This window comes from Dyadobacter sp. HNCC25DJ184 (assembly GCF_056895215.1).
Map to the genome: position 1 here is coordinate 115344 of NZ_JBXHAQ010000011.1, position 115343 is coordinate 230686.

Below are 115343 nucleotides of genomic sequence, written 5' to 3' on the forward strand. Positions count from 1 at the left end.
AGCATTTACAATCAGGTTTTTGATGATAAAATTCTTGGTATTATCCGTGGCAATATCTCAACTGACGAGCAAACGGTGGAAGTTGGCGAGTTTGAAACGATAGCAAAAGGAGAAGCGAAAGAAGCTTAGTCTTTTGGAAAAAATATTCGAAAGCCTGACCGGGAAACCGATCAGGCTTTTCTTTTTTCAACTAAAAACCGATTCGTCCTCTATCCTGGCCGATTTCATATATGAGCTCCCTGCCGATCAACTGTTTGAACCTTGCTTTCCATTGCTCTATATCTGCCAATAGTCGAGCATTTTCTTTCGAGAGGCGCTCGTTCTCCTGACGCAGCCATTCCGTTTCAGAAAGCGTCACGACGTCCAGTCCCAAGAGTTCGGTAAACGACACGTCCAGCGTCTTTGCGATCGCTTCCAGTTTTGTAAAAGTAAAATCGGTACGTCCCCTTTCGAGATCACCATATGCAGTGGTGGATATTCCGAGCATATCGGCCATGTTTTCTTGAGAAAAACCTTTGGCCAGTCTCATCTGGCGAATCTTGTCCGGCAAATTATTTGAGTTATTCATGACCGTTTATTATTAATTTCTAGCTCTTTAAAATAATATTGCAATGATAAAACCAAGAAATTGAAATAAACCTCGCATTTTCTGATAATTTATCGGCCGGACAGATTAGCATAATTCGCCGAAATAGTCAAATTTGCAATTGGCGCTGAAGCAAGCGGGATTATCGTAACGAGAAACTAAGAGCCCTGGTCTTTTGTTACCTCCTACATCAGCACTTATCATTACTGATCCATTTAAAATAAAAAGTTATTCATGAATTACGGAAATGAATTTAGAAAATACGCCGTCCACCATTTAGGAATGAATGGCCTCACGGTTGACGGATATGTAAATCACACAGTTGAAAACATGACCCGTGCGGTTATCGAAGAACGTCCGATGAACTTCAGAGAGGTTGACGTTTTTTCAAGACTGATGGCTGACCGGATCATTTTTATGGGTACTGCGGTTGACGATAATATCGCCAATATCGTTGTTGCTCAGCTACTTTTCCTCGAATCAGCTGATGCCAAGAAAGACATTCTGATGTATATCAACAGCCCGGGTGGTTCTGTATATGCAGGTTTAGGAATATATGACACGATGCAGTATGTACGCCCGGATGTAGCTACTGTTTGTACGAGCCTGGCCGCGTCCATGGGAGCGGTATTGCTAGCCGGTGGAGCAGCAGGCAAGCGTTCCGCGCTTCCTCACGCCCGTGTGATGATTCACCAGCCTTCAGGTGGTGCGCAGGGAACTTCGATTGATATTGAAATTACGACTCGTGAGATCGTTAAGTTACGTCATGAGCTATACGAAATCCTTGCAAATCATACGGGTCAGACTGCCGAGCAGATTGGTATTGACTCGGATCGCGACAAGTGGTTGAAAGCAGTTGAGGCTAAGGAATACGGTTTGATCGACGAAGTTTTGACTCGCGACAAATAAGAAAAACTGAAACGACGTATAAAAACAGGCGGATGATATTCATTCGCCTGTTTTTATGTAAAGGCAACCTCAGGTTTGGTAAGCCGATCAAAAAACCGGAACTTTGCAATTAATTATAAGATGTTATTAGCTTATTCTCAACCGAATGTATAATTGATTGAGAATATTGGTTCGAAATATTTCCGGAGGAATCTGAAACGATCCGAAATCATCTTTTGTTAATCAGGGCTCAGGGGCTGCTGATGAGTCTCTTACGATTCCATCGCGGCCGGTAAAAACACAAAACAGAATAGATTATCAAATGGCTCAAGTAAGTTGCTCGTTTTGCGGACGAAAAAAGAATGAAGTTGAATTATTGCTCTCGGGAATTGACGCCCACATCTGCAACCATTGTATAGCGCAGGGATATCAGGTTATTCATGAAGAGCTTGGAGCGAAAGACGAAAAGAAAGACAAGAAATCGAAATTGCCAAAATTGAAGTCTATACCTCCAGTCGAAATCAAGAAATTCCTTGAGCAATATGTTATTGGACAAGACGAAGCAAAGAGATCTTTGGCAGTTGCCGTATATAATCACTACAAACGTTTAAATCAAAATACTGGTGACGACGATGTTGTGATTGAGAAGTCAAACATCATTATGGTGGGCGAAACCGGTACAGGAAAGACATATCTTGCCAAATCCATCGCTCGCATTCTTCAGGTTCCTTTTTGCGTGGCGGACGCTACGGTGGTAACCGAAGCCGGATATGTTGGAGAAGACGTGGAAACAATTCTTACAAGATTGTTGCAAGCTGCTGATTACAATGTGGAAGCTGCAGAAAGGGGAATCGTATATATTGACGAAATAGATAAAATTGCCCGTAAATCGGACAATCCTTCTATCACCCGCGACGTAAGTGGAGAAGGTGTTCAGCAGGCGCTCCTGAAATTATTGGAAGGTTCGATCGTCAACGTGCCGCCTCAAGGTGGCCGTAAACATCCGGATCAAAAAATGATTTCACTCAACACCGAGAACATATTGTTTATCTGCGGCGGTGCTTTTGATGGAATTGAAAGACATATCGGAAAACGTATCAACACACGTCCTATAGGTTTCTCTGGCGACAACAGAATCATCGAAATATTTGATAAGGGTAATTTGATGAGATATGTAACGGCTCAGGATCTTAAATCTTTTGGTCTGATCCCTGAATTGATCGGTCGCTTACCGGTTTTGACGCACCTTAATCCTCTGGACAAAGAAACGTTGAAACGAATTTTGGTGGAACCAAAAAATGCGTTGGTCAAGCAATATCAAAAATTGTTTGCGATGGAAGGAATTAAGCTTCATTTCGAGGACGACGTACTTGATTTCATTGTGGATCAGGCTATGATGTTCAAATTGGGAGCAAGAGGTCTGAGATCTATCTGTGAATCGATCATGACTGACGCGATGTTTGATCTTCCATCTCAAACCGAAATTAAAGAATTTACACTGTCGCTGGATTACGCAAAAGACAAATTCGAGAAATCGTCGATGTCTCTTTTACGTTCAGTGGCTTAAGCTTCAATAGATAACAACCAAAAGGCAAAAACCCCGTTACTGATTAAGTAATCGGGGTTTTTCTTTTTTCAAGGCTTTATTAAAACACATTTAATCTTCCCGAAAGTCCATTCCCGCCCGTGTTCCTGTTTTTTGAACATATACTTGCTGGCCATTAAAACCAGAAACCTAAGGTGGATATCTATATTTTTTGTTTATTCGCGTTAAAATCCAGTTGGCTTAGCAGCTTTTTAAACATCACAACTCTTTACTATATATGGCTACCGGTCCGATTGTAACACTAACTATCAATCCTGCATTGGACAAAAGTTCGACTGTGGACAGGATAGTGCCGGAAAATAAACTCCGGTGTGGCACACCAGCTTTTGAAGCTGGTGGAGGTGGTATTAACGTAGCGAAAGCAATTCATCGCCTGGGTGGAAATCCGATAGCTATTTTTACAATTGGCGGCCCTCCGGGCCAACGCCTGCATAAGCTTGTAAAAAGTGAGGGTGTTGAAACAATGGTCATTGAAACCAAGCAATGGACTCGTGAGAATGTTCATATTCTGGAAAAAAGCACCGGATTTCAATATCGGTTTGGTATGCCTGGAACCGAAATGATGCCAACGGAAGTCCGTTCTATTGTTGAAACACTGGAAGAGCTCGATCCCAAACCTTCATATATTATTGCCAGTGGAAGTTTACCACCGGGTGTACCGACTGATTTTTATTGCCAGGTCGGCAAAATAGCGCAAAAGCAAGGAGCCAAATTTATCGTGGATGCTTCTGGAGAACCGTTGAGAGCAGCGAGCGAACAAGGCTTATTCCTGCTAAAACCCAATATTACCGAACTCGCAGACCTCGTGGGTTCTGAAAAATTGGAGATGGACGAGATAGACGACGCAGCCCGTGCATTGATTATCAGAGGTCAGTGCGAAATTGTCGTCGTATCCATGGGAGCCATGGGAGCAGTTCTGGTTACGAAAGATCAGGTAGAGCATATTCCCGCCCCACCGGTTCAGCCAATCAGCACCGTTGGTGCGGGCGATTGCATGGTTGCGGGGATTGTATGGACGATGTCACAGGGGAAATCACTACGGGAAGCTGTAAGAATGGGTGTAGCATGTGGTTCTGCCGCGACTATGAGCCCAGGTAGCGAACTCTTCAAAATGCAGGACATTGGCCGATTAATGGACTGGTTGAACAGGTATAGCAAAAGGTACTCCGCGACCACTCGTTAATAAAATTTCCAACTTTCTTACTAAATCCAGGCTACAGTTGAAATTTTCAACTAGTATAAAAATCCAATGTATGTCTTCTGAAATAAAAAAGCATATCAATGGAACATACACATTCGCGCCGTAGTTTCGCAAAACTGACTGCCCTAACCACCCTGTCACTGGCTGTCAAGCCCTTTTACATTTTAAAAGCACAACCCAAAGCGGACGGTGAAATCATCGGCCACGGTTCGCACCGCTATAAAGTGCATCAGGGTTGGGGAAATCTCGATTCCTCCAAATTTCCTGTTAACAATTGCCATGAAATGGTTCAGGACAGTAAAGGTCGTCTGATCATGGTGGGTGATGAAGTAAAAAATAATATTCTGATTTACGACCGTTCCGGAAAACTGTTGGAATCCTGGGGACATGAATTTCCGGGCGGACACGGATTAACGCTGTGGAACGCGAACGGCGAGGAGTTCCTTTTCATTTGTGATCCGAATATTGGAAAAGTTTTCAAAACCGACCTGAAAGGAAAAATATTACTGACGATAGAGCATCCGTCGAAGGTAGGCGCATACAAAGAAGCTGACGCTTTTAAACCAACTGAAACTGCCATTGGCCCGGACGGTACTATATATGTAGCCGATGGATATGGTTCTCAATGGATATTGAGATATACCCCAAAAGGCGAATTCATCGACAAATTCGGTGGCTCCGGAGACGGAGATTCTCAGTTTTCTACTGCACACGGGATTTCTGTCGACTATCGCGACAAAGCTAACCCAACTTTGCTCGTTACCTCCAGAGCTCATAACTCTTTCAAAAGATTTACACTCGACGGGAAATATCTGAGCACGTTATTCCTTCCCGGCGCATTTGTTTGCAGACCGGTGTTCGACGATGACACGCTTTACGCAGGCGTATGCTGGTCGAGGTTGAAGTATCTTAATCAGACCCCAAATTCTGGTTTTGTGACAATTCTTGACAAGAATAACAAGGTAATATCAAATCCAGGCGGTACTAAACCGGAATACAAAAACGGAGAGTTACAGTTGATGGTACAAGACAAGCCAATATTCATGCATTGCCACGATGTTTGTATCGACAACGACAAAAACATATACGTTTGTCAATGGAATGCAAAAAAGACTTATCCAGTTAAATTGGAAAGAGTTTAGGAATTGCTTGGCAGTCGGGCTTATTATTTCTTGATAAGCCTGACTGTAATTCCATTAATTGCCATGGTCGTGAGCACTAATATCCCATAGGTCACGCCAATTGAAAAATGAGGTAGCAAAAGTGCTACTCCTACCAAAAAAGCTACGAAACCGTAGCCCGCCAGCATAAGTCCATACAGAATTCGCGACGCTGCCGCACTACCTTGTTGTGCATGCGTAAATATGGCCAAAGTCGAAGTCATAATAGGAAAAGGTGTCAATATTCCGCTCCAGGTTGGACCCAACACTTCCGCAAGCTGAGTCACAACCACCACAAAAACAGTAGCGACAAGCATCCTCAAAGGAATATCAAAAGCAGGTTGTTTCCTGGGTTCGGTCTTTTGCGAGGGTACAGGGAAAACGTATAAGACACCCGTCAAAGCAATCAGGTTCAACGTTACTGCGAGAAGTAACGAAACTTTGCTTTCCATGGCGACCAACGCCACAACAAAAAAGGCTGCATAACTGACCATAACGCTATAAAACCAATTCAACCTCGGAGCGGCAATAGCATATACGAGCGCAAAAAATATGGTTCCGATAGATCCCAACAGGGCCGATGGAATGGATGAAACTGCGAATTGAGGACTATTTTCTAAGGCTATAAAAAAAGAGATAGGTCCGGCAACCCATGGGAATCCCCCGATCCAACCACCGATCCCTTCTCCCCATTTCCGTACCGCCAATGTCACGCCACCGATCAGTGGTGGCATCAATGCTAATTTTACAAGTAATATATAAGACACGCGACTGAATTGTGAAGCTTAACAACTCAAAAATACTACGATTGCCAATCTGATCTCAAAAAAATTGAGGAAACTTGAATATATCAATTGCAACGTTGTTGCAATTGATATATATTTGCAACATTGTAGCATATACTCACACACTCGAAAGTTTTATATATCAGTATTAATCGGGTCATACCCCGCCGGATCGGCTGTTCTTCCAAATGAAATTTAAGAGTAATCGTTTTCAATTTCGATATTTCCTACTCCTGCTACTTTTTGCGGCTTCGGGATTGGCCTATGGTCAACAAAATGCATGCTCTTGTTTTGTTAAGGGACAAGTAAAAGATCAGCATAGCGGACAGCCATTGGTGGGCGCTACGGTTTTGATTTTGGAAAACAATGAAGCAGTGTCGACAGATGCGAAAGGAGCCTATCTTATCGACAAGCTTTGCCCGGGAAAATATACCCTCGAATGCCGCATTATCGGCTACTCGCCTTTCCAAGAAAAAATTGACCTTACTGAAGGCCATGAAGAAAATTTTTCATTGGAAGAAAATGAGATCCATTTAAAGGATGTCGAAATCACAGCTCATCGCACCGATGCACCAATATCACAGCCTTCTGAATTGATCACCGGATCAGACTTATTTCAAACGCGTGGACAAACGTTAGCGGAAAGTTTAAAAGGACTAACGGGGGTAAGTGTTTTGCAGACAGGTTCATCGATTAGCAAGCCGGTTATCCACGGTTTGCATAGCAATAGGGTGTTGATTATGAACAACGGCGTACGTCAGGAAGGCCAGCAATGGGGTTCAGAGCATGCACCCGAGATTGACCCGTTTATTGCAACAAGAATGTCTGTTGTAAAAGGAGCCGCAGGTGTAAGGTATGGTTCGGATGCAATCGGCGGGGTGATATTGGTGAATATGGAAGAACTTCCTTTCAATAAGCCGTTGAGTGGCGAGGTGAATGTCGTCGGACTTTCCAACGGCAGACAGGGCATTACTTCCGCAGTGCTAGAGGGCGGCATCAAAAACTTTAAAGGGTTTGGCTGGAGAGCACAAGGAACTATTAAGCGTGCTGGAAATATCCGAACTCCCAACTATTTTCTGGACAATACCGGAACGAGCGAGAAGAACTTTTCTTTGTCCGCAGGTTATCGGAACAAGGGTTTTGGTATAGATCTTTTTTACAGTCAGTTTGACACTGAAATTGGTATTTTCTCTGGCTCGCATATTGGAAGTGTCACCGATCTGATCAACGTGATTCAAAATGGAGAGCCATTTATTAAGTCAGGATTTAGCTATAATATCGGCCGACCGTATCAGGATGTCAATCATCAGCTCGCGAAGGCTGAGGCACACTATCATTTTCAGGATGGTAATAAAATTCAGTGGACTATTGCCAACCAGCTTAATAAACGGGCAGAATATGATTTGCACCGATCAAGAAATGACTCAATAGCGGCACTCAACCACCCTGAATTATCCTTCAAGCTGAATACGCTCACTAACGATGTCGTTTGGGATCATAAACCTATTGGAGGGCTGTTTACGGGTCAGGCGGGAGTTAGTACCCTATATCAATATAACCTCATGAGCGGCCGCCCCCTGATTCCAAATTTCAACCAGTTCACGACCGGTCTCTTCCTGATTGAGCGTATGGTCAAAGAAAAATGGGCACTCGAAGGCGGTTTAAGATATGACTACAGGTATTTGATTGCACACCAGATCGTTAACCGCGAAAAGGTAAGCCACGAACATACGTATTCCAATTTTTCCGGAACGCTGGGTGGATCTTTCAACATTTCATCAACATTATCAGCCAATTTGAATTTCGGGACCGCCTGGCGTGCACCCAATGTGAGCGAGCTCTACAGCGATGGCGTACACCACGGAGCCGCCGCATATGAACAGGGAGACTCGACACTTGTTCCCGAAAAAGCATTCAACTCGATTGCCAGTCTTAAATATACCAGAGGTAAAGTAAGTTTTGAATTGGGTGGATATATCAACTATATCTCAAACTACATATTCTTAAAACCTCAGCCGGAACCTATACTGACGATTCGTGGGGCTTTTCCGTATTTCAAATACAATCAGACGAACGCGATATTCAAGGGAATCGATGCCACGGCTTCATGGGAGTTTGTCAACCACTTGAAACTCACTTCGAAACTGAGTTACCTAAGGGTATATGATACCAAAAATGAAGGATACCTGGTGATGATCCCGCCTAACAGATGGGATAACCAGCTTCGGTATGAGTGGGCGCATACAGGCAAAGTCTCAAATACCTTCGTTTCGCTGGGAAATCTATGGGTTGCCCGCCAGAAGAGGGTTCCGCCTAACAGCGATTTTCTGGCGCCTCCCTCCGCCTATTCTTTATGGAATATCCAGGCTGGCGGTGTGGTTCATTTTTCAGATAAAAGAGAAATGGAAATTAGTTTGTCCTGCCAAAACCTGCTCAATATTGCCTATCGAGATTATATGGATCGTTTCAGATACTACTCAGACGAAATGGGCAGACAGGTTTCACTCCGGGTAAGATTCAAGTTTGGAAGTTAACATTAATCATATCTACAAATAAACTATAAACATATTCAATATGAAGACTAACAAACTCCTGATCTGGATGTTAATGGCTGGACTTTCAACCGCATTCATGCAATGCAAGGACTCCGGCGACGCGGTAACTCCTGACGACGAAAACGAACTGATTACTACTGTGCGTTTGAATTTCAAAGAGGCCGGGACATCGACCGTTACAACATTTTCTTATCAGGACGCGGATGGAGATGGTGGAAATGCACCGACAAAATTTGACACAATTCGTCTTAAACCGAACACTGAATATGCTCTTGATATCGAGTTTCTGGATGAAAGCAAAACTCCGGTTGACAATATCACCGAAGAAATTGAAAACCTTTCCTATGAGCATCTCGTGGTATTCACTCCAAACCCCGCCAGCTTGCTGACTTATACCTACGGAGACAAGGATAAAAATAACTTTCCCGTTGGATTAACAGGAACTGCAAAAACAGCTGCAGCAGGTGATGGCTCGCTTAAAGTACAATTACGCCATCAGCCTAATAGCAAAAACGGAACGATCACTCCGGGAAGCGATGACGTAAATCTGGATTTCAAACTGGAAGTGAAATAGGCAGGGATTTCGGGAGCATTCGGAAATGATTGCTCCCGAAAACTATTTACAGTTAGGGCAAACACCCTGGATAAGCAGATTAAAACTCTCGGGTCTGTACCCAAGCGGCAACTGAACGGCCGGAATATGAAGGTTTTCAAGGCAGTTAGTCTGTCCGCAGGCACTGCACTTAAAGTGTATATGGTCGTGCTGGTGTTTCTCCTCCGAACAATTATGAGAACAAAGTGCATACCTAAGCCCTTCATCATCAAGTACTTTATGAATAATACCTTTTTCGAGAAAGGTCTTTAAGGTTCGGTATATGGTAACACGATCATAATTTTCGCCCAATGCTCCTTCGAGATCCCCGTGTGAAAGTGCATTTTTCCTATCCATAAAAGTTGAAAGCACATCTTCCCGGCAGGTTGTAGTCCGCAAGTGGTGTTCCTTCAAAGTTTCTCTTAAATGATCCATTATTCCCGATTTATTCAGCTGTAAAGTCTCTGTTTTACAACTACACACACCAAAGTTAAGTTCTACCCGCTAAAAAAAGAATTTCAACAGAAATGATTTAATAAACTCCTCCAGTATTGAACAAATTTTGTTGCAACACAGTTGCATTAAATAAAAAGTAGTCGTATTTTTGCACCAAGATTTATAATTATGAAAGCAGCACACTCACATAACAACAAGGCCGATTACATAGGGATCATGGGATCTATTCTATGTATCATCCATTGCCTTTTGGTGCCTGCTATATCAATAGGCTCCTCCCTCGAGCGCATGCACACGCACCACGCCGGCCTTCTTTCACTCGACTTGCTTTTTATAGTTATTAATGGAATTGCCGTTTTCTTCGCGACCAAGGATCATAAGTCATTGCCTTTAAGAATACTTTTATGGGGAGCTTTAAGCATTTTTTCTATCTCGATACTTTTCGAGTCGCACGCTCCGGTATTTATCTGGCTAGGATATTTGGGCTCAGCGTTACTAATTATCGGGCATATGATTAATCTCTACATTTGCCAGATAGCTCCACGCCTGAAGTTTAAGTTTTAATATTCCCGATCATTTATCGTACTGTACTTCGAATCGCTCCAAATCAGGACGATTGGGACGTTTTCTTGACAATTCATACTCAAAAAGTGTTTTGCCCAAATTGGCCATAAACGGTAAGCCAACTGTGTCATAATCATATTTGTCGTCATTGAATATCTCATCGCTATTGCAGTATATCACGGCAGTGACCATAAACTCAATACCTTTCTCAAAATCCGCTATATAAGCGTTGTCCAGCAGATATCCATAGGCGTCTCCACATTTGTTAAACAAACGGATATGCCTCGGCAGGCGGGTTTTAGTTGCTCCGAAAAGGAGAAATTTGCAAAAGCCGTCATAATAATCGTCAGTGTAGCTCGCAGGATATGAAGTCTCTACCGGAAACTGCGACATATATTGATAAAGAAATGTATAGTCTTCGGGTTTCAAATGAAAACGTTCGGAAGGTGGCACAGATTCAGGAAAGTACAGGGCTTTCAGAACCCGGTGCTGATCTTCGAGAGCAAAGAAGTTCTTTTTAGTAAAATCAAAAGGTTCGGAAACCAGCTGGCCGTTTTCCATATATCCCCTTCCTCTTAGTATGGGTGTCGGAGACCAATATGTTTTTGCAGAATATTGACCCGGTTGAAAAACACCTTCCTCCCCTTTCCGGAAAATAATCGGATTTGTATATCGGTTCTCCTCAGGCGTCAACGGTAACTGCAGCCGATGGCTAAGTCTTACATTTTTATATCCCTTCGCGTGCAAGGAATCATTAATTACCTCCTGCCCTAAAAACTCATATAGTCTGTTATATGCGTCATTATCGCTAGCCAGCAATATTTTTTTGGCGTAATGTCCCACCGATGGTAGTCCATTTTCAGAACTTGAATCTCGGGTTACAGCCGTTTCCCCATGGCCGTCGGCTTCTGTGAACATAGGTGTATATTTATCAATGCCCATTCGGTTCAGCTTTTCCAGCGCCAGCGCAACCACCGGAAGTTTTACAGTACTCGCCGGATAAAAATAGTCTCCACTATTGACACGGTATCCAAATGTGCTGAAATGTGGCTCATTTTTTCTGTTCCGGTCAATGCGGGTATATAAAATTTGAATATGATATTTGTCAGGCTCGCGGAGTATCGCGTCAAATCTTTCGGGATGTTTCTTGAGCAGCTTTTCTATAAAGCTATTGTCTTGATGCTGAGCCACTACCGGAAAATATAATAGACTTAACGAGATAAAAAGCAACTTTCTGAAATGTATCCGAAAAATCATTGAGCGAACCAAACTGGTGGAAAACGAAAATACAATAATTTATTTTTTAAAGAGGTACTAGAATATATTTTAATAACCTCCTCCTTTGTATAAAGATCATATTAAACTGGCGAATAATGGAAAATAAAGAACTAAGAAGTCGTGGGTGGTTTGGCAAAGAAGGAAAGGATGGCTTCATATACAGGGCATGGATGAAAAATCAGGGGTATCCGGCAGACGAGTTTGACGGACGACCTGTAATCGGCATCTGTAATACCTTCTCTGAACTTACTCCCTGCAACGGGCATTTCAGAGAATTGGCCGAATCGGTAAAACGCGGCGTATGGGAAGCAGGCGGATTTCCTGTTGAGTTCCCTGTTATGTCATTGGGAGAAACGCTCATCAAGCCAACGGCGATGCTTTACCGAAATCTGGCCAGTATGGATGTAGAAGAGTCGATTCGCGCGAACCCGATCGATGGCGTAGTTCTGCTTTGTGGTTGCGATAAAACTACTCCTTCTTTGGTGATGGGCGCGGCGAGCGTAGATATTCCAACAATTGTCGTTTCGGGTGGCCCGATGCTAACCGGTAAATACCGTGGCCGCAATATCGGCACCAGCGATGTATGGCGCTTCAGTGAAATGCACCGAAAAGGAGAAATCACGCAGGAAGAGCTATCGACTGCGGAAGCATGTATGTGCCGGAGCAACGGCCACTGTGCTGTAATGGGTACTGCATCCACGATGGCGTGTATGGTCGAGTCGCTGGGACTGACCCTTCCTGAAAATGCGGCAATTCCGGCGGCCGATTCGCGGAGAAAAGTGATCGCGCATCTTTCCGGTCGTCGAATTGTGCAAATGGTGAAAGAAGACCTTCGTCTTTCGCAGATATTAACCAAGGAAGCTTTCGAAAATGCGATCATGCTGAATGCTGCAATTGGTGGGTCTACCAATTTTGTGATACACCTTTTGGCTATTGCGGGACGTATCGGAGTCGATCTCACGCTGGATCATTTCAATGACCTTTGTAAAAAAATTCCGCTGTTGCTTAACCTGCAGCCATCCGGAGGATATTTCATGGAAGACTTTTATTATGCAGGCGGTTTACCGGTAGTGATGAAAGAAATGTTGGATTTATTACATAAGGACGCCATTACGGCAAATGGTAAGACTATAGCTGAAAACGCGCAAAATGCAGAATGTTTTGATCCGGAAGTAATTGCAACGTTGAAGGAACCTATTAAAAACTTAACCGGTCTGGCTGTCGTAAAAGGCAATCTGTGTGTTAACGGAGCGGTGATCAAACCTTCGGCCTCGCTAAAACCAGAACTGATGCAGCACCGTGGGAAGGCAATCGTTTTCGAAGATATTGACGACTATAAGGCACGTCTGGATGACCCAAACCTCGACGTGGATGAAAACAGTATCCTTGTTTTGAAAAACGTCGGTCCAAAAGGATATCCAGGTATGCCTGAGGTTGGTAATATGTCATTACCTAAAAAATTATTGGCTCAAGGCGTAATAGATATGGTAAGGATTTCCGACGGAAGAATGAGCGGAACCGGCTTTGGAACAGTTGTTTTACACGTTTCGCCCGAGGCCGCCGTTGGTGGAAATCTTGCTTTGGTGAGAGATGGTGATTTTATTGAATTGAATGTTGAAAAACGACTTTTGAATCTCGAAGTTTCTGATGAAGAGCTCGAAAATCGAAGAAAACAATATGAACCGCTAGATCTTGGTTATAATAGAGGTTATGTAAATCTACATATCCGGCATGTAACTCAGGCCCACGAAGGCGCTGACCTGGATTTCCTCAGAGGAGGCTCCGGCGACAAAGTGACGAGGGATTCGCACTAGAAGTTAAGGAATTTATAGAGTCAGGATTTGACAGGAATAGTCATCGATTGTGAAGCCAAATCGAAAAAACTGTTTGAATTTTTGTAAAAACGAATCGGTCAGGTAGCCGGTTCGTTCATTCATTTTGATATGTTTTGATTATGAATACCCCATTATTTAAAGATCAGGTCGCTATTGTAACGGGAGCCGGCCAGGGGATTGGGTTCGAAATAGCGAGGCAGCTAAGTTTAAGAGGTGCAGCGATTATATTGAATGATCTTGATAAAGCACTGGCAACTTCTGCCGCCGAAAAAATCAGAGAGACGGGTGGCGAATGTATTGCCTTTGCAGGCGACTCGTCAGATCCGGATATTATCAATGGCATGGTAGAGGAGGCTGTGAAATGTTTTGGAAAACTAACCATAGCCGTGGCAAACGCAGGGATCACGCTTTTCGGAGATTTTTTCGAATATCCTGTGGAGGATTTAAGAAAGGTTCTCGAAGTAAATCTGATGGGCTCCTTTTTACTGACTCAGGCAGCTAGCCGACAGATGAGACTTCAGAATCAGGGTGGCAGGATATTGCTGATGTCGTCCGTTGTTGGTCACCAGGCGCATAAGTTTTTGGGGGCATATGCAATGACCAAAGCAGGACTGGAAATGCTTGCTAAAAACCTCGTTCTCGAACTTTCTCCTTTTGGAATTACGATCAATACGGTAGCGCCCGGTGCAACTCTTACAGAAAGAACATTGAACGAAGATCCGACCTATCCAAAAATCTGGTCGGCAATTACTCCTATGGGTCGGCCCGCGATCTGTGAGGATATATCCAATGCCGCATTATTCCTGTTGTCGCCGCACTCTGGCCATATCACGGGACAGAGTTTGGTGGTAGACGGTGGCTGGACTGCAGTAAGTCCGTTACCCGATCTAAGTAATATGGATTTGAAATAAAATTTTCAAGAAAACAGGCTCGCTTCCAGATCGTCCAGGTTTCCATCTTCAGAAACAAATAATTTCTTAGGTCTGGAGGCGCTGCTTGGTTTTACAGTCATGAAGTTACGGTACTGCTCGTCAGAAATGATACTCAATAGAAGTGCTCTTTTCAATACCATGGCAAACGGGACTTTGAAGAAATGAGCAATTTCTGAGGCCATAAAATCAGGCATTTTCGAAATATCACTTCTAAAAAAACTTTCGACATCGGCATATGGAAGCAATGCTTCGAATACCAATTGTTCGGCTCGGTCAGCCAATGAAGCAGCTCTCGAATAGGATGAATTTAGTCCAAGAGAAACCGTGAGAAGATGAATGTGGTAGTTTCTTTCGTTAGATTCTGATGCAGCATTCACGAAAACCCAACCTTTCTGCTTGTATATTGCTGAAAAGCCCTTGAGTTCGTCAGGTACCTGGTGAAGTTGAGCAATTTTTATTCCTTCGGGATACGGAAGTTTGTGCCCGATCTGATGAACGATATCATGAGCATAAGATATGTCGGCCACTTCACCCGCTGGTTCAATCATCCAATCGCCATGAATAAGGCCTTCGAAAAGCTCATCGGCCAACTTCTGACTTTCTACCTGCCCCAGCCGAAGCACCATTCTGTTACCGCGAACTGAAAAATCAAGAGGGAGCTGGTTTTTGGGTTGCTTTTTGGGCATAGATATTTCGTTAACGTTGCACCACCTATCAAATATACAAGCTTCTCTATATCTGAACAATAGAAGCTATTACTTTTATCGCCACTCGAGTGTATTGAGCAGTTGGATCATATCGCGCTCCACAAACTGGATAACCGGTGCCAGCGAATCATTTTTAATAGCAGTTGAGAAATATATAGCTCCACGCATAAAATGGCGGGTACTATCGGTAGTGTAAAATTGAAACGGGCTGGGAACATCACCTTCAATTTTAAATATCATGGCTGCTTTTCCATCCTTCGTCAATACCTTTTGTTCCTGAATGGATGAAGCACGGATCTGGTGCTTCCCGGCAAGCTTATAAGAATCGTTAATATATTCCTGCAACACCTTCTGACTACCGTCCAAAGGTTTATATGTCAACTGAATATTAGCCTTGAAAGCAGGATAGTGGATGAACAGCCAATCTTTCCCAGCCCCTCGGAAGGTATCTGGCAGCACTTCTGCAAATTTGGAAACCTGAAAAGTATATGGATGTTTTTGGCTTAAAACCGTGTAAGCATTTACAGGTAAATCAATTCGATTATATCCCTTGGGCTTTGGCACATAATTTTCATCCTTATTTCCAGAGCAGGAAATCAATATGAATATCAAAAAGTAAAATGGTAGTCTATAAACCTTCATCAAAATATGGTTCCGATTGAATCCCAAAATTAACGAAAGCAGTTGGAAATTATTGGCTGGAGTTTTTAGCTTTTCTGCCTTAGACTTACCAGGTTTTAATAACCGGGCAAGTCTCTACCATTACTCGACAGTCACCGATTTTGCCAAATTTCTTGGCTGGTCTACATTCCTTCCGCGCATTACCGCAACATAATATGAAAGGAGCTGAAGGGGTATTACAGAAACGAGCGGTGTCAGCATATCATGGGTTTCCGGAATTTCAATTACGAAATCCACCATTTCAGGCAGCAACTGGTCTCCTTCTGAAACGATGGCGATAACTCTCCCTTTTCTTGCTTTCACCTCCTGCACGTTCGACACGATTTTGTCATATGAACTATCTTTCGTGGCCAAAAACACGACTGGCATATCTTCGTCAATCAGCGCAATCGGACCATGTTTCATTTCCGCCGCAGGATATCCTTCTGCATGGATATAGGATATTTCCTTCAGTTTTAAAGCTCCTTCCAAAGCAACCGGAAAGTTAAGACCGCGGCCAAGGTATATGAAATTCCGGGCATATGTGAATATAAAAGCGATCTCCTTGATCCTGGAGGCGTTCTCCAATACCCTCTCCACTTTGGACGGTATCGTTTCCAGTTCAGCTAAGAGCTTTTCAAAAAGTTCATCTGATATTGTGCCTTTCCTTTTCGCGATTGCAATCGCCATGAGCGTCAGTACGGTCACCTGCGAAGTAAACGCCTTCGTACTGGCCACGCCGATTTCAGGCCCTGCGTGGGTATATGCGCCTGCTTCTGTTGCACGAGCGATCGACGAACCGACCACATTACAAACTCCGAATATGATGGCTCCTTTTGATTTTGCCAATTCGATGGCAGCCAGGGTATCAGCCGTTTCCCCCGACTGGGAAATGGCAATAATGATATCATTTTGCTCAATTACAGGATTTCTGTATCTGAACTCAGAGGCATATTCAACTTCCACATTGATTCGGGCCAGTTCTTCAAACAGATATTCAGCTACAAGCCCGGCGTGCCATGAAGTGCCGCAGCCCACAATTACCATTCTTTTGGCACTTGCCAGAATATCCATATAATCGACAAGCCCGCCTAATTGTAAAGTATGATCGAGAGAAACAAGACGTCCGCGCATACTATCAGCAATTGACCTTGGTTGCTCAAAAATTTCTTTGAGCATGAAATGATCGTATCCACCTTTTTCAATCGTATCGAGCTCTATTTCAAGTTTCTGGATATAGGGTACTGCAACTGAATTATCAAGATTGCTAATCGAAAGCTTTCCGTCATTTACCACAGCAATCTGATAATCATCCAGATATACCACGTCCTTTGTATACTCCACAATTGGTGTGGCATCGGAAGCAAAAAGAAATTCATTTTCTCCAACCCCAATCACCAATGGGCTCCCCTTTCTTGCAGCAATAAGCTGTGATGGATTCTTTTTAGATAAAATTACAATAGCATATGCGCCAACTACCTCATTCAGAGCCAGGCGAACGGCGACTTCAAGACTTTCCCCAGTCTCTTTTTGTATTTCCTCAACAAAGTGAATCAGCACTTCTGTATCGGTATCACTATGAAAAACATGACCCTTGCTGATCAGGTTTTTCTTGAGTGTGGCGTAGTTTTCAATAATCCCGTTGTGAATGATAGCCAAATCACGATTATTGGAAAAATGTGGATGCGCATTACGATCATTGGGTTCACCGTGGGTCGCCCAGCGGGTATGCCCGATACCAATTTGTGAATGAAGCCCTTTGTCTTTCACCTCATTCTCCAGATCAGCTACTTTACCCTTCTTCTTGTAAATATTCAATTCTCCGTCTTCAATCAAAGCGATGCCCGAACTGTCGTAGCCACGGTATTCCAGGCGCTTCAAACCCTTCACGATGATTGGATATGCCTCTCTTTCTCCCACATATGCAACAATTCCACACATAACTGACGATGTTTTATTGATATTTAATTCACATTTTCGCTGCAAATAAATGGCAATAATTCAGGCAAATCAAAGATTCTGAGACGAGATTTCTAACAAATATCCAATTTCGACGGAGTGTTCGAACACAGGATATTAATAAATATTTTAAAGAAATATGGTGATATGTCTTTTGCCACTAAGGCACGAAGAGTCAAAGGTTATTATTGCAAATATTGAACTTCAAGATTTTCCGCATTCCATAGTCCGTAAGCGTATCCACCAAGACAAAAAAAATGGGTCCGGATTTTTCAATCCGGACCCACCACTAAAATTCCTGAAACCGCTTAGCTCATCAGATCATTGTACAAATTGAAATAAGATTCCGAGAATTTCTCGTCCTGCTCATCAAGCTGTACTCTTTTTGGAGCTGCGTTAAAAATTTCATTTAACGATTCGCTGCAATTTTCTTCTGCTTTCAAAACAGCATCAGCATAAGCGCAACCAATCTTTACAAATCCCTCAAAATCAGCAGAATGCAAATGAGCCAAAGCTTCGTCGCTTACGTCCATTGCTTTTGCTTTGTTTTGCAAGTCTGCATCAAACTTATAATCAAAACCATTATTATGCACTGTAAATACGCTCTTGGTATCCTTGAACATCGGATCGTTGCGATACGTAGTCTTAAGGTACAGAGGTATCAATGCAGTCATCCAGTCATTACAATGAACGACATCCGGCGCCCAACCCAACTTCTTCACCGTCTCCAACACGCCTTTACAAAAGAAAATTGCACGTTCATCATTGTCATCATAGAAGTTGTTCTCCTTATCGAAGAAAACTGATTTACGATGAAAGTAATCATCATTGTCGATAAAATAAACCTGCAACTTAGCATTAGGAATCGAAGCCACTTTGATAATAAGTGGTTTTTCCTCGTCTCCTACCGTTATATTTATTCCAGAGAGTCTAACTACTTCATGAAGCCTGTTCTTGCGCTCATTAATAAGACCAAAACGTGGAACTAGAATTCTGATTTCTGCTCCTCGTTCCTGCATTGCCTGGGGAAGTTTTCTAACGTAATCGGCAACATCGGTGGTTTGAAGAAAGGGATTGATTTCACTGGCTACATATAAAATTCGTAGTTTCTCCATAGATCTTTAGCAGTTTGTGAAAAAAAGTTTTGCAAAATTATACAAAAAAAATCGCATTTTCAAAAGATATTCCAAACTAATTGTAATATTGCGCCCAGTTTGGGAAAATACTACCCAAACCAGGTGTTTGACCAGCCTCTTGAGTGAATTCCGTCGACCGTGACCTTCATGCAGTAAAAGTTGGTTTTTCGAGTCAGGATTCCACATTTCAGTTCCATGGAAGTTTTTACTTCATCCAGCCAGCTTCGCGCTTTTTTGAATCAATGTAAAATTCAAAAACAATCCATAGGCCTTATCCCGACGATGGGCGCGCTCCACGAAGGCCATATTGCGTTAGTGAAAGCGGCCGTAAATGAAAACGATATCACCGTTTGCAGCATTTTTGTCAATCCTGTCCAGTTCAACAACCAGGCAGACCTCGCAAAATATCCCCGGACACTTGATACCGATCTGGAAATGTTACAGGAGGCCGGATGCGCCATAGTTTTTGCACCTTCGGTCGAAGAAATGTATCCGGTATATCCCAAAACAACTTTCAATTTCGGAAATCTTGAAACCGTGATGGAAGGCAGTTCCCGACCGGGTCATTTTAGCGGAGTAGGAATTGTCGTTTCCAAGTTGTTCAATATAGTACTCCCCGATAAGGCTTATTTCGGCCAGAAAGACCTGCAACAGGTTTCTATTGTGCGTCAGCTGATCGCTGATCTTTCGTTCGGTTTGGAATTAATTATAGCACCTACCGTCAGAGAGACGGACGGACTTGCCATGTCGTCCAGAAATCGGCGTTTAAACACCGAAGAAAGAGCGCTCGCTCCAACGATCTACGCTTACCTTCAGGAAGCGCGCAAACAGCTCATTTCGGGCGTTAGTGTAGTTCAGGCAAAGGAATCAGCAATTGCTCATTTTGAAAAATCCCCACTTTTTAAGCTCGATTACTTTGAAGTCGTAGAAACCGTTACACTTCAGCCTATTGATCAAATCGAAACTACCGGTGGTACTGCCATATGTATTGCTATTTTCCTTGGCGACGTTCGGTTGATTGATAATATTGTGTTTTAGCAGGGGCTTTGAGGGAAGGGATTGGGGTGCTAAAAAGATATCCCTGATCCAAAAATTTTGAACCAGGGATATCAATATCTTATTGGGAATATTACAATTTCCAGTCGCCGCGATAGTTACGCTTCACAAACTGGTTTCCTTCTTCGAAGTTTGTAATCTTCATTGATTTACCATCCCACAGCAATTGTTTACGACCAGGGAAATCGAATCCTTTTTCTGTTTTCGTGCGATAAGTATATGCTCTAATTGCCAGGTTACCCATGATCACAGTTTCAGTCAACGGCCCAGAATAGTCAAACGACGACGTCAGTGCTTTATGTTCTTTGCTGGCAAATCCTGCCTTACAAGCGTCAGTCCATGCTACCTGATGGCCAAATTCCGGCAATGCAGTGTATTTTGTTTCATGAGCTCCTTTTGGCATTTCCAGTTTGCCGCCGCCTTTCAGATATACCTTTGGCACCTTACCATAAGTTCCGCAGGTCATTACACCTTTTGTACCGATCATCAAAACACCATTAGTACTATCGTCATCACCCAGCGGATCGTTCGCAGGAATCAGATCCGGGTGGAACGGACGAAGACCTCCATCGTGCCATGTCATTTTCACCGGAGTCTTGTTCGCCTTCGTAGCCGGGAATTTAATCTCAACTCTTGAAGAAGGAGGACATCCTTCCGGAATATATTCAGGGGTCCAATCTTTAATGAAAACTGATCCGATACTACATTCAACAGCCGTAGGATAATCCAGACCCAGCACACGGAAAGGCGAATCGATCAGGTGGCAGCCCATATCTCCCAGCGCTCCTGTTCCAAATTCCCACCAACCATGCCATTTAAACGGATGGTACGCAGGAGTATAGTCAACCCAAGGTGCGGTTCCCACATACAGATCCCAATCCAAAGTATCCGGTGGAGTTACTTTATTGGTCGGAACAGGAATACCCTGTGGCCACACCGGACGATTTGTCCAGATATCGACATTTGTTACGTCACCAATTAGACCCTTTTTAAACCATTCTACCATTTGCTCCTGACCTGGGTTGGATGAGCCCTGGTTTCCCATTTGGGTCACCACTTTATATTCTCTCGCCGCCTCGGTCAGTTTTCTAGCCTCATATATATCATGCGTAAGAGGCTTTTGCACGTAAACGTGTTTTCCCATTTTCATCGCCATCATGGCCGCCACAGCATGGGTATGGTCAGGAGTTGAAATCGTTACCGCATCGATATCCTTTCCCATTTCCTCAAACATTTTTCTAAAATCCTTGTATTTCTTCGCGTTAGGGAATTTATCAAAGCATTTTTTCGCCAAAGCCCAGTCCACATCGCAAAGTGCAACTACGTTTTCCGCGCCATTGTTCCATGCATTGCTGATATCTGAAAACCCTTTCCCTCCGATTCCGATTGCGGCAATATTCAACTTATCACTCGGTGCTTTATATCCTTTGCCCAACACATGGCGCGGAACGATAAAGAAGCTACCTATGGCAGCGGCGGTGCTTTTTTGCAAAAAATCGCGACGAGTCACATCTTTAATTTTGTCTTCTTGATTCATTGGAGAAAAGAATTTGTATTAAAATTTTAAAAACAATAACTAAAATCAGATAAACGTAATAATACTTTACGGTTTATACAAAGAAAAGCATCTGACCTTCGCCGACTACTTATCCAGGGAACCTGGTGAATGATATCAATGTTTTTGATGGGTGGTAATAAATGCCGTAACTTTGACGGGCTTATATAATTTAAGATTCAATTTCATCAGTTAAATAGTAATGCAAATAACAGTGATGAAGTCCAAGATTCACCGTGTAAAGGTGACTCAGGCCGAACTGAACTACGTGGGGAGTATCACCATCGATGAAGATCTGATGGACGCCGCAGGACTTATTGAAAATGAACAGGTGCATATTGTCAATAATAACAACGGAGAGCGATTTGTAACATACGTTATAAAGGGAGAGCGAAAAACGGGTATGATATGCCTGAATGGAGCTGCTGCCCGACGGGTTCAGATCGGAGATATCGTGATTATTATTGCCTATGGCAGTATGTCTCAGGAGGAAGCCAAAACATTCAAGCCCATGATCGTGTTCCCCGATCACAACAATAAACTGGTTTAGACGCCATTGCCCTTTCGGATAATTAGCACACTTTCATGAAAAATATACTTCGTTACATAATATCGCTGGGCTTGGCTGGCGGTCTGATCTGGTTTGTATTCAAGGATATAAACCTGGCGGATATGATGACCCGCTTTGCCAATGCAGAGTGGAAATGGATAGCCATATCGTGCTTTTTCCTGCTCTGCGCCCACGTAACCCGTGCATGGCGGTGGGGTATGCTAATGGAACCACTGGGTCACCGTCCCGGACTTTTCAATACATCCATATCGGTTCTTACCGGATATTTTGCCAATTACATCGTTCCACGAATGGGCGAAGTGACCAGATGTGGCACGTTATATCGATTGGAAAAGGTACCCGTCAACCTCAGTTTCGGAACGGTGGTCGCCGAGAGGATTTTTGATGTTTTGATATTACTGGTTCTGATAGGCTTGAATTTTATTTTAGAATTTGAAAGATTAAGTACTTTTTTCACAGATTTCTTTCAAAGTAAATTGGGCGGTTCCGGCAACGGCGGCAGCTCAATCCTCCTGATCATTGTTGGACTGGGATTGATCGCAGTCGTTGGAGCATTACTATATATCAAAAACAACAAAAGCCTACAAGACCGTCTTCTCCAGAACAAGCTGATCGCAAAAGTGGCAGACTTCGCAAAAGGTATGGTGGAAGGCTTGCTGAGCGTAAGAAAGTTAAGTAATCCGGGATTGTTTATTTTAAGTACAGTTTTGATATGGGTATTGTATTACCTCGTATCATATGTCTTGTTTTTCTGCATTCCTGAAACGGCAAACCTTGGGCCACTGGCTGGTCTCACTCTTTTAGTGGTGGGCGCAATCGGGATGACCGCACCCACGCAGGGGGGGATCGGTGCCTACCATTTACTGGTTGGAAATGTCATGATTCTTTACGGTCTTTCACAACAGGATGGTATTACGCTGGCCACATTCATCCATGGTGCGCAAATGATCTTCATGCTGATTATCGGTGCACTGGCGTTTTTGGTTGTGTTGGCAAAAGGCTCTAAGACGGTTGAGCAAAAGCCAGAGATGATTGAAGGCAAACAGTTTTAAAACCGTCGTCTTCCATCTCACATCAGACTCAACAGAATTTTGACAGCGACTTCAACTGAAAGACTTTGCCTACATTGCGGAACCTGTCGCGCCTATTGCGTTTAAGTTTTTTCTTATTTCAACCGCTTGACAAGCTCCTGAAATAACCTGACCAAATATATAATTGACCCAAACTTACCACACAATTTAGAGGTAAAATTGAGGCAGTTATAGTCTTTGAGGGAAACATCGAAGTATATAGCATTACCTTTAATTTTCCTTCATTTCTTATTTTGAAATAAATGAGCAACGCAACCGAAAGTAAAATATTAAACCTACCCGAAGCCGTTGAAACGGTGGCCGGCTGGCAAAGCGCAGGTCAGAAAGTCGTTTTCACCAATGGCTGTTTTGATATTGTTCACTTAGGCCATATCGATTATCTTGAAAAAGCCAGAGCTTTGGGTGACAAAATGGTACTCGGACTGAATACCGACGCATCGGTCAGCCGACTGAAAGGTCCTCTTCGTCCGGTAGTGAATGAATATGCCAGGGCCCGTTTGATGGCAGCCTTATCTTTTATAGATGCTGTCATTTTGTTCGACGAACCGACTCCAAGTGAGCTGATTGAGGCGGTAAAACCTGACATTTTGGTAAAAGGTGACGATTATACAGTCGAAAATATCGCTGGTTCGCAATTTGTATTATCACGTGGAGGCGAGGTAAAAACGATAGCTTTGGTACAAGGTTATTCGACTTCAGCGCTTATTGAGAAGATCAAGCAAGGATATTGATCAGCAAAACATATTGAAAAATATGGCCGCTATATCCCACTTGATAATTATGAAAAGAAGTATTTTAGGACAAAAAATTAATTTATCAGAATTATGGCAGGTGCATATTTAATAGGTATTATCGTCATGGCCGTCAGCATGTATGTGCAATGGCGATTGAAAAGCAAGTTTGAACAATACTCGCAGGTAGGTCTTAGCAACGGAATGAGCGGCAAAGAGGTCGCAGAAGCCATGCTGAGAGCTAATAATATTTTTGACGTAAAAGTTGTTTCGGTGGAGGGTCGGTTGACAGACCACTACAATCCGCAGGATAAAACTGTGAACTTGAGCCAGGATGTCTTTTATGGAAGAAGCGTAGCTGCTGCAGCGATCGCGGCCCATGAATGCGGACACGCGGTTCAGCATGCTACCGCATATACGTGGTTACAATTCCGGTCTCAAATGGTGCCGTTTTTGAGTATATCATCCAGATATATGCAGTGGATTATTTTGCTGGGTGTAATTATGATCAACACGAGTATTATTCCATTGACCATCGGAGTTGCTTTGTTTGCCGTGACAACCTTATTCAGTTTTATCACCCTTCCGGTTGAATATGACGCGAGCAACAGAGCTTTGGCCTGGATCAAAAATAACCGTGTAGTAACTGAAAGCGAATATGTAATGTCAGCAGATGCACTTAAATGGGCCGCTCGTACATATCTGGTTGCAGCCTTGGGATCTTTGGCTACTTTGCTTTACTACGTAAGCCTTTTGATGGGTAGAAGAGATTAAAAAATTTAAACGAAGAGAGATACACGGAGTTTTGATTTCTTTGTGAAACTCTGCGAATAACTCCCCTTACTCTGCGTTTATAGAAATCATATAACTGAGCATCGATTAGTCGGTGCTCAGTTATTTTGTTTTTTCTGATTCCAGTATACCACTACATTGTTGGAAGCCCTGCCTGACGCGATCACATCCAAATCGCCATCATCGTCCAGATCAGCAGCAGTGATATCCTCGCAGGCCATTTTGATCGATTCATCCAGCGTATACTCTTTCCACTCTTTTCCATCCTTATCCGTTCCTACATATATGCGAACGCCGGTCTCTCCGATTACATTCGGGTTTCGCCATCCCATGACGATCTGATCTCTTCCCAAACCAAAAAAATCACCAGTTACCAAAGCATGTCCTTCTTTGATTTTATCTGTTAATACAGTGCGGTTATCTTTTGAATATACTACCAGCGTATTTCCGTGCATCGGTTCAATCGTAGTTGTGAATAATTGGTTGTTTCCCAATCCACCCATTCTGACTTCGCCCACTCCTCTTTCCGGCACCATCCAGTTCCCAGACGGTGCCCAGCCATCTGCGCCATACAGGAACACCTGAACCCCTTCTTTTCCGGCGACAGCCAGACCTAAGAAACGACCAGGCACTTCCATGGGCTGAAAGTTGTGCGTCATATGCATACCTGTATCGACCAAATGGTATGCCCATATACCATCCTTCTTTTCCGGCACATCAAAAGCAATCATTTTCACGCCCACACCCTCGCCTTTTTCATTTGCTTCACCATGAAGCGGAAGTACCATTAGCTGGAATTCGTTATCTGAATTTTTTACCCAACGCATCCGGTGGATTGTCACTTCGTGATGCAACGTTACCGGCTGCCACAGTTTTGTTCTGTCCGTGGGAGGAATCAGGTAAAACACTGCTCCCGACTGTTGGATATTTTTTGTTTCTGCCGGATTCCACTGCGCGCCTACCGCCACTTCAACTTTTCCATCGCCGTCTATATCTCTGGCCGCAATGGAAACATTGTCTTTCTCCGTCAGATCTTTCGCTATCACATAACGAATCCAGGCTCCACTTTTCTTGCCCGGATTTTTATACCAGACAATTTCCGTTTTATCCGCAAGAAGAATATCGGTTTTGCCGTCACCGTCCACATCACCAATGGCCAGACCATATCCGATCGCAACGTTTTTGTCAATCACTTCTCCTTTAAAAGTAGCAGTTTGTGCGTGGCTTGCTGAGCAGACAACATTTAATAAGACAAGAAATAGATATCCTTTTTTCATTTTTGACCTAGGCTAACGGGTTGAGATCCTTTGTACAGTTACTGGTTGCACACTTGTTAATGTACATTATTTCCCAATATACTTCAAAAAGAAGGCATTCATTTTCATTGGAAAGAATTTTTGCACGCCATTTTGTGGCGTTTACCTACTTTTGCAATCTTAACTGAATTAATTGGTTTCATGAAAACTATCCCACTTCACGAGGTTCATGTGAATCTTGGAGCAAAAATTGTCCCATTCGCGGGTTTTGAAATGCCTGTTCGCTATACTTCAGATCTTGAAGAACACCATGCCATCAGAAACAATGTTGGTGTTTTTGACGTCTCACATATGGGCGAATTTACCGTGAAAGGCCCTGGTGCACTGGCACTTATTCAAAAGGTTTCGGCGAATGATGCGACTGCGTTGTTTGACGGAAAGGTTCAATACAGCTATTTACCAAATGCGACAGGGGGAGTTGTAGACGATTTTTTAGTTTACAGAATCAAGGAAGACGATTATTTACTGGTTGTAAATGCCAGCAATATCGATAAAGACTGGGATTGGATTCAAAGCAATAATACAGAAGGAGTGGCGATGGAGAATATCTCTGCTGAGACCTGTCTTTTTGCAGTTCAAGGACCAAAAGCTACTGATGTTTTGCAAAAAATAACTTCGGTCGATCTGTCTGCTATGGAATATTACACCTTCCAAATCGGTGAATTAGCAGGAGTAAAGGATGTTGTAATTTCGGCTACAGGGTATACCGGATCAGGTGGTTTTGAGATATATGTAAAGAATCAGGATGCCGAAAAGGTTTGGAATGCTGTTTTTGAAGCCGGCGCCGAATTTGGAATCCAGCCTGTTGGTCTTGGTGCCCGTGACACTTTGCGCCTGGAAAAAGGATTTTGCTTATATGGCAACGATATTGATGACGAAACTTCTCCGTTAGAAGCAGGATTGGGTTGGGTTACAAAATTCACAAAGGATTTCATCAATTCTTCAAACCTGAAGGCGCAGAAAGAAAATGGACTATCCAGAAAGTTGGTAGGTTTCGAGATGATCGACCGCGGTATACCACGCAGCCACTACGAACTTTGTGATTCAGAGGGCAAAAAAATCGGTGAAGTAACATCCGGAACCCAATCGCCAACGCTTCAGAAAGGAATTGGTATGGGATATGTACCGACGAGTCTGGCGAAACCCGGAACTGAAATATTTGTTAGAGTACGAGAGCGGTTATTGAAGGCACAGGTGGTTAAATTGCCATTTGTAAAATAATTCAACCGACAATATCATTCTCAAAATACACCCTGAACTAAACGCATGAAACAGCTTGATGTTTGTTTAACCCCCGAATTACTTCATCTTCACAAACTGGACAATTCAATCGTGGTGGTTGCCGATATATTTCGGGCCACTTCATGTATGGTAACCGGACTGGCATATGGTATCAAAAGCATTACGCCCGTCGCCACAATAGAAGAATGCCGGAATCTTCAGCACAAAGGAATGATTGCTGCTGCGGAACGCGATGCGAAAAAGGAAGAAGGTTTTGATCTTGACAACTCTCCTTTCAGCTATATGGACGAAAGACTGATTGGCGCGGAAATTGCAATGACTACCACAAACGGAACGTTATCTATTTCCATGGCAAAATCTTCTGCAGTAAAAGTGATGGTTGGATCTTTTCTGAATCTTGGTGCGCTCGCTAATTACCTTCGCTCTGAACCATATGATATAACGGTTCTTTGCGCTGGTTGGAAAGGGCGGCCTAACCTGGAGGATACATTGTATGCAGGGGCCCTGGCAGAAGCTTTGAAAGAACAATTCATGCTGTTGGAAGATGGAACTTTGATGGCTCAACGACTTTACAATGAAAGTAAGGGAAATCTTTTGGCAAGCGTTTCCAATTCATCTCACGTAAGGAGATTGCAGCGTTTAGGAATCCATAAAGACATTGCATATTGCCTGCAACAGGATCTGTATGACGTTATTCCTGTATTACGGGGAAGCAAATTAGTTGCGGCGCAATGAATAATGAGTGAATGAGCGAGTGAGTGCATGAGCGAATATTTGTAAGGAGAAACTTCTCCGATGAAATTAGTTCATCTTCTACTTTAAGATCGATATACAAAACCAGAAGCTAACGGCTAACCGTTCGACGGACCGTAGCTAATAGCTAACACCTAAGCAGCATGTTAAAATACAGCTTGATTCTTTTCTTTTCATTGATATTAACCCTGCAAACGTCGGTTGCTCAAAAGGCCAAGGTTGCTCCTAAGCCCTTAAAAGCAGTCCCCAAACCAGTTGTAATTCCTGATACCACTACCAAGGGCGACGGGCCAGTTGTTACAGAGCAGGAAGCAGAAGATATGCTAAAGAAACAGGAAAGCAGTAAAGCCGACTCTGTACATTCTTACAGAATCATTGGCCACGATATATCATACCTTTCTGTTTGTCCGGGTAGTACCATCAATATTCCCTTCACGCCCGTTGGGCCTTTTGACGCAGAAAATACGTTTTCTGCGCAGATCATCGACGCATCTGGAAAAATAGTATCCATATCACTCCAGACAAAAAAGAGCCCGATCAAAGCGGTAATCCCTGCATACAAATCCAGTGGAGAAATTTATAGAATTCAAATTGTAAGTACACTTCCCCTTATCAAAAGTCAGGAAATGCCGATTCGTTTCCTTCAGATGCCAACAGGTCGAATCGAAGTAGCGGATGGAACTCAAACCAGCAGAATTATGCCAGGTCAGGAAGCGGAACTTAGAGTATCATTTACCGGAACAGCGCCATGGTCGTTTCAACTTTCGGATAGTACTGTTGTGAAACAAACTCTGTCGAACCCCCACTATCTGCATGTTAAGCCTGCGAATGTCAAAGCATATAAACTCAATGGCGTATCCAACGCTTGCGGAAGCGGCACCACCTCGGGAGAAGCGATTGTGAATGTGGACAACAACCCGGAACCAAAACTGGATCTTAAAGAAGCAGAAAAGGTGCTTAGACTCTGTACCGGAGTACCTTTCCAGGTTCCATTCAGCGCAACGGGGAAGTATAAAGAAGGCAACAAATTCACTGTTCAAATTGCCGACAAATCAGGGGCTTTTAAGGATATCTCGGCTCCGGACTCTTCCGGAACCATCACCACACAAATACCACTAAGTTACAGCCCGGGCGATTACAAACTGCGCATCGTTTCGTCGGCACCCCGCCTGATCAGTAAAGTGGCAAACGTCAGTATCTTATCTCCAGCAACTGCAACTCTGATGAAAGATTCCATCCATCTGGATGAAAATCAATCGGGTGAGCTGACTGTCAAATTTGATGGGGGCGGCCCATGGTTTGTGCTTTTATCTGACGGAACCTATGAGAATAATATACTCGATTCGCCTTATAAAATTAAAGTAAAACCGATTTACAATACGGATTATCAGATTACCTCTGCGGGTGGACTTTGCGGTGTAGGCAAGTTTTCTGGTAGCGCAAAAGTTACTGTTAAAAGTCCTCCGGTCGTGATTACGATGGATCGTTTGCCACAAAATATGGCGTGCTCGGGTTCTACGGTCGACATACCTTTCAAAACCTCTGGAAGATTTAATGCCAGCAACAAATTTGTGGTTCAGATTACGGACAAAACCGGGCGATTCGTCGATCTTCCAACAACTGTCAATGAGGGAGTAATGAATGTAAAACTTCCTGTCTTGGCTCCGACGGATACTATCAAATCCGAACGTATCAGGATTATTTCGTCTTCTCCGGCAGTCGCAAGTGGTATTGAAGACATTCACATTGTAGGATCCAATAAAGCCATCGGCGAGGTGGCCGGGCGAGGAACCATTACGCCTGGGAAGTCGACCAGGATTCAGCTTAAGTTCAAAAACGGCTTACCTCCGTGGTCGTTCACCTTGTCTGATGGAAGTACAATCAGCGGAACATTTTTGAATCCATATTTGATATCTGTTTCTCCTGAAACAACCACTGAATATAGCATCACCTCCCTAAGAAGTGGTTGCGGAACAGGAGTTGGAAAAGGTGCAGCGATTATTAAAGTGGAGAATTAATGTTGTTAATCGGCTTTAGGCAATCATTCTTTAGCTATAAAAGGGAGCAAATACGGTAAAGTAAAAACCCAGCGTAACTTCGCGAGACCCGCGTACTCTGCGTTCAAATAGTAATGTCATGCAAACTGAAAAACAACCCTATATAATTGGAATTACCGGAGGTAGTGCTTCAGGCAAAACCTATTTCATGAAATCCTTGATGGATTCTTTTGAGGAGCAAGATATTTGCAGGATATCGCAGGACAACTATTATAGATCGATTCATGAAATCCCGAAGGACTTAAATGGAATTGAGAATTTTGATCTTCCTGAAACAATTGATCATCATCTTTTTGCCGAGCATCTGGCTATATTGAGAGCAGGCCGTGAAGTGCAGCAGTTGGAATATACATTCAACAATCCGTCGGTTATACCCAATATCCTGACATTTGAGCCGCGTCCAATAATTATTGTTGAGGGCATTTTTGTTTTTTTCTTTCCAGAAATATCCCGTCTCATTGACCTGAAAGTGTTTGTTGATGCCAAGGAACATGTCAAAATTAAACGTCGCATTATTCGGGATAATAACGAAAGAGGATATGATTTGAATGACGTACTATATCGCTGGGAGCATCACGTTGCCCCGACATATGACAAATTCATCGAACCCTTGAAAGCTGACGCTGATATTATAATAAACAACAATGCCCGGTTTGATGTAGGGCTGGACGTATTGACATCCTTCCTCCGAGAAAAATTGAGAGAAAGAAGTTAATGACACAATAATTTTTATTGTTTTAAGTTATCGTTGTATCGTTTACAAGCCGATTTAAACCAAGTTTAACATGGGGTCAATAGGGTTTATTCCCTCCTTTTGAATCTCCGATATTAAAGAACCGACCTGTATCAAACCATAATGAAAATTCAATTTCGTGAATAAGTATATTGCCAATTACCACACACATCACATGCTAAAATCTCTCTCCATTTCATTCCTTTTAGTTCTTTTCCTGATATCCTGCCAGGATGAAGACGGAGTTCCCACAAATGCAAGTGCCTACTACCCATTAGAAATAGGCCAATACCAAATTTACGATGTCAAACAGGTGGTATATTCTGTGGATATTCCTGATTCTACAACAACTATTTGGCAAGAACGAGACGTTGTGGATAGAATTGGTGAACAGAATGCTACTTCTACAACATATATAGTAGCGCGTTACCAACGTTCATCCTCAAACGACGCATGGAAAAAAGTAAAAGAATATGCTGTTGAGAAATCTCCCGATCAAATCATCCGTACAATAGACAACAGCACAGAAGCTTCACTGATTTTCCCAGTCCGAGACGGATTCACCTGGAACGGAAACATGTATAATAACCAGGATGCCCAAGATTTTAAATATGTTGGCACGAACGAATCCATCTCAGTTGACTCGCAGACGTTTACAAATTCTGTGGTGGTCAATGAGAGGGACGACACTTCTATTATCGATAACTATGTACTTGTCAAAACCTACGCCCCGGGAGTAGGCCTGATCCTCGACGAGAACACTTCATTCGAATATTGCCAAGCAGATGCTTGTATCGGCGAATACACCGTAGAATCCGGAAATCATACAACGAAAAAAATAAATTCTTACGGAATTTTGCAGTAAAAAAGTGACTTTTTCAGGTTTTTGCGTCTAAGTAGTACTCGCAATTATTGGTCAAAAGAGCCGAAAATGAAATATATTATCAATATTTAGCGAAAGCTTGGAATTAAAAGAAATATAATTAATTTTACACCTGCGTTCAACCTAATACAATAATTAGTATGAAAAAGACAAATACACACTTTACACAAGAAAAGAAAAAGTACAGTCAACCGGTTTTGAAAAAAATTGGAATGGTAAGTGAATTGACTAAAGCGGAAAAAGGAAGCTCTGACACCGACGGTGCAGGTTTTGCTGAACCAGGTCCAGTTTAACAATCAATCCTGGGTAGGACTTTCAATAATAGAAGGAAGAAATAGTTGCTTCACACGACGAGAGGCTCTTTTCTTTCTTTTTTTGTTTTAAAGCCCATTCTGTTGTCAGGGGTACCCGTTTTTGACAGGCCTTCAATTTGGAACAAGGCGTTATTCATTATTGCTATTTTTTCTATAACACGTTCTCGAAGATCCTTCACTAACCAAAATGGAAAATGACGAGCATTCCCTACAAATTCGGAGGATCAAACACTCGAATCCTTTCCTCAAACGAACCAACTCTGTAAACCAGGTAAAACTCCTGAGAGAATATTGACCCAGGTGGACGCCAAGTGCAATTAGACGCAATATAACGGTGATAAAATTTCTGGGAACTTACAGTGAAAGTACAAAAGAGAAAAAAAACCGATATCCACAAGCGGAACAAAGATCAGCGATGGATAATTTTGGTTTCGTGTTTAATTATACTCCGCAATTCAGCCGTCTGCACAAACAATATTTGTTCCACACCGTCGATGGCGGTACAAAACTACATTTGTTAACGGAAAGAAATAACATTGAGGAACAGGCTCAAAATTTAAATTCTGCCCTTTTTTTCTCCTTTGTTTCGAAACATTCATCTGAAATCGCTAGCATAATATGGTTTGATGAGGATTCCAAGAGCCTTTATATTGCAAGAGATTTATTTGGCCAGATACCCCTTTACTATCGATTGGACGAAACTTTGGGTCTCACTTTTTCAAGTCATATTATTCCGTTGATAAACTTTCCGGATAAATCTAATTCGGTTAATCACTCATCAGTCATTTCTTATTTCGATATTCAAGGATTGGGCAAACCTTATTCATCCGCGACCTTTTATTCAAAAATCAATTCGCTTCTTCCCGGTCACATATTAAAATTTACTAACGGCACACTTGAGATTCACCCCTTTGTTGAATTTCATCCAACAGAATTGAATGAAGAAGCAACTCCAACAGAAATTGGCAGAGATTTTCGCACTATGTTCCTTCAAAGCGTTCAAAACAGTATCTCAAACCACGAATGCATAGGGATACATCTCAGTGGCGGGCTGGACTCGTCGTCAGTTGCAGCTGCATCTCGCAAAGTCGCTCCCGAAAAACCGATCAATACTTTTTTTTTCGACGCTCCTGCGCGTTCAATTCCAGAAGAGGGCTATGCAAACGACGTTGCAAGGAAAATCCAGTCTAATCACTATCATATCCTCCCCCCGGGGAACCAGCTAGGAGAACTCTATGGCTTCACAAAAGCCAGTGGTCAGCCATTGTATATGATCGGGGCAGCAGGACTAAACGTTGGTATTTTACGACGAGCCCGGGAGCTCAATTGCGATGTATTGTTAACAGGCCACGACGGGGATAGTGTTGTTGGAAATGGAAATAATTATTTCAATCAGCTATTGGACAGCAACCAGTGGGGAGAACTCGAATTCGAAGCGTCAGCATATGCAAATTTGGAAGGTTATATCCAAACTCACCCGGAAACCCGGCATATTTCCAATAAATCACGAACAGAATTACTGTTAAAGCGATTTCTTTTGGGGAGGGTAAAAAGAGCACTCAGGCAAAAAGAATTGCGGCGGACATATAGTTTATTGAGAAATGCCTATCACCATTTTAACATCTCTCCGACATATTTTCTGAAAGGAACGGCTGGCAGTTTGCTTCATTCATTAAAATATCAAAGACAGATACCAAAAACCGTTCTCAAGAAAAGCATTGGTGGCGACCGGGTTTTCGTAGACAAGGTCTCATTAATAGATTTTTCTGCAACAGTGTCGGGGCCAAATCTGGAGTATTGTAAAGGAATTATGTTTGGACAAAACATCAGGGTTAATGAGGATTATCATACCATGTCGTGCCAATTCGGAATCCACATTTACCATCCATTTTTCTGCAAAGCACTTTATGAGCTGTGTTTGTCGGTTCCGCAAAAGTTTCTATTTAACCATGGCTATTTTCGCGCTCCGTTGAGAAAGGCTATGGAAGATTTACTACCCGCCAGCGTAGCCCTTCGGACCAATAAATCTAACTTCAATGCCTATTCCACAGAGGTTGCTATTATTTTGAATAGGCAAGCTGCGCACTTGCTAACGAAAAACGCACCAATCTGGGAAATCGTTGCTCGTAACAAATATCAGAAATGCCTGGGCATTCTTGAAAATCCATCCCACTTGTCACTCCATCGTATGCCTGGCTTTTTTATACACAGGGTCATTTGCCTGGCGGTATGGTTGGATCTATACCTCAATAATGGCTTCGACAGCGTTTCGTTCACGCATACCCTCGATTTCAGTAAAAGAAATTAAAGTCAAATAAAGCATTGCATCTCTGATTGTTGCAATACTTTATCTTAATTGTATATAGTCGTTTTCTATTTGACTAATGAAATCTTACCGGTAAACACTTTTTCACCGACGTCTGTTGCAACGACAACTTTATATGTGTAAATACCGTTAGGCGAATTCGGTATCCAATACCAATTAATACCATCCGGTGCAGTTACCTTTTTTTCACCTTCCCATATCTTGTGGCCATCTGAGCTATAAACCTGCCAAAGGACTTGTCTCGCCGTTTCTGACGCCCCGTTTTTTACAACAAACTTAACATACTCCGAGGCAGGATTTGGATAGGTCACGATGTCCAGGACATCCGTATTCTGCTCCACCTGAAATCGGATCAGATAAGGATCTGTTGTTGTGTTCCCCGCAGCATCTTTTCCAGATACTAAAAGAGAATATTTACCCTCCTGTAAATCGGGACCAATATATGTAAACGTCAGTTGCTTCCCATCCAATCCACTCCTGGCAACTTCCATCATATCGTTTGAAATTCGCTCAAAATCACAGGCATCGTCGTAACACGATTTTAAATACACTTCAATGGCAGAAAAATCTATCTCCATTTGCCGGTCATCCTGAATAGTTATGGACAGGACCGGCTCCAAAGGCACCTTTTCTTCATTCGTTATGCGCTGATTATTGATGGTCACAAAAAGCTGAGGGGCGATCTTGTCATTAATAACCGAATTGGAGTAAGTATACTGCAATTTTGCTATCTCCCAATCAATTTCTAAAGATGCGGTATTATTCCCCTTCTCAAGCTCACTGATCAGATTCTGAGGATCAAGGGTCACACCTATCGAAGCAACATTTCTGATATTGCTAATCGGCATCCATACGGTATCGGAATATGCCACCGCCACCGAGGCGATATCGATAGTAGATGAAGACCCGTCTCCTTTACTCAATCTTAATCTAGTCACTGGTTTTTCTGCTTCACTATATCTTCCGCGATTATGCCTAACAATGGCTAATCTAGGATTTTGCGAGGCTTCCAATGTCACTTCCTTACTGTCTGAGTACAAGATGATATCGGGATTTGATATTTCGTAGTCAGGTTTGCTAACCCGCATAATCCTTAGAACAGGATCTCCTTGTAAATTACTTTGCTGGAAATTTGCAATGTCATAATCGCTGGCACCCTCTTTCACGATTGCCATGGCCACCTCTTTAACGGCTTCTCCCACGGTATAGATGGTTTTCTCACCAAAAAGTTTTGTATACAAATGCTTCAGATAATCAGTAGACGTGCTCACGTAACTGTCGTAAGCATTGGCCACGACCGCAATCGCCCCTTTGTTAGGAGACATAATCCAGTCGCTTGAAAGCACTTGTGTGGTCGGGCTGGTAAAGATATTACCGACTCCACAGCCATTGAAAAACATCGTAGTATACTTCCGTGTTTCCTCATAGCCCCTACTGATATCTGACACATATCCAAAATCGAGATCGGTAACCTGTTGTGAGCCATGCCCGAAATACGTGAGCATACCCACACCTCCATTGATATCAGACCTGATATCCAATTTCTGTGGCTGACTTGGGTTTGGATTGTTTTTTACGTAGGGTTTCACTTGCGCTCCCATTTCTCCTTTTTCTACGATTGGAGCCAATGTTGCTAGCACTCCTTTCAGCTGATTCACCTCCGCAACACTATGCCCGCCGTTAAGGTGAAGAATATTTTTTCTCCAGCCTTTGTCCTCTTCCGATTCATACATCTTTACCTTGTCCAGATATGCCGCCACATCATTGACATTGAAGGCATTAATTCGCCCTACCGGTATAGCGGGCACGTCTTTATCATACCCAGCAAGGCCAGAAACCAGCAGCATATCCGACCCCGGATCTCCCATGGTGGGAACTTCATCAGGTAATTCCTTTTTTACACGTGCAGGATAAGATACCGAATGTCCAATTAGCAACAAACTGTGTGCATCTCTTACCCCATCCTTCAGCATGTAATTCACAAATCTTCGTAAACCAACCGGTGACGGCTCTCCATAATTAAACTGATCATAGATGTCAGCAATATCCATCACTACCACTTTGTGGGACCCGCCCTCTGCGGAGCCACGGTATTCCGCATATTTTATTGCGCCCGGCGCTAACAACTTTGTAGTAACAATTAAATAGTCATACTCGGCCGGATTAAGAATGTCTTGCGTAGTCTTCGGGTAAAGCGGCTTGAGATTTACGGTTGAGATATTGGCCAATGCGATGTCGTTAATTTCAGAATCTACCAAACTCAATACTCTTGCCATTTTACCAGGCTTCCGGTCTATCACGACGTCAGCTGCTCCCTCAGAAAACTTAGCATCCAGCTTAACAGGCTGATCTGGATTGGAAACATCATACAATGACCATCCTTGACCGGCATTTTTTACGCGAATATTTGTCTCGTTTTCGTTTGTTGAGGGGAAAGTCATCTCTGCTGATTTCAAACCAGCCATATCTATTCCTTGCGGGTAGGTGAGCGAGAAGTAGGACAAACTATACCAGTCACCGCTATTACTTACCGTGGTCGATCGGATCTTAATAAAACCCGTACCATCGGGCTTAACATCTTCGGCCCTCAAATTATAGCTCACTTTTTTAGCATCGAAGCCTGTGAATGCAGCTGTTCCCAGTTTTCTCATCTCGCTATCTGAGTCGGAAGGACCTATTGATATCTGGATATTATGGTTACCCACATTTAATCCTGCGAACAACAACTCCAGAACAGGAGCATCGTTAAGGTCACTTCTGAAATTCTTTAAAGAAAACTGTTTAATCAATACCGAATCCTTAACCGCTCCGATATTTGTGCTAACACCTGCCAGAGTTGGTCCTGTCCAGGTATTTACTGCTTCATAATAGCTTTTGTTCAGTGCTGCTTTAATATCAAATGTAGAGAAGGCAAATTGATTCGTGAAAGTCGTTACATCGGCCTGTATCTGATATTCAATAATTTGTTTACCTGTTTCCGAAAAACTTTTGGTAGCGATCCGATTTGGATTGGACGCAATGGTCAAAAAATAAGCTCCCTTGTCGGAAAAAAGATTAACGTGTGTATTCAGTCTTGCAGATTCCGGACGATAGACAAGTGAATCGCTGGCTCCGTCATTCGGCTGACCGTAAAAAATTATCTCCTTATCTGTAACGGAAATAGCCACTTGTTTGCCCCGATGCCACATTTGAAGTTTGGCGGTTTCATTTGTCGGGAAGCTCGTCGGCAGCATCGAAAACGCAACCCTCTGAAGGCCCCTCTTTTCTACCAATAATTTCACATAAGGTTGCCCTCTGCTGATCCATTCCGTACCATTAAAATTTTTCCATTGTGCAAAAATGGGGTTACCTGAAAAGATAAGCAGTGCTGTAAAGAACCCTGTGAGTCTATTTTGGAAAATGTGTGCCATGCCGGTGTAAGAAAATTGAAGGCTGAATGCAATCGCAACAGCCCTCAATCAAATTGATTTTATTCTTTAATTATACTTCGTTTGAGTGTCGTCCCATCGTTTGACTCAATTTCCATGACGTACGTTCCGGACGGAATAGCATAGAGGTTTGTTGCTGATTTTGTCCCCGATTTAATCAGCTGACCATTCTGATTGTAAATCTTCCAGTACTTCAAGCTAGCAGGAGATTCCATTTTGATTTGGATATCTCCCTTTACAGGATTGGGATATACGAACGCCAACTCATTTTCATCAAGCGTCACCGCTACGATCTGAGAGTAGTCATATCCTTTTTTACTGGTGCCTACGATATCCACCTGCTTCAAGCGATAATAGCTCAAACCTCCATATGGCTGGGTATCTGAAAATTGATAGTCAGAAACAGTTAAAACTGTCCCTTTGCCATCAACCTGGCCGATTTTTTTGAAATCACGTGCATTGTAACTTCTTTCAATTTCGAAATGGCTATTGTTTGTTTCCGAAGTTGTTGTCCATTTCAGTAACACCGATCCATCCTTTTGAGCGTTCGCCTTGAATGCTACAAGGTTTACAGGCAAGGATTGCGCTGGTGTAATGTTCATGATAGATAAAGCTGGGTCCCCATACAGGTTTGTTTGGTGGATATTGGCAATTTCAAGATCGCCAGCAGCCATGAGACGCGCATCGGCCGAACCATTCACTGTAATCTTGCCCAAATCGACCAGAATTTGCCCTGCTGTTTTCCTTGAAGCATCGCCCTTTAAAAAAACTTGCTGGTAGAGCCTATCTATGTATATCTTGGTTGGAGTCACATAACTTTTGTAAGCATTACAAAACATGACAACGGCTCCCTTGTTAGGTGTAATCAACCAATCTGTTGAAGGTAACTGTACATCCCTGCTGGTGAAAATATTGCCTATTCCGCAACCATTGAAATAAATAAAGGAATACTTGTGGTTTTCTGTAAAATTGAGCGCGGGGTCAGAAACTTTCCCGATATCATAAATGGTTCCTGTTTGATTCCCATGCCCATAGTACGCTATCATTCCAACACCTGGATTCACCTGCGCAGACATTGGAGCAACTGTTCTGGGAGCATCTACGGTTTCCGAGGTAGCAGCAGCATCGTTACTAAGTGTCGTAATCTGTCTTGATGGTTCAAGCTCCTGTACATATTCCGACACACCAGAAAATATGCCTTTGAATTCAGCCAGCTCTGGCTTGAACTTCGCTCCTATCAGGTGCACTATATTTTTTCTATATGCCAGTTCCTCAGCATTTCCTTCACTGGTTTGCGTGCTGTACTCCATAGCTTTTGCCTGGTAGTTTGCCAGTTCGGACTTTGTAAAAACATTGATTCTTCCTACAGGAATAGCAGGCACATCCGGGTTCAGGCTATTGGTTAATCCGGTGACTAATAGCACGTCAGACCCAGGATCTCCAAAACTTGGTACCTCGCCCGGCATTTCGGCTACAATTCTTGGCGGGTACGATGCATTGTAACCAATAAGAAACAAATTATGTTTCGCACGAACGCCCGCCTGCAGCATATAATCCACGAACCGTTTAATGGCCATTGCGCTGGGTTCACCATAATTAAACTGATCATAAATGCTTCGGATATCCATTACCAAAGTATTATTGCTTCCTCCAGCAGGCTGACTACGAAAATCGCGCGCATATGCCTTCGCTCCATCTCTTAAATCCCGGTCGCCTGACCTCACCGGATCTTCATCATTGTTTGTAATGATCAGATAGTCAAATGCCGCCGGATTAAGCGAACCAGTTCCGAGTCGCGCGGGCAGGCCCGATTTCCCATTTTCGTATACTGTTCCCAAATCCACATTTTTAAAAGTAGATAGCGTACTGATCGTATATCCTGTGTTCACTACAAATAGTTTTAGAGGATTTCCTATAGATCTTGGTACTTCCACCGTCAGGGTGGATGTTCCTGAGTTGAAATCTCCGTTGGTAAGGAGAGACGGACTGTTTGGGTTCGAGATATTGTAGACTTTTGTCTCGGCACTGGCACCCGCAATTGGAATGATACTGACTGCACTCCCGGCTGCAGGAAAATTCAAGACAGCTGAATTGACACCGGCCACATTAATACTTTGCGGATAGATGATTGTATAATAAGAGATTCCGAAATAATCGCTCGAGCTGGTGGAAATCGATTTTACTTTAAGGTTCAATACGCCGTCACTTCCGATATTGCTTCCCACAACCAGATTTCCTGATATCTTCCGTCCTCCATATCCAGTGAAAGTCGCAGTTCCTATTTCCTTGGATTCAATGTCTGAAGTAGAATTGCTGATGTAGGTTTTAATAATGTGTGATCCAATATAGTGGCCATGCACAGCCATGGAAAATACAGGGGCGACAGCCGTGCTGACGAAATTTTTAAGTGTAAGGGAGGCTACATCATAGCTCTTAGGGCTCGTAGCGGCGCCACCGACGGTCAGTGCATTTGGCCCATATATGATCGGGCTTGTCCAGGCATTCGCGTCTGTGTGGTAACTATTGTTCAAAGTTGCATCGGTGGCAAAGGTCGCAAAAGCGAATTTCTGCGAAGAGAGTCTCTGCCGATTCGCGTCGTAATCATCGAATTTTTTAAGATAAGTCTCCAGATGATAGGCTTCAGGGGTCACGGCCGAGACAGGTGCACTGTTCACATTTGAGGCCCTGGAAGGGGAGTCGGCCACGGTGAAAAAGTAAGATCCCTCTTCAGAGTAAAAACTACTATGGATATTCAGTCTAGCCTCTGGTCCTGGACGGAACATGAGTCCGTCGGAAGCTCCGTCATTTTTTTCTCCATAAAACACCACTTCGGTAGAATTAGCACTGAGAATGGATACTTGTTGGCCTCGATGCCACAACTGAATTTTTTCTGGGGTGATCGTTACGCCGTCCATTTGAAGTGCGGTCGCAAGTGAAGAATAAGAAACTTTGTAGATACCATTTGTTTGAACACCTACCCGGACGTACTTCTTTGAATAATCAATCCATTGATTTCCATAAGGATTTGATGTCCATGGTGTTAAATCTTGAGCTCGCGCACTAAGTCCTGATATAATTACAATAATTAACCACGACATCCCCTGTCTTAGATCACAAAATCTCATAAGTTGTAAAGTTCTTTAATACGAGTTTCTTTTAATTTGACAAAATCTCTTTCGAAATGTAACGCACTGACAATAAATTTATTATTACTTAAATCACTGCCCTTCCCATCCATTTCCCGATTACTACCCAAGGTAATATAGCGCCCAATAAACATAACTATAAATCAGGCATTTTGATGAATTATCAAGACTATTTGTCCTTTGAATCATCAATCAACTACAAATAATCTTATTTATCCTTTACCTAGTACTAAGATATCACAATTTTATTTATTTCCGCCATTTAATTGATAATTAATTCTACGTCCAATCTGGTTTTAGATTATCTCATGTAACCGATACAATTTCCCGGAAAATCCGCTTTTGAACTCTTCCTGCTAAGAGAATATCTGACGTTTAAACACTATATCGCCTTAGTCAAATCTGACAGGATAACCAGCTGAAATTCAAAACCATTCAATAAGTTTCTCACCGTTACAAATTAAGAACAGTCATTAATTTCCCTACCTTTGCATTTTTGCCATTATCGACTTTGTTCTCGCGACCTCTCTATTAGCCATAATCCGTACGATATTTATGAGAAAATACTACTTTTCCGCATTATCCATTATTGCCTTTTTGGTTCCTTATGTATCTACTGCACAGCTGAATATTACTTATCCGTCAGATAGAATTGTTTTTCAACGGGATAATTCAAATCAGGCTTCGTTCACAATTGCCGGATACGTTACAGAGTGCCGAGACCAAATTGAAGCCCGACTTGTTCCCATAAAATCAAATCCATCAGGACCAGAACTAGGAACAGCATCGCCAATTGGCGGCGGCTGGCAAGTACTCTCATCCGGATCTGTTTGCGAAAATTTTGAAGGACAAATTTCAGCGTCCGGCGGATGGTATAGATTGGAAGTCCGAGCCATAAAAAACGGAAATCCGGCCGGAGAAACTTCCATCGGTCACATAGGCGTAGGCGAAATATTTCTAATCGCTGGTCAATCTAATGCCACAGGCGGAGATTCGAACCCCTCAGGACCAGGTTCTGCCGAAGATGCCGTTAGCAGTGTAAATTTTCAAAATGTCCCAATTCAATCCTATAACGATCTTAACCTTCCTTGCCCGGAATATGTGCATCTGGATCAATATACAAAAACTGCCCCATTCGGTAATTATGCATGGTGCTGGGGTACTTTTGGAGACAAACTGGTGCAAAAACTGGGAGTGCCCGTCATGATTTTTAACGCCGGCTGGTCAAGCACCGGCGTTTGGAATTGGAAAGAAAGCATTGATTTTACCAGCTCCACACCTACTGTAAGTGCTTTCGGGTATAGTTTCCCGCAGGGATTGCCGTTCGGACATATGCGAAAAGCACTCAATAATTACATCGCACAATCAGGGATTCGGGCGGTACTCTGGCATCAGGGAGAATCTGATAATTTAGTCAACAGGTCCCGTTCTGATTATTACGATGATTTGAAATCGATTATCACGGCAACTCGCGATTTGTCGGGAAAACCAAACCTGGGTTGGCTGGTTTCGAGAGCAACACGTTTCAACGTAGAGGGGCAAACGCGAACCTGGCCGGATGTAATTGATGCGCAGAATGATATCATCGGACTTAATAATCCGGCCGATTATGTTCACCATGCTTTTCCAGGCCCGGAAACCGATGCCTATTACACTTCCGAATACCGGTCGGATGAAGTTCATTTTGCAGGAGACGGATTGGCCTTTCTCGCTCAGCTCTGGGCTGATAAAATCGACAATGACTTTTTAACCAATTCACAACCATATCCAGCAATTAGCCTACCCACCGTTTCAATCACAAAGCCTTCTGTATCAATGATTAAGCTTACTGCTTCAAACGGATGGTCTCTGTATGACTGGCTTACACCTGATGATTGTAACGGCTCCGTTTCCAATTCTCAGGAATATTCCACAAGTCCGGGTCCTTACCGCCTGAAAGCTACAGACAGCTTCGGTAATGTGGTATATTCACCTCTTCAGTTTACCAGCAACATATCCCTTCCGGTAACCCTTACTTACTTCCGGGCCAACCCCGCGGAAAATGCCGGCTCGGTCAATATTAGTTGGGCTACCAGTTCTGAAACCAATGCGTCGCATTTTCAGGTTATGAGAAGCATTGATGGTCTGACATTTCAGATTGTCGCAACATTGGATGCGAAAGGTACTTCCATCGTCGAATCTAAATACCAAACCACCGACATGGAACTCGTACCCTTGACTTATTATTATCGATTGAAAGAGGTCGATTTGGACGGGACAGAATTCCTAAGTCAAATCCGGGCCGTAAAATTAGATGAGAGAACAGCAGTCAATTTATTCCCAAATCCTGTTCAGGATATTTTGCATATATCTTCCGATAATACAATTTCTAAAATGGAAATTTATAATACAACTGGCTCGAAAATAGCAACTTTTGAATCAAACGAGAATTCTGCGCGTCTGGATTTTTCGAAATATCAGCCTGGGCTTTACACGATCAAAATCAACGATAAAAGTTATAAAATTGTAAAGTCCAGATAACGCAAAAAAAGGTTACAAATCATATATTCTGGCTGAAAATTATATGGAAGTATTTTAAATTGAATCAATTTCAGTTTTTATTGTCACTAAAAAAGAAGTTTCGCGCGAGACTTCTTTTTGTTTATAGAATTATACTATTTTGGAAACAAATCTCACATAGCTTATTGTTACAAACATGTGTTTTGGATTTTTCCGGGCTATCAACGTTTTGTGATCATAAAATTCTGATTTCCAATGCTTACTAAAAAATCATCAAAATCCACTTCTTCCGACATTATTTTGATCGGAGCGGGTATAATGAGTGCCACACTTGGGGTTATACTCAAAAAACTAAATCCCTCATTTACAATTTCCATATTCGAGCGTCTTGACAGGGTTACTGCTGAAAGTTCCGACCCGTGGAACAACGCCGGAACAGGCCACTCAGCGTTCTGTGAGTTGAACTATACACCTCAGAAGGCAAATGGTAATATTGATATTTCCAAAGCGATTAAAATCGCCGAGCAATTTGAAGTATCGAAAGAATTCTGGTCGTTTCTCGTTGAAAATGATATCATCGAGACTCCGGAAGACTTCATTCACCATATACCTCACATGAGTTTTGTTTGGGGAGAGGAAAACGTAGCATTTCTCAAAAAACGGCACGAACTGTTGACCCAGCATCATCTCTTCGAAGGGATGGAATTTTCTCAGGATTTTGAGGAGATCAAATCGTGGGCTCCTTTGATTATCGAAGGAAGAAATCAAAATGACGCTGTTGCTGCAACAAAAATGGAACTTGGAACTGACGTCAATTTTGGCGCGTTGACAAAATTCATGTTTGATTATCTGGAAAAACAAGACGGTGTTAAGTTGTTCCTGAATCATGAGGTAGACGATCTGAAGCAGAAAAAAGATGGATCCTGGACTGTGGAAGTAAAAAACCGTGAGACTAAAAAGTCTGCCAAGATTCAGACCAAATTTATATTCATCGGTGCTGGTGGCGGTTCTTTGCCGTTGTTAGAAAAATCTGGTATTCCTGAAGGAAAAGGATTCGGAGGATTCCCGGTTAGTGGCCAATGGCTGGTATGCAACAACCAAGAAGTTATCGAAAAACATCAGGCAAAAGTATATGGTAAAGCCTCTGTAGGAGCTCCTCCGATGTCGGTTCCTCACTTGGATACACGGATTATCAATGGGGAAAGAGCTTTACTTTTTGGACCATATGCTGGTTTTTCAACCAAGTTCCTGAAAAACGGCTCATATCTTGACTTGCCACTTTCAATTAAATTGAACAATATAAAGCCTATGCTGGCTGCGGGTATTAATAATATCCCGTTGACCAAATATCTGATCGATCAGGTTAGACAGTCCCCAGAAGATCGTTTGGCGGCATTGGCTGAATATATGCCAGAGGCGAAACTGGAAGATTGGAAGCTGGAAACGGCAGGGCAACGGGTTCAGGTAATCAAAAAAGATAAAAAAGCAGGTGGTATTCTGGAATTCGGAACCGAGATGGTAACGGCTGCAAACGGATCCCTTGCTGCACTCTTGGGAGCTTCACCGGGGGCTTCAACGTCTGTTTCGATCATGATCGACCTTATCAATAAATGTTTCAAAGAGCAGGCGCAGACTCCGGAATGGAAACAAAGATTTAAAGAATTGGTGCCTTCATATGGCAAATCTCTATCGAAAGACGAAAAACTTGCGAATAAAACCCGTAGCTGGACGAGTGAGGTTTTACAACTGAATACGTCTTATTTAGAGGAGGAGTTCTCAAACTAGAGTTTTTGAACGCAGGGTTAATATGAGTTAAACGCAGAGTTACGCAGGATTTAAAGCTACCGCGAAACTCTGCGTCCGACTCCGTTACTCCGCGTTTAAACAGGATCTAAGAAATTTCAAACCATCTATAGCAATAGCTTCTTTTGAAGGCTCGACTTGTCGCCAGATAGACGCGGCCTTTGCTATACTTTTTACATCAGGCGTGAACGATTCGATCACGATATCACCTTGATAATCGATGTATTTTAAAGCACTGAATATATTATCCCAATTAATCTGATCACCCCCAGGCGTTCCTCTGTCGCTTCCGGACGCATGTAAAAGCCCCAACCGATCACCCGCAAGACGAATCGCCTTTGCTGGATCTTTCTCTTCGAGATTCATATGAAAAGTATCCAGATGAACCTGCAAAGCATCGCTGCCCACCTCCTTAATTAAGTCCATCGCTTGCGCACAGGTATTAACCATATCGGTTTCATATCTGTTTAATGGCTCGATCGCGAGCTTGATATTTCGCCGTTCAGCGATAGTCGCCAGCGCTTTAAGGTTGGATACCACTAAAGCCTTTTGCTTTTTCTTTTCAGCATCAGTATAATATTCCGCCCTCCCCACCGCCGAATAAATCGGGCCAGCAACGAGCTTGCTTCCGACCGTCTCGGCAATATCAATTAGCTCTTCTATGTATTGAATCGTATTGATTTGCTCTTTCTTATTTCCTCTCAAATCTTTTCCCGGCCCAGTTGCAGCGCATATCGATTTGCATCGTAAGTTACTTTTTTCCAACTCATCACGAATCAATTTCGCGTCAATCAAGGAGATGTCTTCCACGGCTATCTCTACAAAATCGAAACCCCAGGATTTAAAAATCGGAAACAATTCGACGCTTTCATTTGTAAAAGGCGAGGCAAACAAATAGGTATTAATACCAAATTCCATGAGCTAAAAATTAACCTGTATCGTGCGTGATTATTTCTGCTGGATGAAAATATGGACGCCTTTTTTATTAGAGGTCACAACATCCAGAAGTTTGTCCCCATTCAAATCATCGACTGCCACATTCAATCCCGAACCAGAATTGTTGTCTATATCATGACGAATCCATTGTGGCGTTTTTCCTGGCTTGTATTCATACCAATAGATTACAGCAGGTTCAAATTCACCCGGATCGTGGCCGTTATGCGCAAAGTATCTCTTTCCCGTCACCAGGTCCGGATTGCCATCTTTGTTCATATCTATTAAAGCCAGAGAATGCGTTTGAGAAAAACTTGTATCGATATCATGCTGCTTCCAGGTTTCTGCTCCATTTGCATCTTTTCCCTGTTCATGCCACCAAATACCATAGTTATGAGCAGACGCACTGATCACGTCGTTCAGCCCATCCTGATTCAGATCTATCACATACATTTGCGAGCTTTCCTTGCCTAAATCAGCCTTATGAAATTTCCAGGGCGTGTTTTTGTCGTGTTTAACCAAACCTTCCGCCGGCCCTTCCCACCAACCTTCTCTAACCACTACATCCTTGCGACCATCCCCATTAATATCACCAAAACCGATTCCATGGGTGTACATATGGGTCGATTGATTTTCATCATTGCTGATGATATGTCGTTCCCAGTTGATATCCCCTTTCTTCGAAGGAGCTTTGATCCAGATTACTTTTTTCTCAGTCGGATCATTACCCAGAATATCTTCGCGGCCGTCCCCGTCCATGTCTACAAAATTCGGAGATTCATTTCCAAGCGAAGGATATATCGGATGAACCGGCCAGTACCCCGACTGATTCTTAGGGTTTTCATGCCAGACCGTTGCCTTTCCCGGCCAGTCGACGCGGATCAGATCTACCCAGCCGTCCTGGTTAACGTCCATCGCAAAATTCAGAAATGAATTACTATAGCTTCCGTTTACGATGAACGAATCCGGCTTGGCCAATTCATGCGCCTTCCAGTCCGGAGCTTCAAACCAATATGCGCCTGAGAACACATCTTTTTTCCCATCTTTATTAACATCGCCAATGGCAGCACCTTCTGCAATGAAGCGGTGTGTCGGTTCGCTTTTCTTAAAAGTTATCTCATGCGCTTTTTCTGTTTTGCTCTGAGAGAACCCGCTCGTCACGCTCAAAACAATAAGTAAAAGGCTGATTTTTAATGCGTTATTATTGAACATATACATTTCAAAAGTTATGTTTAGGATATTATAGTAAAGCGCTCTATATGCTTTTTTTTACTTCTATCAGAATTTTCAGGATCTTGCTAAAGTCAGTTTTGTCAGGAAATGGTACGGGAAACATCACTTAAACATATTTTCCACTTCCTCCAGCTTCACGCCTAATAATTTTTCGGATATATGGTTGAGTTCCGCTTTTTCTCCTTCAAAATGATAGGTTCGATGACGATGGGTTAGTTTTTCCCTGTTCTTCAATGTGACAACTTTTGAGCTTGACTCTAATTCGTAAAATGGCCCCATTTGTGTGCCATCTTCCAGCGGACCATCATTGTAAGCGTTCAACGCATCGCCTCCGTATGGATTGTCATGAATCTTCCAGGCTGATTTAAGATACTCTCCATTTATATCCATATCAAACTGAACAATGGTGAGCAAACCTTTTGAAGGATCGTAACTTCCGGCCAGTGATGTACTGGAAACAGCCTCAAGGCCTATTTTGCTCCTGAATTTCCCATCTGCTTTCAGGAAAATCGCCGAAGCATTTTGTTGAATTCTGTCTGCGGGAATCACGCCGAAATAATCCGAAGTGAGCTTGGGCTTGGCATGAACGCGATTATCGAATGGAGCAATTATAACTGTTTTTTCCGAAGGCCGGAACATCCCTAATATCCAAAGCCCCAAAACCCCGGAATCTTTCGACCAATTCCGCCCCTCGTTGATGATCTCATTTTCAGACTGATACGCAGATTGAAGCAGCTTTCCGGATATGTCAATACCTAAAAATTCGGACACCTCCTTTTTTGAAAGCATAGAAACCTTCCGTCTAATCGTTATATCAAACTCGGTTCCGGAATAGTTGGTTTGATGCGTTTTCTTTTGAAATAAAACTGAAGAAGAATCCTGTTCGACAATATCGAATGGTTCAGAGTCGATAACGGCGGGAGTCTGCCAATTTTCAAACTCAAACTTTTCACCCTTTTTGAAATACACCGAAAATTGCCCGCCTTCCGGAGAAAGCCATAGGCGATCTTCTCCACCAAATGCATTCATATGCTTTCGCGATTCACCACTTTTGATCAGATCATAATTGATCCAACCGTAACTATTACCTGAGTCGCCGGCAGCAGTCGTTGTCATCACGCGTCCCTGATATGCTGCGATCAGAATTGCTTTTGAATCCGAAGCATTAGGGGCCGTCAATACAATTGTCTTTTGATATTTTTCAAGAAAGTCCAGATCATATCCAAACGATCCTTCTACGTATGTCATATTCTGTTTCAAATCCGCTTTATCATTTTTCTGTTCGGATACGCAGGATATGGTAATCCCCGATACCAATATTAATCCACAACATTTACGAGCAAGATGGCGCATTAGACTACGTTTTTCTGGATTATTCATGCAGATAATTGCCATAACCGACAATCAGAACTGAAAGCACAATTACCAATATGCCGGAAACGATAGTGGTCATGGTTTTACTCGATACGCCTTTCCATTCTTTGAGAATAAGACCCCAAGAGTTCGCAACCAATATGATAAAGGCCATATGGAGTATCCACGAGCTCGGCCCGTTGCCTAACTTACTTTCGCCCATTCCATAAAAGAAAAACTGGAGAAACCAGGTTGTTCCGGCTATTGCAGAAAAGATGTAATTAGACAGCAAAGGCGTTTTTGCATTGGTATAATCACCGAAGCTCTTGTTTCGCGCGTTCAACATCATGCACCATATGAAGTTGGTAGTCAGTCCTCCCAGTAAAATAACCACATAGGTTACGTTATTTTGAAAAAGGAATTCGCCTTCTCCCGGATTGGCCATTTTCCATATATTATTGGCCTCCTCAGCCATTACTTTTCCAGAATCAATTCCAAAAGCAAAACATGCACTTAATACCCCGGATACGATTGATACAAATAATCCCAAGCCAATCTTAAACTCAGAATTATTCAAATCCTGGTTGTTCGCCAACTTCAGATCTTTGTCTTTCATCGAGCCTGCTTTTCCGCATATCACTATACCAATTACACAGACCAGCAAGCCAAGCAATACCATTTGTCCCCATGTATTTGAAAAAAGATCGGCGATGGAGTCTTTTCCCGGGCGGGGTGAAAAATAATAATATATCGAAGGAATCAAGGCACCAAAAACCGAACATAACCCGAGAATAATGCTACTACCCAGAGAAACGCCTAAATAACGAACCCCGAGACCGTACGTAAGCCCCCCTATCCCCCAAAGGACACCAAAAACATAGGTGACGACCAAAATAGTCGTCTCTGTATGACCAATAATCGATGTAAAATCCGGAATGGTGAGGTATGCAGCCAATGGAGGAACGATCAGCCATGAGAAAACACCTCCCACGATCCAATAACTTTCCCAAGACCAACCCTTTACTTTTTTATATGGAATGTAAAAACTGCCAGAAGCAAAACCACCAATAAAATGAAATATTACACCTAAAAGAGCCTGCATGAGATAGAGAAATGATGGTTTATGAGGTTATTCGAATGATATTCATTACTATTTCGAGAATCATTCGGATGTAATTTGGGCTCACGCCAGCAACTCGGCATCCTGTACCGTACTGCTCTGAATCCAAGTCTATCGGTATTTAAGTTAACTACTTAATGAATTGCTGAACGTTTTCTTTCGTCACAAGCTGGAAAGGGATCACAACCTTTTTCTCAACTTTTTCACCCTTTGCCAATTTTATTGCAGTTTCTATTGCTTTTCCACCTTGTTCTGCAGCATTTTGAAATACCGTGGCATCTAATCTCCCACTTTTTACAGCCTGAAGAGCGTCTGGAATTGCATCAATACTGACTACCACTACCTTGTCTTTTTTCCCAGCTGCTTCAAGCGCTTTGAGAGCCCCCATACCCATCTCATCGTTTTGAGCGAATATCGCATTGATCGTTTCGCCGAAAGACTGAATCCAGTTTTCGGTCAGCGACATCGATTTTGCGCGATCCCATTCACCTGTTTGCTCAGCCAAAAGCTTTAAACCCGGATTTGATTTCAATATTTCCTTAGCTCCTTTATCTCTTTTGATCTGTGCCGCCTGACCCATGTACCCATCAATCATCAACACATTTCCTTTCCCCCCAAGCTTCTCCGATATATACTTCATCGCAATTCGGGCAGACTCTTCGTCATCCGAACCCACAAAGGCATTAGGTTCCGCGGTTGTTTCAGAATTGACATTTATAATAGGAATTTTAGCATCCATCGCCAGTTTAATAGCAGGAGAACTTGCTTGTACCTCACATGGATTCATAATAATGGCATCAACGCCTTGGGCAATAAAACTTTCCACTTGCTCGACCTGCTTCAATGCAGATCTCTCGGCATCAACCACGATCAGCTCCACACCAAGCTCCTTAGCTTTGGCCTCCATCTCATCAGTAACATTGACGATGAACTCATTCTGCATACTTAACATCGTCGCACCAATGGTAATTTTGGCCTCGCCGTCGTCGCTGGTCTGTTTTTTTCCTGAATCACCGCATGAAAACTGCATGACGGCAAAAAAAAGAACTAATACTATTTTACTAAAAAGCCTCATAATAAGTAGTTTTTGTGTACTTGTCCATTAAAGTAAGCCAGTCCGGGTTTCTATTGGCGGAGGCCGAGAATTCTTCGATGAGAGTAAAACAAAAATGACCTGCGAGCGCAAGTCATTTCGTTATTACTTATATAGTTGTGTGCTTAAATCCCCGACGTTTTGGCCAAATTCCAATATTCATCCATTTCCGGTAATGTCATATCATGCAAGGTTTTCCCATCAGCCTTGGAAGCTTCTTCCATAAACTGGAAGCGCTTGATAAACTTCTTATTCGTTCTTTCCAATGCTGTCTCCGGGTTGATATTCACGAATCGGGCGTAGTTTACCAAAGAAAAAATCAGATCGCCAAATTCGCCTTCTGCCTCCAGCGGATTAATCTCAGCACCTGTCTCTATATTAAAATGCTCCTTGAATTCATTCAATTCTTCTTCAACCTTTTCCCAAACCTGATGTTTTTCATCCCAGTCAAAACCTGCGCCGCGCGCCTTTTCCTGAATACGCATGGATTTCACCAACGCAGGCAGCGAACTTGGCACACCTGAAAGAACGGACTTGTTGCCTTCTTTAAGTTTCAGCTTTTCCCAATTTTGCTTTACTGCCTCTTCATCTTCCGCTACTGTATCACCATATATATGCGGATGTCGGGATATCAGCTTTTCACTGATCCCATGTAAAACATCAGCGATATCAAACCTTACCGAAGCATCAGTTTTATCTTCTGAACCTATTTTGGCATAAAAAACAATATGCAACAACAAATCTCCGAGTTCCTTTTTTACTTCGGGAAGGTCATTATTAAGAATCGCATCCGACAACTCATAGGTTTCCTCAATCGTTAAGTGCCTCAGCGTGTCTATCGTTTGCTTTCGATCCCAAGGGCATTTTTCCCGGAGATCGTCCATTATCGTCAGGAGGCGGTCGAACGCCATCAGCTGTCCTTGACGCGTTGGATCCAGTTCTTCAAATTTCTTTTCCATATTGCAAAGGTAAACAAAAGGCCGCGCGGAAAGTCAGTCGTTTATTTTGAAGCTTGTCTGAATCAAATTGCTGCTGCTTTTTGCGATGATCTTGCCCTCATCATCCAAAATTCTGGCTTCCACGTGCATTACATTCTTACCAGCCCTCATAATATTCGCCTCTGCATAAATAAGCTGATCAACTCTTGCGGCATGCAAGAAATCACAGCTTAGATTGATCGTAGTGAATGCGTAATCCCGCCCCTGAGTGTATACCAAAACGCCTATACAGTCGTCCAAAATAGTGGCAGCAATGCCTCCGTGGAGCACGCCCATAGGATTTGACATATCATGCCGAACCTGAAAACGGACCCGCATACTGGACGCATCTATCGATTCGAGTATCCCGTTTAGCCACCGACCCACAGGAGATATACTCCTGCTCATACTTTGACCAATAAGCGTTTGCATATATTCAAGGCGATTGTTGCGGCTTTCCTGACCAGGCTCTGAAAATGAATTCATTTTCTTTTGGATTGAGATAGTATATTTGTTACGGGCAATGAGCGAAAAATAGTAATTATCATAGATAAATACATGCAAAACTGGCAATTGCATGTATTTTATTGTCTCGTATTAAAGGTAATTGCTACCTTTGCCCGATATTAAAAGAGCTTTAATAGAATATCATAATATGAATTTTACGTTATCACAAGTTCCCGCGAGATCTTCAAAACCACGTGAAAAGGGTCTGACAATGGTGATGGACAAAGGACTTAGCGTCCGGGAAGCCGAGGATATGATTTCCACCGCGAGTCCATATATCGATATCGTAAAACTTGGCTGGGCAACTTCATTTGTAAGCCCGAATCTTGATGAAAAACTAGCTGTTTACAAAGCTGCTAATATTCCGGTTTATTTTGGAGGAACGCTGTTCGAGGCATTTGTGATCAGAAATCAGTTTGACGACTACCGCAGATTACTGGACAAATACGACCTTAAATACGCAGAAGTTTCAGATGGTTCAATTGAGATGTCGCAAGACATGAAATGTGAATTTATTCAGACTTTGGCTAAACAAGTAACTGTCCTTTCAGAGGTTGGATCCAAAGATGAAAATAAAATTATCCCGCCGTACAAATGGATTCAGCTAATAAAAGCTGAACTACAGGCAGGCGCATGGAAAGTAATTGGAGAAGCGAGAGAATCCGGAAATGTTGGTCTTTTCAGAGCGAGTGGAGAGGTTCGTCAGGGTCTTGTTGAAGAGATCCTTACTGAAATCCCTTTTGAAAGTATGCTGTGGGAAGCTCCTCAAAAATCCCAGCAGGTTTGGTTTGTCAAGCTTTTAGGAGCGAATGTAAATCTCGGAAATATCGCGCCAAGTGAACTAATACCACTGGAAACAATTCGTTTAGGGTTAAGAGGTGATACTTTCAACCACTTCCTGAATAATAAAACCAAACAAAAATGGAAGATTGACAAGTAATCTTCTTTTACCACACGATCAGATAATTGCCACATTATCTAACCTTATTATTAGCTATGGAATTCATTACGCAGTTTATTGACTTTTTCCTTCATCTGGATAAACACCTTTTTCAGATCGTTGAAGATTATGGTACCCTTACTTACGTCATCTTATTTCTAATCGTTTTTACAGAAACAGGACTGGTACTGATGCCGCTTTTACCAGGCGATTCCCTGTTATTTGCAACAGGTGCCATTGCTGCTTCAACCGGCGCGTTGAATGTTTGGCTGGTGATTATCATCCTGATCGTCGCGGCGTTACTAGGCGATAATGTCAACTATTATATGGGGAATAAGTTTGGAGGTGAAATCAAGAAACGCGAGAAAATACTATTTCTGAAACGTGAATACCTGGAACGCACCGAGGCTTTTTACGAAAAACACGGTGGAAGTACTGTAATTATGGCTCGTTTTATCCCGATTATCAGAACTGTTGCTCCTTTCGTGGCCGGCGCGGGAAGTATGAAATATTCAAAGTATATCGTTTTCTGTATAATCGGCGCCATTCTTTGGGTTCCATCTCTCACCCTGCTTGGGTACTTCTTCGGTAATTTAGAATTCGTGAAGAAGAACTTTGAATTGGTTATTTTCGGTATTATCGGATTCTCTGTTCTTCCAATGATATTCCAATTCCTGAAGAGCAAGTTCAGCAAGCCGGCAGTTAGTTAGCTGTTAGCTGTTAGCTGTTAGCTGTTAGAAAATTATATTTTAGCTTTTCAAGTTCCTACAAAATTAAAAGAACTTACACCTTGTTTTATATAAAACCAAAAAAGCCCCGAATTGGGGCTTTTTTGGTTTTATGTTGCTCGAATCTTATTTTGAGATTCTTATTTCGACGAATAATTGGGTGCTTCTTTTTGGATCATAACGTCGTGTGGGTGGCTTTCGCGAACACCGGCTGATGTAATTTTCACAAATTGTGCTTTTTGCAATGCCTCAATATTTCCCGCTCCGCAATATCCCATTCCGGCTTTTAAGCCGCCTACCATTTGATAAACGATTTCAGAAACCTTTCCTTTGAATGGAACACGACCAACGATACCTTCCGGAACCAGTTTCTTTACGTCATCCTCTGCGTCCTGGAAATACCTGTCTTTCGACCCGTCTTCCATTGCCTCCACAGACCCCATTCCGCGATATGCTTTGAACTTACGTCCTTCGTAAATAACGATCTCACCGGGGGCTTCGTCGCTACCTGCCAGCATCGAACCGATCATGATCGTACTCGCTCCGCCAGCTAAGGCTTTGGTCATATCGCCTGAGAAACGTATACCTCCGTCAGCAATGACTGGTACGCCTGTTCCGGCAAGTCCCTGTGCCGCTAACATAACCGCCGTCAACTGAGGGACGCCGATTCCGGCGATGATTCTGGTTGTACAAATACTTCCTGGTCCAACCCCAACTTTCACAGCATCTGCGCCGGCTTCTGCCAACGCGATCGCCGCTTCAGCAGTTGCAATATTACCAGCGATAACATCCAGTTTAGGAAACGCAGCCTTTACTGATTTCAAGGCGTCAATAACACCTTTTGAGTGGCCATGAGCCGTATCAAGACTAACTACATCAACACCAGCCTTAACAAGTGCCTCAACTCTTTTCAGCAAATCAGGAGTAACGCCAACAGCAGCACCAACACGAAGGCGGCCATACTCGTCTTTACAAGCGTTCGGGTGAGATTTACGTTTCAGGATATCCTTATACGTAATCAAACCTGTAAGTCTGTATTGTGAATCTACGATAGGTAATTTTTCGATTTTGTATTCCTGAAGAATGAATTCAGCATCGTCCAGGGAAAGACCGTCAGAAGCAGTAATCAGGTTTTCCTTCGTCATGATTTCCGTTACCGATTTTCCCATTTCCCTTTGGAAACGTAAGTCACGGTTAGTCAGAATACCGATTAGCTTATGATCAGAATCGATCACCGGAATACCTCCGATTTTAAACTCACGCATGATTTGGTGGGCATCACCAAGGGTAGCTTTGTCGGAGAGTGTAATCGGGTCAAGTATCATCCCGCTTTCCGATCTCTTCACTTTACGAACCTGCTCCGCTTGCGCTTCGAGGCTCATGTTTTTATGTATTATACCAATTCCACCTTCCTGAGCCATGGCGATCGCCAATTCATATTCCGTTACCGTATCCATAGCAGCGGATACAAGCGGAATATTCAACTCGATGTTTTTGGTTAGCTTGGTTTTGGTAGTAGTGTCGCGCGGAAGAACCTCAGAATAAGCGGGAATCAGAAGAACGTCGTCGTACGTTAATGCCTCAAAGAGGACTTTGGATGGTTCTGTGCTCATAGCAAATAATCTATTGTTATTTGCCGGGCAAAATTAGTAAGAAGTTCTCAGTAATTAAAACATTTTGGACTATTCCACTAAAATTTCTGTGGTATAAAATTGCTTTTTTCTGTGATCAGGACATCTCTGCTCAGAAGCATATTCTGATATTTCTCGAACGTGCTTCATATTATTTCAGGAAATGAGCACCCTGACTTTTTTAATTCGCCTCTTGTCTGCTGATTGAACTTTAAAAGAAATATTTTTATGGGAGGCAATTTCGCCGGTTCGTGGCAATCTTGAAAACAGTTCAAGCAACAGACCTGCCAGCGATTCATTATTTCCTTTTACCTGATCGAAATAATCGGAATCGAGATTGAGAATTCGGCACAAGTCGTTAATGAGCACCTTCCCTTCGAACACATAGGTAGTTTCGTCGACCTGCGTGTAATTAACCACATCGTCTTCATCATATTCATCGTTGATATCGCCAAAGATTTCTTCGATAATATCTTCCAACGTAATCAATCCACTAGTACCACCATATTCATCCACAACAATGGCCATATGCACGCGGCGATTCTGAAATTCTTTCATCAAGTCATCGAGCCGCTTGCTTTCAGGAATAAAATACACCGGTCTTAAAAGGCGCTGCCAGTTGAAATGCTCATCATTATTGATATGAGGAAGAAGGTCTTTTACATTCAATATCCCTTCTACATAATCCAGATCTTCACGGTAAACAGGAACACGCGAATAACCCGATTTATTGATTTTATCCATGAGTTCATGGAAATCAAGCTCTATATCAAAGGCTGTGATATTTACCCGAGCCTGCATCGCCCTTTTAGCATTGGTTTGACGAAAATGGGCCAACCCTTTCAACAATTCAGTCTCTTCTTCGCTATCAGATTTTGCTTCCAGTTGCTCCGGAGTCATTTGACTCATATCCACTTCAACAAGGCCCAGAAAGCGCCCGAATCTGATGAATGGAGAAATTAAAGGGTTTAGAATTACCAATAAAAGTTTTGAAAACCCGGATATCCTTGGCAATAAATCAATAGCTCCTTTTGCACAAAGAAATCTGATCACGGCGTCAAGCCATATCCATAACCCGAGTGCCGCAACTGAAATCCATAATACCAGATTATCGTCGTTTCCGGACAAAGAAAACCATATGACCCTGGAGGCAAGAATCAGTGCTAAGAGGGACGTGCTTCTCTGCAACATTGACAAAGCAAGCTGCTGTTGCCGGTTCGGGAGCGAAAATGCTTCGGTCTCACTCTTTTTTTCCCATGGATTTTCCATGGCAGTAGCTGCGGCATATGCTGCTCTGATTCCGGAAAGAAAAAGTGATATTGCAAAAAGGAAAACTACGAAAATGAGATCAGATAATGCGACCAGTGTAACAGGAGTTGCCACACCTGAAAGAAATATTAACGATTGGTTACCGGGATTTGTAATCCCGTTGGGCTTTCGGGCAAGGGGGTCGTCACATTCTGAGGTTTCTTCCACTAAATATTAATATTGGTGAATAAAAAAGCACGATTTTGATAGAATTAACTAATTGCAATCCACTTTCTTCTAATTAACTCTAATTTCAACAAAAACATCCAAAGTTACCAATACTACTTCAAAATTGAGAAATTACCTATTTGGCGCCCCCGTTAAATATTTTTGTATATAGTCATAAAAAACAAATCTCCCGAAGGAGATCTGCTGACAAAACTTTAAAACTTAGAACGGTAAATCGTCATCATCAGAAGATGCCAATGATGGTGGAACCGGATCTGATTGTCTTGGTGCTGAATTCTGAGGAGACTGATTATACCCTGAAGAGCCTTCTGTGTTCCCTGAGTTACCTGGCGCGCTTCCAAGCATCGTCAACGTATTAGCCCTGATTGTTACACCCGATTTCTGCTGCCCTTCCTTATCAGTCCAGGTGTCAGTTCTCAGTCGCCCTTCTATATAGACCTGATTCCCTTTTTTTAGATATTTCTCAGCAACTTTGGCAAGGCCTTCCCACAATTCGATACGATGCCATTCCGTATTTTCAACTCTTTCACCACTTTTGTTGGTATAAGAATCGGTTGTTGCGATACTAAATTTCGCCACGGCTCCCCCATTATCAAAGTATCTGACCTCCGGATCGCTGCCCAAATTCCCTATTAAAATCACTTTATTAACACTTCCTGCCATGATATTTTCCGATTAATAATTTACAAGTTCGACCAAATCGAAAGTTAAAAATAACGTCAAACAATTAATGTGCGTTTCACAATTAAAATTTCACCCCAACCACGTGCTCATTTCGACTTTGCCACTAAGTCACAAGGAAACTAGCTTAGAAAGTTGTTTGATAATGGTAATCACGCCTCCTCAGTGGCAATTGTCAGCTCACACACAGCGTAACAACTACCTTTATATATCCCGTTCGCTGATTTTACCCGTGGCTTTGTCTTTCAATATCAATTTATGACGGCCATCGTGCGTCATTTCCTGCTTGATGAGGTAGTAATTTTCATCATAATCCACATAATTAGAAGGTTTTTCAACGCCCTCTCTTCCTCGCCAAACCGGTAGCTCCACCTTTTCCCACTGTTTGGTTTTGGCTGACTTATATGCCGCATCAATTACCGCGTTAACAATATATCCATCATAAAATGTTTCAGACGGCTCAACACCCTTCTCTGCGGAATTGAACATATCGGTAAACATATGGTTGTACCCCAGATCATTCACCTCATCACCGACAGGGAATAACCAGCCTGTATTACTTTCAGCTTTCTCCGCTACATAATCTTCGCCTTCTCCATCCGGATTATTGCCGGTTGTGAACATTTCAAAGCCTGTTCTCAAGAAGTTATTTATCCATATTGTGCCCTCTGTTCCCATCACCTCGTCTCTCAAATCCATACCCCCACGGAAAGTCCAGCTTACCTCGAATTGGCCAATCGCTCCGTTTTCATATTTCACTAAAGCAATCGCGTGATCCTCTGCATCAATAGGTTTCACCTGAGTATCCGCCCAACACATTACCTCGACCGGCTTGATGTCCTTGCCAATAAAATTTCTGGAAATTTCGATACAGTGACAACCCAGATCAAGAATACAGCCACCCCCAGCCTGCTCTATATCCCAAAACCACTCGCTATGGGGCCCCGGATGCGCCTCTCTCGATTTCGCCCACAGAATTCTGCCAAGTGCTCCCCTCTTCACACTTTCCAGAGACTTCAAAAATTTAGGAGTGTAGCATAAATCTTCAAGGTATCCGGCAAAAATTCCGGCTTCCTCAACTGCTTTTAACATTCTTAAAGCCTCATCCGCATTTCTTCCCAAAGGCTTGGTCGACACAACGGCTTTCTTATGCTTGGCGCAAAGCATTACGGCCTCTTCATGCTTGTTATTAGGCAACGCGATACACACCATATTTACCGAAGGATGCGCGATCACCTCTTCCATATTATCAGAAAAGAAATCGCAACCGTAATCATTTGAGAATTTCTTCGCATTCTCAATCCGCCTGGCATATATTCCCACAACACGGTCACGACCCCGCTGACCATGAATGGATTCCGCATAAAAACGCCCTATAAAGCCAGAGCCAAGCATCGCAATGTTCTGCATAGAATATGTTTTAGTTTGTGTCTTTTAAAGTAAAATCCTGGTATTACATACTAATTTCCCAATTTCCAGACCTCGTGCGAAAAGTACCAATGACATAACATTTTACAGCAAATTGGGCATCAGGTAATGCAAACAAATAATGGCCCAAATCTTCCTTATGGATATCTGGGCCATCTCTTAATATTATTATGAAAGAACTCAATACCAGATAAGCCCGGATTTTTTCGTCCAACAATTACATGACCACTTCCTGGCAAAATCTAACAACAAGTTCCTTAATTCGTCTTCACCGTTGCCTCCCAACCTGTCGTCTTCAAGGCCGGATCATTTTCCTTTTTTAAAAAATCAGCATCTTCAAAAGATTTTCCGTCCCACTCCATCAACGCATGATCCGGCACTGTCGATATTGGTACTTTCCATGAAGTTGAGGTTTCGGCATAGGCGATATTAGATTGCGAATTATAACAAGAAATCAGCGACCAACGTGGTTTATCTGATAAGTTGGCTTCAGAGCGATGAAGGAGATTACTATGAAAAAACAAAGCGTCGCCTGGTTCCAATTCACAATAGATTAGATCCATGGTTTTTAATGAATGATTGACCATTTCCATATCCGCCCCTACCTGCTCGCCAGCAAAACCGTGATTGACGCGACCCATTTTATGTGAACCTTTGATCACCTGCAGGCAGCCATTGGCCTTGTTTGCCGGCGTCAACGCAATCATTACGCTGATCAGTTGATCAGGAAAAATAAACTGGTTTTTATACCAGTATCCATAGTCCTGATGCCATTCCCATGCTCCTCCAACCCTCGGCTCCTTTTGCATCAGTTTGGTATGAAAATGACAAACCGGACTTTCGCTGTCCAGCAGCTGGGCCGTTGCGCCCACAATCCGCTCACTTCTTATTAAATATCCAAACTTATCATCGCCCGGGGTAAACCAAAGAGATAGCTTCGTTTTCTTCCCCGACTGATCGTTCAAATCCATCGCATTTTTACTCATTGCCGCATTCTCGGTAGCAATTCCGTAAAGCAGATTAATCTCCTCCGCACTAAACAACCCTTTGACTAAGACATATCCGTCTCGGTTATAATCCTCTATTTGAGATTGATGTAGCATAGCTCCCCTTGATAGTATTTTAGTTTTGTGCAAATTAATGTTTGTAAAAACATATCACAATTTTTCACACCACAAATTACAAGGAGGAAACAATCTGAAGATACCCTTCATCCTTTAAAACATTATCAATCAGAATCGGTTTGGGCAAATCGTCGACCTCCGATGGGTTGTAGAACTTAAAATATTCCAAGGGGAAATTAACGGGCAAGGTGTTCAAAGTAACCCACCAAAATTTGACCGACAATCTCTGATGCGTCAGTATATGAAAGTAGCTCTTCTCCACCTCTCTAAGTATCCCGTGTTCTAAAAGCATTTTCAGTTCCGCCGTCAAATGATTCTCATCAGGGTATGTCCATGGCGACTCTGCTTCCACGTATGGAAAATCATAGAGGCCATGCCATATGTCCTTACCCTTTCTTTCCTTGAAGACTAAACTCCCTTTAAGTTCAATGATAAAGTAATTGAGGAATCGATTTTTGATTTTTAGTTTTTTAACCTTCACCGGCAGAGAAGATTGCAAGTTGTGTTGATTAGCGAAACAAATATCCTGAAAAACACAGGCGGGGCAATTGGGTGATACCGGAACACACTGCAACGCTCCAAACTCAATCATGGCCTGGTTGTATGTCGCGGGATCGTCATCAGAGATGATTAAGGAAGCTATTTTGGCAAACTCCTTTTTGCCTTTTCCACTCAGCATGTCAGAATCAATACCAAACAAACGGGCCATTACGCGATATACATTTCCATCAATTGCCGGGATTTTTTCGTCGTACGCAAAGGAGGCGATAGCGGCGGCCGTATATGCGCCCAGACCTTTGAGTCGCTCCAGTTCGGAAGCGTTCTTGGGGAAAACACCACCATATTCGGAAACAATCAGCCGTGCAGTGTGGTGCATGTTCCTCGCTCGGGAATAATAGCCCAAACCCTGCCACAGCCGAAGTACATCGCGCTCGTCTGCTGCTGCAAGGTCGCTGACATTGGGAAAGTTATCCACGAATTTCTCATAATATGGTGTTCCCTGAGCAACCCTGGTTTGTTGCAGAATGATCTCCGACAACCATATCCTGTACGGATCCTTTGTTTGTCGCCACAATAACTTTCTATGATTTTGTATGTACCATGCTTTAAGCTTTTTATTAAAGTCAAGCACGTCAAAAGCCCCCTCCCCGATGTCTTCCTGACTTATATACACTGTGATTTAACGAATTAGAAAAAAAATGAAAACCTCTGACTTTTAATTTTCGGTAAAATTACCGTACCTTTGTGTTCCCAAAATTTGGAGGAATAAGTAAATAAACGAAATAATATCCACTTAAAGTAAAGAATCAAAGTGACTAAGGCAGACGTAATCGCACAAATTTCTGAGAAAACAGGCGTAGACAAGGGCGATGTTCAACAAACGCTAGAATCGTTTTTCACCGTGGTTAAGGAATCACTATCTGAAGGCGAAAATCTTTATGTTAGAGGTTTCGGAAGCTTCATTAACAAGAAACGCGCTCGTAAAGTAGCTCGTAACATCTCAAAAGGAACTTCCATGATCATTGACGAGCACTTTGTTCCAAGCTTTAAGCCAGCAAAAGTTTTTGTTGAGCAGGTAAAGGAAAGTGACAAGTTGAAAGCAGTTGCTGAAAAATAATATACCTCGCGGAGGTCTGTTTTAAAATTATGAACAAATCCATCATTCTTACTTGTGTATTGGCAGTTGCTTTGGTTGGGACCTTATTTAGTCTTCCCAAGGTGGTGGTAAACAACAAGGCCAAAGAAATGGATTCACAGGAGAGCAAGGAAGCGGCGACTGCTGCTCCTTCTGAAAATTCTCCGGCCAAACACGACGGAGCTGTTTTGCCTCCTGATCAGCAAAAAATTGTTGATCAGTTGCGAAACAGCTTTCTCGTGTCCAACGATAAGGATAAAATTGGTGCAGGCATCAAGCTTTCCGAGAAGTTCCATGAACTTCAAAAATTTGACAGTGCTGCGTATTATGCAGAAAAAGTAAGTACTATTGCGCCGGCGCTTGAGAATATCGTGCGGACTGGCGACAGGTATTACGATGCATACAGCTTCGCTGTTGAAGATCAGAAAGCCAAAAATTTTGGTGCCAAAACCCGCGAATATTATCAGAAAGCAATTGATCAAAATCCTGCGCTTTTGAATGTAAAGGCCAACATGGCAATGACTTACGTAAATACAGAAAACCCGATGCAGGGAATTTTGATGTTGCGTGAGATATTGGATACCGACCCAACAAACGAAATGGCTTTGTTTAATTTGGGAGTTCTTTCCATGCGCTCAAACCAATACTCAAAAGCAGCTGACAGGTTCAGACAGATATTGACAAATAACCCTGCTAATACCAAAGCCAAGTTTTACTTGGGACTTTCTTTGGTTGAACTAGGGAAAAATGACGATGCTAAGAAGATACTGTCAGAAGTTAAAAAGGAGGAGAAAGATCCTGTGATTCAACAAGCGATCGCTGAATTGGAAGCCAGGATGAACAATTGATGAAAATAAAACAATTTTTAATTTTATAAACGACATAACTTTATGCCTTGCGGAAAGAAAAGAAAGAGACATAAGATCTCAACTCATAAAAGAAAGAAGCGTCTTAGAAAAAACAGACATAAGAAGAAATAATATACTTTGGCCGGATTGTTTGTATGATCCGGCCTTAAGTGTGCTCTTCCCCCAGATGTATAGTCCCGTGTCAAATCATTTACGGGAGCTAAGTATTAACTTTTTATAGCCATTAAGTTGGTTGAACATTGAGTAACGAATTACTTATCAATTCTACTCAAAAGGGAGAACGTATTGCCCTTTTGCAGGATAAACGACTTTTAGAATATCACGTTGAAGTACCAGATCAAAGCTTTACTGTTGGTGATATATACCTCGGTACAGTTAGAAAACTGGTAGCAGGGCTCAATGCGGCCTTTGTAGACGTAGGTTTTGAGAAGGACGCTTTTCTGCATTACCTCGATTTGGGACCTAACATTAATTCCCTCAACAAACTCACCAAGGATGTAATCGCCAAGCGTGTCAATTCAGGCAAGTTGAATAGCTTCAAAATGGAGCCTGAAATCGAGAAACTTGGTAAAATTGACAAAGTTCTTTCCAAAAACCAGCCCATACTGGTTCAGATTGTAAAAGAACCTATTTCTACAAAAGGCCCTCGCCTTTCTTGTGATATCTCGATTGCCGGTCGCTACATCGTTCTCGTTCCTTTCTCGAATTCTGTTAACCTTTCCAAAAAGATTACGGACAAGCAGGAAAGAAACCGTTTGCAAAAACTAATGTCGTCGATCAAACCGGCCAATTTTGGGGTGATTATTCGTACTGTTGCGCAAGGAACTGATGTCGATGATCTTAATAAAGATCTCCAGGATTGCCTTGATAAGTGGGAAAAGGGTATCAAAACCCTGCGCGACGCAAAGCCGCGCGATCGTGTTATAGGGGAGATGAACCGTGCTTCATCAATCATTCGTGATATGTTGAACGAATCGTTCGACAGCATTACCGTTGACTCTAAGGAGGTATATGACGATATCAAAGCATATATCCACAATATTGCTCCGGACAAAGAGAATATCCTGAAACTTCATAACGGCAAGAACAAGATGTTCGAGCAGTTTGGTGTAGAAAAGCAGATCAAATCGTTGTTTGGCAGATCAGTAAGCTTGCCTAACGGTGGGTACCTCATTATTGAACATACCGAAGCGCTGCACGTTATCGATGTAAACAGCGGCAACAAGTCAAATTCGGAAGAAGACCAGGAAGCGACAGCACTTAGCGTGAATATGGAAGCAGCGAAGGAGCTTGCTCGTCAGCTGCGTCTTCGGGATATGGGCGGGATTATCGTGATCGACTTCATCGATATGAAGAAGGCCGAAAACAAGCGTGTTCTGTTCGATACCATGCGTGACGAGATGAAAGGTGACCGTTCAAAATATACGGTTTTACCTCTGTCTAAATTCGGCCTGATGCAAATTACCCGTCAGCGTGTGAGGCCGGAAATGAATATTGTAACCCGCGAAGTTTGCCCGACTTGTAATGGCAGCGGCAGCATTCAGGCAAGTATTCTGGTTTCGGATGTAATTGCCAACAACGTCGACTACATGCTTACGAAACAAAACGAAAAAGGAATTACAATACTGTTGCACCCATTCCTTTACGCCTATTTTACCAAAGGATTTATTTCCGAGCAAATGAAATGGCTCTTCAAATACAAAACCTGGGTAAAGTTGATCAAGGACTCATCACTAGGAGTAGTCGATTTTAAATTCCACAATAAGTACGGGGAAGAAATTGAAATTGTTCCGGGGAGTTAGGTCTCTGTTGACTACAATCATTTTTTTTGGGAGAAGCCTAGTCGGGGATGTCGAGTCATATAGTTATGACGATTGCTCAGTTGATTGCGGTGATACTAAGGTCTCGTTGCTTTGGAAGTTCTTCGTTTTTTTGCAACAAACCATACAAACTTACTTCCCCTTCCAATCCGGAATCCGCTTCTCTGAAAAAGCAGCAGTTCCCTCTTTTGCATCCTCTGTCTGCAATAAAATATCCAATTGCTGTTTCAGGTATGTGTGTTGTTCCGCCATCGGAATACCACTCAGTGCATCCAATGCTTCCATTCCTTTTTGAATAGCCAGCGGAGCATTTTGGCAAATGAGTTCGGCAAGCCCATCGACTTTTTCGGAAATGATATCCTTAAACACTATCTCACTTACCAGCCCTATTTCCCTGGCCATCTGAGCGGAATAAAGATCTCCCGTCACCGCCATCTCGAGAATTTTTCGCGGGGTTGTTATTCTTAACAGGGATGCCATGACCTGCATTGGCCAAAGCCCTCTTTTTACTTCCGGCAAGCCGAAGGTTGCTTCCTCAGTACTTACCACAAATGTGCAACCGCATATAATCAGAAAACCGCCTGCCAGAACCGGGCCTTCTACTTTGGCAATACAGGGTTTGTAAAGCTGTTGAAAAGCTTCGCCCAATTTCGCGTCTTCACGAATTGTTGGTAATGTAATATTGGGCGGGGTATTCTCGGGATGATGAAAAGAAGTAAGATCAGCTCCGGCACAAAAAACGGGTCCCTCTGCTTCAATAATTAAACATCTGACTTCCGGACTATAATGTGCATATGCGAGCGCATATATTATTTCCTCTGCCATGACAGGCGTAAATGCATTCCTTTTCTCTGGTCGGCTGAGACGAATACGAAAAACATGACCTTCTGAAAAGGTTTTGATATATAAAAAGTCGACCTCATTGAATCGGACAATATCTTCTTTTGTATAAAATCGCATATCCTTGCTTCATTATGACTGCCCCAAAAAAACAGGGTAATTACTTAGTCTCGCCTAATTTCAATCTTTATTCTGGGGAGGTCACAGCTCATTTATATATCACCCCACTACCTTTTCCAGCATTGCGATATACTGACCTATACCATGTTCAATCTCATGCAAGTAAATGAATTCGTCAGCACTGTGCGAACGGCCTGAATGCCCTGGTCCCATTTTGAGAGAAGGACAATCGAGAAGTGCCTGGTCGGAAGTTGTAGGGGAACCGTAGGCAGTTCTGTCTAAAGCAAGTCCAGCTAAAACAATCGGATGGTCCATCGGTATACTCGACGGCCGCAGGCGTATGGATCTTGCGGAAACCTCGGATTTAATATTCTTCTGAATCTCCTCTATAATCTCTTCCAGACTGTATTGATCTGTAACGCGAACGTCGATCGTAAAGGTACAGATATCAGGAACCACGTTATGTTGGGTTCCCGCATTCATAATCGTCACAGACATTTTAACAGGGCCCAAAGTCGGCGACACTTTTGGAAAGCGATAATCTTTAATCCACCGAATGTCTTCTATAGCTTTGTAAATCGCATTGTCTCCTTCCTCTCTTGCTGCATGCCCCGAAACTCCTTTTGCAGTACAGTCCAAAACGAGAAGTCCCTTTTCCGCTACTGCAAGGTGCATTTCAGTTGGTTCGCCCACAATCGCGAATGATATGGGTGGCAACTCCGGGACAACAATTTCAAGCCCTTCTTTTCCGGAGATCTCTTCCTCGGCAGTGGTCGCAATTATGACGTTATAAGCCAGATCAGTTCTTCCATAAAAATGTACGAACGTAACGATCAAAGAAACCAGGCACCCTCCTGCGTCATTACTTCCTAGGCCATACAGTTTACCATCTTCTATATCGGCAGCAAGTGGGTTCCGTGTCCACGATTTATTGGGCTTAACGGTATCGTGGTGAGAATTTAGCAAAACAGTTGGCTTTGCTGGATCAAAATGCTCGTTATATGCCCAGATATTATTGCCTTTCCGTTTAAAAGGGATATTCTTTTCTTCAAAAAAAGCTTCAATTAATAATGCAGTTTTATCTTCCTCTTTACTGAATGACTGAGTCTCAATCAGTTTTCTTAGAAGCGCGACGGCCTCTTCATATAGCACTTTAACACTTTCAACTGCGACGGATGCACTCATATTAAATCGGATTGTTCCAAAAAACTTTGCACAAAGGTATAAAAAAAGGGAGTGGAACCACCTGTTCCCACTCCCTTAGAATATTGTTAGAACGACTATATCTGTTCAATAATTACGGAAATCCCACGAATATGCGCTACCACCTCACTTGTCCGTCACCCCGGACAACCCACTTTTCGGTGACTAATTTTTCAAGAGCAAAAGGACCTCTGGCGTGCAGTTTTTGAGTTGATATTCCAATTTCTGCTCCCAAAGCAAAAACGCTACCGTCTGTAAACCGGGTAGATGCATTTGAATATACAGCAGCTGCATCCACTTCGTTTAGAAACGTCTCGATTGCATTGGCATCTTTCGATATGATAGCCTCTGAATGTCTGGAAGAAAAAGTTCTGATATGGTTCAGCGCATCCTCAATCCCTTCCACCACCTTGACAGAACATTTATAATCTAAAAACTCTCTTCCAAAATCTTCAGGAGTTGCCTTGGCTAAATTTGGATATCCGGCAGCTTCCAAAATGTCATACGATAAATCATCCGCAAAAACCTCCACATTCCACTTGATGAAGTCTTCTTTCAGTTTAGGTAAAAACTCGGCCGCGACTTCTTTATCTACCAATATTGTATCCAATGAATTACACACAGATGGCCGTGACACCTTCGCATTGACCACTATATCGGCGGCTTTATCCAGGTCTCCGGTTTTCTCAACATAAGTGTGACACACGCCGGCGCCTGTTTCAATAGTTGGTACCAGCGAGTTTTGACGCACATATTTTATCAGACTTTCAGATCCTCTCGGTATAATGATGTCCACATATTGAGCCGCATGAAGGAACTCCGCAACAAATTCCCGCCCGGTTGGTAAAAGGGCAACAACCTCGGCCGGAACTCCAAATTTCACCAGACTTTCATGAATAATACTAACGAGAATCTGATTCGAGAAATGCGCTTCCTTTCCGCCTTTTAATACACAGGCATTTGCAGAACGTAAACATAAAGCCGCAACGTCGACCGTTACATTGGGTCTCGATTCATAAATTACGCCCACCACGCCCAGAGGAACTGTAATCTTTTTCAGTGAAAGATTTTGTTCGATGGTACGTTCCAGCAACAGCTTTCCTGAGGGATCGGGCAATGCGGCTATATCTACCAAACTTTGCGCCAGGTCTTTTATCCTCTTCTCATCCAGCAGCAACCGGTCCTTTTTGGGATCGCCGTCTTCCATTTGATCCATATCCTTTTTATTCTCAGAAATAATTGCCGGCAAACTGGCAAGAATTCTTTGGGATATATCAATCAACAAATCAGCTCTCTGCTGGTCAGAAAGTCTGCGAACGGCAACGGCTGCGTCCTGTGTGCTTTTCAAAAGAGGTAAAATCGATTCCATTATAATAATACTATATCGTTGGCATGTGCCACTTCAAAATTTACTGTTTTCAAATTTGCCCTGATGGACGAGGAATCCTCTCGTGCTCTTGCAACTGCAACCATTTCATCATCAGCTGCATATATTTCAATAATTTCGCCCGCTTCAAAATCTCCATTCACCTCCACAACGCCAACAGCAAGCAAACTTTTGCGACGGGCCAATGCTTTCGCTGCTCCTTCATCTACTTGCAGTCTGCCGGAAACCAATCCTCCACTGCCCAGCCATCTGTTTCGAGCTGAAAGCGTACTCTTCCCCGGAGTAATCTGCGTTCCGGCGTTTCCTTCCAAGGCACTTAGCAACTCATTCTTTTGGTTCATTCCAAAAATTACGACCTTAATTGCCATGCGGGAAGCCAGTTTGGCGAATGTCAATTTAGACGCCATACCTCCCAAACCCAGAAAGGATTTGTCTGTGCGTACAAACTTGAAAACTTCATTTACATCGGATACGTTCCGAAGAATATTGCCATTTTCGTCCATCAACCCGCCCACAGACGTGCAGAACATCAAGGTCTCTGCACCAAAGCCCACAGCAAGCAAGGTGGCCAACTCGTCGTTGTCCGAAAATTTCAGCTCTCTGTCACTCACAACGTCATTTTCATTAACGATCGGAATGATCCCATTTCCCCACAACTCCTCGAAAGTTTCCTTTAACTGGAGAAATTTGTTGCGATTGGCAAAATGTTGTCTTTCGCACAAACTTTGAGCGATGTAGATCTTATTGGGCAAAAAAGATTGAGCATATAGTCCTACAAGCAACGGATTCCCAACTGATGCGGCCGCTTTTCGCTGCGTCATTGTCCCTTTGTAGTCTTGTATATAAGCTTTTCCGGCTCCCACAGCCCCTGACGAAACAATGATAATCCGGTATTGATCGTGGATCTCAGAAACCTGACGGGCGATCCCTTCAATAATTAACGTATCCGGTTCCCCTGTGCTCCTGGTAATCGAAGCCGTACCGAATTTGATAACAAGTATTGGTTTTGACACTTTGATATGCTGGTAATATTTGCAAAACTGGTTTTCAAATAGTGTTAAGTCTGTTTAAGACAGGAAGGTGGAAAGCTCAAATATTAAACAGCTATTTTCTTCGTGACTGAGGGTTTTCGGGGCAATCGTCCTGCTACAATATACCTGCCACCAGATTTACACACTCTGAAACCGTTTGCGAAATTAACCTAATTATGCCGAAATGAACAGTCTGGGAAAGGAATTGATAGTCGAATAGCTACGAAATCGGCTCAAACAGAAATTTGGCATCGAATTTCCGGTCAGCCTGGATCGCTTTACCCAACCGATTCATGTATTCGTCTTTGGCAATTTCGATGGCTCCGTAGCGAAGGACATTGTTATTGATGAACTGAGTATCAAGCAGTAAAAAATTGTTTCTCCGAAGTATCTCTATCAGGTAATGAAATGCCACTTTGGAGGAATTGCTTTCAATTGAAAACATTGATTCCCCGAAAAAGGCCCCATTTATACAAACGCCGTACAGACCGCCAACAAGCTTTCCGTCGCGCCAGGCCTCGACACAATGAGCATAGCCCATCCGGTGCAAAGCGGAATATGCAGCAATTATATCTTCCGATATCCACGTACCTTCTTCTTCCGCCCGAGGCTTAGCACAACCTCGCATAACGCCCTCAAAATCAGAGTCAACTCCTATATCAAATAGCCGCTTATTTAATACTGGACGCAATGATTTGGATGGTTTATAACTTTCTATGGGAATAATAGCGCGGGGATCGGGCGAATACCAATAGATGGTGCCATCCTCTTCCGCCATCGGGAATATTCCGTTTAAATAACCGTAAATAAGATCATCGGTACTGATAGCACTCATATGTAATGAAAAAGAAATCCAATCAAAGCACCAAACAAAACCTGTGGAGCAACGAGAGCACAATTTTCTTTAAAAATTCGAACTATAAAAATATCTCTTACGTTTCTTTGAGGTACGCATTTTTTTATCGAAATTTGCATCCTCTTAGACAAGACAAAGTCAATGAATAGCAACGGCATACATACTGTTCTTCATACTACACCTTTCCGATTTAGGTCCAACCGGACCGCATGATCTTATTTTACCTACGTGGTAAAAGTTTTATACCCCCCCATTATTGTTAGAGTTTTAATTTAAACGTCCCATCGTTTTTTAATTCTGGGTATAGTCAATTATTATGTTTCGGTTTTTGTAGTCTAGCCATCAATGAAAAATAACGAAATAACAGGCAGTAAATTCATAGTTCAAACCGCCAACGAAGATCACCTCCATTTCGCAGAAACTATTTGTGCGGAAATGGAAGAAAGTGCCAAAAAACGCGGAACCGGTATCGCCAAGCGGTCTCCTGTATATATCATGGAGAAAATGGTGGAGGGAAAAGCAATTATTGCCACCACAACTTCGAATGAATGGGTTGGATTTTGCTATATCGAAACCTGGGAGCACGGAAAATTCGTTGCTAACTCCGGCCTGATCGTTCATCCTGACTTCAGAAATAGCGGCATGGCCAAAGCAATCAAGCAGAAAGCTTTCGAATTATCCCGCACCAAATATCCCGAAGCCAAAATCATTGGTATTACAACCAGTCTTCCGGTAATGAAGATCAATTCGGATTTGGGTTATGAGCCTGTAACTTTCAGTGAACTTCCTGCAGATGATTCGTTCTGGAAAGGCTGTGCAAGCTGTGTGAACTATGATGTACTAACCCGGACCGGCAGAAAGCACTGTTTATGCACTGGCATGATGTACAATCCCGACGATCACAAAAAATCCATGGCTGAGCCTGAAAGTGAGAAAAGCTCATGGGACTTTTTGAAAGAGTCAAGCCTTTACGAACGCTGGATGAATATTAAGCAACGCATTTTGTTGCGAAGGGATGAGCGTGCCAAGAAAAAAAATGCCGGGGCCATACTTGTACACTAAGTACAAGCCATATTGATACCATATTATCATTGAATACCTCGCCCGGCATCTGTAAAAGGTCCGTTGCGAGGTATTTTTCGTTTTAAACGACATTAAAGGATGTACATTTTCCCATTTAAGGAAGGGTTGTGTACTTTTACAGAAGTATTTCACAATCATCTTCATACTAAAAAATAACAAATGGAAGCCATTAGCGAAGCTCGTCGATATCTTTCCAACGCCAAACAAATATTGAGTGAAAAGGCTAGGAAAGAAGATGGCTATTACCAAGACTCGAAATATGTTAAAATGGCTGGAAACACGGCATATGCTGGTGTTTTGGTAGCATTGGATGAGTTAGTTGGTAAAAAAGCAAAAGGAAGAAAGGGTGTTGATTGGTATAAAAACCACTTGGCAAAATCGGATAAAAAAATATTGAATGCGTTTTTGTCTGCCTATGAATTGTTACACCTTTCGATGGCCTATGACGGAATTCAGGATGCGAAAGTGGCGCAGACGGCATTTAATAGAGCCGAAAGTATCATCAACTGGGTTGAAACGAAAACAGCCGCCTAGTAAATAAGAAGTTAAGATTTATAAATCAGTTAATCAGAATAAGAATTATTTTTCAAATATAATGTCACAACCCAAAGTAGTATTAGCGTTTAGCGGAGGACTGGATACCTCTTTCTGTGTAAAATATTTGGCCGAAGATAAAGGCTATGAAGTTCACTCAGTTTTGGTTGACACGGGTGGTTTTTCAGACGAGGATCTGAAAACAATTGAGGCCAACGCCTATTCACTGGGTGTTAAGCATCATGCTACTATTTCCAAAACGGCGGATTACTATAACGACTGTATTAAGTATCTGATTTTTGGTAACGTTCTGAAAAACAATACTTACCCACTTTCAGTAAGCGCCGAGAGGGTATTCCAGGCAGTTGCTGTGGCGGAATATGCGAAGGAAATCGGAGCAAGCGCAATCGCTCACGGGAGTACTGGTGCTGGAAATGATCAGGTAAGATTTGATATGGCGTTTCGGATCATTATTCCGGATGCTGAAATCATAACTCCCATTCGCGATCTCAAACTTTCAAGAGAAGCTGAGATCGAATACCTTACTAAAAAAGGTGTTGGACGTGAATGGGCGAAAGCTGCTTATAGTATTAATAAGGGACTCTGGGGAACTTCTGTTGGCGGTAAAGAAACACTTACATCAGAAAAATACCTTCCGGAAGAAGCTTGGCCGACACAAGTAACCAAGTCTGCTCCTGAAACTGTGACTCTTGAATTTGTTCAGGGTGAATTGAAAGGCTTGAATGGTGAGACTTTTGCAAGTTCAGTCGAAGCAATTCAAAAACTGGCGGCGATTGCCCAACCATTTGGTATTGGCCGCGATATTCATGTCGGCGATACGATTATTGGTATCAAGGGGCGAGTAGGTTTCGAAGCTGCCGCTCCGCTGATCATCATTAAGGCCCACCATACGCTTGAAAAACACGTACTGACTGAACAACAACTATATTGGAAAGAGCAATTGGCCAACTGGTACGGAAGCTTGCTCCACAAGGGTCAGTTCGTTGAACCGGTGATGCGGAACATTGAAACTTTCCTTGGAGATACACAGTCGCATGTTACTGGTAAAGTTCAAGTTTACCTGGCACCATATCGTTTCCATGTCGAAGGTATTGAGTCAGAACACGATCTGATGTCATCAAAATTTGGTAGCTATGGAGAGATGAACAACGCCTGGACCGGTGACGACGTGAGAGGTTTCTCAAAAGTGGCATCCAATCAGGTGATGATATATCAGAAAGTGAGCGAGTCGAATCAGTAGGAACGACCTGGAACAAAGGAGTGTACATATTAGATACCAATATTGTAGCTTACTGTATCAACAAAAAACCTGTTGAAGTTCTCACAAACTTCAACAGGTTTCATGGAGTGAGATATGCCTTTCGTCGATTGTAATGGCCGAACTTTGGCATGGAGTTGCAAAAAATCAGCATATCGAAAAAAACGGAACTGCTCTAAGAAACTTCATAGAACCTTTTCAGATCGTAAATTTTGATACTCGGGCTGCCGAATTCTACGGACTCGTCCGTGCTGATCTGGAAAGGCAGGGATCAATCTAGGCTCTAATGACTTGTTAATATCTGCCCACGCTCTCAGTTTGGACTTAACTTTAGTGACTAACAATGTCCGCGAGTTTGAGCGGGTAAGAGGTTTAAAAATTGAAAATTGGATTGTAAATGAATAAAATTAATATAGGAATAATAGGAGCTGCAGGCTACACCGGGGGCGAATTGATCAGAATTCTGATCAACCATCCTGATGTAGCAATCAGTTTTGCGCATAGCAAAAGTCAGGCTGGAAAACCAGTATATGCAACTCACACCGACTTACTCGGGGATACTGAGTTGACTTTCTCAGGTGAGAACATTGCCGACTTACTGATCGACAGTAATCTAAATGCAATCTTCCTTTGCTCAGGACACGGTGAATCGAAAAAGTTTCTGGAGGAATTCAACGTTCCGGCAACGGTCAGAATAATTGACTTAAGTACCGATTTCAGAGATGAATCAAATGGGTTTGTATATGGTTCACCGGAACTTCAACGCGATAAAATAAAGACTGCGAATAAAATTGCAAACCCCGGCTGCTTTGCCACGAGTATCGAATTGGCGGTATTGCCGTTAGCTAGCCAGCAGCTGTTAAAAGACGACGTGCATGTAAGTGCAATTACCGGCAGCACGGGCGCAGGCCAGGCGTTGAGTGCAACCACCCATTTCACATGGCGTAATAACAACATGTCGATATATAAGGCCTTTACGCACCAGCACTTGACAGAAATCAAGATGTCATGGAGCATATTGCAGCCGGGTTTTAATTATGCCGTTAATTTCATCCCATATCGGGGCGATTTTACGAGGGGTATTATGGCCAATGTTTATACAAAATTCGAGGGCTCGCTGGAGGACGCAAAAGCACTTTATAAAAGCTATTATGCTTCCCATCCTTTTACCCATATCAGCGATACGCCAATAGACCTGAAACAAGTGGTTAATACTAACAAGTGTCTGATCCATCTGGAGAAACATGAAGATCAGCTACTAATCACCAGTGCGATTGATAACCTCACCAAAGGTGCGTCGGGTCAGGCAGTTCAAAATTTGAACTTACTATTCGGGCTAGCGGAAGATGCTGGTCTTCGATTGAAGGCTCCATCGTTTTAATTTTATTGAACGCTGAGTTATGGGAGTTAAGCGCAGAGGGCGCTGAAACTTTTACTCCGAAAAACTCTGCGCTATAACTCATTTTCCTCTGCGTTTAAAACAAAAGAACTTATGTCACATTTATTTGATGTTTACCCCTTGTACGATATCGAACCTGTAAAAGCTCGTGGTAGCTATCTATGGGATAAGTCGGGGACTCAATATCTGGATTTATATGGTGGTCACGCCGTTATTTCGGTGGGCCATTGTCACCCATATTATGTGAATATGCTCGAAAAGCAGCTTCACGCCATTAATTTTTACTCCAATTCCGTTCAAATTCCTTTACAGGAGGAGCTGGCTGAAAAGCTGGGAAACTTGTCGGGATATCCTGACTACAAATTGTTCCTTGTCAACTCGGGTGCCGAAGCAAACGAGAATGCACTCAAACTGGCCTCATTCCACAACGGAAGAAAAAAGGTAGTAGCATTCACTAAAGCATTTCACGGTAGAACGGCAGGCGCGGTTGCAGCAACAGACAATCCGTCCATTGTTGCTCCTGTTAATTATCATGAACATGTTTCTTTTCTTCCTTTCAATAATGTGGAAGCACTGGAGGCAGGAATTACGGACGAAGTATGCGCGGTTATTGTTGAAGGAATCCAGGGTGTTGGCGGAATTCAGGTGTGTACGGACGAATTTCTACAGGCGTTGCGAAAAAAATGCGATCAGACCGGCGCAGTCTTAATTCTGGACAGCGTTCAATGTGGGTATGGTCGTTCAGGTAAATTTTTCTCGCATCAACATAGCGGTATTGAACCGGATTTGATGACTATGGCTAAAGGTATGGGTAATGGCTTCCCTATCGGTGGCGTCTTGATTTCACCTAAATTCAAAGCGAGCTATGGCTTATTAGGTACCACTTTTGGAGGTAACCATATGGCCTGTGCAGCCGGGATCGCTGTGCTGGACATCATGAAGGATGAAAACCTGATGGAGAATGCCGCCAAGATCGGGGAATATTTGATGAAAGGTATTCAGGAAATCGGTGGATATAAAGAACTTCGTGGCCGCGGATTGATGATCGGTATTGAGTACGATTTCCCGGTGAAAGATCTTCGGAATAAGCTTTTATACGGACATAAAATATTCACTGGCGTTGCAGGAGCAAATACCATTCGCCTATTGCCCTCATTGGCTTTAGGAAAAGAAGAGGCGGAGGCATTCCTGGAGGCATTGCAGGTTTGTTTAAACGCAGAGTTAAAAAGAGTTTAACGCCGAGTTACACGGAGTCTCTCCCTATTCAAACTTTACTCAAACAACGAGCAACTTCGCTAAACTTTTAATTTTGGCGAGTAATGAATTCAGGCAAAGAATACGAATTGACAGAAAATAATATCACTGAGCCTATCTTAAAGTGCTCTTTTAAAATTCATTCTGCTCTTGGACCGGGTCTTTTAGAATCTGTTTACACTGAGTGTTTGTTTTATGAACTACAGGAGGAAGGATTATTGGTAGAGAAACAGAAGGGGCTACCTGTGGTTTATAAAGCTATAACTTTGGAGTCAGGATACCGAATTGATTTAATGGTTGAGAATAGGGTAATAATAGAATTAAAATCTGTCGAAGCCTTAAATGACGTATATTTTGCACAAACTCTCACGTATCTTCGTCTTTCAAAATGTAAAGTGGGATTACTAATCAATTTCAATGTGATTTCGTTGAAAGACGGGATCAGAAGAATTGTAAACAAATTTTGAACCAAGGAAGGATCTTATTAAAATTTTAACTCTTCGAACACAGCGTAACCTCTCTAAACTCTGCGTTTAAACATTACACAAGAATGAAACATTTTCTATCCATACACGACGTAACAGATATTAACCAACTAGTTACAAGTGGTATAGTTTCCAAAAGAAATCCCTTCGGCGATCAGGAGCTTGGCAAGAACAAAACAATCGGTCTTTTGTTCTTCAATTCAAGTTTGAGGACACGTCTTAGCACGCAAAAAGCGGCTCAGAATCTTGGATTAAACGTTATCATGATGAACGTTGGGCAAGATGGTTGGGGACTGGAAATGGAGGAAGGTGTGGTCATGAATGGAGATAAGGCGGAACATGTAAAAGAAGCTGCCGCGGTAATCGGCAGATATTGCGATATTATCGGAATCCGGTCTTTTGCCGGGCTTCAGGATCGTGAAAAAGACTACAAAGAGATTGTTTTCGAGCAATTTAAGAAATATGCCAATGTTCCGATCGTAAATCTGGAATCGGCGACACGCCACCCGTTGCAATCGCTGGCTGATTGTATTACGATTGAAGAATTTAAAACAAAGGAACGTCCGAAAGTCGTACTTACCTGGTTGCCACATTTCAAACCACTTCCTCAAGCTGTTGCTAACAGTTTTGCAGAGTGGATGAATAAGTCGGACGTGGAGTTTGTAATTACACATCCTGAAGGATATGACCTAGCTCCCCAGTTCAGAGGAAATGCACAGGTGATATATGATCAGGACAAAGCTTTTGAAGGCGCGGATTTCGTATATGGCAAAAATTGGTCGTCATACGAGTCCTATGGCCAGGTTTTGACAAGTAATCCTTCATGGATGGTGACAGAGCAAAAAATGTCATTGACTGATAATGGAAAGTTCATGCACTGCCTGCCCCTTCGTAGAAACATGAAGGTGGCTGACGAAGTTTTGGACGGGCCACGCTCCTTAGTGATCGACCAGGCTGCTAACAGAGAATGGTCGGCTCAGGCTGTGTTGCGAGAAATAATCGTTGGATTGTAATTGCCTCAAAATATTACCAAGCTAATTGAAGTCGGCAGAACGAAAGCCATATCGACTCAGAAATATTAAATCATGAATTACGAAACGTTGAGAAAAAGCAGTATTTCCGAAGATCCTTCTATTCAAAAAACAGGTGTACTTATTGTAAACCTCGGTACACCGGATAGTCCGTCCGTTCCCGATGTACGTAAATATTTACGTGAATTTTTGATGGATGAGCGTGTAATTGATATACCATTTATCAATCGCTGGTTGCTTATTAACCTGATTATCGCACCTTTTCGTGCGCCAAAATCCGCTAAAATTTACAAAGAGCTCTGGTTGGAAGAAGGGTCTCCTCTTAAAATATATGGATATTCGGTTGAGGAGAAGCTCCAGAAAGTACTTGGAGAGAAGTTCATTGTCAAACTGGCAATGAGATATCAAAGTCCCTCGATAGAAGGTGCCCTGAAAGAGTTGAGAAAAGAGTGCCTGACCGAGATTATAGTCGTGCCGTTTTTCCCTCAATATGCCTCCGCCTCAACAGGTTCTGTATATAAGGAAGTAATGCGTGTGGTTCAGGATTGGGAAGTTTTACCGGAAATCAAGTTTACTAACAGATTTTTGGATCATCCAAAATTCATTGAAGGATTTGCTCAATTGGCCAGAAACTATATGGCCAAAATGGACTACGATCATTTCGTATTCAGCTACCACGGGCTTCCTGAGCGTCAAATTACCAAAGGTGATGTTGCGCAGATTTGTCAATTCGGAAGCTGCTGCGACAAACTGGATCATAAAAATCAGCATTGTTATCGCGCTCAATGTTTCGAAACTACGCGCCTGCTTGTAAAAGCACTTGAAATACCTGAAGGAAAGTATACCACTTGCTTTCAGTCCAGGCTGGGTAAAACTCCCTGGATCAAGCCGTATACCGATGAAGTAATTCCTGAATTAACTAAAAAAGGTGTTAAAAAAGCGTTGGCATTTTCTCCATCTTTTGTGGCAGATTGTCTTGAAACCACAATCGAGGTGGGTGAGGAATACAAAGAGCTTTTCCAGAAAGAAGGAGGGGAACACTGGCAGCTGGTGGAAAGCCTGAACGACAGCCCAATTTGGATTGAAACGCTGGAAGATATCATCAAAACTGCTTGATTTAAGCCCTATTACCCACTCCAATACTTTAGAAGGAAAACCACAAATATGAAAATTTCCATATTATCCACTTCACCGCGTCCTGATAGTAATTCAATTAAAGTTGCTCAATATATCAAAGCACAGCTAAATGGAACTGCCCACGAAACATCGATATTCAGCTTTGTTGGCGTCGATATCCCGATGGTTGGTCGTGGTGATCTGGATCTTGCTAACCTTTCTGCTTTTCAAACTGAGCTGATTGATAAATGGAAGGCGGCTGAGTTGGTAATTTTCGTCGTGCCTGAGTACAACTGGATAACGAGTGGCGAGTTGATCAACACGTTGCATCAACTGGGAAATGACGCGACTGCCTACCTCTTCGATAATAAGGCATTTGCATTTGTGGGTGTATCAAGTGGTCGGGGTGGGAGAATTCCATGTCTGGAGATTACCAGGATGGTCAATAAGCTGATCAGCTTCCTGAATGTGCATTCTATCGTCTCTCCGAAGCTTTTTGAATCTCATGAAACTGCCTCCAATCTTGAACCAGACGGCACTTCAAAGGGCAATGTGATATATGAAAAAGGGATCGGAGATTTCTTGAAATATACCTTGAAAATTGCCGAGCGTTGGCACAAATAAAAAGCAGACCGCTAAGCCTGCTTTTTGATATTTCAATTTTAAGAATTTTATATCATTGCCTTTTCCCGCTGGTAGATATCAACGAGCGCGTTCACAGCATAATCAACCTCCTCAATCGTATTATATTTTCCAAAGGAAAATCTGACATTCGCCCGCGCCGGGTCTACACCCAGCTCAGTAAGTACATGTGAGCCTACATCTGTTCCGCTCGAACACGCGCTTCCTCCGGAAACAGCTATTCCCGCAATGTCCAGATTAAATAAGAGCATATCACTGATATCGGAAGGCGGCAAACTAACACTCAATACAGTATATAAACTGTTATCGATCTGGCCGGAGTTACCATTAAATTCAATCCCTTCAATCTTTTCTGTAAGTTGGTCAATCATTCGCTGCTTCAAACCTTTTATATGGCTTCTGTGCTCGTCCATATTCCGATAGGCAATTTCGAGCGCTTTTGCCAGGCCGACTATACCATATACATTTTCAGTTCCGCCTCTCATATTCCGTTCCTGCGCACCGCCATGCACAAATGAATTGATTTTTGTACCAGCTCTGATATACAAAAAACCTACGCCTTTCGGTCCATGAAACTTATGCGCTGCCCCGACGATAAAGTGCGGCTTTATAGCTTGTAAGTCATGACGATAATGCGCCATGGTTTGCACAGTATCGCAATGAAATATAGCATGATATGCTTCACATAAATCCCCTACAGCCTGAAGATCCAGTAAATTTCCAACCTCATTGTTCCCATGCATCAAGGAAACCAGCGATCTTGGATTTGATTCCAGAAGCTCTTTTAAATGCTGCAAATCCACCTCTCCTTTTTCATCGAGATTTAAAAAACTGAGCTCGATTAAACCCGTTTTTGCCAAGTGTTCCAAAGTATGCAAAACCGCATGGTGTTCGATTTTGGAGGTAATGGCGTGCTTTAAACCAAAGGTTTCAATACTTGAACGAATAGCGGTATTGTCTGCCTCAGTTCCACCTGAAGTAAAAAAAATCTCCGCGGGAGATGCGTTAAGCGTCAAAGCGATGCTCTTTCTTGCTTTTTCAATTACGGATCTGGCTGCACGGCCAAATGCGTGAATCGATGAAGGATTGCCGTATTGTCCCCTCATCACAGGAATCATCGCCTCAATTACTTCCGGGTCGAGCTGCGTTGTGGCAGCGTTGTCAAAATATATATTCATAGATTTTTTATCTATGTTCTTTGAAAAAGAAACTTTGGTTAATCGTCTAATTATAAAACAAATATGAGCGAAACAATGAAATATCATTTCGCTCATGCTCCGGAAAAAGAAGTGATTTATCGAACCTTTGGTTCCGAAATGATCTCCTTAATATCTGAAATTATTTTTTTTGCAAGGCTCGCAGCCGTAGTATGGGTGTCTGATTCAGAATAGATTCTGATGATCGGCTCAGTATTTGATTTTCTCAAATGAACCCATTCTTTATCGAATTCGATTCTTACGCCATCGATGGTATTAATCGGCTGTTTGGAATATTTACTCTGAATCCGGGACAAAATATTGTCGACGTTGATATCAGATGTCAGCTCAATTTTGTTTTTCGAGATATAGTAATTCGGGTAGCTTTTGCGCAAAATCGATGCCGATTTGCCGAACTTCGCCAAATTGGTCAAAAATAGACCTATCCCAACCAGTGCATCACGACCGTAATGGCTTTCTGGATAAATGATGCCTCCGTTGCCCTCGCCGCCAATAACGGCATTACATTCCTTCATTTTGGTCACCACATTCACCTCACCTACCGCAGAAGCGAAATACTCTCCTCCTGCTTTCACAGTAATATCTTTCAAAGCGGCTGTGGATGACAAATTGGACACTGTATTACCAGGTGTATTTTTCAATACAAAATCTGCCACAGATACCAGCGTATATTCTTCACCAAAAGGAGTTCCGTCTTCGCACATCAATGCCAGACGATCAACGTCTGGATCCACCACTATCCCCAGGTTATATGAGCCTTGCTCCAACTGCTTGCTGATTTCCCGTAAATGCTCAGGAAGTGGTTCCGGATTATGAGCAAAGTTACCAGTAGGTTCGCAGTAAAGTTCCTTGATGTTTTTCGGGTCAACGCCAAGAGCTTCCAGCAGTTTTGGGACAAAAATCCCGCCTGAGGAATTAACAGCATCAACTACGATCTTAAAATTGGCTTTTCTGATTGCTTCTACATCTACCAAAGACAGAGACACAACATGATCGATATGCTTTTGTAAATACGTATCGTCGGTTTTGTATTGACCCAACTTTTTCACGTCCACAAAAATGAAATCCTCTTCATCAGCGATACGCAAAACTTCCGCGCCCTCTTCTTCTGATATGAACTCTCCGCTACCGTTTAGCAGTTTTAGCGCATTCCATTGAATTGGATTGTGGCTTGCTGTCAAAATAATACCACCTGCTGCATTTTCAGCAACGACGGCTATTTCAACAGTTGGGGTCGTAGATAGCCCCAAATCTATAACATTCAGGCCAACTCCCTGAAGCGTTCCTGCCACGAGACGGGTCACCATCTCGCCGGAAAGCCGGGCATCTCTTCCTATTACTACTCTGAAATTATCCGGATTTGAACGTCGCAACCAAGTACCATATGCGGCTGCAAACTTAACAACATCAATCGGAGTCAGCGCCTCGCCTGATTTTCCTCCCACAATTCCTCTGATCCCTGAGATAGATTTGATTAACGTCACGGTTCTAAAATTACTCTTTTAATATGCCTGACAAAAGTACTAAAAAATCCAGCGGCGTCGGTCCTTTTTATTTAAAGACTTGCATTTTAAGTATCGAAGGACGACCATCCATTTCTACATTCCGGATCCAATTGACTTTGTTATCAAAATAGAACTAATACCATCTTAATCTGCAATATTCGAAATTCCGAGTGCTCTTTTTAGTGCACCGACTCCATTTTACCTAGTACTGCGTCCATCCATTCAATGGGCAATTTTTGAACAGAATTGTTCAACAGAGCTCCCCATTGTTTCGCGACGTAATCCAGATCATCCTTCTCAAACCTGTGTTCGGTTAAGTGAAAAGAATCCTTTTCATACATTACGACATCAATCGGATAATCTACGTCATTGGAGCTTACTCTTGTGGAATCAAACGACAAAAAGCCAATTTTTAATGCATCCTGCATACTTGAAGTAGACCTGAGGCTCCGATATAAAAGAGGTTTACCGTATCCGGAATTTCCAATAATGATAAAGGGAGAACCTTCACCAACCTCCACCCAATTACCTTCAGGATAGAGTAGAAATAGCTTATGCTCGGTATCTTTCTCAAGCTGGCCTCCAACTATAGCAAACAAATTAAACGCAAGTCCAGCCTGATTGAGTGAGTTCCTGTCCTCTTCCGCCACTCTCCTGACCTGCGTCCCAAAGGCATTTACTGCCTTATAGAGTTTATCAAAAGTGGCATCCCGTTCTTCTAATACTTCCTTAAAATAAGTGATCGCTTTATCACGCACCGACCTGAGACCGGACGTCATGATAAACATAGAATGCTTTTCCAGCTGATGAATAGAAACCTTTTTGTCTGTTGATACTTCTGTTCCGGAAGTTAACCTTGTATCAGCAATGGCCACCAGGCCACTGGCTACTTTTATACCTAAACAATACGTCATGAAGGAATTACGATAAACCTGAATTACTAGACCCTAAGTTATAAAAGTTTATCTGTTCACCCATTGACTTTTGGTATAATCCGAAACCTGCCGCTGTGACTGCGACTGCGCATGATCCGTTTCCAGACCAAAATAAAGGTCAAAAATGGCAGCGTCAATATCGTTATTGCTCAGTTGGAATTTGTCCAGGAATTGGTGAAGGCCCATTTTGAAAACGTCTTCAACTTCCATGAAGTCAAGTTCGCTCCTCAATTTGCTTATGGATCTTTCTGCCAAACTTCTATATCCTGACTCAGGTGTAGATCCGGTTATGGCGTACAGCGACAACTCTGCCTGGCGTACACAATGTGCAATTGCTCTTGGAAACTGCTTATCCAAAATAAGGAATGCAACAATATTCATCGGCGTCAGGGCCAGATGAGTTTGACGGTACATGTTATATGCACTAACCGATTTCAGAACAGCCGTCCATATCATCATGTCAAGCGTTGAACCGGGCGTACTTGTATCCTGCTGCAAGGTGAAGTACTTAACATCCAAAAACCTCGAACACTTATCCCCTCTTTCAATATGCCTTCCAAGCCTCCCAAAGTGCCATGCCTCATTCCTTGTAATAGACGCATCCACTACCCCATGGAAAAGCTGACAATTTTTACGGATGTCGGTAAAATACCGATACATATGATCCATATTCCGGAAATCGTCCGGGGAAGTACCCTTTATTTCCAGATAAAACGTATTGATACTTTCCCACATTTCTTTGGAGATCGTCTCACGAATTGTTCGCGCATTTTCCCTGGCTTCATATAGACAGCTGATAATAGAATTTGGATTCCGCTTATCAAAAGTCATAAAATGGATCACATCTTCCTTCGTAGGTTTTTCGTAATACTTATAGAAAAGGTAGTGATCTGCGGTTGCAATTAGCAAAGGTTCCCATTGTTCCGAAACGTCAGGAGGAAGGTCTAAAGCCAGATTAAAGTTAACACTTACAAAACGCGAATAATTTTCAACGCGTTCTATATAACGGTTCATCCAATAGATAGAATTAGCAACGCGGCTTAACATAGGTCACTGAAAGTTGTAAATAAAAAATTACCAAGTCAATTATATGGCATATCAGTCAAAATACCTAATAATATTTTGCCAACATAATATTATACGAATATCTATATTCTTTCTTTGTATAATTTAAAATATCGTAATTTCGCCCCATATTTATGCCAAATATTACAATAATTTAATTATCAAATTTGTATATTCTATGGAACTGTCACCACATTAATTAATTCTTTTTTTGTAAAATTGAGTAACATATAAGCAGTCGATCACATCACTAAATATCATCAAAGTGTCTACCAAAGAACAGTTCATCGCATCTATTCAAAAATCTTATAAAACAGACAAACCTTCAATTCATCTTGGTTCGGCCATTTTAGACGGAGAAATCCTCTCCGAAGCGCGGGTTAACCTTCCTTTGAGGATGATGAATCGCCACGGATTGATCGCAGGAGCAACGGGATCCGGAAAAACAAGAACCCTTCAGGTATTGGCTGAACAGCTTTCAGCAGCGGGTGTGCCTGTTTTCATGTCGGATATCAAAGGCGATTTATCCGGTATAGCCATGCCCGGCACATCCAACGAGGCCATTCAGGAAAGAGCCACAGCACTCGGTATCGACTTTCGCCCTACCGGCTTTCCGGTTGAACTGTACTCCTTAAGTGGAAATAAGGGATCACAGATGCGGGCAACTATTCTCGAATTTGGGCCTATCCTGCTTTCTAAAATCCTGGAACTCAATGACACTCAGTCAGGGGTTTTGTCGATACTTTTCAAATACGCCGACGACAAAGACCTGCCCATGGTTGATCTCAATGATCTGAAAAAGGTATTAAGTTATCTGTCGGAAGGGCCTGGCGCAGCAGAAATCAAATCTGACTACGGAACCATATCGTCTTCAACTGCTGGCACAATTTTGCGAAAAATTGTCGCACTGGAGCAACAGGGCGTAAGCTCTATTTTTGGAGAGAAGTCCTTTGATATTGATGATTTGATTAACAAGGTGGACGGGCAGGGCGTGATTAGCCTGCTCAATATTTCGGATGTGCAAGACAAGCCGGCTCTGTTCTCAACATTTATGTTAAGCCTTCTGGCTGAACTATATCAGAAACTTCCGGAAGCGGGAGATTTGGACAAACCAAAACTGGTTTTCTTTCTCGACGAGGCGCACTTACTCTTCAACGACGCGCCAAAAGCGTTTCTCGACCAGATCGAGCAAGTCGTGCGGCTGATCAGATCCAAGGGCGTTGGGGTTTTCTTTTGTACACAAATGGCGCAGGACATCCCGGTATCTATATTATCACAATTGGGAAACCGCGTACAGCACGTTTTGAGAGCATTTACTCCTCAGGACGCTGACGCACTAAAACAAACTGTCAAAACTTATCCCAAATCAGATTATTACACGATTGATCGAATTTTGACCACGCTGGGAATCGGACAGGCACTCATCACAGTATTGAACGAAAAGGGTATACCAACCGAAGTTGCAGCCACCCACCTCGTTCCCCCGGCGTCTATTATGGGACCGATGACACAGGCGGATTACGAACAGCACGTTCAAAACTCAGACCTATATCAGAAATATAAAGACCCGGTCGATCCCGAAAGTGCATATGAAATGCTAACGCGAAGAATGGAAGAGCATGCTTCGAAAGAAATAGAATTGCAAGAACAAACCAAAGCAGCCAAGGCCGAAAAGGAGGAACCAAGTATGATCTCGGAGGCTCTTAAATCGCCACTCGCCAAACAAATTGGCCGGGAGGTGGTGAGAGGAGTATTTGGAATGCTTTTTGGAAAATCAACTTCTACACGTAAGAAACGAGGCGGATTATTTGGATTTTGATATAGATATTGTCCCATAATAACAGAAAATCCTGGCCGTAAAACCAGGATTTTTTGACTCTATATTTTACCAAAAATTAACTCACATCCCCTGCATCATCGTCAGCTTCCTATAAAAACCCTCTTCCTGTTCCAAAAGCTGATTGTGCGTTCCGCGCTCTACTATTTTACCATTACTAACAACTAGGATCTCGTCGGCGTGTTGGATCGTGCTCAACCGGTGGGCGATTACCAACACTGTCCGATGCTCCATTAGATGCATAAGTGCCTCCTGCACCAGCTTTTCCGATTCGGTATCAAGTGCAGATGTCGCTTCATCCAAAATCAAAATTCTTGGATTTCTGAGGATAGCCCTGGCAATACTAATCCGCTGCCGCTGGCCGCCAGAAAGCTTACTACCCCGGTCGCCAATCATGGTTTGATATCCTTCCGGTTGATCACTGATGAAATCATGGGCGTTTGCAACTCTCGCTGCATTTATTACTTCCTCCTCTGTTGCTTCGGCCCCAAAAAGGATATTATTATAAATCGTATCGTTAAAAAGGATTGACTCCTGCGTCACGATTCCCATTTCATTTCTCAGCGAGGCAGTTGTAATATCCCGTAAATCATGGCCGTCCACTAAAATCTGACCGCCCGTTGGATCGTAAAAACGCGGTACCAAGTCGGCGATGGTGGATTTCCCTCCGCCTGAAGATCCAACCAAAGCAATTGTTTTTCCTTTTTGAATGGTGAAACTGATATCGTTCAAAACCGGTGCGCCTGCCTCATATTCGAACACCACATTTCTAAATTCGATCCGACTTTCAAAGCCTTTCAGATTAACCGCGTCTTTTTTCTCTTCAATTACATTCTTGGCATCGACCAATTCCAGTACGCGTTCACCAGATGCAACGCCTCGCTGGGTATTGCTGAATGCATTGGAAATCTCTTTCGCCGGGCGCATTACTTGTGAAAATATCGCGATGTAGGTAATGAATTCAGAAGCAGCAAGAGACGAATTATTTGTCAAGACCATCGTTCCTCCATATAGCAAAATAGCCGCTACGACCGATACTCCCATAAATTCAGAAAAAGGAGACGACATTTCCCTTTTATAAGCCATCGAACGGATCGCTCTTTTGTAAGCGTTATTTTCGGTACTGAATTTATCTTTAATAAACCCTTCCGCATTAAATCCTTTTACCACACGCATTCCACCAAATGCTTCATCCATCAAACTGATCAATCCACTTAACCGGCTCTGGCCTTCCTTGGCATCCTTTCGCATCTTTTTCACGATGAATGCAATGAAAGAACCGGTGATGGGGATAATAAGAAATGCAAAAAAGGTGAGCTGGGCTGATATGCTGAACAATGTGACGAGGTAGATTATTAAAGTAAAAATCTCCTTGAAAGCAGCCGAAAAGGTACTAGCGACGGAATTTTCAACTTCCTGAACGTCCGTAACAATACGCGATATGAGATTCCCTTTCCGCTCATTGGAAAAGAAACCCATATGTAGATTTACGGTATTATCGAAAACCGCCTGACGCAACCGGGATACCATATTTACCTTAAAGTTCTCTAAAAACCGCGACGACAAATACCGGAATATATTCGAAAAGAATACCGCGATAACGATCAATACACAGACAAATTGCAAGGCTCCCAGGCGACCGTTTTCGGCCATATAAGAGTTGAAATAATAATTAAACAGCCCTTTCGGATAATCAGCCGAGAAAGAAAAAGCTGGCTTTATGAGCTGACTGGGCACAATATGGGTATCAACCTGCTTGAAAAGAACATCCAAAAGCGGAATAAGCAAACTGAAATATACGATCCCCAAAAGGGAAGCCAGGAACGACGTGACGAAGAAGGGTGCGACGAACTTCCGTAGCGGACTTGCGTACGAAAGTAATCTCCAATAAGTTTTCATGCCGCAAAGTTAGGCAAAATCAACAATCAAAAGCTGTTGATCAAAGTGTTCTGACGATACACCAAAAACTTCTAATATCCTTCTAATCGGTGAGGTGAACTGTCAATGTCTTCGCATTACTCAAGTCAAATGCACAGTCCTTAAACGTGGGAGGCGAAAAGCGTGGCCGAAAATCATTGCTAAACCCGTAAGGTTCTTTGGGTATACCTATGAAGCTTTTGTCCAGTTTTTTATTATCATTCAGGTCGTGATATACCGCCACGGCATATTTGCCGGGCGGAAGATCAAAATGAACGATGCAATTGGAGGTCGATTTGACATCCGAAATCTGGTATATCTCAGGTCGATCAGATTTAAAATCATCCTGAGGACGCTTAACAGCAAACCATAATTTCCCTTGGGCATGCTGGATGTTTTTCACCACTACTGTCAATCTTATGTTCTCTTCAACACGCGGTTGCTGGTAAATCAACCCTAAAAACAAACACAACAGATAGCTCATTATCAAATATTTATATACAACATAATTTTTACACCCCCCAACCGACAACACATCGTTGAGCCCGGAGCTTCTCAATATCTTTATCAAGATTCAGCTTATTCTTCTCATTATCAAACTCATCACTGAATCTGTCTCGAAGTTCTTTGCGTTTCATTGCTTCCAGATAACGCCGGCCATCTTCATATGTTTCGAGCAAAAGTGGGGGCACAACTGTGGGCTTATCGTTGTCGCCTTTTGCCACCATCGTTACATAGGACGTATTGGTATGTCGCTGCTTTCCGTTTCTCACATTCTCAGCCACCACACGAATCCCAATCACCAGCGAGGTCCTGCCCACATAATTTACGGACGCGTGTAAGGATACAAGATCCCCCACTTCGACTGGCTCCAGGAAATTGACGGTGTCCACCGAAACCGTTACACAATAAGTTCCCGCATGTCGCGAAGCACAGGCATATGCTACCTTGTCGATAAGTGAGAGCAGGATTCCACCGTGAATTTTTCCGCCAAAATTGGCGTACGAGGGAATCATGAGCTCTGTGAGCGTAGTTTGAGAATAGGTAACGGGGCGGGCCTCAATATCCATACTGAGAATTGTAAAAATATTAATCAAAAAATAAGATAATCATATCATACTATTTCAGCGTAAGCGTTTTTCCCTGCTGAGCTGATTGTTTGGCTGTTTCCAGTATTTGAACCACCGTAACATTTACAGGCAAACCGTAAAGATCATTTTTGTCCAAGACCAGTCTTCCGCTTACTACGTCGGCCAAAACTGAAAACGGGTCAGTATATGGATCCGGGCGTGGATCCAGTTTCACGGTTTCTTCAGGATCTTTTTCTTTAAACCGTTGACGCACCGTCGTCGCATTTACCGCCACTGCATATCCTTTATTACCAAATACTTCCATATCCTTTCTGCCATATGTCCAATTCCACGAACCCTGGATAATGCATTGTGCTTTTGGATATTGCAAGATTATAGTTGCCTCATCGTCCACTTTCGGATAAATCTCAGGCTTATCCTGATGCGTTACCGCCGTAACAGATAATGGCTTCTCGCCTTTCATCAGCCAGGTCATCAGATTGGCACCGTAGCAACCAAAATCCATCAACGCTCCGCCACCATTTTGAACCGGATCGGTCAGAAATGAGAAAAATTCTTTGCTCACTCCGATTTCCTTTGGCCCCTGGTGACCATCATTGACCATCACTTTCCGAATATCCCCTAATTTTCCGTCCTTCACTAATTCATTGACGTACTGGTTGCTTGCATACCATGACGTTTCAAAATTGGTAAGCACAAAAATGCCATTCTTTTCCGCCAGCTTTTGAATTTCCAGTGCATCCGCATAAGTAGTCGCCAACGGTTTTTCAACCATCACGTTGATTTTTAAAGGAGCACATGCCCGTACCACTTCGATATGCTCGTTGATCGGACCAAATGCAGACACTGCCTCTGGTTTCGTTTCAACCAACATTTTTTTCAAATCGCTGTAAAAAATTGATTTACTCAGATTATATTTTTTACTAAACGTTTCAACAAGCTCAGGATTAGTTTCATATATCCCCACCAGTTCAGTGTCCGTTTTTCCTGCCCGGTTAAATACCCAGCCTACGTGCCCGTGGCTCAGGCCAGCGACTGCAATTCTTACAGGTTTTTGTGCGATCGAACTGAACCCGATCAGGCATAGCAGCAATACAAAGGTTGTTCTCATGGTTTAGGAAAATTTGTTTATGATATCTTTTATAACTTCTTGAAAATAAGCACCATTGTAAGGCCCATACCAGCTCATCGTTTTCGTTTCATACAGGTCGCGGTCAAAGTATTTGTCATTGGTAATATAACCTATATACCCCCCATTAAAACTCGTCACCATCAGATTTAACCCTTTCGTTTTGGCATATGCATCCAATTCTGCGACAAGTTCCCCCGAAAAATCACAGGGCATACCGACCATTAATATATTACCAATCCGAATTGCTTTTACAAACACCGGAAACTCTCCAAATGCTTTTCTGAATACCCAGGAGCGCAACACCAGATTCATCGTCAGCCTTGGAGAGGCATCTCTCAGCGGCAGCGGCAAAGTTAGAAAGCTGATATTTGAATTTTTCTCTTTGTCCGAAATAGAATCGTTTGACATGATCGACTTCTGAATACCATATGCCTGGTTTTTCATTTCGTCAAAATCATCTTTTCCTTTTTCAATCGGCCCCATGCTTCCCACTGCTCCGGCCATATACATCGCAAAATCATATCGGTGCTTTTCCAGTGAATCGACCAGTACGCCAGGATAATCGCGGGAAAGTTGCATGTTTTTAGACTGCATAACAGTGGAATGAGCAGCATATGAGCTTAATATCGCTTTCCGACCATCCTCCTTTTCAACAAGAATAGATCTGATTTCCGGGTCGATTGTCCCCTCAGTTCCCACCAAACGATTTTGAATATCCGTAGTATCGATCGCCTCAGCATACGAAATTTTAGCAGGCTGGAGGTTAGCCTTTGCTTTCACAATTGATTGAAAAATGGCATCCGCAATATCATCGACCGTCTGTTGATTGTATCTACCGGAAAAGAACATACCTGAAATACCTGTTCCCCAGCCACCAACACTATTATGAGTATGGGTAGCACCAAAAAAAACCTGATCAAATGGTACTTGTTGGGTGGTCAGTTTTTGCTCTAAAATCTGAGTGACTGTCGGTGGTATAATCAGCAAATCGGCCGCTACGATCGCTACCTGCGTCTCGCCATTGTCGATCACCATTGTTCGCACATATACCGAGTCATGCACCGATTCATACAGTTTCCCATGCCTGTTGCCGTAGCCCGCCATTGGAGTCGGCCTGGAAGGGGTGATATTGACCTTTGCCCATCCAATTTTTAGCTGCCCGTTTCCCGGAGAGCTCCCAGGTTTGGCCCTTGTAATTTTCTGAGTCCATGTCTTATAATAGGGCATTTGTTCATACGGGGTCTTGTCCAGGATGGTGATCATGGAGGCTAATATTAGCACAAGTAAGACGACAAGTACACCCAGAAATTTGAGAACGAATTTTAGTATGCGCATGGAAACTGCAGCGGTAAATATTAAGAAGTAAAGATAAGAATGATCATAACATAACGATCAAAACCTGGAATTTGGCAAAATAGTCTGGCGCGGTCGGTATGATATTTTGAAAATGAGAGTAACTATTTAAGTACAAACGAGATTTAACAACCTGGTATTCAGCCACAATCATATCCATATGGTAGTATATAAACTAGAAGATCGTTGTCGAAACCTGGATATGAAGCTGGACATTTTGCCGAAAAACATCTCAAAGTCCAACGAAAGTACTTTTTCCATTCTAAACCAATTATAATTCAACGTTAAAATTCAATGAAAAAAATCATTTCAGCTCTTTGCATTTCCATTTTACCCATCTATTCGTTTGCTCAGACATTTAGTAATCCTGATAGTAAATCGCTTCCTTTTCATGAACGATGGGGTGTCAAAATCTCAGCTGGTTATGGCACCACCTCACGTTATAATTCTCTTTTCTTCAAAACCCACGGGCCGAATTTTTCAGTTGAACCACAATTTTTGCTGATGGACAATATACTAGTGGGAGCGCGTGCCGAATATGCTTTTATGAAGTCATATCTTTCCGGGAACACAGGTGATAGCGAGCGAAAAAAACGGATTCAGGCCGAACCAATCGCGTCCTTTTCGCTAACCGGTGATTTTATAAATCCATGGAAAAAGCCAAACTGGCCATTTGTAGGCCTAGGCGCAGGTTTCTATTACCTCGGAAAAGGTCAGCGGGTTTTAAATGGCGAAGTTTTGGAGGAAGAGAACCTGGGCACCAGATTTGGTATATCTCCAAGAATAGGAGTAAACATACATCAATTTTCGATTGCGTTGGAATTTCACCTGATTGACGAAAAAGTACTCTATAACCGTGACTATACCACCCTGAAGATCGGGTATGTATTATAGAAAACTAGCGTACCCTAAGATATTTCAGCCATACCCAACTGCCACAACGAATACAGTCTTTAGCTTACTTAGGAAATCTATTTCCCGATTTTCCCGAGGTGAGTATGCTGAAAGCTGTCTGGATATTTTAAGCCATATCCCATGCAACGATCCATAGCCGAATGAGCAAAAAGGATAACCCCCGTTAATATCAATCCATGATATCCAACTAAGAAACCAACAGTGCCAAGTATAATACCCAGCGCCTTGTGATGGAAGAAATTGTACATCCATGCACCCACTTTTGTGTTGACAGCATATCCGATCATACTCAGATCAGGTGACAGTAATAGTGCTGGAAAAACCCACCAGCTGTAGTCAAGTTTGGAAAATATCAGGATAGCGAAAATGAACTCTGCAAGTTCCTCCATTCTTATAAGATTCTTCATATCGTCAATTTTTAAACAAAAAGCCGGACAGGGGGCGAAAAAATCCCCGTCCGGCTCCCTGATTTTTGATGCTGTTTCAACTAACTTTCTTTAACCAGCTGGATATTTGCTATCAACTTCACATCTTCTCCGATCACAAGTCCGCCGGCGTCTGTCAGGGCCATATAATTTAACCCAAACTCCTGACGGCTGATTCTTCCTTCTACCTCAAAGCCGATCCTGATATTGCCCTGCTGGTCGCGTTCGGTTCCGCCATATTCGGCATCCAGTTCTATCGGCTTGGTTATCCCTTTCAGACTTAAAAGTCCCGAAAGTTTATAGTTATCTCCTTTCACTTTGTGGAAATAATTCGATTGAAACGTGATATGCGGAAATTGATCTGCATCAAAAAAGTCAGCAGATCTCAGGTGTTCGTCACGCTGGGGCACATTGGTATCAATACTACTTACATCAAGAGAAAAATGAATTTCTGCGTTTTCAAAATTATTGAGATCCGAAGTTGCTCCACCCTGAAAATTATTAAAAGACCCTGTAATACTGCTGATTACTAAGTGCTTAATCTTAAATTGAACTTCTGAATGAGTTGGATCTACTATCCATTTGGTGACTGCCATAAACTTCCAAACAATTAATTGTGATGAACAAAAGTTTCCCGGAGCGTACTCTACTCCGGCTTTAACATTAATATAACACCTAAAACGGATCTTATTGCACTTAAATATAAAAATTTATATCGTTCTTTAATGAAAAGCTACAGACTGCTATCATCGATTGATATTCGATATTTCGGCCCAGGTTTATCATCCTAATACTATATTTTAAAATACCCGATACATGAAAATGAAAGGAACAAGTATGTTTCTATACAATGTTCAGTCACCTACCACCATCACCAGTATGTTGCGTCCCAGGCGTCAGGGAAGCTCAATAATACAAGAAAAGTTCAGTATCGACCCGCCAGTTCCTTTTTCCGAATATACCGACGTATATGGTAATCTTTGCCAACGCACCACATTACCAGTAGGCCGTGTGACGATCTCAACAGAAGTTGAAGCCCTGGTAACCCAGGTTGAGCCTGCTCCCAATCCTGAACCGGCCGCAACACTGATTGCAGATTTACCGGATGATGTTATGCTTTTTATACTCCCAAGCCGTTATTGCGAGTGTGATCTGCACGAAATAAATATGCTCGCTCTGGAAATCGCGGGACACTTATCTCCTGGATACCAACAAGTTGAAGCAATAAGAAGCTGGATCCACTACAATGTAACTTATCAATACGGGGTGACGGATTCGAGCACGACGGCTCTGGATCTGGCCAGAAACCGTGCCGGAGTATGTCGTGACTTCACACACCTGGCAATTGCCCTCTGCAGAAATCTGTGTATTCCAGCCAGAATGACGGTGGGCTTCGCCGATAAGCTCAAAGTGATGGATCTGCATGCCTGGTTCGAAGCATATATTGGCGGCAGATGGTATACTTTTGATTCCGTTCAGGAGAAAACAGAAGGATATCGCATCGAAATGGCGCATGGTCGGGATGCAGCTGATGTGGCGATGATCACGCAATACGGATTTGCATATCTGGATTCTCTCACCGTTAAGGTTGAATTAAGCGACGATTAGGAGTTGGGAGGCTTTGACCTTGTTCGGTATCGTGGAAATGTTGGCAAGGGTTTGTCTTGAAATGGTCAGGACGCCAAGTCAGGTAATGGGCTAGAGGAAATATTTTCCTGATATACTGAACTCCGTGGAATTTCAAGAAATTGGTCTGAAACGAAAAAACCTCTCACATGATTGCAAGAGGTTTTTTTTCGGTTTGGGAAAGTCAGGCTTATATAACTCCCAATTCTTTTCCTATTTTAGTAAAAGCAGCTACTGCCTTTTCCAGATGCTCCTGCTCATGGCCAGCCGAAATCTGTACTCTGATCCGCGCTTTGCCTTTTGGTACAACCGGGAAGAAAAATCCGATCACGTATATACCTTCATCCAACAATTTTGCCGCGAATTCCTGCGCCAATTTCGCTTCATATAACATAATTGGCACAATTGGATGAACGCCTGGCAGGATATCGAAACCCGCTTCGGTCATTGCTCTGCGGAAATATGCTGTATTAGTTTCCAATTTATCCCTCAAAGCTGTAGAAGCTGAAAGGACATCCAGTACTTTAATCGAAGCACCAACAATCGATGGTGCCAAAGTATTCGAGAAAAGATAGGGGCGGGAACGTTGGCGAAGGATATCAACAATCTCTTTTTTTGCAGCTGTAAAACCTCCTGAAGCACCTCCCAGTGCTTTTCCATAAGTACCGGTAATAATATCCACGCGACCCATTACATTACGATATTCATGCGTTCCCCGACCAGTTTTACCCACAAAACCCGAGGCATGACATTCATCGATCATCACCATGGCTTTGTATTGGTCGGCCAGGTCACAAATTTTATCAAGTTGTGCAATAGTCCCATCCATTGAAAACACACCATCGGTTACAATCAAAATTCTCCGGCTTCCCTGGGCATCTTTCAATTGAGTTTCCAGGTCCGCTATATCGTTATGCTTGTACCGGAATCGCTTTGCTTTGCACAAACGTATCCCGTCAATCAGGGAGGCGTGGTTCAGTTCATCAGAAATGATGGCATCCTGCTCTCCTAATAATGGCTCAAAAACACCTCCATTGGCATCAAAAGCTGCGGCATATAGTATGCAGTCTTCCATTCCCAGGAACTCCGCCGTCTTTTTTTCCAATTCCTTATGAATATCCTGAGTACCGCAAATGAAGCGGACTGACGACATCCCAAAACCATGGGTTCTTATCGCCTCAATACCCGATTCGATAACGTCCGGATGCGAGGAAAGCCCCAGGTAATTATTCGCACAAAAATTCAAAACTTCACCTCCTCCTTGTGTCGATATCTTCGCCGACTGAGGCGATGTGATAATTCTTTCTTTTTTGAATAAACCAGCTTCTTGTATTTCTGCCAGTTCGTTCTGTAATTGTTCCTTTATATCTCCGTACATGATGTTTCTTTTTAAAAATTGATATTCATTTCCCCCATCCCGCCTCACAATTTTTTCCTGACCTGGCGTTCCTCACCATTCCTGACTATTGCTGAAAAAACCTGACCACAAAGCATATAACCAGAAAGCCCAAAAGAATACTTACCCCTCCACCAAATGATATTTCTTCCTTAGTTCCGAAATCATTTCTGAGGTAATTTTTTCCAGGTCGTAAGTTGCTCTCCACCCCCAATCGGCGCGCGCCTCAGTATCGATAATTTTCTTTGGCCATGAATCTGCAATTTTTTGTCTGAAATCGGGTTTGTAACTGATGCTGAAATCGGGAATTTGCTTTTTGATACTGGCATAAATCTCCTCCGGTGAAAAGCTCACTCCAGCCAGGTTATAAGCAGAACGAATGCTTATTTTAGATGAAGGAGCTTCCATCAAACGAACTGTCGCATCAAGCGCATCGCTGATGTAAATCATCGGCAGAGTGGAATCGGGTTTTAGGAAACAGTCAAAATGCTCGCCTTTGACGGCTTTATGGTAAATATCGACGGCGTAGTCGGTGGTACCGCCTCCGGGAGGTGACTGGTGACTGATGATACCAGGATATCTTAATGAGCGGATATCCAGCCCGTATTTATTGAAATAATATTTGGACCAGTTTTCCCCTGCCACTTTGCTGATACCATATACCGTAGACGGTTCAAGATTTACAAACTGGCTAACCTCGTCGCCCAGTCCTTCTCCAAAAACTGCGATGGAACTTGGATAGAATATTCTCTTCACGTTGTTTTCACGTGCGGCTTCCAATACATTGAAATACGTCTGCATGTTGATTTCCCAGGTGTGCAGCGGATCTTTTTCACCTGACGCGGAGAGAATTGCGGCAAGATGATATACCTGGGTAACTTTATATTTTCTGATAATTGCAGACAATGCTTTTGCATCGTTGGCGTCGAGTTTTTCAAAAGGGCCTGTTGCTATTTCCGGATCACGGATGTCGGAACCGATCACCCGGCTGACTCCATATATTTCGCGTAAGTATTCTAACAAAACGGTCCCAATTTGTCCGTTTGACCCTACTATCAATATCGTGTCTGAATCCATAAACGTTATGTCGTTTGAAAAACAAATTATGGTGCAATTTCAGAATACGCCGAAAGATCATCAAGAATTGAAGATATTTCCAGCAAATATTGCTTCACTTTTTAATTTTAAAAGAATATATTACTGCTCAAATAGGTTTAGATAAAGCTTGACAGAAAAATTTAGTTTTTAAATGGAACAACTGGATAAAATTGATAAGAAAATACTGCGGATTCTTCAAAAAGATGCCAAAAAAACTACCAAAGAAATAGCAACGGTGCTCAATCTGACGGTTTCACCGGTGTATGAAAGGATTCGCCGACTTGAAAGTCTGGGATTTATCAAAAACTATGTTGCTATCCTGGACAAAAAGCTAATAAACCGTTCAGTGACAACGATATGCCAGGTTTCCATGCGTTATCATAACGAGGCGTTTATCGAAAAATTTGAACAGGAAATCCAAAATCTGGAGGAAGTTCAGGAATGTTACCACATGGCAGGGCAGGTCGATTTTCTTTTAAAAATCAATGTAGGAAGTCTCGACGAGTATCATGACTTTGTGAAATACAAGCTGTCGAAGATTGATAATATAGGAGTCTTGAACAGCACGTTTGTGCTCAAGGAGATCAAGCATACTTCGGAGTATTATATCTGAGAGGCACTGATATAAGTTTAGATTTTATATCTGGATGTGTCACCCCTTCGGGGTTTGATGAATATTGATGATTTGTGCTACCTATACTTTGTCATCGTTTCAGGTTTTTTTGATGCTCAAGAGTGATTGACAGAGTTATCGTTCTGTCATTATTCTGACGAAATCCCGAAGGGATGCAATCATTGTAGAAAAAAAGGACGACCGCAGTATTAAAATGCATTTAAGTTCAACTAACCTCTCAATTACTACAACCCTCTTTTTCCAACTTCAAAGGTGAATGACTGGCTTGCCGCTTTCCCTTCCTGTGTCATTCCATGTACCACCACGCGATATCTCCCGGTTTGATCGGACGTAAAAAACTGAAGCTGCGTTTTGCCGGCTGCGTCTGTTACGGCATTGGGTTCCCAATGGAGCAAGTTGCGGAAGTCAGGTATTCTGCTTGCGCGGGCTACCTGGGTTTCATATTTGGGCGAATAAAACTCACGAACCGATTGAGGTCCTTCATATGGCGTCACGAGTACCTTGGGATCGAGTTCGAATCCGGCCAAATCGCTTTGGTATGTAGAAAAGCTGACGATTCCGGTAAAAGTATTCACCCCCATGAAGTAGCGGGCGTTCATGAGTTCGATTTTCTTGATTTTCAAAGGATCGAACTCCATAATTTTGTCAACATTGAACATCGGGATTCCGTCCAGCAGTACGAGTGGATCACTGGTATAAATTGTATTAGGCAGCAACGCATCTATCATCCTGAAATGAAAAGATTTGTTTCTTTTTCTCACCAAAACGCCTCTTACATATTCGCGTAGCACCTCCTCCATTGTAGGAAAGCGGGTAAAATCGTCCAGGAAGTAAGTTTCGTCCGGCTTACCAAAAAATGCCATTGAGTCCCTCATAACCGACTTACCTTCCGCGAAGGACTTTGGTAAAAACACATTTCCAGTCTGCATGTTGATAGTGCGCTTCAATAATTCATTTTCAACACTTTTGTTAAAAACGAATTTTGGAATCGGCTTCGTCGTAAATTCTTTTGAGAAAGAACTCAGCATTTCAAAGCGATATGTGCTGTCATAAGAAAGATGCGTTTGTACCGTTACTTCCTTCGGCCCGAAAAAGTCCTTGACCTCAAATCGCACAATCCCATTCTTATCCGAATCTGAAACATATAGTCTTGAAGGAGAATCAGGAGCCGCCAGATATGCAACTTTCTCACTAACAGGTACGCCGGTAGCGATATCCAACACTTTGGCTTGGATAAAATGTCCGTAATTCTCTGGTAGATAGGTAAATTCGTCAGTGGAGTTTAATGCCCCTTTCCAGTTAAATCTCCTCCAACCGTGGGTCAGCATGATATTATCCATTTCAGCCACAACCCTCTTGTCCGGCGAATTGAAATAATACTCCGGATTTTCAACGTTTCCACGCAAATCAGAAGTCAGTAGTAAATAGCTAAAAATAGATTGCTCAGCGCCCTCCCGAATGGAATCCTCCAGGAAAACAGCCACTGACAAATCGGTATTGGCAATTTTCTCGGCACCGATACTTGCAGACAAATCAACCGTCACTTTCTCTCTTGTAATAAATTCCCGTTTTCCAACGCTACCCTCAATGGACAGCCTCGTTTGCGGGTACTTAAAATAAATACGCTCTGCAAGAGGCTTCCAGCGCCTGTCAAAAAGCGTAATATGCGATATACCTTCGCCTAATTTTCCTTTATCAATGGTTAGGCTGGCAGCATTATTCTTGAATTCAACCGGGATCACCTGCAGGTTTTGCTGCTTGGTGTGAACAGCCATATAAGTATTTCCCTGCTCATTATCAGGCAAACGGGAAGCCAGTGATAATATAAGATTGGATCCGTCGGAATCGTTTAGCGTCAAAACATATCCGCTTTTTTCCACTTTTGGCAGCCTGAAAGTATAGCTTCCACCCTTCTTGTCCTTTACAATGGCTTTGTATTCTGCATCTGCGACCGGCTTAAGCGAAAAATTACCCAGACCATATACCGAAGGTGAAAAGCTTACAATACTGTTATTATTCTGATCAACAATTTCGCCGGTGAAGTCAATTCCCTTTCCTTCTGAATCAATGGCTCTGAAGGCCACTTTGCTGGTCAGCCCTTCCACCAGGTTTCCCCCTTCCGGAAAGAACTGGACATCATAGGCAACCGGCTTTTCTTTTTCAGGATCTGGATCAAATGCTACGAAAGGATTGACGATTGACACGTACGTCTCGAAGAAATAACCGGCATCAAAATTTTTCATCCAGTTGGTATAAGCCCGGATTTTATAGTTTCCACTGGGCACTGTCGACGGAATAAGCATACTGCCGTTACCTTTCCCACGGTCCATTCCAAATTTGGTTTGAGCAACCGAATTATTCTCCTTGTCCAATATCTCCAGATACCCTACTTTGCTCAGATTCATATACTGGTTGGTACTTCCTTCCACGTCATAAGCTTTGAACCAGACCGTCTCGCCCACCAAATAAAACTGGCGGTCGATATGCACGTACATTTTTTCCTGCACAGCCTTCCGGTTAAAAATATCAAATCTGTCTTTTGTCGATTTTATCCAAGGATCATCCTGGCCTGCGACGCCGAGGCTGATCAGTGATGCAAAAAGGGAAAAGAAAATAGCTTTGTTTTTCACAATTATATTGGTAAAAGTGATCTATAATGGCCAATAAGGTGGTTTTACTGTACTTCCACCTTGCACTCGACAGTCTGCACAATAGGGACTAGACATGATAAGCGAGTCGTAGTCTGCAGTCAGGTTCAGTATAAGACTACCACCGTAAATTATATCCAGCTGGTCAAATCCGACGGTATCTGGTTCATCACATCTTGGAAAACTTCCCAAATTTGCTTTGATAAAAAGTCTTTTCGACTGCTCTCTCGCAGCACTGAAATATCCAAAAACGAGCTCTTTGGGGTCAGTCACATTTTTAAAATTCCCGGTTACCTGAGATGGAAGCGGATCAAAAAGGCTCCCGGTACCCTGCGTAGTTTTGGCCAAATCAGTCCAGTATTCAAATGCGTCCTGAGTCAAGCCATATTGTTTAACGAGGATACTGTATCCGAAGTAAAACTTGTTCGTAGCGATATCCACAATGTTGAGCGGAAGACGAAGTATCGCGTCCTGGCTCAATTTGATGGTCGATCCAAGCATGATATTCGTTGAGCGGTTGGTCCGCCAGCATTTGCTGATATCCCCCTGTCTTACAAAATATTCTTTTTTCTCATTATCCTTATCGTATACTGAGTAATATGGGGTTTGATATTCATAAGTGTCTTCAAACTTCCAGCGATAAAAACGGGTCGAGTTCGAAGGATCGTGCGTGTTGACACTAATAACTACCGAGTTAATTTCCTTATCTACCCTATAACTTATGCTGTCAATCGGCGGTGTGGCGACGATGGATACGTAGTCCGATTGATATTCTTGTCCGCTTGCAATTTTGACGTTAAGGCGATATCTGGTTTTGGTATCGAAATGCTGGGGATCGAGCATATACACTCCCTTACTCGTTTCCTTAAAATCGTAGCTTTCGCCAGATTCTGACTCCACTTTGATTGTAGCACCACCTTCAATAATGGGAGGGACTGTTGCATTGGCGTTCTGACTTCGCCGAAGCTCAACAAAGCTGGTATCGTATTCCACATTCAGGAAGCCGTCGATCACCAGATAATTTTCGTCACTATTCACTTCAGGCGGAGAAAACGGCTCGATACAACTGTATAGTCCTAAAAACAAGATGCCCAGGCTCAGCGCGTACCCGATTATTTTGTGTCGTAGCGTAGCATTCGCTGCCCCTCCTTTCAAGGTGAGCATATTATTTAATATTTTTTTCAAAACTTCAAGTCTCATATCTTTCCGTTGTTACCAAAACGATGGTTTTGTTGTTGTGCCTCCCTGCAAACGGCAATCGACACAGTATGGCGACGCGACCTGATATTGGCCTATGTTTACTTCGGTAATGAGCAATTGAGACGTATTATAAACGCACTCCTGATTTCTACTGCAATTCTTCGTCAGCGTATCCATATCGCACTGCATCAGACCATGACCCAGCCCCGGCGTTACGAAAATTCTTTTTTTAGTTTCCGTTGCTGCGCTGAAATATCCAAATACATTCTCTGATCCATTGTTAACATTCCGGATATTTCCCGTCACCAAGGAAGGGAGCGGATCAAACAAACTTCCGGTTCCCTGCGTGGTTTTCGCCAGAGCCGTCCAGTATTCAAATGCTTCCTGCGTTAGTGCCTGTTGCTTTACCAACATACTGTATTTGATCCAAAGCTTGTTAGTTGCCACATCCACAACATTAATCGGCAACTGGCTAATCCTGTCTTCACTCAATTTTATAGTGGATCCCAAGATGATGTTTGTCGAAACGCTGCTTCGGTAACAAGTATAAATTTGTTGGCTACGATGAACAAGCTGGCTATCTATCACTTCCAATGACGAATAGTAATTGGAGGTGTATTCATAAGTATCCTCAAAATTCCATTTGTAAAACCGTGCCGAATTGGTAGCGTTATGGGTATTTACACTGAAAACCATCGCATTCCGATCCGCATCGTAATAGTTACTTACACTGTCAATAACAGGCGTATTTTTGGCTGATACGAATTCCGATTGGTACTTAGAGCCGTCGCCTGTTTCTATATTAAGCTGATACTGCCCATTTATATCAAAACGAACCGGGGACAAAAAATAGGAACCGTTCCCTTTTTCGGTAAAATTATATCGTTCTCCGGCCTTGCTTTCCACCCACATTATCGCGCCTGAAACCATTTGAGGTAACGCATCTGCATTTGAATTCTGGGAACGGCGGAGGATAATTCTACTGGTATCCATTCCAACATTCAGAAAGCCATCCACCACCAAAAACCCCTGGTCAGAATTCACCTCAGGCGGCGAAAAAGGATCTATACACCCGGTTACGAACAGGATAAGACAGAGCAATATGACGTTTCCAGCTTGCTTCATTACCCGTTGATCAAAATCTGAAATTATAAGTAATCGTCGGAATCGGTTGGCCAAAAATTGACAACTGATATCCGTTTACTTTACCTGCAATCGTTTGGAAATAAACCGATGTTGGATTCTTACGGCCCAAAAGGTTGTACACCGATAACGTCCAAGAACTGTGCGCCAGCTTTTTGATCTTGTGATTCCCCTCAATATTCATCGCCACGTCCATTCTGTAGTAATCCGGAATTCTATATTGATTCCGTTCCGCATAATAAACCCGCTGCGCCCCATCAACGATGTATTTACCCACTGGCGGGGTATAAGGTCGTCCTGTGCTGTATGTAAAGTTTAAAGAAAGACTGAACCGGTGGCTGAAACGGTAGTTTGTAATAGCCGTAAAGTCGTGCGGTTTATCGTAATTACTCGGATAATAATTGCCATTATTCGGGGCATCCGGCGAGTCTCTGTCGACCGCCCTCAACAGTGTTCTAGCGTAGGTATATGCCACCCACCCGTTCAGTTTACCCGTCATTTTCTTGATCATAAATTCAACTCCGTACGCCTTCGCTCTCGTGGTGATCACAGCGGCTTCGATGTTGTGGTTCATAATCAGCGAGTCGCCGCCTTTATAATCAAGGAAATTATTGATGTTTTTATAGTATCCTTCCAGAGAAACCTCCACTTTATTGCCTCTGAGGTTTCTATATAAACCGACTGAAACCTGATCTCCGAGTTGCGGTTTGATATATGTATCGCTGAGCTTCCAGATATCCGTTGGTGACACCGTCATGGTGTTTGTCAGAAGGTGGATATATTGTCTTAAAGTATTGTAACTAACCTTCAAAGAGAGGTTGTCAAAAACACTATATCTTGCTGAAACCCTGATCTCAGGTCCGCCGTATGTTTTGATCGGTTTGCGGGAAGTATAATCAATTGTTCCGTCCTGATAGATATAGTCGATGGGGAATCCCGGCGCATAAGTATTGACGGTTTTGGGACCGAGATATTGGAAGAATGAATATCTTAAACCTGCGGAAAGCGATAATCTTGGGCTGACTTCAAATTTATCTTCAATATATATAGCACTTTCGGTCGCCTGTTCCGGCTCCAGTTTGTCAGCAACAATCAACGACTGCTCTCCGCGAGGCACGAATGTTCCGGGATGGAGTTTGTAGAATATTGAGCTTAAACCAAAATCAAGGGTGTGTTTAGGCGTAAGCAGATAGCTGAAATCTGCTTTAAAGTTAGATTGATTGATATCGAATTTAAGGTTGAACGAATTGAGCGGAAGGCCTGAAGCATCTATTGAATACTGATATTTGCTATGGGAAGCGGTAAACTCTCCGTACATTTTTGTGTTAAAAGTATGCTTCCATTTTAGAGCGCCAAGCGTGTTCTTGTAAGCGTAAGTTGTGTCTCCATAAAGCTTGAACTTATCGCTACTTGTATATCCCGTCAGCAAAATGGTATTTTTTTCGTTGATCTCATGCGTGATCTGAAAGTTGGCGTCATAGAAATTGGCCTTACTTTTATTGTAGGCAGGATTATCCAACGCCTTGATCACCCAGTTCGAATATGTTGACCGTCCGCCCACGATGAAGGAAGTTTTATCTTTGATAATCGGTCCTTCCAGCGTCAGCCTTCCGGTCACCAGACCAATACCGCCTGAGGCAACGAACTTCTTCTTGTTCCCGTCACGGCCGTTTACGTCCAGAACAGAAGAAAGCCGACCGCCAAATTTTGCAGGAATAGTACTTTTATACAGCTCAACGTCGCGAACGATGTCAGGATTAAATGCCGAGAAAAATCCGAAAAGGTGGGATGGATTGTAAATCACAGCGTCGTTAAACTGGATCAGGTTCTGATCCGTAGAACCTCCGCGAACGTTGAGACCCGTGCTATTTTCACCGACTGACTTCACGCCCGGAAGGGTGAGCACGGTGCGTAGCAAATCCGTTTCACCAAACACTGTAGGTACTTGTTTCAAATTTTTGATGGTCAGCTTCACCTGTCCCATCTGCGTACCGACCACGTTTTTGTCCATACCCGCTTTAACGGATACCTCTTTCAGAGCGATCACACTTTCACGCATTTCAATATCCAGCTTTCCATCAGAATAGAGCACAACGCTCCGTTGCGTTTCTCTCATCCCGAAACTTTTCACCTTGATTTTCTGGCGGCCTCTGGGTATGGTTAGTGAATAAAAACCAAGCGCATCTGTTGATACCCCAATCGACGGATTTTCGATAAAAAGCGCAGCGCCTATCACCGGCTCACCGTTGACTGCATTTCGCACATAACCTGTTATCGTTGAATTTCCAGGAACAATCCGGTGCTTTCGAATACCTATATCGTGTATTTTACTTTCAGCGGTCGAGAGCAATTTCTCCTTAGCATCCATCTCCGGGCCAACGTAAGCAACTCCCTGATTGTCGGAATTTGCGTTTGGATTGAATATATCCGGCTGAAGTTGGGTCATTATTTTTTGCCCCTCCGTTATAAAAATCCTTTTGTTGGCGTCGATTGCATATTCGAATTCAGAACCGCGAAAAACCTGATCGAGCACGGACCTTAATGGCATATCTGACACTTTGAGGTCAAGCGTCAGACTGTCGAATCGGGATTGGTCGTAGTAAAAATAGTAGTCGGTCTGGGATTCAATCTGCTTCACAAATTCCTGAAACCGTGCTGAATCCAGCTTGATCGTAACCTTGTCACCAGTAACCTGTGCAAAACTTTGAAAGCTGCAAACTGCCAAACAAGTAGAAAGAAGGAGTTGTAAAAGTTTTTTCATCATTTAACAAGTTCGTCATATTTTGCTGCCATTATCGTAATAGCGGCCTCCCGATTCTTTCTATATTGAATATGTTGCGCCCTTACGGCCCTTCTCAACTCTTTTCCATTTTCTGGAAAAAGAGCCAGTACCGATTTTTTCGAACGAACATTGTGGTAAGTACCGTCTTTGAACAAATAGTAAAAATCTTTTTGGGGATATAGCGAGATCACCTGTCGTTCAACAATTTTTTCCTGCCTCTCTTTCCTTCTCCGCACAATAAGCTTCGTTTTGCCACCGTACACAATATCGTAAAATCCGGTTCTCATGCCTGCCCCTATGTCTTTCCCGGCAATCAACCTTTTATAATGATGATCCCTAATATCGAAATAATCAACCCTCTCGGATTGCAGAAGGAGGTTATCTCCATTCAAATGATGGATCACGAGCTCATCCTTTACGATATCGTAAAGCATTTCCACTTTCTCAAAAAGCTGGTCATTATAATAAACCTTGCCCGGAACCCACTTGCGATCTACAAAGAACTGATGCTCTTCCATTTTCGAATCGTACATATAATATGCACGACCGTTGTATAGATTCTGAGATAAAAATGTGGCTTCCTTATATTTTTTAATCGGTTCGACGATCAACCGATCGGTAGGCAAAGCAGCAGTTTCCGATTGCCCGTAGCATATTGATGAAAACAATAAGGCAACGACTGTAAAAATCCGCATAGAATTGGTTTTATTAACTGATACCAAAAACTTCCCACGTCTGTTGCGACGACAAACAAGAAAGTTGTAAATAACGGTTACCTACTGCCTTGACAAGGACAACTTTTCCAAAGACGGTTACTTACTATCAAATGGTTGGAAACTTTAAAAAACTTTTTTGGATTGCGCTCTATTGACAGAATGAATCTAACTTTGGCACCTTAAATATATATACTCATTGATTCCATGCAAATGCAGAAAATCAAAAGCACTTGCCACAAGGAAATCAAAATACCATTTTGTCCATGAAAATTTTAATCACCGGAGGAGCCGGATTTGTTGGATCTGCACTCGCTATTTCACTTAAAACAAACTATCCCAGCTATCAGATCTTTGCTTTAGACAATCTGAAAAGAAGAGGATCAGAATTGAATATCAGCCGATTGAGAGCAGTTGGCGTCGAATTCGTTCATGGCGATATTCGTAATAAAGAAGACTTCGATGTCATTCCTGCGATAGATGCCGTCATTGAAGCTTCCGCCGAGCCTTCGGTTTTGGCAGGTCTGGACGGAACTCCCGATTACCTGATCAATACCAATCTGGTCGGAACTGTCAATTGTTTGAATTTTGCATTAAAGCATAAGGCAAATTTCATTTTCCTTTCTACGAGCCGTGTATATCCGATTAAGGCAATTGAAAATTTGAATTTCGTTGAAGAAGAAACCCGTTTTGCTTTAAGCGATGACCAGCCCGTTCCAGGCGTGTCGTCGAAGGGCATTGCGGAAGATTTTCCGTTGACCGGAGCAAGATCACTTTATGGCACTACCAAGCTGGCTTCCGAATTAATCATTCAGGAATACAATGAATTCTATAATTTAAAAACGGTCATTAATCGCTGTGGTGTGATCACTGGTCCATGGCAAATGGGCAAAGTGGACCAGGGCGTGATGGTACTTTGGATCGCCAAACATTACTTCGAGCAACAATTAGGATACTTCGGCTACGGGGGCACGGGCAAACAAATCCGTGATATGTTGCACGTTGCAGATCTATATCGCTTAATCGACTGGCAATTGCACAATATTGAAAAGGTAAACGGCGAAGTTTTAAATGCGGGTGGCGGCTTGGAAAGCAGTGCATCACTTCAGGAATTGACGAAAGTTTGCCAGGAAGTGACGGGCAAAACGATACCAATTAAAGTTGTTCCGGAAAACAGGACTGCGGATATCCGGTTGTATGTAACTGATAATTCGAAAGTGACCGCACTAACCGGGTGGAAACCTGAAATTGGTATCAAACAGATTGTGGAAGAAATTACTGTATGGTTGGCTGCTAATGAAAAAGATCTGGCTCCCATACTTAGGTAGTTTTGAAACTCGATTGCTTTATTGAATTTCCTCCACCTACTTTAAAACCCATTTTATGATTAAGAATGCCAAGGCTTTTTTCGCGCCTTTCGTTATAGGTTTGTGTTTGTTTTGCTCTTTTTCAACGTCTGCTCAGGTTTCAGAAGGCCTGGACTCGACGATTACAATTTCAGACTTCAAGAAAGAAGAGAAGTTTTTTTCCAATGAAATGTCTGCCCAAGACCTGAATACCAAGGGAGAGATAGACGCTTCAAAAAACTACCGAAAATACAAAGGAGCGGCTACCGGAACACTTATTACAAGTTTGGTTTCGCCCTTGCTTGGCTTGATTCCGGCAATTGCCTGCTCTTCAACTACCCCAAAGCTTGAAAATCTGGGATATCCGGATCAGCAATTGTTTCAGAAGGCAGATTATTATAGAGGTTATACCAAAAAGGCAAAGCGCATCAAATCCGGAAAAGTTTGGAAAAACTGGGGAATCGGCCTCGGAGTCAATATTGCACTTGTTCTCATTGCTACTGCAGGCGCGCAGTAAGTAAGAATATTTGTTTTTGAAAAGGCATCTGGTTTAACAATCGGATGCCTTTTTGCATAAAACAGGGTATATTTAAAACATGAAGATCATCGAATGTCCGCGGGATGCATGGCAAGGATATCACCCGCTTATCCCCACAAAACTTAAGGCAGAGTACCTGAATCGGCTACTAAAAGTCGGCTTTGATACCATCGACTTCGGCAGTTTTGTGTCTCATAAAGCAATGCCGCAGGTCAGCGATACGGCTCAATTAATATCTCTCCTGGATTTAAGCGGGACTTCAACCAATTTATTGGCCATTGTAGCAAATGAACGCGGTGCAGCAGAAGCTTGTGCTTTTGATGAAATCAAATACGTCGGATATCCATTTTCAATATCCGAAACCTTTCAACTTCGAAATACTAATGCCACGATTTCCGAATCGTTAAAGAAGGTGGAGACAATAGCGGCAACATGTTCAGAGAAAAACAAGGAGTTGGTAATATACATCTCCATGGGTTTTGGCAATCCGTATGGCGATCCGTGGCATCCCGATCTGGTCCTTCAATGGGTTCATGAGCTCGAATCGTTCGGTGTCCAAATTTTTTCTTTATCCGATACCGTGGGTGTTGCTCGCGAGGAAGATATACTTTCATTGTTCTCTCAACTCGTTCCGGAAAAACCGTATCTGGAGGTCGGCGCGCATTTTCATGTACTCCCAGCTGACTGGAGGCCAAAGTTGCAGGCTGCATATGCCGGTGGTTGCCGCCGGTTTGACGGTGCAATTTTAGGATATGGCGGCTGTCCCATGGCACAAGATACACTCGTCGGGAATATGCCTACAGAAAATCTGCTGGAATTCGCCAAAGAGCACGGTGAATACATATACGTCGACAATGAAGCCTTTGGTGAGGCGAAGTTATTGTTTCAGCGGTTGGTTGTTGGGTAGTTGCCAGGAGTTAGTCAGGGCTTGCCAGGTTTGGTTAGGAAGTGGTCGCTCTACCATTTGAAAATCGTTGCGGATGCCCGGTCAGGGAATAGTCAGGAGCAGGCCTTTTCATGTATTTCGTCTGGAGTCTGTTTGGTGTGGAAAGGTGGGTCGATATTTATTTACAAAATCTATTGCTTGATATCCGTAGATAAAAAAAACCAGGCCTGGGCCTGGTTCGTGTTATTCGAAAAGCTGAATATTTATGACGTGAACTTTCTTTTTATGATATTCAAAAGAGTGGTTACTGCCTCGCCATTCACATTCCAAGCATATTTAGATGCATAACGGTGCCATATCAGATTCTGTGCTTCCTCGTAACTTTTCACAGCATCCAATTCATAAATGGCTTTCTCAAAATGCTCGTTGTTTTTATTGAACAATTGGTTGACAAACATAAAACGCTGGCCCAAAGGTATAGCACCTGCTATACTTTCCACTCGCATTTGAACAGTACCGTAGGTCTTGTCTTCTGTTGGTTCAGGAATCTCAACTTTAAATCTGCTGTTGAGCGTTTCCTTTTCCAAAGAACTTGATTGGGAAACAATTTCAGACAGAACTGTAGTACCAGAAACGCCTTTTGGCGCGGATTTTGACACATTATAAACCGGTTCCATCTCTCCAAAAGCAGAATCAAAAAACGACTGCGCTTCGTGCGGCTTTGGCATTTTAACGGGCTCAGCAACGGTATTTACATATATCTCGTCCAGATTGATTGAAAGAACTTCTCCGAATTGAGCAAGATATGGATCCTTATCATCCAATGCATCTGTCTGATTTACTACCTCACCAATCCAGTTTTCCGCCTCGCTTACATTCACTGAATCCTTATAGCTTCCGCCCAGTTTTTCAGCTAGTAATTCGGCTGTATGTCTGTGAATATGTGTATACTTTATCAACTGCTCAGCAAACTGACGATCTAGTCCGTTAGCTGCTTTTATTTTTTCTTTCAGATAATCGGCTGGCGTGAAAAGTAACACGAGCGCGTCATTCACAGATGCTTCCAAAAGAGGCTCAAGGTCATTCTTTTTTACAGCAATATGTTGTGAAGCGGTATTCATAAAAGTTTGTAATGCCTCCTTAACCTCTTCATTTCCAAAGTCAAAATACGGACTTTTAAAAGACTCCGCATTACTCTTCCACTGCTCGAACAAACGGTTGAGAATCCCCAGATTTACCTGGCGCACGGGAGTCAGTTTCAACAACTCTCCACCCGTCGCTACTTCTTTTTGGCGATAGGCTTCATTGAGCACCAGTTTCGTAAAACGTGACGCATAATGGGTTAGGGCTTTTATATTTAGATTATTCGACATAACGAATAAGGATGTTTAACGAACGAGTTTGAGAAATTTGTGTTTGATTTGTAAAGATATTAAAATTTGGCAGGCTGCCTGCGCACTTCGTAAAAGATGTTTATTGAACCTTCACATAAAAAGCAAAACCCGCGGACGGGATGGATCGAAGTAATATGCGGGTCGATGTTTTCCGGCAAGACGGAAGAATTAATTCGCAGGTTAAACCGAGCCAAGATTGCAAAACAAAGAGTACAAATCTTTAAACCAACTCTGGATAAACGCTACCACCACGAGAACATTGTTTCTCATAATGAGAATTTCATTTCATCAATTCCTGTCAGCCAGGCCATTGAGATTGCCACACTTGCTGGCGATTGTGAAGTAGTGGGCCTCGACGAAGCACAGTTTTTTGATGACTCGGTTGTGCAGGTTTGTGATGACCTTGCCAATTCAGGCAAGCGTGTCATCATTGCCGGACTAGATATGGACTATCTTGGAAAACCCTTCGGCTGCATGCCCCAACTGATGGCGATCGCCGAGTATGTCACCAAAGTACACGCCATATGCATGGTCTGTGGAGAAGTTGCATCCCATTCCTACCGCCTCTCCACCTCCGACGATCGCGTGTTACTGGGCGAAGCTGATTTATACGAAGCGCGGTGCCGGAGGTGTTTTAATTTGGGGGAAGAGGCTGCCGGCTTGGTAGGGTGAGGAATGGAACGGTGCCTTCAAAATCGTTTGATTGAGCAACTATTTTCCATATGTTTAATTACTAATTTGATCTATCAATACGCTTTTAGTCCGATCGAATTTTCTGGTAGAACAAATTTAAAACCGACCCTCCAGGCTGTCGTTGCATTTTGCGAAAATGGTTACGTTTTTGCTCCAGCTAATTTTTTATTTTGCGCTAATTTACAAAGACCTCACCCCTTCAACTCCTCCCTCAAAAAGTGCCCGGTATAACTCCCCTTCACCTTCGATACCTTTTCCGGCGTTCCTTCAGCAACGACTTTTCCGCCACCTCCGCCGCCTTCAGGACCCATATCTATGAGGTAATCAGCTACTTTAATTACGTCCAGGTTATGCTCAATGATCAGGACTGTGTTTCCCTTGTCGACTAGTTTGTTCAAGACATTTAATAAATGTTTGATGTCCTGAAAATGGAGGCCCGTTGTGGGTTCATCCAAAATATAGAGCGTTTTTCCTGTATCACGTTTTGACAGTTCTTCTGAAAGCTTCACGCGTTGGGCCTCGCCGCCTGAAAGGGTCGTCGCATGTTGTCCCAAAGTGATATATCCCAAACCGACATCAAAAAGCGTCTGAACTTTTCGCAACAATCTTGGCTGGTTTTCGAAAAACTCGATCGCCGTCTCCACCGTCATATCCAATATATCCGCAATCGACTTGCCTTTAAACCGCACCTCCAGAGTTTCCCGGTTAAAACGTTTACCCTTGCACGTTTCGCAGTCAATATGCACGTCGGGAAGGAAATCCATCTCAATCCTTTTCATACCTGCTCCTTCACAATCTTCGCAACGCCCGCCTTTTACATTGAATGAAAAACGACCTGGTTTATATCCCCGGATTTTAGATTCAGGCATTTCGGCAAACAACGTTCTGATATCCGTAAAAAGATTGGTATAGGTAGCCGGGTTTGACCTTGGAGTCCTCCCGATCGGCGACTGGTCTACTTCAATTACCTTATCGATATGCTCTAGCCCTTCGATTGATTTGTAGGCCAACGGCTCTCTTCTAGATTTATATAAATGCTGATTCAGCAACGGAAACAGCGTTTCGTGAATCATCGAAGACTTGCCACTTCCACTAACGCCCGTCACGCAAATCATTTTCCCGAGCGGGAGACTGATACTGACGTTTTTCAAATTATGTCCCGTGCAGCCTTTCAATTCAATAGACTTGCCACTCCCCTTCCTGCGTTGCTTCGGTATCTCAATGAACTGTCTGCCACTCAAATAATCGGCAGTCAGAGAGCCATTTTTCAAAAACTCTTCGGGAGTCCCCGCTCCCACCACATTTCCCCCATGACGACCTGCTCCCGGACCGATATCGATCACATAATCTGAAGCCAGCATCATATCCTTGTCATGCTCCACGACCAGAACCGTATTACCCAAATCCCGCAGACTTTTTAGTGAGTTGATCAACCGTACATTGTCACGCTGGTGAAGTCCGATACTGGGCTCATCCATAATATACAGAACGCCGGTCAACTGTGTCCCGATCTGTGTTGCGAGGCGAATACGTTGGGCTTCTCCTCCAGAAAGTGTTCTGAGTGAGCGATTTAAGGTCAGATATTCCAATCCCACATCGAGCAGAAAGCCCACTCTTTTCCGAATTTCTTTTAATACCTCCCCACCAATAACCCGCTGTCTTTCCTCCAGCCTGTCCTCAAGGTCAATCAGCCATTTCGCCAGTTCGCCCACATCCTGATCGGCCAGGTCAGCTATATCTTTCTGGTCAATCTTAAAATGAAGCGATTCTTTCTTCAATCTTTTCCCATTACACTCCGGACAGGTTTTTGACACCATGAAATCCTTCAGCCAGTCCAGTATTTTGTCATTTGACGTCTCCTGCTGACGTTTCAGAAAATTGATAATTCCGTCAAATTTGGTTTCCCATTCAGTGCCGGGATATTTCTTTGAAGGAACTGCAACCGCCTCTTCACTTCCATATAAAACGATTTTGAGCGCCTCTTCCGGAAATTTTTCCAGCGGCGTCGTCAAATTCACTTTGTACTTTTTAAGCAGCGCTTCCAGTTGCTTGAAAATCCAGGAGTCGCGATACTCGCCCATCGGCGCTATACCGCCCTTGCTGATTGACAAGGACTTGTCAGGAATGATCGACTCCTCTGTAATTTCCTCCACTATACCCAACCCCTGGCATTGAGGGCACCAGCCATAGGGTGAGTTAAAAGAAAACGCATTTGGGGCCGGATCGTCATAGCTGATTCCAGACTCCGGGTCCATCAGATTTTGGGAAAAATAATAGGTTTCACCCTTACTATCCAGGATCATCAGCGCACCTTTGCCCTGCTTCACGGCAGTCGCCACTGACTGGCTCAATCGGAATCTTGACTGCGTATCTTCCTTCTCCGACTTCGGAACGACTCTGTCAATTACGATCTCGATATCATGTACTTTATATCGATCCAGTTGCATTTTCGGAGTGATATCTTTCACCTCTCCATCTACCCTGACTTTATTATATCCCATTCTTGCAATCTGCACGAACAGCTCCCGATAATGCCCTTTACGCCCTTTAACGGCTGGTGCCAATATCACAATTTTTTGCCCCAGAAACTGAGTAAGTAACTGATTGACAATCTGATCCTGAGATTGCTTAACCATCTTGCGGCCGGTTACATATGAATATGCCTCTCCCGCCCGTGCATATAGCAAGCGCAGAAAATCGTATATCTCCGTAACCGTTCCGACTGTCGACCGCGGATTACGGGAAGTTGTTTTTTGTTCGATGCTGATCACTGGAGAAAGTCCACTGATCTTGTCAACATCCGGGCGCTCCATTTCGCCAATAACCCCCCTTGCATAGGCAGAAAAGCTCTCCATATAGCGTCGCTGGCCTTCTGCGTAGATTGTATCAAACGCCAGTGACGATTTTCCGCTGCCGCTAATACCTGTTACAACCACGAGTTTATTACGTGGAATTGCCAGATCAATATTCTTTAGATTATGCTCACGTGCCCCCTGAACCTCAATCAGATCCTGCGATTCTATCTCTAATCCATTCAAGTATTCCAAAACGATCAATCAGTTTATTGTCCCTTGCTTAATTCTTTTATCTACCAAAGTTAACCACAAAATCGGGCTTTGAGTTGCAAATATTTTGTCCAAATAACGAGTCTACGTATACACCTGCGAATTGATAATTTCCAATTTTTGGAGACAATGCAAACGTTTGCAATTTTGCATTATTCAAATAATAAATTAACAGCAAGGCGTAACCATTTATAATTTTTCTTTTTATTTTCTTATACAAGAGGATATAAATGTCACCTCCATGTCTATATTTGACACTATATTGGCATGTTTTGTTATTTTTTTACCATTTTGTCACCTAACCATATGAAAGAAAATTTACACCTAAGAATCTTCCGGGAAATGCTATTTTTCTTGCTGCTCACGATGTTTGCACCAGCATACGCCCAGGAAAAAATTGTTACAGGCACCGTTACTTCGGCAGGGGACGGTTCAGGGCTCCCTGGGATCAATGTTACCATCAAAGGCAGCACGGCAGGGACAGTCACTGACGCAAACGGAAGTTATTCGATTGATGCAAAATCTACCAACGCTACCCTCGTTTTTTCCTCAATTGGATTTTTGAAACAAGAAATCGTTGTAGGATCAAAATCTGTTATTGACGTAATATTGGTTGATGACGTAAAAAATCTGTCAGAGATCGTTGTAACTGGTTATGCTGCGCAACGTAAGCAGGATATCACTGGGGCCGTCACCGTGATTAATACGAAAGAACTAACAGCGGTACCTACGGCAAGCGTTACCCAAATGCTTCAGGGGCGTGCGTCAGGTGTAACTGTCGGCAACGACAACTCTCCTGGTGGAGGAACAATGGTTCGGATCCGAGGATTTGGCTCAATCAACAATAACAGTCCACTATATGTTATTGACGGAGTACCTACTCAAGGCGCCTTGAATCAGATCAATCCGAATGACATTGAGTCCATGCAAGTTTTGAAGGATGCATCTGCTGCTTCAATTTATGGAGCCAGAGCGGCGAACGGTGTTGTAATCATCACAACAAAAAGGGGAAAATCGGGTGATCCTAAAATCACTTTCGACTTCTACACGGGTACACAACGGCCGGGTAAAATGCTGGATCTACTCAATACTCAAGAGATTGGCAGCTATTTATTCCAATCAGATATAGGAGCCGGCAAAACACCTTGGGTGACCTCCCCGTCTGCTCAGTACAAATTTACCGAACAGGGTGGTCAAACTATTGCAGATTATATTTATCCCAATGTTTATGGTGAGCTCCCTGCAAATTATACCTATACTAACGATATAGCAGATCCAAACCTGGGAAAAACTGCCTTCAACATTACGAAGGCCAATAAACAGGGGACAGACTGGCAAAATGAAATCTTCGACCCTGCTTCGATCTCTAACTACCAAATTGGCGCATCCGGGGGCTCGAAGTCGGCAAAATATGCACTTTCTGCTAACTATTTCAAGCAAAATGGTATTCTGCGCTACACCAATTACAAGCGATATTCTTTACGGGCCAATACTGAATTTACTGCTGGAAAAGTAACAGTTGGAGAAAATTTCACCTTCTCGTATGATGAAAGACAGGGTATAACAAACAACGATGAAAGTAATCCGATTATGTTTGCTATCCGTGTTCACCCAATTATTCCGGTTTTTGACATTACAGGTGGCCCCAAGGAACTTGGAGGCACGAACACGTCACCATACAATGGATTCGCAGGAAGTCGGGGTAGTAACCTTGGAAATGCTCCTAACCCGCTGGCCAGATTGTACAGGGAAAAGGACAATAT

The 115343-nt window shown here is 42.8% G+C and carries 98 protein-coding genes (2 of these 98 cut by a window edge); 48 read left to right on the top strand and 50 right to left on the bottom strand.

Annotated features, from left to right (window positions below):
- Window positions 1-129: the final stretch of a trigger factor gene (tig, locus tag AC1XUD_RS17185; protein ID WP_483362268.1), read on the top strand. The gene continues 1221 nt to the left of window position 1, outside the view; the window shows 129 of its 1350 coding nt (coding positions 1222-1350); the start codon falls outside the window, past its left edge; its stop codon occupies window positions 127-129.
- Window positions 130-190: 61 nt separating this feature from the next.
- Here tig and AC1XUD_RS17190 read toward each other — a convergent pair whose 3' ends face one another.
- Window positions 191-568 carry a helix-turn-helix domain-containing protein gene (locus AC1XUD_RS17190; protein ID WP_483362269.1) on the bottom strand — a complete coding sequence of 126 codons (378 nt, stop codon included), beginning with the start codon at window positions 566-568 and terminating at the stop codon, window positions 191-193.
- A 252-nt stretch (window positions 569-820) separates the two neighbouring features.
- Here AC1XUD_RS17190 and AC1XUD_RS17195 point away from each other — a divergent pair, with 252 nt between their 5' ends.
- The 4 genes from AC1XUD_RS17195 to AC1XUD_RS17210 all read left to right on the top strand — a co-directional run bounded on the left by AC1XUD_RS17195 (window position 821) and on the right by AC1XUD_RS17210 (window position 5423).
- Window positions 821-1495, top strand: a complete 675-nt coding sequence (locus tag AC1XUD_RS17195; protein ID WP_483362270.1) for a ClpP family protease — start codon at window positions 821-823, stop codon at window positions 1493-1495.
- Between the two features lie 301 nt (window positions 1496-1796).
- Entirely contained in the window at window positions 1797-3041 is a 1245-nt protein-coding gene (gene clpX, locus AC1XUD_RS17200; RefSeq protein WP_483362271.1) for an ATP-dependent Clp protease ATP-binding subunit ClpX, read from the top strand.
- Window positions 3042-3297: 256 nt separating this feature from the next.
- Window positions 3298-4263 carry a 1-phosphofructokinase family hexose kinase gene (locus tag AC1XUD_RS17205; RefSeq protein WP_483362272.1) on the top strand — a complete coding sequence of 322 codons (966 nt, stop codon included), beginning with the start codon at window positions 3298-3300 and terminating at the stop codon, window positions 4261-4263.
- A gap of 98 nt (window positions 4264-4361) precedes the next feature.
- Window positions 4362-5423, top strand: a complete 1062-nt coding sequence (locus tag AC1XUD_RS17210) for an NHL repeat-containing protein (RefSeq protein ID WP_483362273.1) — start codon at window positions 4362-4364, stop codon at window positions 5421-5423.
- A gap of 23 nt (window positions 5424-5446) precedes the next feature.
- On the opposite strand, the gene AC1XUD_RS17215 is transcribed toward AC1XUD_RS17210, so the two are convergent.
- Window positions 5447-6175 (bottom strand): hypothetical protein, encoded by a 729-nt coding sequence (locus AC1XUD_RS17215; RefSeq protein ID WP_483362274.1) that lies wholly within the window; start codon window positions 6173-6175, stop codon window positions 5447-5449.
- Window positions 6176-6414: 239 nt separating this feature from the next.
- Between AC1XUD_RS17215 and AC1XUD_RS17220 the strand changes: the two genes are divergently transcribed.
- Together AC1XUD_RS17220 and AC1XUD_RS17225 are read left to right on the top strand one after the other, a co-directional pair.
- The gene (locus AC1XUD_RS17220; protein WP_483362275.1) at window positions 6415-8760 is read left to right on the top strand and encodes a TonB-dependent receptor; all 2346 of its coding nucleotides are present in this window, start codon (window positions 6415-6417) and stop codon (window positions 8758-8760) included.
- A gap of 40 nt (window positions 8761-8800) precedes the next feature.
- Window positions 8801-9355, top strand: coding sequence for a hypothetical protein (locus AC1XUD_RS17225; protein WP_483362276.1), 555 nt, complete (start codon window positions 8801-8803; stop codon window positions 9353-9355).
- A gap of 42 nt (window positions 9356-9397) precedes the next feature.
- Here the strand turns inward: AC1XUD_RS17225 and AC1XUD_RS17230 are convergent, their stop codons facing one another.
- Window positions 9398-9808 carry a Fur family transcriptional regulator gene (locus AC1XUD_RS17230; RefSeq protein WP_483362277.1) on the bottom strand — a complete coding sequence of 137 codons (411 nt, stop codon included), beginning with the start codon at window positions 9806-9808 and terminating at the stop codon, window positions 9398-9400.
- Between the two features lie 189 nt (window positions 9809-9997).
- Between AC1XUD_RS17230 and AC1XUD_RS17235 the strand changes: the two genes are divergently transcribed.
- Window positions 9998-10393, top strand: a complete 396-nt coding sequence (locus tag AC1XUD_RS17235) for a MerC domain-containing protein (RefSeq protein ID WP_483362278.1) — start codon at window positions 9998-10000, stop codon at window positions 10391-10393.
- Between the two features lie 9 nt (window positions 10394-10402).
- On the opposite strand, the gene AC1XUD_RS17240 is transcribed toward AC1XUD_RS17235, so the two are convergent.
- Window positions 10403-11584, bottom strand: coding sequence for a serine hydrolase (locus AC1XUD_RS17240; RefSeq protein WP_483362279.1), 1182 nt, complete (start codon window positions 11582-11584; stop codon window positions 10403-10405).
- Between the two features lie 182 nt (window positions 11585-11766).
- Between AC1XUD_RS17240 and AC1XUD_RS17245 the strand changes: the two genes are divergently transcribed.
- Both AC1XUD_RS17245 and AC1XUD_RS17250 read left to right on the top strand, forming a co-directional pair.
- Window positions 11767-13485, top strand: coding sequence for an IlvD/Edd family dehydratase (locus tag AC1XUD_RS17245; protein WP_483362280.1), 1719 nt, complete (start codon window positions 11767-11769; stop codon window positions 13483-13485).
- A 140-nt stretch (window positions 13486-13625) separates the two neighbouring features.
- Window positions 13626-14417 carry an SDR family NAD(P)-dependent oxidoreductase gene (locus AC1XUD_RS17250; RefSeq protein WP_483362281.1) on the top strand — a complete coding sequence of 264 codons (792 nt, stop codon included), beginning with the start codon at window positions 13626-13628 and terminating at the stop codon, window positions 14415-14417.
- 5 nt (window positions 14418-14422) lie between these two features.
- Here AC1XUD_RS17250 and AC1XUD_RS17255 read toward each other — a convergent pair whose 3' ends face one another.
- The 4 genes from AC1XUD_RS17255 to AC1XUD_RS17270 all read right to left on the bottom strand — a co-directional run bounded on the left by AC1XUD_RS17255 (window position 14423) and on the right by AC1XUD_RS17270 (window position 18879).
- Window positions 14423-15124: a hypothetical protein gene (locus tag AC1XUD_RS17255; protein WP_483362282.1), complete on the bottom strand. Its 702-nt coding sequence runs from the start codon at window positions 15122-15124 to the stop codon at window positions 14423-14425.
- 75 nt (window positions 15125-15199) lie between these two features.
- Entirely contained in the window at window positions 15200-15787 is a 588-nt protein-coding gene (gene gldD / locus AC1XUD_RS17260; RefSeq protein ID WP_483362283.1) for a gliding motility lipoprotein GldD, read from the bottom strand.
- Between the two features lie 120 nt (window positions 15788-15907).
- Window positions 15908-17746, bottom strand: a complete 1839-nt coding sequence (glmS, locus tag AC1XUD_RS17265) for a glutamine--fructose-6-phosphate transaminase (isomerizing) (RefSeq protein ID WP_483362284.1) — start codon at window positions 17744-17746, stop codon at window positions 15908-15910.
- A 326-nt stretch (window positions 17747-18072) separates the two neighbouring features.
- The gene (locus tag AC1XUD_RS17270; RefSeq protein WP_483362285.1) at window positions 18073-18879 is read right to left on the bottom strand and encodes a glycogen/starch synthase; all 807 of its coding nucleotides are present in this window, start codon (window positions 18877-18879) and stop codon (window positions 18073-18075) included.
- 216 nt (window positions 18880-19095) lie between these two features.
- Here AC1XUD_RS17270 and panC point away from each other — a divergent pair, with 216 nt between their 5' ends.
- On the top strand, window positions 19096-19938 hold the full coding sequence (gene panC / locus AC1XUD_RS17275) for a pantoate--beta-alanine ligase (protein WP_483362286.1): 843 nt from the start codon (window positions 19096-19098) through the stop codon (window positions 19936-19938).
- 91 nt (window positions 19939-20029) lie between these two features.
- Here panC and AC1XUD_RS17280 read toward each other — a convergent pair whose 3' ends face one another.
- The gene (locus AC1XUD_RS17280) at window positions 20030-21493 is read right to left on the bottom strand and encodes a Gfo/Idh/MocA family protein (RefSeq protein WP_483362287.1); all 1464 of its coding nucleotides are present in this window, start codon (window positions 21491-21493) and stop codon (window positions 20030-20032) included.
- Window positions 21494-21713: 220 nt separating this feature from the next.
- Here AC1XUD_RS17280 and panD point away from each other — a divergent pair, with 220 nt between their 5' ends.
- The 4 genes from panD (at window position 21714) to AC1XUD_RS17300 (ending at window position 24678) form a co-directional block, all read left to right on the top strand.
- Window positions 21714-22061, top strand: coding sequence for an aspartate 1-decarboxylase (panD, locus tag AC1XUD_RS17285; RefSeq protein WP_483362288.1), 348 nt, complete (start codon window positions 21714-21716; stop codon window positions 22059-22061).
- Between the two features lie 35 nt (window positions 22062-22096).
- Window positions 22097-23134 (top strand): lysylphosphatidylglycerol synthase transmembrane domain-containing protein, encoded by a 1038-nt coding sequence (locus AC1XUD_RS17290; protein ID WP_483362289.1) that lies wholly within the window; start codon window positions 22097-22099, stop codon window positions 23132-23134.
- Window positions 23135-23415: 281 nt separating this feature from the next.
- Complete coding sequence (gene rfaE2, locus AC1XUD_RS17295) at window positions 23416-23904, top strand: D-glycero-beta-D-manno-heptose 1-phosphate adenylyltransferase (RefSeq protein ID WP_483362290.1); 489 nt, start codon at window positions 23416-23418, stop codon at window positions 23902-23904.
- Between the two features lie 93 nt (window positions 23905-23997).
- Window positions 23998-24678: a zinc metallopeptidase gene (locus tag AC1XUD_RS17300; protein WP_483362291.1), complete on the top strand. Its 681-nt coding sequence runs from the start codon at window positions 23998-24000 to the stop codon at window positions 24676-24678.
- Window positions 24679-24794: 116 nt separating this feature from the next.
- Here the strand turns inward: AC1XUD_RS17300 and AC1XUD_RS17305 are convergent, their stop codons facing one another.
- Entirely contained in the window at window positions 24795-25973 is a 1179-nt protein-coding gene (locus tag AC1XUD_RS17305) for an FG-GAP repeat domain-containing protein (RefSeq protein WP_483362292.1), read from the bottom strand.
- 180 nt (window positions 25974-26153) lie between these two features.
- Here AC1XUD_RS17305 and gcvT point away from each other — a divergent pair, with 180 nt between their 5' ends.
- The 7 genes from gcvT to AC1XUD_RS17340 all read left to right on the top strand — a co-directional run bounded on the left by gcvT (window position 26154) and on the right by AC1XUD_RS17340 (window position 34302).
- Complete coding sequence (gene gcvT, locus AC1XUD_RS17310) at window positions 26154-27233, top strand: glycine cleavage system aminomethyltransferase GcvT (RefSeq protein WP_483362293.1); 1080 nt, start codon at window positions 26154-26156, stop codon at window positions 27231-27233.
- A gap of 45 nt (window positions 27234-27278) precedes the next feature.
- The gene (locus AC1XUD_RS17315) at window positions 27279-27989 is read left to right on the top strand and encodes a 2-phosphosulfolactate phosphatase (RefSeq protein WP_483362294.1); all 711 of its coding nucleotides are present in this window, start codon (window positions 27279-27281) and stop codon (window positions 27987-27989) included.
- 161 nt (window positions 27990-28150) lie between these two features.
- Complete coding sequence (locus tag AC1XUD_RS17320; RefSeq protein WP_483362295.1) at window positions 28151-30025, top strand: hypothetical protein; 1875 nt, start codon at window positions 28151-28153, stop codon at window positions 30023-30025.
- Between the two features lie 118 nt (window positions 30026-30143).
- Window positions 30144-30779 (top strand): uridine kinase, encoded by a 636-nt coding sequence (udk, locus tag AC1XUD_RS17325; protein WP_483362296.1) that lies wholly within the window; start codon window positions 30144-30146, stop codon window positions 30777-30779.
- A 157-nt stretch (window positions 30780-30936) separates the two neighbouring features.
- On the top strand, window positions 30937-31662 hold the full coding sequence (locus AC1XUD_RS17330) for a hypothetical protein (RefSeq protein WP_483362297.1): 726 nt from the start codon (window positions 30937-30939) through the stop codon (window positions 31660-31662).
- 158 nt (window positions 31663-31820) lie between these two features.
- Window positions 31821-31973 carry a hypothetical protein gene (locus AC1XUD_RS17335; protein ID WP_483362298.1) on the top strand — a complete coding sequence of 51 codons (153 nt, stop codon included), beginning with the start codon at window positions 31821-31823 and terminating at the stop codon, window positions 31971-31973.
- A 355-nt stretch (window positions 31974-32328) separates the two neighbouring features.
- Window positions 32329-34302 carry an asparagine synthase-related protein gene (locus AC1XUD_RS17340; RefSeq protein ID WP_483362299.1) on the top strand — a complete coding sequence of 658 codons (1974 nt, stop codon included), beginning with the start codon at window positions 32329-32331 and terminating at the stop codon, window positions 34300-34302.
- Window positions 34303-34367: 65 nt separating this feature from the next.
- On the opposite strand, the gene porU2 (AC1XUD_RS17345) is transcribed toward AC1XUD_RS17340, so the two are convergent.
- Both porU2 (AC1XUD_RS17345) and porU2 (AC1XUD_RS17350) read right to left on the bottom strand, forming a co-directional pair.
- The gene (gene porU2, locus AC1XUD_RS17345; RefSeq protein WP_483362300.1) at window positions 34368-37730 is read right to left on the bottom strand and encodes a putative type IX secretion system sortase PorU2; all 3363 of its coding nucleotides are present in this window, start codon (window positions 37728-37730) and stop codon (window positions 34368-34370) included.
- 59 nt (window positions 37731-37789) lie between these two features.
- Window positions 37790-40846, bottom strand: a complete 3057-nt coding sequence (gene porU2, locus AC1XUD_RS17350; protein ID WP_483362301.1) for a putative type IX secretion system sortase PorU2 — start codon at window positions 40844-40846, stop codon at window positions 37790-37792.
- 603 nt (window positions 40847-41449) lie between these two features.
- Here porU2 (AC1XUD_RS17350) and AC1XUD_RS17355 point away from each other — a divergent pair.
- A complete protein-coding gene (locus AC1XUD_RS17355) occupies window positions 41450-43414 on the top strand; it encodes a T9SS type A sorting domain-containing protein (RefSeq protein WP_483362302.1) in 1965 nt (654 codons plus the stop codon).
- 234 nt (window positions 43415-43648) lie between these two features.
- The gene (locus tag AC1XUD_RS17360) at window positions 43649-45178 is read left to right on the top strand and encodes a malate:quinone oxidoreductase (protein WP_483362303.1); all 1530 of its coding nucleotides are present in this window, start codon (window positions 43649-43651) and stop codon (window positions 45176-45178) included.
- A gap of 84 nt (window positions 45179-45262) precedes the next feature.
- On the opposite strand, the gene AC1XUD_RS17365 is transcribed toward AC1XUD_RS17360, so the two are convergent.
- The 7 genes from AC1XUD_RS17365 to AC1XUD_RS17395 form a co-directional block, all read right to left on the bottom strand.
- On the bottom strand, window positions 45263-46114 hold the full coding sequence (locus tag AC1XUD_RS17365) for a sugar phosphate isomerase/epimerase family protein (protein ID WP_483362304.1): 852 nt from the start codon (window positions 46112-46114) through the stop codon (window positions 45263-45265).
- Between the two features lie 30 nt (window positions 46115-46144).
- Window positions 46145-47341: an FG-GAP repeat domain-containing protein gene (locus tag AC1XUD_RS17370; protein WP_483362305.1), complete on the bottom strand. Its 1197-nt coding sequence runs from the start codon at window positions 47339-47341 to the stop codon at window positions 46145-46147.
- A 123-nt stretch (window positions 47342-47464) separates the two neighbouring features.
- Complete coding sequence (locus AC1XUD_RS17375; protein ID WP_483362306.1) at window positions 47465-48715, bottom strand: DUF6786 family protein; 1251 nt, start codon at window positions 48713-48715, stop codon at window positions 47465-47467.
- A 19-nt stretch (window positions 48716-48734) separates the two neighbouring features.
- Window positions 48735-49817, bottom strand: a complete 1083-nt coding sequence (rhaT, locus tag AC1XUD_RS17380) for an L-rhamnose/proton symporter RhaT (protein ID WP_483362307.1) — start codon at window positions 49815-49817, stop codon at window positions 48735-48737.
- 148 nt (window positions 49818-49965) lie between these two features.
- On the bottom strand, window positions 49966-50865 hold the full coding sequence (locus tag AC1XUD_RS17385) for a sugar ABC transporter substrate-binding protein (protein WP_483362380.1): 900 nt from the start codon (window positions 50863-50865) through the stop codon (window positions 49966-49968).
- 188 nt (window positions 50866-51053) lie between these two features.
- Window positions 51054-51887, bottom strand: coding sequence for a nucleoside triphosphate pyrophosphohydrolase (mazG, locus tag AC1XUD_RS17390; protein WP_483362308.1), 834 nt, complete (start codon window positions 51885-51887; stop codon window positions 51054-51056).
- A gap of 33 nt (window positions 51888-51920) precedes the next feature.
- Window positions 51921-52391 carry a PaaI family thioesterase gene (locus AC1XUD_RS17395; RefSeq protein WP_483362309.1) on the bottom strand — a complete coding sequence of 157 codons (471 nt, stop codon included), beginning with the start codon at window positions 52389-52391 and terminating at the stop codon, window positions 51921-51923.
- 169 nt (window positions 52392-52560) lie between these two features.
- Between AC1XUD_RS17395 and AC1XUD_RS17400 the strand changes: the two genes are divergently transcribed.
- Both AC1XUD_RS17400 and AC1XUD_RS17405 read left to right on the top strand, forming a co-directional pair.
- A complete protein-coding gene (locus AC1XUD_RS17400) occupies window positions 52561-53352 on the top strand; it encodes a phosphosulfolactate synthase (RefSeq protein WP_483362310.1) in 792 nt (263 codons plus the stop codon).
- 56 nt (window positions 53353-53408) lie between these two features.
- Window positions 53409-54062, top strand: a complete 654-nt coding sequence (locus AC1XUD_RS17405) for a DedA family protein (RefSeq protein WP_483362311.1) — start codon at window positions 53409-53411, stop codon at window positions 54060-54062.
- A 158-nt stretch (window positions 54063-54220) separates the two neighbouring features.
- On the opposite strand, the gene guaB is transcribed toward AC1XUD_RS17405, so the two are convergent.
- The 6 genes from guaB to mutY form a co-directional block, all read right to left on the bottom strand.
- Complete coding sequence (gene guaB / locus AC1XUD_RS17410) at window positions 54221-55693, bottom strand: IMP dehydrogenase (RefSeq protein ID WP_483362312.1); 1473 nt, start codon at window positions 55691-55693, stop codon at window positions 54221-54223.
- Between the two features lie 174 nt (window positions 55694-55867).
- The gene (locus AC1XUD_RS17415) at window positions 55868-57187 is read right to left on the bottom strand and encodes a transporter associated domain-containing protein (protein ID WP_483362313.1); all 1320 of its coding nucleotides are present in this window, start codon (window positions 57185-57187) and stop codon (window positions 55868-55870) included.
- A gap of 222 nt (window positions 57188-57409) precedes the next feature.
- A complete protein-coding gene (locus tag AC1XUD_RS17420) occupies window positions 57410-57871 on the bottom strand; it encodes a single-stranded DNA-binding protein (RefSeq protein ID WP_483362314.1) in 462 nt (153 codons plus the stop codon).
- A gap of 222 nt (window positions 57872-58093) precedes the next feature.
- Window positions 58094-59299, bottom strand: coding sequence for a Gfo/Idh/MocA family protein (locus AC1XUD_RS17425; RefSeq protein ID WP_483362315.1), 1206 nt, complete (start codon window positions 59297-59299; stop codon window positions 58094-58096).
- A gap of 275 nt (window positions 59300-59574) precedes the next feature.
- Window positions 59575-60420, bottom strand: a complete 846-nt coding sequence (locus AC1XUD_RS17430; RefSeq protein WP_483362316.1) for a phytanoyl-CoA dioxygenase family protein — start codon at window positions 60418-60420, stop codon at window positions 59575-59577.
- Window positions 60421-60496: 76 nt separating this feature from the next.
- Entirely contained in the window at window positions 60497-61615 is a 1119-nt protein-coding gene (gene mutY / locus AC1XUD_RS17435) for an A/G-specific adenine glycosylase (RefSeq protein WP_483362317.1), read from the bottom strand.
- A gap of 138 nt (window positions 61616-61753) precedes the next feature.
- Between mutY and AC1XUD_RS17440 the strand changes: the two genes are divergently transcribed.
- The 3 genes from AC1XUD_RS17440 (at window position 61754) to AC1XUD_RS17450 (ending at window position 64748) form a co-directional block, all read left to right on the top strand.
- Complete coding sequence (locus AC1XUD_RS17440; RefSeq protein WP_483362318.1) at window positions 61754-62059, top strand: HU family DNA-binding protein; 306 nt, start codon at window positions 61754-61756, stop codon at window positions 62057-62059.
- 29 nt (window positions 62060-62088) lie between these two features.
- On the top strand, window positions 62089-62925 hold the full coding sequence (locus AC1XUD_RS17445) for a tetratricopeptide repeat protein (protein WP_483362319.1): 837 nt from the start codon (window positions 62089-62091) through the stop codon (window positions 62923-62925).
- Between the two features lie 260 nt (window positions 62926-63185).
- Entirely contained in the window at window positions 63186-64748 is a 1563-nt protein-coding gene (locus AC1XUD_RS17450) for an Rne/Rng family ribonuclease (protein ID WP_483362320.1), read from the top strand.
- Between the two features lie 150 nt (window positions 64749-64898).
- Here the strand turns inward: AC1XUD_RS17450 and AC1XUD_RS17455 are convergent, their stop codons facing one another.
- The 5 genes from AC1XUD_RS17455 to aat form a co-directional block, all read right to left on the bottom strand.
- On the bottom strand, window positions 64899-65726 hold the full coding sequence (locus AC1XUD_RS17455) for an enoyl-CoA hydratase-related protein (RefSeq protein WP_483362321.1): 828 nt from the start codon (window positions 65724-65726) through the stop codon (window positions 64899-64901).
- Between the two features lie 99 nt (window positions 65727-65825).
- A complete protein-coding gene (locus tag AC1XUD_RS17460) occupies window positions 65826-66911 on the bottom strand; it encodes a M20 family metallo-hydrolase (protein WP_483362322.1) in 1086 nt (361 codons plus the stop codon).
- A gap of 136 nt (window positions 66912-67047) precedes the next feature.
- Window positions 67048-68298 (bottom strand): glutamate-5-semialdehyde dehydrogenase, encoded by a 1251-nt coding sequence (locus AC1XUD_RS17465; RefSeq protein WP_483362323.1) that lies wholly within the window; start codon window positions 68296-68298, stop codon window positions 67048-67050.
- A complete protein-coding gene (proB, locus tag AC1XUD_RS17470) occupies window positions 68298-69329 on the bottom strand; it encodes a glutamate 5-kinase (protein ID WP_483362324.1) in 1032 nt (343 codons plus the stop codon). Before proB ends, AC1XUD_RS17465 begins: the two co-directional genes overlap by 1 nt.
- Before the next feature lie 238 nt (window positions 69330-69567).
- Entirely contained in the window at window positions 69568-70182 is a 615-nt protein-coding gene (gene aat / locus AC1XUD_RS17475) for a leucyl/phenylalanyl-tRNA--protein transferase (RefSeq protein ID WP_483362325.1), read from the bottom strand.
- A gap of 366 nt (window positions 70183-70548) precedes the next feature.
- Between aat and AC1XUD_RS17480 the strand changes: the two genes are divergently transcribed.
- From AC1XUD_RS17480 to AC1XUD_RS17525, 10 genes are all read left to right on the top strand, one after another.
- Window positions 70549-71265, top strand: a complete 717-nt coding sequence (locus AC1XUD_RS17480) for a GNAT family N-acetyltransferase (RefSeq protein ID WP_483362326.1) — start codon at window positions 70549-70551, stop codon at window positions 71263-71265.
- Between the two features lie 180 nt (window positions 71266-71445).
- On the top strand, window positions 71446-71820 hold the full coding sequence (locus tag AC1XUD_RS17485; RefSeq protein WP_483362327.1) for a DUF5618 family protein: 375 nt from the start codon (window positions 71446-71448) through the stop codon (window positions 71818-71820).
- A 61-nt stretch (window positions 71821-71881) separates the two neighbouring features.
- The gene (argG, locus tag AC1XUD_RS17490; protein WP_483362328.1) at window positions 71882-73081 is read left to right on the top strand and encodes an argininosuccinate synthase; all 1200 of its coding nucleotides are present in this window, start codon (window positions 71882-71884) and stop codon (window positions 73079-73081) included.
- A 112-nt stretch (window positions 73082-73193) separates the two neighbouring features.
- Window positions 73194-73379, top strand: a complete 186-nt coding sequence (locus AC1XUD_RS17495; RefSeq protein WP_483362381.1) for a PIN domain-containing protein — start codon at window positions 73194-73196, stop codon at window positions 73377-73379.
- 117 nt (window positions 73380-73496) lie between these two features.
- Window positions 73497-74480: an N-acetyl-gamma-glutamyl-phosphate reductase gene (gene argC, locus AC1XUD_RS17500; protein ID WP_483362329.1), complete on the top strand. Its 984-nt coding sequence runs from the start codon at window positions 73497-73499 to the stop codon at window positions 74478-74480.
- A 111-nt stretch (window positions 74481-74591) separates the two neighbouring features.
- The gene (locus tag AC1XUD_RS17505) at window positions 74592-75734 is read left to right on the top strand and encodes an aspartate aminotransferase family protein (RefSeq protein WP_483362330.1); all 1143 of its coding nucleotides are present in this window, start codon (window positions 74592-74594) and stop codon (window positions 75732-75734) included.
- 83 nt (window positions 75735-75817) lie between these two features.
- Window positions 75818-76219, top strand: coding sequence for a GxxExxY protein (locus AC1XUD_RS17510; RefSeq protein ID WP_483362331.1), 402 nt, complete (start codon window positions 75818-75820; stop codon window positions 76217-76219).
- Window positions 76220-76302: 83 nt separating this feature from the next.
- Complete coding sequence (locus tag AC1XUD_RS17515; RefSeq protein WP_483362332.1) at window positions 76303-77250, top strand: N-acetylornithine carbamoyltransferase; 948 nt, start codon at window positions 76303-76305, stop codon at window positions 77248-77250.
- A 72-nt stretch (window positions 77251-77322) separates the two neighbouring features.
- Window positions 77323-78384 (top strand): ferrochelatase, encoded by a 1062-nt coding sequence (gene hemH / locus AC1XUD_RS17520; RefSeq protein WP_483362333.1) that lies wholly within the window; start codon window positions 77323-77325, stop codon window positions 78382-78384.
- 48 nt (window positions 78385-78432) lie between these two features.
- The gene (locus tag AC1XUD_RS17525) at window positions 78433-79008 is read left to right on the top strand and encodes an NADPH-dependent FMN reductase (RefSeq protein ID WP_483362334.1); all 576 of its coding nucleotides are present in this window, start codon (window positions 78433-78435) and stop codon (window positions 79006-79008) included.
- 47 nt (window positions 79009-79055) lie between these two features.
- Here the strand turns inward: AC1XUD_RS17525 and AC1XUD_RS17530 are convergent, their stop codons facing one another.
- From AC1XUD_RS17530 to AC1XUD_RS17545, 4 genes are all read right to left on the bottom strand, one after another.
- A complete protein-coding gene (locus tag AC1XUD_RS17530) occupies window positions 79056-80204 on the bottom strand; it encodes a cysteine desulfurase family protein (RefSeq protein WP_483362335.1) in 1149 nt (382 codons plus the stop codon).
- A gap of 116 nt (window positions 80205-80320) precedes the next feature.
- Window positions 80321-81727: a phosphoglucosamine mutase gene (gene glmM / locus AC1XUD_RS17535; RefSeq protein WP_483362336.1), complete on the bottom strand. Its 1407-nt coding sequence runs from the start codon at window positions 81725-81727 to the stop codon at window positions 80321-80323.
- 200 nt (window positions 81728-81927) lie between these two features.
- The gene (locus AC1XUD_RS17540) at window positions 81928-82662 is read right to left on the bottom strand and encodes a proteasome-type protease (protein ID WP_483362337.1); all 735 of its coding nucleotides are present in this window, start codon (window positions 82660-82662) and stop codon (window positions 81928-81930) included.
- Between the two features lie 48 nt (window positions 82663-82710).
- Window positions 82711-83730 (bottom strand): alpha-E domain-containing protein, encoded by a 1020-nt coding sequence (locus AC1XUD_RS17545; protein WP_483362338.1) that lies wholly within the window; start codon window positions 83728-83730, stop codon window positions 82711-82713.
- 283 nt (window positions 83731-84013) lie between these two features.
- Here AC1XUD_RS17545 and AC1XUD_RS17550 point away from each other — a divergent pair, with 283 nt between their 5' ends.
- Window positions 84014-85567: a helicase HerA-like domain-containing protein gene (locus AC1XUD_RS17550; protein ID WP_483362339.1), complete on the top strand. Its 1554-nt coding sequence runs from the start codon at window positions 84014-84016 to the stop codon at window positions 85565-85567.
- An 81-nt stretch (window positions 85568-85648) separates the two neighbouring features.
- Here the strand turns inward: AC1XUD_RS17550 and AC1XUD_RS17555 are convergent, their stop codons facing one another.
- From AC1XUD_RS17555 to AC1XUD_RS17575, 5 genes are all read right to left on the bottom strand, one after another.
- Entirely contained in the window at window positions 85649-87484 is a 1836-nt protein-coding gene (locus AC1XUD_RS17555; protein ID WP_483362340.1) for an ABC transporter ATP-binding protein, read from the bottom strand.
- Window positions 87485-87566: 82 nt separating this feature from the next.
- Complete coding sequence (locus AC1XUD_RS17560) at window positions 87567-87986, bottom strand: DUF2141 domain-containing protein (protein ID WP_483362341.1); 420 nt, start codon at window positions 87984-87986, stop codon at window positions 87567-87569.
- Between the two features lie 28 nt (window positions 87987-88014).
- On the bottom strand, window positions 88015-88572 hold the full coding sequence (locus AC1XUD_RS17565) for an acyl-CoA thioesterase (RefSeq protein ID WP_483362342.1): 558 nt from the start codon (window positions 88570-88572) through the stop codon (window positions 88015-88017).
- Between the two features lie 49 nt (window positions 88573-88621).
- The gene (locus tag AC1XUD_RS17570) at window positions 88622-89704 is read right to left on the bottom strand and encodes a Gfo/Idh/MocA family protein (protein ID WP_483362343.1); all 1083 of its coding nucleotides are present in this window, start codon (window positions 89702-89704) and stop codon (window positions 88622-88624) included.
- A gap of 3 nt (window positions 89705-89707) precedes the next feature.
- The gene (locus AC1XUD_RS17575) at window positions 89708-91060 is read right to left on the bottom strand and encodes a neutral/alkaline non-lysosomal ceramidase N-terminal domain-containing protein (RefSeq protein ID WP_483362344.1); all 1353 of its coding nucleotides are present in this window, start codon (window positions 91058-91060) and stop codon (window positions 89708-89710) included.
- Between the two features lie 312 nt (window positions 91061-91372).
- On the opposite strand from AC1XUD_RS17575, the gene AC1XUD_RS17580 reads away from it, so the two are divergent.
- Window positions 91373-91972: a hypothetical protein gene (locus tag AC1XUD_RS17580; protein WP_483362345.1), complete on the top strand. Its 600-nt coding sequence runs from the start codon at window positions 91373-91375 to the stop codon at window positions 91970-91972.
- Window positions 91973-92049: 77 nt separating this feature from the next.
- Here AC1XUD_RS17580 and AC1XUD_RS17585 read toward each other — a convergent pair whose 3' ends face one another.
- Both AC1XUD_RS17585 and AC1XUD_RS17590 read right to left on the bottom strand, forming a co-directional pair.
- Window positions 92050-92400, bottom strand: coding sequence for a DUF4260 domain-containing protein (locus AC1XUD_RS17585; protein ID WP_483362346.1), 351 nt, complete (start codon window positions 92398-92400; stop codon window positions 92050-92052).
- An 80-nt stretch (window positions 92401-92480) separates the two neighbouring features.
- Entirely contained in the window at window positions 92481-93014 is a 534-nt protein-coding gene (locus tag AC1XUD_RS17590; RefSeq protein ID WP_483362347.1) for a YceI family protein, read from the bottom strand.
- Between the two features lie 220 nt (window positions 93015-93234).
- Here AC1XUD_RS17590 and AC1XUD_RS17595 point away from each other — a divergent pair, with 220 nt between their 5' ends.
- Window positions 93235-94026, top strand: a complete 792-nt coding sequence (locus tag AC1XUD_RS17595; protein WP_483362348.1) for a transglutaminase-like domain-containing protein — start codon at window positions 93235-93237, stop codon at window positions 94024-94026.
- A gap of 208 nt (window positions 94027-94234) precedes the next feature.
- Here AC1XUD_RS17595 and kbl read toward each other — a convergent pair whose 3' ends face one another.
- Both kbl and AC1XUD_RS17605 read right to left on the bottom strand, forming a co-directional pair.
- The gene (gene kbl, locus AC1XUD_RS17600; protein WP_483362349.1) at window positions 94235-95422 is read right to left on the bottom strand and encodes a glycine C-acetyltransferase; all 1188 of its coding nucleotides are present in this window, start codon (window positions 95420-95422) and stop codon (window positions 94235-94237) included.
- A gap of 141 nt (window positions 95423-95563) precedes the next feature.
- Complete coding sequence (locus AC1XUD_RS17605; protein ID WP_483362350.1) at window positions 95564-96517, bottom strand: NAD-dependent epimerase/dehydratase family protein; 954 nt, start codon at window positions 96515-96517, stop codon at window positions 95564-95566.
- A gap of 172 nt (window positions 96518-96689) precedes the next feature.
- On the opposite strand from AC1XUD_RS17605, the gene AC1XUD_RS17610 reads away from it, so the two are divergent.
- A complete protein-coding gene (locus AC1XUD_RS17610; protein ID WP_483362351.1) occupies window positions 96690-97151 on the top strand; it encodes an Lrp/AsnC family transcriptional regulator in 462 nt (153 codons plus the stop codon).
- A gap of 245 nt (window positions 97152-97396) precedes the next feature.
- Here AC1XUD_RS17610 and AC1XUD_RS17615 read toward each other — a convergent pair whose 3' ends face one another.
- Genes AC1XUD_RS17615 through AC1XUD_RS17635 form a run of 5 tightly spaced genes read right to left on the bottom strand, consistent with a single transcriptional unit; the run spans window position 97397 to window position 105640 of the window.
- On the bottom strand, window positions 97397-99802 hold the full coding sequence (locus AC1XUD_RS17615; RefSeq protein WP_483362352.1) for a hypothetical protein: 2406 nt from the start codon (window positions 99800-99802) through the stop codon (window positions 97397-97399).
- 21 nt (window positions 99803-99823) lie between these two features.
- Window positions 99824-101020: a DUF4249 domain-containing protein gene (locus tag AC1XUD_RS17620; protein WP_483362353.1), complete on the bottom strand. Its 1197-nt coding sequence runs from the start codon at window positions 101018-101020 to the stop codon at window positions 99824-99826.
- 12 nt (window positions 101021-101032) lie between these two features.
- Window positions 101033-102145, bottom strand: a complete 1113-nt coding sequence (locus AC1XUD_RS17625; protein ID WP_483362354.1) for a DUF4249 domain-containing protein — start codon at window positions 102143-102145, stop codon at window positions 101033-101035.
- A gap of 10 nt (window positions 102146-102155) precedes the next feature.
- Window positions 102156-104924 carry a TonB-dependent receptor gene (locus tag AC1XUD_RS17630; protein WP_483362355.1) on the bottom strand — a complete coding sequence of 923 codons (2769 nt, stop codon included), beginning with the start codon at window positions 104922-104924 and terminating at the stop codon, window positions 102156-102158.
- Window positions 104924-105640 carry a hypothetical protein gene (locus tag AC1XUD_RS17635; RefSeq protein WP_483362356.1) on the bottom strand — a complete coding sequence of 239 codons (717 nt, stop codon included), beginning with the start codon at window positions 105638-105640 and terminating at the stop codon, window positions 104924-104926. The genes AC1XUD_RS17630 and AC1XUD_RS17635 overlap by 1 nt, the downstream gene beginning before the upstream one ends.
- Window positions 105641-105924: 284 nt before the next feature.
- Between AC1XUD_RS17635 and AC1XUD_RS17640 the strand changes: the two genes are divergently transcribed.
- From AC1XUD_RS17640 to AC1XUD_RS17650, 3 genes are all read left to right on the top strand, one after another.
- A complete protein-coding gene (locus tag AC1XUD_RS17640; protein ID WP_483362357.1) occupies window positions 105925-106986 on the top strand; it encodes an NAD-dependent epimerase/dehydratase family protein in 1062 nt (353 codons plus the stop codon).
- A 55-nt stretch (window positions 106987-107041) separates the two neighbouring features.
- Window positions 107042-107521 carry a hypothetical protein gene (locus AC1XUD_RS17645; protein WP_483362358.1) on the top strand — a complete coding sequence of 160 codons (480 nt, stop codon included), beginning with the start codon at window positions 107042-107044 and terminating at the stop codon, window positions 107519-107521.
- Window positions 107522-107600: 79 nt separating this feature from the next.
- Window positions 107601-108449, top strand: a complete 849-nt coding sequence (locus tag AC1XUD_RS17650; protein ID WP_483362359.1) for a beta/alpha barrel domain-containing protein — start codon at window positions 107601-107603, stop codon at window positions 108447-108449.
- Window positions 108450-108691: 242 nt separating this feature from the next.
- Here AC1XUD_RS17650 and AC1XUD_RS17655 read toward each other — a convergent pair whose 3' ends face one another.
- Window positions 108692-109801: a hypothetical protein gene (locus AC1XUD_RS17655; protein WP_483362360.1), complete on the bottom strand. Its 1110-nt coding sequence runs from the start codon at window positions 109799-109801 to the stop codon at window positions 108692-108694.
- A 96-nt stretch (window positions 109802-109897) separates the two neighbouring features.
- Between AC1XUD_RS17655 and AC1XUD_RS17660 the strand changes: the two genes are divergently transcribed.
- A complete protein-coding gene (locus AC1XUD_RS17660) occupies window positions 109898-110494 on the top strand; it encodes a thymidine kinase (protein ID WP_483362361.1) in 597 nt (198 codons plus the stop codon).
- A 212-nt stretch (window positions 110495-110706) separates the two neighbouring features.
- Here AC1XUD_RS17660 and uvrA read toward each other — a convergent pair whose 3' ends face one another.
- A complete protein-coding gene (uvrA, locus tag AC1XUD_RS17665) occupies window positions 110707-113562 on the bottom strand; it encodes an excinuclease ABC subunit UvrA (protein ID WP_483362362.1) in 2856 nt (951 codons plus the stop codon).
- Between the two features lie 324 nt (window positions 113563-113886).
- Here uvrA and AC1XUD_RS17670 point away from each other — a divergent pair, with 324 nt between their 5' ends.
- Window positions 113887-115343 carry the 5' portion of a SusC/RagA family TonB-linked outer membrane protein gene (locus AC1XUD_RS17670; protein ID WP_483362363.1) on the top strand. The gene runs 1801 nt beyond the window's last position, so 1457 of the gene's 3258 nt are visible here — the first part of the coding sequence; its start codon is at window positions 113887-113889; its stop codon lies off the right edge, out of view.

Bases quoted from the DNA above. Each gene is read 5' to 3' on its own strand.
- AC1XUD_RS17190 (WP_483362269.1), bottom strand. From the start codon at position 568: ATGAATAACTCAAATAATTTGCCGGACAAGATTCGCCAGATGAGACTG.
- AC1XUD_RS17195 (WP_483362270.1), top strand. From the start codon at position 821: ATGAATTACGGAAATGAATTTAGAAAATACGCCGTCCACCATTTAGGA.
- clpX (WP_483362271.1), top strand. From the start codon at position 1,797: ATGGCTCAAGTAAGTTGCTCGTTTTGCGGACGAAAAAAGAATGAAGTT.
- AC1XUD_RS17205 (WP_483362272.1), top strand. From the start codon at position 3,298: ATGGCTACCGGTCCGATTGTAACACTAACTATCAATCCTGCATTGGAC.
- AC1XUD_RS17210 (WP_483362273.1), top strand. From the start codon at position 4,362: ATGGAACATACACATTCGCGCCGTAGTTTCGCAAAACTGACTGCCCTA.
- AC1XUD_RS17215 (WP_483362274.1), bottom strand. From the start codon at position 6,175: ATGCCACCACTGATCGGTGGCGTGACATTGGCGGTACGGAAATGGGGA.
- AC1XUD_RS17220 (WP_483362275.1), top strand. From the start codon at position 6,415: ATGAAATTTAAGAGTAATCGTTTTCAATTTCGATATTTCCTACTCCTG.
- AC1XUD_RS17225 (WP_483362276.1), top strand. From the start codon at position 8,801: ATGAAGACTAACAAACTCCTGATCTGGATGTTAATGGCTGGACTTTCA.
- AC1XUD_RS17230 (WP_483362277.1), bottom strand. From the start codon at position 9,808: ATGGATCATTTAAGAGAAACTTTGAAGGAACACCACTTGCGGACTACA.
- AC1XUD_RS17235 (WP_483362278.1), top strand. From the start codon at position 9,998: ATGAAAGCAGCACACTCACATAACAACAAGGCCGATTACATAGGGATC.
- AC1XUD_RS17245 (WP_483362280.1), top strand. From the start codon at position 11,767: ATGGAAAATAAAGAACTAAGAAGTCGTGGGTGGTTTGGCAAAGAAGGA.
- AC1XUD_RS17250 (WP_483362281.1), top strand. From the start codon at position 13,626: ATGAATACCCCATTATTTAAAGATCAGGTCGCTATTGTAACGGGAGCC.
- AC1XUD_RS17255 (WP_483362282.1), bottom strand. From the start codon at position 15,124: ATGCCCAAAAAGCAACCCAAAAACCAGCTCCCTCTTGATTTTTCAGTT.
- gldD (WP_483362283.1), bottom strand. From the start codon at position 15,787: ATGAAGGTTTATAGACTACCATTTTACTTTTTGATATTCATATTGATT.
- glmS (WP_483362284.1), bottom strand. From the start codon at position 17,746: ATGTGTGGAATTGTTGCATATGTGGGAGAAAGAGAGGCATATCCAATC.
- AC1XUD_RS17270 (WP_483362285.1), bottom strand. From the start codon at position 18,879: ATGGAGAAACTACGAATTTTATATGTAGCCAGTGAAATCAATCCCTTT.
- panC (WP_483362286.1), top strand. From the start codon at position 19,096: ATGGAAGTTTTTACTTCATCCAGCCAGCTTCGCGCTTTTTTGAATCAA.
- AC1XUD_RS17280 (WP_483362287.1), bottom strand. From the start codon at position 21,493: ATGAATCAAGAAGACAAAATTAAAGATGTGACTCGTCGCGATTTTTTG.
- panD (WP_483362288.1), top strand. From the start codon at position 21,714: ATGCAAATAACAGTGATGAAGTCCAAGATTCACCGTGTAAAGGTGACT.
- AC1XUD_RS17290 (WP_483362289.1), top strand. From the start codon at position 22,097: ATGAAAAATATACTTCGTTACATAATATCGCTGGGCTTGGCTGGCGGT.
- rfaE2 (WP_483362290.1), top strand. From the start codon at position 23,416: ATGAGCAACGCAACCGAAAGTAAAATATTAAACCTACCCGAAGCCGTT.
- AC1XUD_RS17300 (WP_483362291.1), top strand. From the start codon at position 23,998: ATGGCAGGTGCATATTTAATAGGTATTATCGTCATGGCCGTCAGCATG.
- AC1XUD_RS17305 (WP_483362292.1), bottom strand. From the start codon at position 25,973: ATGAAAAAAGGATATCTATTTCTTGTCTTATTAAATGTTGTCTGCTCA.
- gcvT (WP_483362293.1), top strand. From the start codon at position 26,154: ATGAAAACTATCCCACTTCACGAGGTTCATGTGAATCTTGGAGCAAAA.
- AC1XUD_RS17315 (WP_483362294.1), top strand. From the start codon at position 27,279: ATGAAACAGCTTGATGTTTGTTTAACCCCCGAATTACTTCATCTTCAC.
- AC1XUD_RS17320 (WP_483362295.1), top strand. From the start codon at position 28,151: ATGTTAAAATACAGCTTGATTCTTTTCTTTTCATTGATATTAACCCTG.
- udk (WP_483362296.1), top strand. From the start codon at position 30,144: ATGCAAACTGAAAAACAACCCTATATAATTGGAATTACCGGAGGTAGT.
- AC1XUD_RS17335 (WP_483362298.1), top strand. From the start codon at position 31,821: ATGAAAAAGACAAATACACACTTTACACAAGAAAAGAAAAAGTACAGT.
- porU2 (WP_483362300.1), bottom strand. From the start codon at position 37,730: ATGGCACACATTTTCCAAAATAGACTCACAGGGTTCTTTACAGCACTG.
- porU2 (WP_483362301.1), bottom strand. From the start codon at position 40,846: ATGTCGTGGTTAATTATTGTAATTATATCAGGACTTAGTGCGCGAGCT.
- AC1XUD_RS17355 (WP_483362302.1), top strand. From the start codon at position 41,450: ATGAGAAAATACTACTTTTCCGCATTATCCATTATTGCCTTTTTGGTT.
- AC1XUD_RS17360 (WP_483362303.1), top strand. From the start codon at position 43,649: ATGCTTACTAAAAAATCATCAAAATCCACTTCTTCCGACATTATTTTG.
- AC1XUD_RS17365 (WP_483362304.1), bottom strand. From the start codon at position 46,114: ATGGAATTTGGTATTAATACCTATTTGTTTGCCTCGCCTTTTACAAAT.
- AC1XUD_RS17370 (WP_483362305.1), bottom strand. From the start codon at position 47,341: ATGTTCAATAATAACGCATTAAAAATCAGCCTTTTACTTATTGTTTTG.
- AC1XUD_RS17375 (WP_483362306.1), bottom strand. From the start codon at position 48,715: ATGCGCCATCTTGCTCGTAAATGTTGTGGATTAATATTGGTATCGGGG.
- rhaT (WP_483362307.1), bottom strand. From the start codon at position 49,817: ATGCAGGCTCTTTTAGGTGTAATATTTCATTTTATTGGTGGTTTTGCT.
- AC1XUD_RS17385 (WP_483362380.1), bottom strand. From the start codon at position 50,865: ATGCAGTTTTCATGCGGTGATTCAGGAAAAAAACAGACCAGCGACGAC.
- mazG (WP_483362308.1), bottom strand. From the start codon at position 51,887: ATGGAAAAGAAATTTGAAGAACTGGATCCAACGCGTCAAGGACAGCTG.
- AC1XUD_RS17395 (WP_483362309.1), bottom strand. From the start codon at position 52,391: ATGAATTCATTTTCAGAGCCTGGTCAGGAAAGCCGCAACAATCGCCTT.
- AC1XUD_RS17400 (WP_483362310.1), top strand. From the start codon at position 52,561: ATGAATTTTACGTTATCACAAGTTCCCGCGAGATCTTCAAAACCACGT.
- AC1XUD_RS17405 (WP_483362311.1), top strand. From the start codon at position 53,409: ATGGAATTCATTACGCAGTTTATTGACTTTTTCCTTCATCTGGATAAA.
- guaB (WP_483362312.1), bottom strand. From the start codon at position 55,693: ATGAGCACAGAACCATCCAAAGTCCTCTTTGAGGCATTAACGTACGAC.
- AC1XUD_RS17420 (WP_483362314.1), bottom strand. From the start codon at position 57,871: ATGGCAGGAAGTGTTAATAAAGTGATTTTAATAGGGAATTTGGGCAGC.
- AC1XUD_RS17425 (WP_483362315.1), bottom strand. From the start codon at position 59,299: ATGCAGAACATTGCGATGCTTGGCTCTGGCTTTATAGGGCGTTTTTAT.
- AC1XUD_RS17430 (WP_483362316.1), bottom strand. From the start codon at position 60,420: ATGCTACATCAATCTCAAATAGAGGATTATAACCGAGACGGATATGTC.
- AC1XUD_RS17445 (WP_483362319.1), top strand. From the start codon at position 62,089: ATGAACAAATCCATCATTCTTACTTGTGTATTGGCAGTTGCTTTGGTT.
- AC1XUD_RS17455 (WP_483362321.1), bottom strand. From the start codon at position 65,726: ATGCGATTTTATACAAAAGAAGATATTGTCCGATTCAATGAGGTCGAC.
- AC1XUD_RS17460 (WP_483362322.1), bottom strand. From the start codon at position 66,911: ATGAGTGCATCCGTCGCAGTTGAAAGTGTTAAAGTGCTATATGAAGAG.
- AC1XUD_RS17465 (WP_483362323.1), bottom strand. From the start codon at position 68,298: ATGGAATCGATTTTACCTCTTTTGAAAAGCACACAGGACGCAGCCGTT.
- aat (WP_483362325.1), bottom strand. From the start codon at position 70,182: ATGAGTGCTATCAGTACCGATGATCTTATTTACGGTTATTTAAACGGA.
- AC1XUD_RS17480 (WP_483362326.1), top strand. From the start codon at position 70,549: ATGAAAAATAACGAAATAACAGGCAGTAAATTCATAGTTCAAACCGCC.
- AC1XUD_RS17485 (WP_483362327.1), top strand. From the start codon at position 71,446: ATGGAAGCCATTAGCGAAGCTCGTCGATATCTTTCCAACGCCAAACAA.
- argG (WP_483362328.1), top strand. From the start codon at position 71,882: ATGTCACAACCCAAAGTAGTATTAGCGTTTAGCGGAGGACTGGATACC.
- argC (WP_483362329.1), top strand. From the start codon at position 73,497: ATGAATAAAATTAATATAGGAATAATAGGAGCTGCAGGCTACACCGGG.
- AC1XUD_RS17505 (WP_483362330.1), top strand. From the start codon at position 74,592: ATGTCACATTTATTTGATGTTTACCCCTTGTACGATATCGAACCTGTA.
- AC1XUD_RS17510 (WP_483362331.1), top strand. From the start codon at position 75,818: ATGAATTCAGGCAAAGAATACGAATTGACAGAAAATAATATCACTGAG.
- AC1XUD_RS17515 (WP_483362332.1), top strand. From the start codon at position 76,303: ATGAAACATTTTCTATCCATACACGACGTAACAGATATTAACCAACTA.
- hemH (WP_483362333.1), top strand. From the start codon at position 77,323: ATGAATTACGAAACGTTGAGAAAAAGCAGTATTTCCGAAGATCCTTCT.
- AC1XUD_RS17525 (WP_483362334.1), top strand. From the start codon at position 78,433: ATGAAAATTTCCATATTATCCACTTCACCGCGTCCTGATAGTAATTCA.
- AC1XUD_RS17530 (WP_483362335.1), bottom strand. From the start codon at position 80,204: ATGAATATATATTTTGACAACGCTGCCACAACGCAGCTCGACCCGGAA.
- AC1XUD_RS17540 (WP_483362337.1), bottom strand. From the start codon at position 82,662: ATGACGTATTGTTTAGGTATAAAAGTAGCCAGTGGCCTGGTGGCCATT.
- AC1XUD_RS17545 (WP_483362338.1), bottom strand. From the start codon at position 83,730: ATGTTAAGCCGCGTTGCTAATTCTATCTATTGGATGAACCGTTATATA.
- AC1XUD_RS17555 (WP_483362340.1), bottom strand. From the start codon at position 87,484: ATGAAAACTTATTGGAGATTACTTTCGTACGCAAGTCCGCTACGGAAG.
- AC1XUD_RS17560 (WP_483362341.1), bottom strand. From the start codon at position 87,986: ATGAGCTATCTGTTGTGTTTGTTTTTAGGGTTGATTTACCAGCAACCG.
- AC1XUD_RS17565 (WP_483362342.1), bottom strand. From the start codon at position 88,572: ATGGATATTGAGGCCCGCCCCGTTACCTATTCTCAAACTACGCTCACA.
- AC1XUD_RS17570 (WP_483362343.1), bottom strand. From the start codon at position 89,704: ATGAGAACAACCTTTGTATTGCTGCTATGCCTGATCGGGTTCAGTTCG.
- AC1XUD_RS17575 (WP_483362344.1), bottom strand. From the start codon at position 91,060: ATGCGCATACTAAAATTCGTTCTCAAATTTCTGGGTGTACTTGTCGTC.
- AC1XUD_RS17580 (WP_483362345.1), top strand. From the start codon at position 91,373: ATGAAAAAAATCATTTCAGCTCTTTGCATTTCCATTTTACCCATCTAT.
- AC1XUD_RS17585 (WP_483362346.1), bottom strand. From the start codon at position 92,400: ATGAAGAATCTTATAAGAATGGAGGAACTTGCAGAGTTCATTTTCGCT.
- AC1XUD_RS17590 (WP_483362347.1), bottom strand. From the start codon at position 93,014: ATGGCAGTCACCAAATGGATAGTAGATCCAACTCATTCAGAAGTTCAA.
- AC1XUD_RS17595 (WP_483362348.1), top strand. From the start codon at position 93,235: ATGAAAATGAAAGGAACAAGTATGTTTCTATACAATGTTCAGTCACCT.
- kbl (WP_483362349.1), bottom strand. From the start codon at position 95,422: ATGTACGGAGATATAAAGGAACAATTACAGAACGAACTGGCAGAAATA.
- AC1XUD_RS17605 (WP_483362350.1), bottom strand. From the start codon at position 96,517: ATGGATTCAGACACGATATTGATAGTAGGGTCAAACGGACAAATTGGG.
- AC1XUD_RS17610 (WP_483362351.1), top strand. From the start codon at position 96,690: ATGGAACAACTGGATAAAATTGATAAGAAAATACTGCGGATTCTTCAA.
- AC1XUD_RS17620 (WP_483362353.1), bottom strand. From the start codon at position 101,020: ATGAGACTTGAAGTTTTGAAAAAAATATTAAATAATATGCTCACCTTG.
- AC1XUD_RS17625 (WP_483362354.1), bottom strand. From the start codon at position 102,145: ATGAAGCAAGCTGGAAACGTCATATTGCTCTGTCTTATCCTGTTCGTA.
- AC1XUD_RS17630 (WP_483362355.1), bottom strand. From the start codon at position 104,924: ATGAAAAAACTTTTACAACTCCTTCTTTCTACTTGTTTGGCAGTTTGC.
- AC1XUD_RS17635 (WP_483362356.1), bottom strand. From the start codon at position 105,640: ATGCGGATTTTTACAGTCGTTGCCTTATTGTTTTCATCAATATGCTAC.
- AC1XUD_RS17640 (WP_483362357.1), top strand. From the start codon at position 105,925: ATGAAAATTTTAATCACCGGAGGAGCCGGATTTGTTGGATCTGCACTC.
- AC1XUD_RS17645 (WP_483362358.1), top strand. From the start codon at position 107,042: ATGATTAAGAATGCCAAGGCTTTTTTCGCGCCTTTCGTTATAGGTTTG.
- AC1XUD_RS17650 (WP_483362359.1), top strand. From the start codon at position 107,601: ATGAAGATCATCGAATGTCCGCGGGATGCATGGCAAGGATATCACCCG.
- AC1XUD_RS17655 (WP_483362360.1), bottom strand. From the start codon at position 109,801: ATGTCGAATAATCTAAATATAAAAGCCCTAACCCATTATGCGTCACGT.
- AC1XUD_RS17660 (WP_483362361.1), top strand. From the start codon at position 109,898: ATGTTTATTGAACCTTCACATAAAAAGCAAAACCCGCGGACGGGATGG.